General features: G+C 45.6%; 90 protein-coding genes (1 of these 90 only partly in view). 59 read left to right on the top strand and 31 right to left on the bottom strand.

The annotated features are described in order from the left end of the window. A partial coding sequence (locus ABUE20_RS06525) for an EF-Tu C-terminal domain-related protein (protein ID WP_408619056.1) occupies positions 1-498 on the top strand: 498 nt, incomplete at its 5' end. Positions 499-596: 98 nt separating this feature from the next. Here ABUE20_RS06525 and ABUE20_RS06520 read toward each other — a convergent pair. Beyond that, on the bottom strand, positions 597-1511 hold the full coding sequence (locus ABUE20_RS06520; RefSeq protein ID WP_408619055.1) for a VirK/YbjX family protein: 915 nt from the start codon (positions 1509-1511) through the stop codon (positions 597-599). A 248-nt stretch (positions 1512-1759) separates the two neighbouring features. On the opposite strand from ABUE20_RS06520, the gene gloA2 reads away from it, so the two are divergent. Beyond that, positions 1760-2161, top strand: coding sequence for an SMU1112c/YaeR family gloxylase I-like metalloprotein (gene gloA2, locus ABUE20_RS06515; protein WP_408619068.1), 402 nt, complete (start codon positions 1760-1762; stop codon positions 2159-2161). Between the two features lie 126 nt (positions 2162-2287). On the opposite strand, the gene fusA is transcribed toward gloA2, so the two are convergent. From fusA to ABUE20_RS06485, 6 genes are all read right to left on the bottom strand, one after another. Beyond that, positions 2288-4381 carry an elongation factor G gene (gene fusA, locus ABUE20_RS06510; RefSeq protein ID WP_408619054.1) on the bottom strand — a complete coding sequence of 698 codons (2094 nt, stop codon included), beginning with the start codon at positions 4379-4381 and terminating at the stop codon, positions 2288-2290. A 326-nt stretch (positions 4382-4707) separates the two neighbouring features. Continuing rightward, the gene (locus ABUE20_RS06505) at positions 4708-5805 is read right to left on the bottom strand and encodes an ABC transporter permease (RefSeq protein ID WP_408619053.1); all 1098 of its coding nucleotides are present in this window, start codon (positions 5803-5805) and stop codon (positions 4708-4710) included. Then, complete coding sequence (locus ABUE20_RS06500) at positions 5805-6944, bottom strand: ABC transporter permease (protein WP_408619052.1); 1140 nt, start codon at positions 6942-6944, stop codon at positions 5805-5807. Before ABUE20_RS06500 ends, ABUE20_RS06505 begins: the two co-directional genes overlap by 1 nt. Beyond that, a complete protein-coding gene (locus ABUE20_RS06495; RefSeq protein WP_408619051.1) occupies positions 6941-8662 on the bottom strand; it encodes an ATP-binding cassette domain-containing protein in 1722 nt (573 codons plus the stop codon). The genes ABUE20_RS06500 and ABUE20_RS06495 overlap by 4 nt, the downstream gene beginning before the upstream one ends. Further along, positions 8655-9656: a secretion protein HlyD gene (hlyD, locus tag ABUE20_RS06490; protein ID WP_408619050.1), complete on the bottom strand. Its 1002-nt coding sequence runs from the start codon at positions 9654-9656 to the stop codon at positions 8655-8657. Before hlyD ends, ABUE20_RS06495 begins: the two co-directional genes overlap by 8 nt. Before the next feature lie 318 nt (positions 9657-9974). After that, positions 9975-11378 carry a PepSY-associated TM helix domain-containing protein gene (locus tag ABUE20_RS06485; RefSeq protein ID WP_408619049.1) on the bottom strand — a complete coding sequence of 468 codons (1404 nt, stop codon included), beginning with the start codon at positions 11376-11378 and terminating at the stop codon, positions 9975-9977. A 231-nt stretch (positions 11379-11609) separates the two neighbouring features. On the opposite strand from ABUE20_RS06485, the gene ABUE20_RS06480 reads away from it, so the two are divergent. Beyond that, complete coding sequence (locus tag ABUE20_RS06480; RefSeq protein WP_408619048.1) at positions 11610-12257, top strand: TetR/AcrR family transcriptional regulator; 648 nt, start codon at positions 11610-11612, stop codon at positions 12255-12257. 77 nt (positions 12258-12334) lie between these two features. Here ABUE20_RS06480 and ABUE20_RS06475 read toward each other — a convergent pair whose 3' ends face one another. From ABUE20_RS06475 to ABUE20_RS06455, 5 genes are all read right to left on the bottom strand, one after another. Then, the gene (locus ABUE20_RS06475) at positions 12335-13363 is read right to left on the bottom strand and encodes a methionine synthase (protein ID WP_408619067.1); all 1029 of its coding nucleotides are present in this window, start codon (positions 13361-13363) and stop codon (positions 12335-12337) included. A 31-nt stretch (positions 13364-13394) separates the two neighbouring features. Beyond that, on the bottom strand, positions 13395-14369 hold the full coding sequence (locus ABUE20_RS06470; protein WP_408619047.1) for a DUF1852 domain-containing protein: 975 nt from the start codon (positions 14367-14369) through the stop codon (positions 13395-13397). A gap of 335 nt (positions 14370-14704) precedes the next feature. After that, positions 14705-15502 carry a metal ABC transporter permease gene (locus tag ABUE20_RS06465; protein ID WP_408619046.1) on the bottom strand — a complete coding sequence of 266 codons (798 nt, stop codon included), beginning with the start codon at positions 15500-15502 and terminating at the stop codon, positions 14705-14707. Further along, positions 15495-16259: an ATP-binding cassette domain-containing protein gene (locus tag ABUE20_RS06460; RefSeq protein WP_408619045.1), complete on the bottom strand. Its 765-nt coding sequence runs from the start codon at positions 16257-16259 to the stop codon at positions 15495-15497. Before ABUE20_RS06460 ends, ABUE20_RS06465 begins: the two co-directional genes overlap by 8 nt. A gap of 6 nt (positions 16260-16265) precedes the next feature. Continuing rightward, positions 16266-17126 carry a metal ABC transporter solute-binding protein, Zn/Mn family gene (locus tag ABUE20_RS06455; protein ID WP_408619044.1) on the bottom strand — a complete coding sequence of 287 codons (861 nt, stop codon included), beginning with the start codon at positions 17124-17126 and terminating at the stop codon, positions 16266-16268. A 173-nt stretch (positions 17127-17299) separates the two neighbouring features. Here ABUE20_RS06455 and oxyR point away from each other — a divergent pair, with 173 nt between their 5' ends. Continuing rightward, positions 17300-18190 carry a DNA-binding transcriptional regulator OxyR gene (oxyR, locus tag ABUE20_RS06450; RefSeq protein ID WP_408619042.1) on the top strand — a complete coding sequence of 297 codons (891 nt, stop codon included), beginning with the start codon at positions 17300-17302 and terminating at the stop codon, positions 18188-18190. A gap of 92 nt (positions 18191-18282) precedes the next feature. Here the strand turns inward: oxyR and ABUE20_RS06445 are convergent, their stop codons facing one another. After that, on the bottom strand, positions 18283-20787 hold the full coding sequence (locus ABUE20_RS06445) for a penicillin-binding protein 1A (protein ID WP_408619041.1): 2505 nt from the start codon (positions 20785-20787) through the stop codon (positions 18283-18285). Between the two features lie 147 nt (positions 20788-20934). On the opposite strand from ABUE20_RS06445, the gene ABUE20_RS06440 reads away from it, so the two are divergent. From ABUE20_RS06440 to ABUE20_RS06330, 23 genes are all read left to right on the top strand, one after another. Continuing rightward, on the top strand, positions 20935-21792 hold the full coding sequence (locus tag ABUE20_RS06440; protein ID WP_408619040.1) for a hypothetical protein: 858 nt from the start codon (positions 20935-20937) through the stop codon (positions 21790-21792). Between the two features lie 2 nt (positions 21793-21794). Beyond that, a complete protein-coding gene (locus ABUE20_RS06435) occupies positions 21795-22265 on the top strand; it encodes a PilN domain-containing protein (protein ID WP_408619039.1) in 471 nt (156 codons plus the stop codon). Next, a complete protein-coding gene (locus ABUE20_RS06430) occupies positions 22262-22681 on the top strand; it encodes a hypothetical protein (protein WP_408619038.1) in 420 nt (139 codons plus the stop codon). Before ABUE20_RS06435 ends, ABUE20_RS06430 begins: the two co-directional genes overlap by 4 nt. Then, the gene (locus tag ABUE20_RS06425) at positions 22681-24324 is read left to right on the top strand and encodes a type IV pilus secretin PilQ (RefSeq protein ID WP_408619037.1); all 1644 of its coding nucleotides are present in this window, start codon (positions 22681-22683) and stop codon (positions 24322-24324) included. The genes ABUE20_RS06430 and ABUE20_RS06425 overlap by 1 nt, the downstream gene beginning before the upstream one ends. A gap of 157 nt (positions 24325-24481) precedes the next feature. Then, positions 24482-25000 carry a shikimate kinase AroK gene (gene aroK / locus ABUE20_RS06420; protein ID WP_408619036.1) on the top strand — a complete coding sequence of 173 codons (519 nt, stop codon included), beginning with the start codon at positions 24482-24484 and terminating at the stop codon, positions 24998-25000. Positions 25001-25008: 8 nt separating this feature from the next. After that, positions 25009-26085 carry a 3-dehydroquinate synthase gene (gene aroB, locus ABUE20_RS06415; RefSeq protein WP_408619035.1) on the top strand — a complete coding sequence of 359 codons (1077 nt, stop codon included), beginning with the start codon at positions 25009-25011 and terminating at the stop codon, positions 26083-26085. Positions 26086-26090: 5 nt separating this feature from the next. Beyond that, positions 26091-27632, top strand: coding sequence for an AAA family ATPase (locus tag ABUE20_RS06410; protein ID WP_408619034.1), 1542 nt, complete (start codon positions 26091-26093; stop codon positions 27630-27632). 23 nt (positions 27633-27655) lie between these two features. Continuing rightward, positions 27656-28522, top strand: a complete 867-nt coding sequence (locus ABUE20_RS06405; RefSeq protein ID WP_408619033.1) for a Dam family site-specific DNA-(adenine-N6)-methyltransferase — start codon at positions 27656-27658, stop codon at positions 28520-28522. Between the two features lie 40 nt (positions 28523-28562). Further along, positions 28563-29228, top strand: a complete 666-nt coding sequence (gene rpe, locus ABUE20_RS06400) for a ribulose-phosphate 3-epimerase (RefSeq protein ID WP_408619066.1) — start codon at positions 28563-28565, stop codon at positions 29226-29228. Further along, a complete protein-coding gene (locus tag ABUE20_RS06395; protein ID WP_408619032.1) occupies positions 29225-29902 on the top strand; it encodes a phosphoglycolate phosphatase in 678 nt (225 codons plus the stop codon). The genes rpe and ABUE20_RS06395 overlap by 4 nt, the downstream gene beginning before the upstream one ends. 671 nt (positions 29903-30573) lie before the next feature. Then, positions 30574-31524, top strand: a complete 951-nt coding sequence (locus ABUE20_RS06390) for a hypothetical protein (RefSeq protein WP_408619031.1) — start codon at positions 30574-30576, stop codon at positions 31522-31524. A gap of 9 nt (positions 31525-31533) precedes the next feature. Next, positions 31534-32586 (top strand): hypothetical protein, encoded by a 1053-nt coding sequence (locus tag ABUE20_RS06385; RefSeq protein WP_408619030.1) that lies wholly within the window; start codon positions 31534-31536, stop codon positions 32584-32586. A 111-nt stretch (positions 32587-32697) separates the two neighbouring features. Beyond that, positions 32698-33315: an LPP20 family lipoprotein gene (locus ABUE20_RS06380; RefSeq protein ID WP_408619029.1), complete on the top strand. Its 618-nt coding sequence runs from the start codon at positions 32698-32700 to the stop codon at positions 33313-33315. Positions 33316-33343: 28 nt separating this feature from the next. Further along, on the top strand, positions 33344-34453 hold the full coding sequence (locus ABUE20_RS06375) for a transglycosylase SLT domain-containing protein (RefSeq protein ID WP_408619028.1): 1110 nt from the start codon (positions 33344-33346) through the stop codon (positions 34451-34453). A gap of 224 nt (positions 34454-34677) precedes the next feature. After that, positions 34678-35271 (top strand): anthranilate synthase component II, encoded by a 594-nt coding sequence (locus ABUE20_RS06370; protein WP_408619027.1) that lies wholly within the window; start codon positions 34678-34680, stop codon positions 35269-35271. Between the two features lie 277 nt (positions 35272-35548). Then, entirely contained in the window at positions 35549-36766 is a 1218-nt protein-coding gene (locus ABUE20_RS06365) for an aspartate aminotransferase family protein (RefSeq protein ID WP_408619026.1), read from the top strand. A 16-nt stretch (positions 36767-36782) separates the two neighbouring features. Further along, positions 36783-37802, top strand: coding sequence for an arginine N-succinyltransferase (gene astA, locus ABUE20_RS06360; protein ID WP_408619025.1), 1020 nt, complete (start codon positions 36783-36785; stop codon positions 37800-37802). A gap of 30 nt (positions 37803-37832) precedes the next feature. After that, positions 37833-39290: a succinylglutamate-semialdehyde dehydrogenase gene (gene astD, locus ABUE20_RS06355; RefSeq protein WP_408619024.1), complete on the top strand. Its 1458-nt coding sequence runs from the start codon at positions 37833-37835 to the stop codon at positions 39288-39290. 468 nt (positions 39291-39758) lie between these two features. Beyond that, the gene (locus ABUE20_RS06350) at positions 39759-41003 is read left to right on the top strand and encodes a hypothetical protein (RefSeq protein ID WP_408619023.1); all 1245 of its coding nucleotides are present in this window, start codon (positions 39759-39761) and stop codon (positions 41001-41003) included. Between the two features lie 178 nt (positions 41004-41181). Further along, positions 41182-41991 (top strand): DUF1338 domain-containing protein, encoded by an 810-nt coding sequence (locus ABUE20_RS06345; RefSeq protein WP_408619022.1) that lies wholly within the window; start codon positions 41182-41184, stop codon positions 41989-41991. 201 nt (positions 41992-42192) lie between these two features. Next, entirely contained in the window at positions 42193-42750 is a 558-nt protein-coding gene (ahpC, locus tag ABUE20_RS06340) for an alkyl hydroperoxide reductase subunit C (protein ID WP_408619021.1), read from the top strand. A gap of 80 nt (positions 42751-42830) precedes the next feature. Beyond that, positions 42831-44381, top strand: coding sequence for an alkyl hydroperoxide reductase subunit F (gene ahpF, locus ABUE20_RS06335; protein ID WP_408619020.1), 1551 nt, complete (start codon positions 42831-42833; stop codon positions 44379-44381). 168 nt (positions 44382-44549) lie between these two features. Beyond that, positions 44550-45191 (top strand): flavin reductase family protein, encoded by a 642-nt coding sequence (locus ABUE20_RS06330; RefSeq protein WP_408619019.1) that lies wholly within the window; start codon positions 44550-44552, stop codon positions 45189-45191. Between the two features lie 120 nt (positions 45192-45311). Here ABUE20_RS06330 and crp read toward each other — a convergent pair whose 3' ends face one another. Continuing rightward, positions 45312-45953 carry a cAMP-activated global transcriptional regulator CRP gene (gene crp / locus ABUE20_RS06325; RefSeq protein ID WP_408619018.1) on the bottom strand — a complete coding sequence of 214 codons (642 nt, stop codon included), beginning with the start codon at positions 45951-45953 and terminating at the stop codon, positions 45312-45314. Positions 45954-46205: 252 nt separating this feature from the next. On the opposite strand from crp, the gene ABUE20_RS06320 reads away from it, so the two are divergent. Then, positions 46206-46625, top strand: a complete 420-nt coding sequence (locus ABUE20_RS06320; protein WP_408619017.1) for an OsmC family protein — start codon at positions 46206-46208, stop codon at positions 46623-46625. On the opposite strand, the gene ABUE20_RS06315 is transcribed toward ABUE20_RS06320, so the two are convergent. Both ABUE20_RS06315 and ABUE20_RS06310 read right to left on the bottom strand, forming a co-directional pair. After that, entirely contained in the window at positions 46622-47491 is an 870-nt protein-coding gene (locus ABUE20_RS06315) for a phosphoribulokinase (RefSeq protein WP_408619015.1), read from the bottom strand. The two genes, ABUE20_RS06320 and ABUE20_RS06315, sit on opposite strands and share 4 nt — an antisense overlap. A gap of 38 nt (positions 47492-47529) precedes the next feature. Then, positions 47530-47769 carry a YheU family protein gene (locus ABUE20_RS06310; protein ID WP_408619014.1) on the bottom strand — a complete coding sequence of 80 codons (240 nt, stop codon included), beginning with the start codon at positions 47767-47769 and terminating at the stop codon, positions 47530-47532. 522 nt (positions 47770-48291) lie between these two features. Between ABUE20_RS06310 and ABUE20_RS06305 the strand changes: the two genes are divergently transcribed. Beyond that, positions 48292-49533, top strand: a complete 1242-nt coding sequence (locus tag ABUE20_RS06305; RefSeq protein WP_408619013.1) for a carbohydrate porin — start codon at positions 48292-48294, stop codon at positions 49531-49533. A gap of 170 nt (positions 49534-49703) precedes the next feature. Here ABUE20_RS06305 and ABUE20_RS06300 read toward each other — a convergent pair whose 3' ends face one another. Then, positions 49704-50372: a GDSL-type esterase/lipase family protein gene (locus ABUE20_RS06300; protein WP_408619012.1), complete on the bottom strand. Its 669-nt coding sequence runs from the start codon at positions 50370-50372 to the stop codon at positions 49704-49706. Here ABUE20_RS06300 and ABUE20_RS06295 point away from each other — a divergent pair. Continuing rightward, positions 50351-50587 (top strand): DUF3624 family protein, encoded by a 237-nt coding sequence (locus ABUE20_RS06295; RefSeq protein WP_408619011.1) that lies wholly within the window; start codon positions 50351-50353, stop codon positions 50585-50587. The two genes, ABUE20_RS06300 and ABUE20_RS06295, sit on opposite strands and share 22 nt — an antisense overlap. Here the strand turns inward: ABUE20_RS06295 and miaA are convergent. The 3 genes from miaA to pdxR form a co-directional block, all read right to left on the bottom strand. Beyond that, entirely contained in the window at positions 50560-51498 is a 939-nt protein-coding gene (gene miaA, locus ABUE20_RS06290) for a tRNA (adenosine(37)-N6)-dimethylallyltransferase MiaA (RefSeq protein WP_408619010.1), read from the bottom strand. The genes ABUE20_RS06295 and miaA overlap by 28 nt on opposite strands. A 110-nt stretch (positions 51499-51608) precedes the next feature. After that, a complete protein-coding gene (locus ABUE20_RS06285) occupies positions 51609-51812 on the bottom strand; it encodes a DUF1127 domain-containing protein (protein ID WP_408619009.1) in 204 nt (67 codons plus the stop codon). A 645-nt stretch (positions 51813-52457) separates the two neighbouring features. Next, positions 52458-53948: a MocR-like pyridoxine biosynthesis transcription factor PdxR gene (gene pdxR, locus ABUE20_RS06280; protein WP_408619008.1), complete on the bottom strand. Its 1491-nt coding sequence runs from the start codon at positions 53946-53948 to the stop codon at positions 52458-52460. A gap of 237 nt (positions 53949-54185) precedes the next feature. Between pdxR and ABUE20_RS06275 the strand changes: the two genes are divergently transcribed. From ABUE20_RS06275 to ABUE20_RS06260, 4 genes are all read left to right on the top strand, one after another. Beyond that, positions 54186-55025: a transporter substrate-binding domain-containing protein gene (locus tag ABUE20_RS06275; RefSeq protein ID WP_408619065.1), complete on the top strand. Its 840-nt coding sequence runs from the start codon at positions 54186-54188 to the stop codon at positions 55023-55025. A 72-nt stretch (positions 55026-55097) separates the two neighbouring features. Further along, on the top strand, positions 55098-55739 hold the full coding sequence (locus ABUE20_RS06270) for an amino acid ABC transporter permease (RefSeq protein ID WP_408619007.1): 642 nt from the start codon (positions 55098-55100) through the stop codon (positions 55737-55739). An 11-nt stretch (positions 55740-55750) separates the two neighbouring features. Further along, positions 55751-56419: an amino acid ABC transporter permease gene (locus ABUE20_RS06265; protein WP_408619006.1), complete on the top strand. Its 669-nt coding sequence runs from the start codon at positions 55751-55753 to the stop codon at positions 56417-56419. Further along, on the top strand, positions 56409-57176 hold the full coding sequence (locus tag ABUE20_RS06260; RefSeq protein WP_408619005.1) for an amino acid ABC transporter ATP-binding protein: 768 nt from the start codon (positions 56409-56411) through the stop codon (positions 57174-57176). The genes ABUE20_RS06265 and ABUE20_RS06260 overlap by 11 nt, the downstream gene beginning before the upstream one ends. 191 nt (positions 57177-57367) lie before the next feature. On the opposite strand, the gene ABUE20_RS06255 is transcribed toward ABUE20_RS06260, so the two are convergent. Beyond that, positions 57368-57985: a LysE family translocator gene (locus ABUE20_RS06255; RefSeq protein ID WP_408619004.1), complete on the bottom strand. Its 618-nt coding sequence runs from the start codon at positions 57983-57985 to the stop codon at positions 57368-57370. 105 nt (positions 57986-58090) lie between these two features. Between ABUE20_RS06255 and ABUE20_RS06250 the strand changes: the two genes are divergently transcribed. Further along, complete coding sequence (locus ABUE20_RS06250; RefSeq protein ID WP_408619003.1) at positions 58091-58993, top strand: LysR family transcriptional regulator; 903 nt, start codon at positions 58091-58093, stop codon at positions 58991-58993. On the opposite strand, the gene ABUE20_RS06245 is transcribed toward ABUE20_RS06250, so the two are convergent. Further along, positions 58967-59725: an SDR family NAD(P)-dependent oxidoreductase gene (locus ABUE20_RS06245; RefSeq protein ID WP_408619002.1), complete on the bottom strand. Its 759-nt coding sequence runs from the start codon at positions 59723-59725 to the stop codon at positions 58967-58969. The two genes, ABUE20_RS06250 and ABUE20_RS06245, sit on opposite strands and share 27 nt — an antisense overlap. A gap of 351 nt (positions 59726-60076) precedes the next feature. On the opposite strand from ABUE20_RS06245, the gene ABUE20_RS06240 reads away from it, so the two are divergent. From ABUE20_RS06240 to hydA, 10 genes are all read left to right on the top strand, one after another. Continuing rightward, positions 60077-61399, top strand: coding sequence for an aspartate aminotransferase family protein (locus ABUE20_RS06240; RefSeq protein WP_408619064.1), 1323 nt, complete (start codon positions 60077-60079; stop codon positions 61397-61399). A gap of 339 nt (positions 61400-61738) precedes the next feature. Next, a complete protein-coding gene (locus tag ABUE20_RS06235; protein ID WP_408619001.1) occupies positions 61739-62578 on the top strand; it encodes an ABC transporter ATP-binding protein in 840 nt (279 codons plus the stop codon). Beyond that, positions 62568-63446: an ABC transporter permease gene (locus ABUE20_RS06230; RefSeq protein WP_408619000.1), complete on the top strand. Its 879-nt coding sequence runs from the start codon at positions 62568-62570 to the stop codon at positions 63444-63446. Before ABUE20_RS06235 ends, ABUE20_RS06230 begins: the two co-directional genes overlap by 11 nt. After that, positions 63443-64555, top strand: coding sequence for an ABC transporter permease (locus ABUE20_RS06225; protein WP_408618999.1), 1113 nt, complete (start codon positions 63443-63445; stop codon positions 64553-64555). Before ABUE20_RS06230 ends, ABUE20_RS06225 begins: the two co-directional genes overlap by 4 nt. A 141-nt stretch (positions 64556-64696) precedes the next feature. After that, positions 64697-65665 (top strand): ABC transporter substrate-binding protein, encoded by a 969-nt coding sequence (locus ABUE20_RS06220; protein ID WP_408619063.1) that lies wholly within the window; start codon positions 64697-64699, stop codon positions 65663-65665. Between the two features lie 119 nt (positions 65666-65784). Next, complete coding sequence (locus ABUE20_RS06215) at positions 65785-66474, top strand: TetR family transcriptional regulator C-terminal domain-containing protein (RefSeq protein WP_408618998.1); 690 nt, start codon at positions 65785-65787, stop codon at positions 66472-66474. 245 nt (positions 66475-66719) lie between these two features. After that, positions 66720-68120 carry an NAD(P)-dependent oxidoreductase gene (locus ABUE20_RS06210; RefSeq protein WP_408618996.1) on the top strand — a complete coding sequence of 467 codons (1401 nt, stop codon included), beginning with the start codon at positions 66720-66722 and terminating at the stop codon, positions 68118-68120. Beyond that, a complete protein-coding gene (preA, locus tag ABUE20_RS06205) occupies positions 68113-69438 on the top strand; it encodes an NAD-dependent dihydropyrimidine dehydrogenase subunit PreA (protein WP_408618994.1) in 1326 nt (441 codons plus the stop codon). The genes ABUE20_RS06210 and preA overlap by 8 nt, the downstream gene beginning before the upstream one ends. Before the next feature lie 166 nt (positions 69439-69604). Continuing rightward, positions 69605-70867 carry a Zn-dependent hydrolase gene (locus ABUE20_RS06200; protein ID WP_408618993.1) on the top strand — a complete coding sequence of 421 codons (1263 nt, stop codon included), beginning with the start codon at positions 69605-69607 and terminating at the stop codon, positions 70865-70867. Between the two features lie 9 nt (positions 70868-70876). Then, a complete protein-coding gene (hydA, locus tag ABUE20_RS06195; RefSeq protein WP_408618991.1) occupies positions 70877-72250 on the top strand; it encodes a dihydropyrimidinase in 1374 nt (457 codons plus the stop codon). 771 nt (positions 72251-73021) lie between these two features. Here the strand turns inward: hydA and glpK are convergent. Further along, on the bottom strand, positions 73022-74530 hold the full coding sequence (glpK, locus tag ABUE20_RS06190; protein WP_408618990.1) for a glycerol kinase GlpK: 1509 nt from the start codon (positions 74528-74530) through the stop codon (positions 73022-73024). Positions 74531-74784: 254 nt separating this feature from the next. On the opposite strand from glpK, the gene glpD reads away from it, so the two are divergent. Further along, positions 74785-76293 carry a glycerol-3-phosphate dehydrogenase gene (gene glpD / locus ABUE20_RS06185; protein WP_408618988.1) on the top strand — a complete coding sequence of 503 codons (1509 nt, stop codon included), beginning with the start codon at positions 74785-74787 and terminating at the stop codon, positions 76291-76293. A gap of 24 nt (positions 76294-76317) precedes the next feature. Here glpD and uvrA read toward each other — a convergent pair whose 3' ends face one another. Then, positions 76318-79146, bottom strand: a complete 2829-nt coding sequence (gene uvrA, locus ABUE20_RS06180) for an excinuclease ABC subunit UvrA (protein WP_408618987.1) — start codon at positions 79144-79146, stop codon at positions 76318-76320. Positions 79147-79296: 150 nt separating this feature from the next. On the opposite strand from uvrA, the gene ABUE20_RS06175 reads away from it, so the two are divergent. Continuing rightward, positions 79297-80661: an MFS transporter gene (locus tag ABUE20_RS06175; RefSeq protein WP_408618986.1), complete on the top strand. Its 1365-nt coding sequence runs from the start codon at positions 79297-79299 to the stop codon at positions 80659-80661. 257 nt (positions 80662-80918) lie between these two features. Continuing rightward, the gene (locus ABUE20_RS06170; protein ID WP_408618985.1) at positions 80919-81563 is read left to right on the top strand and encodes a single-stranded DNA-binding protein; all 645 of its coding nucleotides are present in this window, start codon (positions 80919-80921) and stop codon (positions 81561-81563) included. Between the two features lie 469 nt (positions 81564-82032). On the opposite strand, the gene ABUE20_RS06165 is transcribed toward ABUE20_RS06170, so the two are convergent. Beyond that, the gene (locus ABUE20_RS06165) at positions 82033-82167 is read right to left on the bottom strand and encodes a hypothetical protein (protein WP_408618984.1); all 135 of its coding nucleotides are present in this window, start codon (positions 82165-82167) and stop codon (positions 82033-82035) included. Between the two features lie 465 nt (positions 82168-82632). On the opposite strand from ABUE20_RS06165, the gene ABUE20_RS06160 reads away from it, so the two are divergent. Then, complete coding sequence (locus ABUE20_RS06160; RefSeq protein WP_408618983.1) at positions 82633-83274, top strand: LysE family translocator; 642 nt, start codon at positions 82633-82635, stop codon at positions 83272-83274. Positions 83275-83530: 256 nt separating this feature from the next. Here the strand turns inward: ABUE20_RS06160 and eno are convergent, their stop codons facing one another. The 3 genes from eno to ABUE20_RS06145 all read right to left on the bottom strand — a co-directional run bounded on the left by eno (position 83531) and on the right by ABUE20_RS06145 (position 87814). Continuing rightward, positions 83531-84811, bottom strand: coding sequence for a phosphopyruvate hydratase (eno, locus tag ABUE20_RS06155; protein ID WP_408618982.1), 1281 nt, complete (start codon positions 84809-84811; stop codon positions 83531-83533). Between the two features lie 13 nt (positions 84812-84824). Further along, the gene (locus tag ABUE20_RS06150) at positions 84825-86504 is read right to left on the bottom strand and encodes a hypothetical protein (RefSeq protein ID WP_408618981.1); all 1680 of its coding nucleotides are present in this window, start codon (positions 86502-86504) and stop codon (positions 84825-84827) included. A gap of 449 nt (positions 86505-86953) precedes the next feature. Then, entirely contained in the window at positions 86954-87814 is an 861-nt protein-coding gene (locus ABUE20_RS06145; protein ID WP_408618980.1) for a LysR family transcriptional regulator, read from the bottom strand. A gap of 95 nt (positions 87815-87909) precedes the next feature. Here ABUE20_RS06145 and ABUE20_RS06140 point away from each other — a divergent pair, with 95 nt between their 5' ends. Beyond that, the gene (locus tag ABUE20_RS06140) at positions 87910-89160 is read left to right on the top strand and encodes an MFS transporter (protein WP_408618979.1); all 1251 of its coding nucleotides are present in this window, start codon (positions 87910-87912) and stop codon (positions 89158-89160) included. 141 nt (positions 89161-89301) lie between these two features. After that, positions 89302-90135, top strand: coding sequence for a helix-turn-helix domain-containing protein (locus ABUE20_RS06135; protein ID WP_408618978.1), 834 nt, complete (start codon positions 89302-89304; stop codon positions 90133-90135). A gap of 167 nt (positions 90136-90302) precedes the next feature. Here ABUE20_RS06135 and ABUE20_RS06130 read toward each other — a convergent pair whose 3' ends face one another. Next, positions 90303-91187, bottom strand: coding sequence for a LysR substrate-binding domain-containing protein (locus ABUE20_RS06130; RefSeq protein ID WP_408618977.1), 885 nt, complete (start codon positions 91185-91187; stop codon positions 90303-90305). 140 nt (positions 91188-91327) lie between these two features. Here ABUE20_RS06130 and ABUE20_RS06125 point away from each other — a divergent pair, with 140 nt between their 5' ends. From ABUE20_RS06125 to ABUE20_RS06115, 3 genes are read left to right on the top strand one after another with little or no spacing between them, the layout of a single operon-like run. After that, positions 91328-91888: a sugar ABC transporter gene (locus tag ABUE20_RS06125; RefSeq protein WP_408618976.1), complete on the top strand. Its 561-nt coding sequence runs from the start codon at positions 91328-91330 to the stop codon at positions 91886-91888. After that, positions 91881-92207, top strand: a complete 327-nt coding sequence (locus ABUE20_RS06120; RefSeq protein ID WP_408618975.1) for a hypothetical protein — start codon at positions 91881-91883, stop codon at positions 92205-92207. Before ABUE20_RS06125 ends, ABUE20_RS06120 begins: the two co-directional genes overlap by 8 nt. A 10-nt stretch (positions 92208-92217) precedes the next feature. Continuing rightward, a complete protein-coding gene (locus tag ABUE20_RS06115) occupies positions 92218-93060 on the top strand; it encodes an MBL fold metallo-hydrolase (protein ID WP_408618974.1) in 843 nt (280 codons plus the stop codon). A 981-nt stretch (positions 93061-94041) separates the two neighbouring features. Here the strand turns inward: ABUE20_RS06115 and ABUE20_RS06110 are convergent. Beyond that, complete coding sequence (locus ABUE20_RS06110; RefSeq protein ID WP_408618973.1) at positions 94042-94809, bottom strand: SDR family NAD(P)-dependent oxidoreductase; 768 nt, start codon at positions 94807-94809, stop codon at positions 94042-94044. 274 nt (positions 94810-95083) lie between these two features. Between ABUE20_RS06110 and ABUE20_RS06105 the strand changes: the two genes are divergently transcribed. Together ABUE20_RS06105 and ABUE20_RS06100 are read left to right on the top strand one after the other, a co-directional pair. Continuing rightward, complete coding sequence (locus tag ABUE20_RS06105; RefSeq protein ID WP_408618972.1) at positions 95084-95854, top strand: SDR family NAD(P)-dependent oxidoreductase; 771 nt, start codon at positions 95084-95086, stop codon at positions 95852-95854. Between the two features lie 392 nt (positions 95855-96246). Next, a complete protein-coding gene (locus tag ABUE20_RS06100) occupies positions 96247-97485 on the top strand; it encodes an MFS transporter (RefSeq protein ID WP_408618971.1) in 1239 nt (412 codons plus the stop codon). A gap of 28 nt (positions 97486-97513) precedes the next feature. Here the strand turns inward: ABUE20_RS06100 and ABUE20_RS06095 are convergent, their stop codons facing one another. Further along, entirely contained in the window at positions 97514-98431 is a 918-nt protein-coding gene (locus ABUE20_RS06095) for a LysR family transcriptional regulator (RefSeq protein WP_408618970.1), read from the bottom strand. 736 nt (positions 98432-99167) lie between these two features. Between ABUE20_RS06095 and ABUE20_RS06090 the strand changes: the two genes are divergently transcribed. From ABUE20_RS06090 to ABUE20_RS06080, 3 genes are all read left to right on the top strand, one after another. After that, positions 99168-100328: an NAD(P)-dependent alcohol dehydrogenase gene (locus ABUE20_RS06090; RefSeq protein ID WP_408618969.1), complete on the top strand. Its 1161-nt coding sequence runs from the start codon at positions 99168-99170 to the stop codon at positions 100326-100328. A 571-nt stretch (positions 100329-100899) separates the two neighbouring features. Further along, entirely contained in the window at positions 100900-102222 is a 1323-nt protein-coding gene (locus tag ABUE20_RS06085; protein ID WP_408618968.1) for an aspartate aminotransferase family protein, read from the top strand. Positions 102223-102257: 35 nt separating this feature from the next. Continuing rightward, positions 102258-102380: the beginning of an alanine/glycine:cation symporter family protein gene (locus tag ABUE20_RS06080; RefSeq protein WP_408618967.1), read on the top strand. 1356 nt of this gene lie beyond the right edge of the window; 123 of the gene's 1479 nt are visible here — the first part of the coding sequence; the start codon lies at positions 102258-102260; its stop codon lies beyond the right edge, outside the window.

Here is a 102380-nt window from a genome sequence, read left to right as displayed (position 1 = left end):
GGTCGTGTAGAACGCGGTATTGTGAAAGTGGGTGAAGAAGTTGAAATCGTGGGTATTCACGACACCATCAAAACCACGTGTACAGGCGTAGAAATGTTCCGCAAACTGCTGGACGAAGGCCGTGCAGGTGAAAACATTGGTGCACTGCTGCGTGGTACAAAACGAGATGAAGTGGAACGTGGTCAAGTACTGGCAAAACCAGGGACAATTACTCCACATACTAAATTCGAAGCTGAAGTTTACGTACTGAGCAAAGAAGAAGGTGGACGTCATACCCCATTCTTCAAAGGTTACCGTCCGCAGTTCTACTTCCGTACAACAGACGTAACAGGTGCGGTACAGCTGCCAGAAGGCGTAGAAATGGTCATGCCAGGTGACAACGTGAAATTTGAAGTTGACCTGATTTGCCCAATCGCGATGGACGAAGGTCTGCGTTTTGCGATTCGTGAAGGCGGACGTACAGTAGGTGCAGGCGTGGTTTCAAAAATTCTTGAATAATCGAGAATAGAGAGACGATTACGCTAAAAAGGCTGCCTTAGGCAGCCTTTTTGTTGTCATCCTTAAACCACCACCCTAGGTTGTGATGGTTGTTTGATCTACGATGGTTGGCGATGATTTAAATCTTGATGGGGTCGTGGCATGACTCGCATCATGTCGAGCTGTACGATGAGCTGGTGATAAAAATCATGTAACCATTCATAGCGTTGTCGATAGGTTTTCCGACGTGAACGCTTGATCTCACTTAGATCTCGTTCCACGGTTATGACGGGTAGTTCATAGAGCCATTGGTCATGGATATGACCATTTAATTCCTCCCAGAGTTGATCGTAATTCAGATTAAATCGGGCTGCTTTTCCATGATAGCGTTTAGCATTGTATATATGAGTGTCATTCTTGACGGCATAAATATGTTCAATTGATAGCGCCTGAGCCAATTGTTGGATGACAGTGACCATAAATGCCTTCGGTCGGATACCAAAAAATGCCTTGGTAAACTCTGAACTAAAGCCATCATCGTGACGACTTCCCTGAATACAGCCGATATATAGGCTTTTATTCTGGTATGTGACGGCTGCTGTATAATATTTTTCACCTAGAGTATTTTTAATACAAAGTGCAAGTTCACCTTCTTTTCTGACTTTTCCTTCGTAACTTAAGCTGAGATAGAACGGTTGTTCATTCAGCGTAAATTCAAACAGTTTCACGTCGCCGGTATAGATTTGATGGCAAATTTCGGGTGAAAAAGTGGTTTCAAGCCAATTATAATGATTTTTGAGAAGATCAATTATTGCTTGTTTACTGAGACCTATGTGTAAATAAGGAACCATGCATTTCATCAGATAACGGGATTGCTTGCGCAGGAGTAAACTGCGTTCACCATATGCAAAATACTGAACCATCTGCTTAAAATATCGATGAAAAATAATAGCTTTGACGATGAATTTGGTAGAACGTTTTAAGCGATGTTTACTGCGGGGAGGACAAGCCTGCAGGGCTAGACTAACAATCATGAACAAATACCCACGGATATCAAAATACTAAAGTAGTGAATACTCTGCCAGCGGAAAATGCTGATTGATGTTGGACTCAGAAATATTCCGGGATGACAGGCCTTAAAATTCAGTGCTATGCTGATCGACTCTCAATGAGCCTGCTAGCTATCCCGGTGAGCAAATCCACATCCGAATTTGTGGACTGAATAGGTGAGAGATTATTATAGTTTTTTCATCTGAAAAATAAAGAAAGTATGGAGAATAGAATGCTACTGGGGATCCATCATGTTGCTTTGATTTGTTCAGACTATCAGCGATCTAAATATTTTTATACCCAGATACTAGGTTTAAAAATTATTGCTGAAAATTATCGTATCGAGCGTGATTCTTATAAATTGGATTTAGCATTACCTGATGGGTCTCAGATCGAGTTATTTTCATTTCCAAACCCGCCCACAAGAGTGAGTGGTCCAGAAGCTTGTGGGTTACGTCATTTAGCTTTTGGTGTCGAGTCATTAGAAGTGGTCATGACTCATCTGGAACGCTATCAGATCGCGGTTGAACCTATTCGTGTCGATGAATTTACCGGGCGACGATTTACATTTTTTAAAGATCCGGATGGATTACCTCTGGAGCTCTATGAATCAAAACGTGATCGTGCGGTATGAGCGCTATTGGTTAGATTTCGTGCTGATCATGAGGTAAAACGTTTTTGAAAAGCGACCAGAAGCGTGATTCGTGGATATAAAAAAACCGCAATAAAGCGGTTTTTTTATTCATTCGTAGAGGAGGACTTATTTAGCAGCCGCTTTACGAGCTTTGGTTTCTTCAATCACTTTTTCCGCAACTTGCGCAGGGCAAGGCAGGTAGTGAGAGAATTCCATAGAGAACTGACCACGACCAGAAGTGATGGTCCGTAAGTGACCGATGTAACCGAACATTTCAGAAAGTGGAACATCTGCTTTAATGCGAACACCGGTTGCACCTGGTTCCTGATCTTTAATCATGCCACGGCGACGGTTCAAGTCACCGATGACATCACCGACGTTGTCTTCTGGAGTGAACACATCCACTTTCATGATAGGTTCAATCAGCTGAGGACCTGCTTTAGGCATCGACTGACGGAACGCACCACGAGCTGCGATTTCGAACGCAACTGCAGATGAGTCCACCGCATGATAACCACCGTCGAACAGTTCAACTTCAACGTCCAGAACCGGGAAACCTGCAAGCGTACCTTGCTGCATCATGCCCGCGAAGCCTTTTTCAATGGCAGGGAAGAACTCTTTAGGAACGTTACCACCGACTACAGTTGACTTAAATTTGAAGCCTGAGCCCACTTCTCCAGGGCGGATACGGTAGTCAATTTTACCGAACTGACCTGAACCACCGGATTGTTTTTTGTGAGTGTAGCTATCTTCAACTTCTTTGGTGATGGTTTCACGGTAAGCTACTTGGGGTTGACCCACGATCAGCTCAACACCATAAGTCCGTTTCAGAATGTCGACTTTAATGTCAAGATGCAGTTCACCCATCCCTTTAAGAATGGTTTCACCGGAATCTTCATCTGTTTCAACCTGGAATGATGGATCTTCAGCCACCATTTTACCGATAGCAATCCCCATTTTTTCAACAGAGCCTTTATCTTTAGGGGCAACAGCAATCGAAATCACTGGTTCTGGGAAAATCATCGGTTCCAGAGTACATGGGTGTTTCGGATCACACAGGGTGTGACCAGTTTGAACGTTTTTCATACCCACAACGGCAATGATGTCACCGGCTTGAGCATCTGTCAGTTCGGTACGGTCATTCGCGTTCATTTCAACCATACGGCCGATACGTTCAGTTTTACCAGTCGCTGCGTTCAGGATGGTATCACCTTTTTTCATCACACCTGAATAGATGCGGATAAAGGTCAATGCGCCGAAACGGTCATCCATGATTTTGAATGCCAACGCACGCAGGGGTTCTTCAGCAGAAACAATTGCTTTTTCCCCTGTTGGTTCACCGGTTTCTTCGTCAGTCAAATCTTGTGGCTCAACTTCAGTTGGTGCAGGTAGATAATCAACAACCCCATCCAATACCAGCTGAACCCCTTTGTTTTTGAATGCACTACCGCAGTAAGTTGGGAAGAACTGCAACGTACGCGTTCCTTCACGGATACAACGTTTGATTTCAGACAATTCTGGTTCGATACCATCTTCCAGATAAGCCATCATCAGATCTTCATCGACTTCCAGAGCGGTTTCGATCAGCTCTTCACGGTAAGCCTGTGCGTCATCGACCATATCTGCTGGAATATCAACGATATCGTAGTTTTCTGGTTGTCCTGATTCGTCCCAGATGTAAGCTTTTTGAGTCAATACATCGACTACACCGACGAAATCTTCTTCACGGCCAATTGGCAGTGTCATCACCAATGGATTTGCTTTCAGAACGTTTTTGATCTGTTTAACAACGCGATAGAAGTCTGCACCCATACGGTCCAGTTTGTTCACGAAGATCACACGAGCAACTTCGGATTCGTTCGCATAACGCCAGTTTGTTTCGGATTGAGGTTCTACACCACCGCTACCGCAGAATACACCGATACCACCATCGAGGACTTTCAGTGAACGATATACTTCAACAGTGAAGTCAACGTGTCCGGGAGTATCAATGATGTTCAGGCGGTGATCTTTCCAGAAACAGGTGGTCGCAGCAGACTGAATAGTAATCCCACGTTCTGCTTCCTGTTCCATAAAGTCTGTAGTTGCCGCACCGTCATGTACTTCACCGGTTTTATGGATTTTCCCAGTCAGTTTCAGGATACGTTCAGTTGTGGTCGTTTTACCCGCATCAACATGGGCAAAAATACCAATGTTTCTGTATTTTGAAAGGTCTTTCATATCAATACTCAGTTGGAGACACAAATTTCGCGGTATTCTACCTGTTTTTTTGCTGTATTTCTCGCCGTTTTTTTCGTAAAAGCAATAAACTTGTAAATTTTTTATCTCTTCACAGGCAAGTCGGTCAATAACTTGCTCTTTTTCCGGCAAAACAGCTTGGTCTGGGTAGTATCCAGCGTGTTTATAAGGCTTGAACTTGTCTTAGCCTCTTTAACTATTATAACAAAATGATGTCATATTCGAGAATAATCCGTGATTTGATCCGGGAATGCGATAAAACCGCAAAAAAAGGATGAATCAAACCGTCTGTGGGTAGGCCGTTTAAATCACGCCACTTTACGCTTAAAGATGGTATAGGCGATCGCAGTGGCGACGATGGTAATCAGGACCAGCGCGATGAGGTGATCACCGATGACCGCTAATCCCCCTCCTTTTAAATAGACCTGTTCGGTAATCTCAGTGAAATGTAAAACAGGATTAATCCACACCAGACGTTGTAGCCAAATCGGCATGTTTTCGACCGGAGCGACATATCCTGAAAGCAGAATGGCGGGCATCATAAAGACAAATACGCCGATAAACGCTTGTTGCTGAGTATAGCAAAACGCTGAGATAAGCAGGCCGATGCCGATTAAGGACATCCCGTACAGGATCATAGCCCCATAAAACACCAGCAACGAGCCGGCAAATGGGATCCGGTAGAGAAATACGGCTGCAGCAAAAACGATGGAAGCCTGAATAAGGGCAACGATAATGGCCGGAATTGCTTTACCTAAAAAGATTTCAGCTGTGCTCAGAGGCGAAACCAGTAATTGTTCGAGCGTGCCTTGTTCCCGTTCCCGGGCGACTGATAGGGATGTGACAATCATGATCCCAATGGTGGTAATCAAGGCGATAAGCGAGGGGACAATAAACCATTTATAATTGAGGTTTGGATTGTACCAGTTGCGTAGTACTAATGAATCTGCGGCACTCGTGCCGGTAATGGACGCGCTGAATTGTTCGATGAGTTGTTGCAGATAGCTTGCCGCAATTTGTGAACTATTGGAGTTACGACCATCCAAAAGTAGCTGTACGGTTGTGGGACGACGCGCGGCAATATTGGCAGAGAACTGATCCGGAATACGAACCGCGACTAACACGTGTTGTTGGTTGAAAAGTTGCTGCAGTTGCTGCTCACTGTAAACCGGAATGACTTGTTTCACAGTATTGGCATGTGCAATTCGTTGGATGAGTAAGTTGGATGCTTGTCCGCTATCTTGGTTGAAAATGGCCACCTGAACATCGGTGACATCCAGTGTCGCGGCAAATGGAAAGACTAACACCTGTAAAATCACCGGTAAAATGAGAATATTGCGGGTTTGGCGTTCGCGTAATAACGACTGTAATTCTTTACGAATGAGCGTGAGTAATCGATAAAACATCAGCGTAGCTCCAGCCGAGTGGAGGTTTTGAAAAAAGTCAGTCCGAGGAAGATGATTGCGGCAGCCAGCAGGTACAGGCTATTCACCCAGATCACAATCTCAATATTACCGGCTAAAAAGAGGGTTTTAAGAATACTGACAAAATAGCGAGCCGGGACAATATAGCTGGCCAGCTGTACTAGATAAGGCATGCTATCAATTTCGAAGACAAATCCGGATAGCATCACCGCCGGTAAGAAAGCGGCATTGAGCGCGATCATTGCGGCATTAAATTGGTTTTTGGTTAAGGTTGAAATTAACAGGCCTATGCCCATGCTGCAGGTTAAAAACAGCAGGGTGGTCAGCAGCAGTACCAGTATCGATCCCCGAAGGGGGACATCCAGTAACCCTTTGGCCACAACCACACAGATCCCCATCCCGAGCAGCCCCATCAAATAGTAGGGGAGTAGTTTCGACAACAGTAATTCGCAACGCGTCAGCCGAGTTGAGAGCAGTGCTTCCATGGTGCCGTTTTCCCATTCTCGGGCAATCACCAATGAGGTCAGAATGGTGCCGATAACCGTCATAATAATGCTAATGGCTCCGGGAATAATAAAATGTCGGCTAATCGCCGCCGGGTTAAACCAGACGCGTTGCTCGGTATCAATGAGTTGTTGGATCGATTGCCCGCGAGCTGTGGCTTGTTGCGTGAGCCAGATTTGCCAGGCGCCTTCGATATACTGCTGAGCAAAGCGGGCCGTATTGGGCTCACTGCCGTCGGTGATAAGTTGAATGGGAGGCGTTTGGCCTTTCTGGACTTGAGCATCGAAATCATTTTGCAGGATGACAATCGCGCGTAAACGTCCTTGCTGCATTTGTTCAATAAACGGTTGGCGATGATCCGACTGCTGAACGTCCAGATAAGGCGTATTTTTCAACGTTTGTAAAAAGTTCTGAGCCGCCGGATCCTGCCGATTTAGCACCACGCCGATATGGATCCGCCCGGAATCCAGATTAATGCCGTAACCAAAGATAAAGAGTAACAACAGCGGGATCACTATGGCAATCAGTGCATTACTCGGATCCCTTAAAATCTGGAGTGTTTCTTTTTTGCACATGGCAAGCAAGCGTCTCGGTGAAACGAGTGCGGCATGACTCATGATGACTCCTGTTGCATTTCGATTAAACGGATAAATGCTTCTTCCATACTTAAGTTCATCGCATCTTGGGATACTTTGGCTTTTAAGGCATCGGGGTGATCCAGCGCGATGAGTTGCCCGCGATAAACCAGTCCGATGCGATCGCAGTATTCTGCTTCATCCATAAAATGGGTGGTGACCATTACCGTCACGCCTTTTTCGACCATCCCATTAATATGCAGCCAGAATTCACGACGCGTCAGGGGATCGACTCCGGAAGTGGGTTCATCTAAAAAGAGAATGTCAGGCTGATGCATCAGCGCACAGGCCAGTGCCAACCGTTGTTTATATCCCAACGGTAGTGCGTCCGGATTTTGCTGCAAAATATCGTGAAACTGAAAAGTGTCGATCATTTCGGCGATACGCTGCTGCTGTAATTTGCCTTTTAATCCATATGCACCCGAGAAAAATTGCAGGTTCTGAGCGACGGTTAGATTTCCGTAGAGCGAGAATTTCTGAGCCATATAGCCGAGTCGGGCTCGAACTTTTCCGGGGCTTTTTTTCAGGCTGAGCCCTAAGACGTTAGCTTGCCCGGAAGAGACGGGGAGTAGACCGCACATCATCCGGAAAGTTGTTGATTTGCCGGCGCCGTTAGGGCCCAGCAGCCCAAATATTTCACCACGTTTGACCGAAAAGTTAACGTGATCGGTCGCAACGAAATCACCAAAACGGCGGGTTAAATCAATCGCTTCAATTGCCGGGGCCTCATCGTTAGGAATTTGCGGCAAAATGTCCGCCAGAGCCGAGTGTCGCTGGTTTTGCCCGCCGAGTTGATCGATAAAGGCATCTTCAAAGCGGGGCTGGGCCAGTTGCAGCTCTGAGTCCGGAAGTTTGAGCTGTTCAAGAAGCTGGGATTGTTGACCGGTTTGCGTGAGAATGATCCGGATCTGGTGGCCTTGCAGAACTGCATCTCGCACACATGAGCATTGGAGCACCTGATGGAGTCTCTGTCGGGGATGAGGACCACCGCTGAGCAGCAGACTTCGGCCTTCAATGGTCTGGGTTAATCCTGACGGCGCCCCCTGATAAATTTTGATCCCTTCATTCATTAGGATCACTTGCTGACATTGTTCGGCCTCATCCAGATAGGAGGTACTCCAGATGATCAGCATACCGTCATTGGCCAGCTCATGAACCATTTTCCAAAGTTCGCGGCGGGAGATTGGATCGACTCCAACGCCGGGTTCATCGAGCAGTAACACTTGAGGTTGACCCACCAAGGTACAGGCCAGTCCCAGTTTTTGCTTCATGCCACCGGAAAGATTTCCGGCCAGTCGCCGAGTAAAACGTTGTAGATCGGTAAATTGCAGTAATTTGTCTCGAATAGCAGGCCACTGGCTAGGTTCAACACCTCGCAGATCCGCGTATAAATCCAGATTTTCTTGAACCGATAGATCGGTATAGAGGCCAAATTTTTGTGGCATATACCCTAAGCGTTCATGAAGCTCATTACGTTGGGCTCGAGGATCATAACCGACCACATTTAACGAACCGGATGAAGGATTGAGTAGTCCGGCTATCATTCGCAGTAATGTGGTTTTACCGGCACCATCCGGTCCGATGAGGCCGGTGACATACCCCGCATTGATGTTTAGACTGAGGGGGGCAATAGCCGGATGATCCATGCCCTCAAAGGAACGACTCAGCTCTTCAAGCGTGATGTGATCCGAGTTACTCATGAGCGTTCTGATGGTCACTTAAATGGACAGTAACGGGCATACCTTGTCGTAAAAGAGCGTCTCCATCATCTACAATAATTCGGATCCGATAGACTAGCGAGGTTCGAAGTTCCTCCGTTTGTACGGTTTTAGGGGTAAATTCTGCCGTTGCCGAAATAAATCCGACATGACCATGATAGGTATGGTTGGGGTGGCTATCGGTTGTAAATGAGATGATTTGACCGGGTTGTACCTGACCTAAATGGGATTCATCTACATAAGCTTTGATCCAAAGTGGATGATCCAGTGCTAAGGTAAAGACGGTTGTTCCACTATTTAGCATCGCCCCGACTTCATGGGCTCGGACCAATATGGTGCCATCCCCCGGCGCTGTCAACTGAGTGTCTTGTAGATTGAGCTGTGCTTGTGCGGTTCCGGCTTGGGCTTCTTGATATTGGGCTTGGGCTTGTTCAATCTGCTGTGGACGATTCCCGCGTTGATATTGGCTGAGTTGTTGCTCTGCGGCAAGCAAATCGGCTTGAGCCTGATCTCTGCGATCTCTAGCTGAGTCCAGCTCATCTTGGGAAATTGCTTGCTGTTTCCGCAGCGTAGTATAACGCTGGAAGGAGCGCTGAGCATATTGGTAGGCTGATTGTAACTGTTTCACCTGCTCTTTCGATTGGGCAATTTCCTCCTGGCGATATCCGGCTTGTAACAGATCCAGATTGGCTAATGCCGCGTGTTCTTGAGCATTCGCCTGATCCAATGCGATCTGATAAGGCTGCGGATCTAACTGAGCTAAAAGCTGACCCGTTTGAATATGATCACCTTCATCAACGTGCAACGATTGTAATCGTCCGCCGACCCGAAAGCTGAGGTCAACAGTCCGAATATCAATATTTCCATATAAGGTGAGCGGTGCTTCAGGACGATGGCTTTGGTAAAAGTCATAGCCTTCCCAGGCCGCGGCTAGAATGATGATAGAAATGATCCCGGTAATAATTCCTCGGCGCATTGGCGTAAGCCTCTCATATAAATATCTTTTAATGATGTGGCGCACGCGATGCGCGGGCCACATGGCATTCTTCAGTACAATTCCTACATGGGCCTTGTTGAATCAGACCCGTTTTATCGGTATATGCTACGACATTCCCAAACGATAGCCCCCGGCCGAAGGGTACCAATGGTTTGGAACGTCGTATTCACGCGATCTCGCTTGCATTCGAGCGTTGTTTCTATCGGGATTATTGAACGACTCAACAGCCGCGATATCTATCAACAAGTATTATCGAAACGCCATGGATTGCCATGTGCACAGCCGCAATGCTCACCTTTAAAGTGATACCACTCGGCTCTGACGCATCTGCTTGGCACGCCACCAGCGAACCGTGTCGATCACAATAAAAAACAGCAAACTGATCCCCATGACCGGCATCCCCATTCCCAAAAGTATAGCGACGATGATGGTTATGCCTCGGTAAAATAGGGGCATGGCCAGCCAGGTTTGTAGCAGCGTCCGGGCCGGAGCTCCAGCCGGAGGTCGGCGCTTCCACCACATTCGATAACCCCAAATAATCATCATGCATAACGTCAGGCCAAACGCTCCCAGTACTAATTGATTGGGCAGACCGAACAACACCCCCATGTGGGCATCAATTCCCCAGCGGATCAATTTGGCGATCAGTGGGAAGTTGGCAAAATCCGCCCGGCTAGTGACCACCATGCGCCGAGCATCAACAGCAACACTGTCGACTTGAGTCGGCCATGAGCGATCTATTTCTCGAACCAGCCATGCCTTATTCGGGGTTTGGGTTGGGACAATTTCCAACTTCGCCGCGTCGATCCCGGCATTTCGCGCCACTTGTAAAACGCCATCAAACTGTGAATCCAACTGTTGCTCAGATGCATACTGCTGTTGTGCCGGAACATGAGCCAGCTTACTGTTATGGATTGCTGCCGGTGATTCAACATTCGGTATATCTCGTGAAACCGAAGGCGTTACCCAGCCAATCGATTGGCGCCATTTAGCGATATTATTCCCGGCCCATTTAGACCAGGTTAAACCTGTCGCGGAGATAAAAAAGAGCCCCAAAATAATCACCAACCCAGCTTGAGTATGACGGCGACGGTTCCGAATATAATCATTTCGGCGGTTGCTTCGCTGATAACGCCGCCGCGAGCTCCACCACAACACGAAGCCCCCCGCAGCCGCGATCCAGAGCCATGACGCAGCTAGTTCACTGTAATAGCGTCCCCAACTTCCCAGTAACAGATTTTGATGTAGATAATCGATCTTGATCCGTAAAGGTAAAATCCCACTGGTTCCATAGCTGGCGAGTTTGCCGCGCACTTCCAGTGTCACAGGATCGACAAATACGGTTTGAGACTCATAGCCATATAGGCTGGGATCTCGAAACATCACCCGAGTGGTATATCCCTCTCCAATGGAAGGGCGGACCGCCTTGAGCTGTAAAGGGTGGGGCAAACTATCTCGTGCCGCCTGAATTTGTTCTGCCAGAGAGTGAAATACACCCCGATTGGGGGTGGTCAGCTCATGCTGATACAGATGTTGTTCTATTTTGGGGGTCAGCGCATACAATGTACCGCTCACCGCGGCCATAAAAATAAATGGGCCAACGAACAACCCCACATAAAAATGAAGCCGGGTTATAAAAGCCAGCAATCCCGTCATCGTGCTGTTTGTCTGTGGAGGTGGCGGAGATTGTATTTTCATCATTATTCTCTTCATCTGCTCTCAGGTTGTATGACCCTGAACGGTAAGTTTAATCATCGTTGCTATGACCATTTTGAGTCATGCGGCATTATCTAAGATATTGCCATTTGGATCATCTATATCTATGAGCGTGATGAGCAAGGATTTAGAATTGTTGATACTATATAAAATTCAAATTTTAATTTAAAGTAGTAATGATTAAAAAATCAGTTGTTAGTTATTAAAGGAGTGATGATGAGCCAGAAAGCTGCTCTGCGTAAACGCCGTGGTGATGGCGATAAAACCCGAGAACGAATCATCGAAGCCGCTGGCGAATTGTTTGCTCAGCATGGTTATCATGGAACGACCAGCAAAGCCATTTGCCATCGGAGTCATGTGAATCAGGCAGCGGTCAATTATCATTTTGGAAGTCGGAAAGGGTTGTATGAAGCTATTTTGAGTGAGGTTCATGAATCATTGATCAAAATGGATGATATGGAATCGCTGCTACATAATACTCAGCTTAATGCTGAACAGAAATTGCAGGCTTTTATTCGGCAGTTGATCCCAGCCATTATGGATGCCAAGAGTTGGCAGCTGCGGATTTGGGCCCGTGAAATCGCAGCACCTTCGGAGTGTTTTCCAGAACTAATGGCCGGGAATATCTTGCCGAAATTTGATTACTTACGGCAGCTCATTAGTCAGGTAACCGGATTGGATGTGGATTCACCTAAATTATTGCCTGCTATTTATGGATTTATTTCTCCCTGCCTGATGTTGTTGATTTCTAATCGCGAACCGCAAATGCCGATGTCCGGTATCTTTAGCTATTCACCTGCGCATTTAAGCCAATATTTGCAGCAGTTTCTATTAGCAGGATTAAAAGGATTAAGTGCAGATTGATCCCGAAAACAGGGGATTTATCGAGCGTGGTATATGACTGCGAGCAGATGAATGCTCCATCTCCTCGCAGGTCATGATTAAGCCGGGAACTCTTTTCGCAAGATCGCGACTCCGGCACTGAGCGCATGGAGTTTGGCTCTGGCGACGTCGCGGGATAACGGTGCCATGCCACAGTTGGTACACGGGTAGAGCTTATCTGCATCTACATATTGAAGCGCTTTACGCAAGGTTTGAGCGACTTCTTCGGGTGTTTCAATGGTCTCGGTGGCGACGTCAATGGCGCCCACCATGACTTTCTTACCCCGAATGAGTTCGAGTAACTCAATCGGCACATGTGAGTTGTGACATTCGAGTGAGATGATATCAATATTGGATTGTTGCAGTTTCGGAAACGCTTCTTCGTATTGACGCCACTCTGAACCTAACGTTTTCTTCCAGTCGGTATTGGCTTTGATACCGTATCCATAACAGATATGAATGGCCGTTTCGCATTCCAGCCCTTCGATGGCTTTTTCCAGTGCGGCGATCCCCCAATCATTGACCTCATCGAAGAATACGTTAAAAGCCGGTTCATCGAACTGAATAATATCAACGCCAGCAGCGGCTAATTCTTTGGCTTCTTGATTGAGAATTTTAGCGAATTCCCAAGCGAGCTTTTCGCGGCTTTGGTAGTAACCATCATAGAGGGTATCTACCATTGTCATCGGGCCGGGCAGAGCCCATTTGATCGGCTGTTTGGTTTGTGAGCGCAAAAATTTTGCATCATCGACAAACACCGGCTTTTGCCGGGAAACCGGGCCGATAACACTCGGAACACTGGCTTCATAACGATCACGAATTTTAACGGTTTGACGGTTTTCAAAGTCGACCCCGTTCAGATGTTCAATAAAGGTGGTCACAAAGTGCTGACGGGTTTGTTCACCATCGCTGACAATATCAATATCTGCATTTTGTTGCTCTTGCAGGGCAACCCGCAGTGCATCGTGTTTACCATCAATCAGCTCTTGGTCAGATAATTTCCAGGGTGACCAAAGCATTTCCGGTTGCGCCAGCCAGGTCGGTTTCGGCAGGCTGCCCGCCGTTGAAGTTGGGAATAATTTGTTCATCATATAATCCGTTGTATTTGCTGGTAAATATTTACGCGTTTTGGGCAGACCACTGCTCAAGAACCGATTGATAAGGTTGAATGAAGTGCGCCTGGGCAAACTTACCTTGCTCAACCGCCAAGCGGCTGCGCTCTTCTCGGTCATACACAATATCGGTGACGGAATGTTCGGCGTTCTGCAAATTCGGTTGATAGCGTTCACCGGCGATGTGGTGGGCGTTATAAATTTCAGGACGATAGATTTTCTGGAACGTTTCCATGGTGCTGATGGTACTGATCAGCTCAAGATTGGTGTAATCGTTGAGTAAATCCCCAAAGAAATAGAATGCAAAGGGAGCCACGCTGTTTTTAGGCATAAAATAGCGCACTTGCAAGCCCATTTTTTTGAAATACTGCTCTGTTAAGGATGATTCATTGGGTTGATATTCAGCACCCAGAATCGGGTGATGATTCGTGGTGCGCTGATAAATTTTGCTATCGGATACACTCAGGCAAATGACGGGAGATTTGGCAAAGTTTTCCTGATATGCCTTTGAATTCACAAAAGACTGAAAGATATGGCCGTGCAGTTGGCCAAAGTTATCCGGAATACTAAATTGAGGTTGGTTTTTATTATGCTCAGGCAGCAGTACGCTGAAATCATAGTCACGCACATAAGAAGAGAAGTTGTTCCCAACCATGCCCTCAAGGCGTTGATTGCGATGATGATCCACAATACTCGTTTTTAACACTTCAATCGATGGGAAGGTTTCACCCGTTTTACCCAAATCGATGTCGACAGAGACAATCTCAAGCTCAACCGAGTAGCGATCCGCATTGGCATTATCCCAAGTTGCTAACTGATTAAACCGATCATTGATCATTTTTAACGCGTTGCATAAGTTCGTCTGACGATGTTCCCCTCGCGCTAAATTGGCGAAGTTGGTGGTGATTCGAGTGTTGTTCGATGGGTGATAGTTTTCATCAAGATGAATACTTTTAATTTTAAATGTAACGTTGTTATTCATGGTGATTGGATATCCATTATGTTGAGATAACAGCTGATAGCCCATGCTATGTCACCCGGTCATGTATCAATGAGTGAGCTGTGTTTGAACTCTAATTGGGTCTATGGTTATTTGATGAGTGTTTTTATAACTAAAATGACACATAAATAACAATATTTTCACGTAATATAATCCTGTTCATGAAAAATATTCATCATGAGGGTGGGCATATAGGTTGGAAAAAAAGGTGAATGGAGTGTCGATGTCAGCCAATGAACCGCTTCTTAAGTCATAAGCCGCTCAATCGATGACATCGACCTATCGGGGAGGGTGATAGCGATGGCAAAAGCGCTCGATTAATGGTGATCTCGATAGTATTGATAACCTCGAGAGAGGGCATAACCGCAGCTGCTCAACGCGGTGATGGTAAAACTAACGGGCCAATCGCTTAGATAAGCCAGTACAATGCCACCTAAACCAAATAGCAGTGCACTGAAGGCACTCAAGAGCAGTCCTAAATAAAGTCGGCTGGTTAGCTGCAAGGCGACGGCTCCCGGAGCGATCATCAGGGTAAAGACCAGTAATGCACCGACAATTTGGCTACAGGCGACGGTCACCAGTGCGCATAACATAAAGAATAAAATGCTGTAAAGCGTGACCCGATAACCCCGACTCTGGGCAATTTCCGGTTGCAAGGTTATGAGCAGTAATGGCCGATAGAGCCCGATAAATGCGGCATAGACTACGATGGCTAATATCGCCAGATGGAGCACGGTTTGGTGGCTGACAGCAAGCACATTGCCAAATAACAGTTGATTGGCCGCCGTGGCAAATTGGGTATAGAAGTGCAGCGCTAATAGTCCCAGTCCAAGAGAAAGAGTCAGGAGCATGCCGATAATCACATCTCTGTTTTCTAGTTTATTCCCGAGCCAGCCAATGCCGATACCACCCAGAACGGTCACCATGAGGGCACCGGTGAATGGGGTCACCCCGAAAAAGAGAGAAGCGCTGGCACCGGTAAAACCAAAATGGGCAAGCGCATGACCGGCGAAGCTTTGGCCCCGAAGGACTAAAAAATAGCCGATAGGGCCCGCTAAAATAGCGATCAATGTGGTTGCCAGCCAAGCATTGCGCATAAATTGATAATCAAACATAAAGGTCGGCGTCCGAATGGGCAATGAATAGTTGATGGTGACGATGGCCGATGATATCTAAGTGGCAGTGATAGAGCTCGCTTAGGATCTGACTGGTTAATAAAGCCTGAATGGAGCCATGAGTGAGTGTTTGCTGGTGGATGAGCAGAAGCGAATCAAAATGATTAATGAACGGGTTTAATTCATGAGTACAACAGATGATGGTCATATTGAGTTTTGTTTTTATCTCATGAATCAACCGCACTAATTTATATTGATGGTTTGGATCAAGGCCCACCAGAGGCTCATCTAAGAGTAATAATTTAGGATAGTTCAGCAGTGCCTGAGCGAGCATTAATCGCTGATATTCGCCCCCAGAGAGTTTATCTAAAGGTCTTCTGGCAAGATCCAAACCTGAGACTTGCGACAGAACCCAGTCGATCCGTTGTTGCCAGTCGTCACGGCTAACACGCCGTGGACGCCAGCTATGCATCAGATCAATGGCTGCAATGCTCAGCCGGGAGCTTTGGGCTTTCAGCTGAGGCAGATAACTGACGAATGGATGGCCGCGATGGCAGGTGGTTCCCAGTACATTTAGCGTTTGATAGTGTGCTTTTTGCAAACCGAGGAGTGTGCGTAGCAGCGTTGTTTTCCCGGCCCCATTGCTTCCCAGCAAACCGACAAATGCACCTTGTTGGATTTGAATTTGCTCACTCTCAAACAATTTTCGACGGCCCAGGTTAACCCTGAGCCGATTTATTTCAACGGCAGTATCCATGGCGGTTTATTTTAATACCTTCGCAATGGCGTTGAGTTCGTTATGGATCCAATGCTGATAATGAATGTTCTCCGGCATGGTTTCGGTGGCACCCACAATTGCAACGTGATGGGTTTGGGCTAACTTTTTGAGCTGTTCAGTCGCAGGCTCTGAAACTTGGTTGTTATAGAGTAAAAATGCCACCTTATGGTCACTTAAGGAGTTTTCGAACTGTTTTTGTTGGCTAATCGATGGATCGGTATCGTTCATGACGGCCGTTTGAAAGGCTTGGTTTAAATCTTTAAAGCCGAGCAAATTAAACATATAGCCAAAGACGGGTTCCGTCGCAGTGACGGGGGTACCGGCATATTGGGCTCTGATAGTATCGATCTGAGTGAACAACGTGTGCATCGACTGACTGAATTGTTGCCAGTTGTGCTCAAATTCCTGCTGATGTTTTGGAGCGAGTTGGCTCAGCTGCTCTTTGAGGGCATAGCCCAAAGTGAGCATCGTATACGGGTTGTACCAGATGTGAGGATTGTCCCCATTTTGGCGGGCCGCAAGGGCGGCAACTTGGATCGTTTTAAGTTGTGTGTAGTTCGACAGTAGTTTCGGCATCCAATCGTCATAGCCAATGCCGCTGTAGATGGCGAGATCCGCTTGGGCCAATGATTTGGCTACTTTGGGGCTCACTTCAAAAAGGTGAGGATTTTGCTCTGGATTTGACAAAATACTGGATACATCGACTTGTTGGCCACCAATTTGTTCAGCTATATCAGCGTAAAAATTTTCGGCAGCGACAATATGAATGGTTTTCGCAACCGACCACGGGCTGAATAGTAAGGTCAGGGTGACGGTGAGGATGATCCATAGGGGACGAATAAACATTAATTTTCCTTATCAGAACGTTATAACATAACATTATCCTATCCGATTTAAGGATGTGATAAAAGCCATAAGATAGATTGTTTTTAATTGTTTATATCTATCAATCTATTGCATAATGAGGCACAAACAGCGATGAAGCCGCGCTTTTTCGGCCTGACCCGTTAGGATAAGCTATGAATCTGCGAGACCTTGAATATTTGATCGCCTTACAGGAAGTGAAGCACTTCCGTAAGGCGGCGGAAAAATGTTTTGTCAGTCAACCTACGTTGAGTGGCCAGATATCTAAATTAGAAGAAGAACTGGGATTGCTCTTAATTGAGCGGACGTCTCGGAAGGTTATTTTTACCCATGCGGGTGAAGATATCGCAGCGAAGGCCCGACAAATTTTGATGGAAGTAAAAGGGCTGAAAGATATCGCTAAAAACTATCAAGCACCGCTTTCTGGTCCATTACATATGGGGCTTATTCCAACGGTGGCGCCTTATGTATTACCTAAAATCGTGCCGCAGATCCGGGAGCAGTTTCCTGATCTGGAGTTGTTTTTATATGAAGAGCAAACCAGCGAGCTGCTTAAAAAATTAGATGAAGGCGAGTTGGATTGCTTAGTGTTAGCTTTGTTACCGGATATGGAGCGTTTTGGGCGCATTGATTTATATCGGGAACCTCTATTACTGGCTTTGCCTAAATCGCATCAATGGCGGGATCGAGAGCGGGTTGCCATTGATGACTTAAAAGGGCATCGAGTTCTGATGTTAGAGGATGGTCACTGCCTAAGAGAACAGGCGATGGGATATTGTTTTGCGGCGGGTGCTAAAGAAGATACCAGTTTTAAAGCCACTAGCCTTGAAACGTTACGGCATATGGTGGCTGCGGATTGCGGGATTACATTGTTGCCTGAATTGGCTGTTCCTCAAGCGCAGAATGATCATCATGAATTGTGTTATAAGCGCTTTGTTGAGCCGCAACCAGGACGGACCATTAGCTTGATGTATCGCATGCACTCGGTGCGTCGCCCTTGTTTTAATGAGCTGGGTAAGTTAATTCAGAATCAAATTCATTTTTAAGGTCGGAGCTTTGTGATCTTAATTCGCTGTTAAAATAGGGTTATGTGAATGGCAATGATACTAGGATTTCCCCAGTATCATTGTCGTAGCCGTTAAAAGATTTGGTCCTGAATATTTCCCCCGGCCGACTGGGTATTTTGCTCGACATACTGAGTGGGTTGGCTTCCGTCGAGAAAGTATTCAAAACGGCTGGTATAGTCGTTAGCATTACTTAGTAGTCCGGTTTTTTCATCAATGCGGGCTGTGACAATCCCGGGAGGCGTAGGAATGAGATGTTCCGGGATCCCATCTAAAGCATTACGCATAAAATCGATCCAAGCCGGCTGCGCGGATTTCGCGCCAAATTCCCCACCATAGGACTGATCTTTTCCTAAGTTGTTGTTATAACTGGTTTGGCCTAAATCACGGCTGAAATCATCAAAACCGATCCAACTGGTGACGACCAGATCGGGACCAAAGCCGGAGAACCAGGCATCTTTGGCATCATTGGTGGTGCCACTTTTACCATACAGATCATCCCGATGTAATGTCAGTGCTCGCCAACCAGTCCCATTCCAGCCGGTATGGTGTGCCCAGCTCCCTCCGCCAGTAATCACGCTGTGCATCGCCTGAGCCACCAAAAAAGCATTCTGGGTGGAGATAATCTGTGGGGCGAGTTGTTGCGCTGTTGCGTATGCTCCATGACATTGCTTCAGTGGATCTGCGGGTTGTGGCTCAGCTGACTCGGGTGCTTCGGATGCGGCGAGGCAATCTGGGCAAGCAACTTTGGGAGTCGCCTGAAATAGAATCTGGCCGCTTGGGTCCGTAATATGATCGATGAAATAGGGTGAAATCAGAAATCCCCCATTGGCGAATGTGGCATATCCGGTGACCACCTGCAGCGGTGTTAAAGAGGCCGAACCCAGAGCGATGGTTTCGTTGCGCGGCAGCTCATCCGCCTGAAAACCGAATTTTTCCAGATGATTAATGACACTGGTTAAGCCGAGTTTTCGGACTAATCGCACTGAAACTACGTTTTTCGATTCGGCTAATGCCACTCGAAGTCGGGTTGGTCCATTGTATATCGGTGGCGAGTTTTTAGGGCGCCATGCGACCCCTAAGGACTGATCCCATTGATTTACCGGCGCATCATTGATGAGCGTCGCTAATGTCATGCCACTGGCAAATGCATCGGAATAGATGAAGGGTTTGATGTTTGAACCAACCTGGCGTTTGGCTTGCGTTACTCGGTTGAATTTACTGCGGTTATAACTGAATCCGCCTGATAGAGCTTGAATGGCGCCATCAAACGGACGCAAGGCAACGATGGCCGCGCTAGCATCTGGGAGTTGAGATAGTTGATCATGTTGGCCATCGCCTTGATCGATCACCCAGACCACATCCCCGGGCGATAGAATATCGTGTGCGGTTTTAGGCTCTTCCCCTTGACGATTATCCGTTAAATAGCGACGGGCCCATTTCATACCATCCCAATCGAGCTGAATGGGTTTGCCCCCTTTTAGAATAGCGCTGGCTGTTTGCTCGTCGACAGCAGTAATTGCCGCGGCTTTTAGATAAGCATAATTAGGTAGTTCGGCCAGTTTATCGATAATTTTTTGCCGTGGCAGAGGCGATTGACCTGCTTTCCATAAAGTTTGGATGGGTCCGCGAAATCCGTGGCGCATATCGTAATCCAACAGGTTTTTACGCAGCGCTTGTTCGGCAGCTAACTGTCGGTTTGAGTGGACGGTGGTGTAAATATTCAAACCTCGGGTATAAGCATCATCACCATATTGATCGATAATCTGTTGACGAACCATTTCAGCTAGATATGGCGCATGAACTTCGATTTCCGCCCCATGATAACTGGCGGTAATCGGCGCTGCATTGGCTTGTTCATAGGTCGCTTTGTCGATATATCCTTGATCGAGCATTCGCCCTAAAACCACACTGCGACGCGCTTTGGCCCGCTGCGGAGAGGTTAAGGGATTGAGTGCTGATGGTGCTTTGGGAAGCCCGGCAATCACAGCGATTTGGGGCAGTGTAAGGTCCTGAACATCTTTACCGTAATAGACCTGAGCCGCCGCGCCAACCCCGTAAGCACGATAACCTAATGGAATTTTATTGAGATACAGATCCAGAATTTCCTCTTTGGTGAGCATATGTTCGATCTGTAGAGCAAGAAATATCTCTTTGATTTTACGAATGTAAGTTTTTTCTCGGGTCAAAAAGAAATTACGAGCCACCTGCTGAGTAATGGTACTGGCACCTTGTGATTTGCGACCAGTTAAAATTAGATTTATGGCCGCGCGAGCAATCCCAATGGGATCAATCCCGGGGTGTTGATAGAAGCGAGAATCCTCGGTGGCAATAAATGCTTTTTTCATCAGCGGTGGAATTTGGTCTATGGCCAATGGGATCCGGCGCTTCTCGCCAAATTGGGAGATTAATTTTCCATCAGCTGTATAAACTCGCATCGGTGTTTGTAATTGTATATCCCTAAGAGCACTGACGTCAGGTAACTCGGGTAACACATATAAATACATGGTTCCGATTCCTGCTGTACCGAGTACGACTCCGAATAACATGACGCCCAGAAGACGCTTTAGCCATTTCATTGATAGTGGATACCTAATTTGCCCGATTAAGCTCAATTATATAAGGAAGTGACTCCATCATTCGACCCTATTTATTGTATTCGACCGGAATTAATTTTATATTGATAATTAAATCAATAGTTATTTTTGCCATTGTGCTGTCTTTTTATGTTTAAGCTTAGCTCTGGAAATTCGAATCGACTGGGCCTGTATTTGGGGGCTTCCCAATTACAGGCCGTATATTTATCACCTCATGGACGTCGGTTTTTACCGGCAATCAATTTGGAAACCTCTCAGTTTTCGGTCGAATCGTTGTGTCATTCGCCGCAGGTTTTAGCGGATGGATTACATCAATTGCAGCAACAGCTCCATCGTTATCATGGGCGTGTTTCATTAAGTTTACCGAAATCTTGGATTGAGACGGGCGTGATTAGTCTGCCGAGGTCTCAATCCATTGAGATGACAAATGGTGCCGCTCTGTGTCGACAGCATGGTGTCGCGGTGAGTGATTATGATTGTTTGGAACTTATCGGGTTGGCACCGGACATTCGACATCCGGGGCAACATCTGTATCGTTATGCTTGGATCTCGGGGCAGCTGCAAGGCATATTGAAAGCTTTATCGCAGTCGTGTCAGTGGTCTTTGACCCGCTTGGATGCGGCTATATATGGACTGGCTCGCGCCTGGTGGGCCGAGCAACCCGCCATGCCCGGACGCTTTGCTGAGTTATATGTTGCTCACATTGAGTCGAAATTGGAAGTTGGGCTATTTTTGCAGCATCGGCTATTGGATTGGCAGGTTTTACCGGATCCATCAGCGTTGTCACTCCAGAATTATTTGGCAAATTTAGCGGCGATTTTAGCTCGGTTTCCGGGGGTGACAATTATTCAGGTGCGTTGTAGTCAGGCGGAATTCTGTGATGATGTATCTCTGCCTTCGTTGCCGATTCAATGGCAGATCATGACCTCTTTATGTTGCCAAAATGATGGCCATTGGATGGCCTATGGTGCGGCGCTGGCACTGTAGAAATGAATGGATTTAATTTTATTCGTTTATCTGAATCAGAGACATCGGTATCGAATCATGCTCTACCGCTGGTCCTGATTTTTATTCTGGCTTTAGGTTTATGGGCTGAAGTAGGGTGGCAGCATCGGCAAACCTCTCGATTACGTCAGAGTTATCTGCAGCATTTGCGAGCTTGGACTCTGCAACAAAAGCAGCATCAGTCAGTCGATTTCCAACAACCTCAATTAGCATGGGCGCAGCTATTAGGGCAATTAGCATCACTGCTCCCCAAAGGCGTGTATTTGGAGCGACTCACTCTTCAATCACAGACATTACACCTACAAGGGCGGGCTGATTCAATGGTTGTGATCACTCAAATCGTACGCGTTCTAAATCAACTTCCTTGGTTAAGTCATGGTCGGATTTTAGAAGCCACGACCCAGAATTCCGCCCCGATCCGTTTTCAATTACAATTTGAGGTCACTTTTAAATGAATTTTCTTTTGAAGTATCAACGAGTACTGCTGTTGTGTTGTGGGTTATGTTGTCTATTCGCGGTGCAACGATGGGGGGAAGAATATCGGGCTCAGCAGCGGTGGAGCGCACAGTTACGGCAAGTGATGTTGCGCACAGCGCGCTTTAAGCCGTCATCGGCCTCTGGTCAGTCCTCATTCCAATGGTCACGGTTTATTCAGCAATTCCCATTTCCTTTGCAGTATTGGCGTCATGCTCCCGACGGTAAAATGGTGGCGCAGTGGCCAGTCCAATATTGGCCAGTTGTTCACTGGTTATTGGCGCATTATCCGAACTTACCTATGAATCAGTTTGAGCAACTCACAATTGAAACCCGGCCGGCAACACCAAATCAGCAATTATTGACATTACGATTACATTTAATTCGGAATAAATAATGAAAATGATAATGGTGGGGATGAGTGCTTTGTTACTGGTTTTTGCTACCCGTAGTGTAGCGGTGGAACGAAATCCTTTTCAGCCTGCTGTTCCATTATCTCCGTCCCGAACGGGAGGAACTCAGCGAGGCGTTATTTCTGGCGATGCATATCCCGATAAATCACTAAAGATAGTAAGTATTCACTATTCTAAAAATAATATTTTGCTGAAGTTTAATGAGAGTCCGATAGATTATCAGCTATCTACCCATGGACATCAATTACAGTTATATCTCCCGCAGTTAGCATTGGATCATTCGCAGTTGAAAGCATTTCAAAATCGAGCGATCCAAATGCAATGGGTTGCCACAGATCAGTTGCAGTGGCAGTTCGCTAGACCTATTCAGGCCTATTTGAAAGTATCACATCGGCAAATTGAGATTCGGTATACCTACCCAACATCCACAACAGATCCGTTTGTATCGTTGCAGGTACATCAGGCACCTTGTGGACGACTATTACAATGGCTGGCTGATTTGGCTCAGCAAAATATGATCCTCCATATTCCCTCGGATAAAACATTGCATTTAACTTTGCATCATGTTCGCTGGGATGAAGCGATGGAGGCAATTGCTGAAGCGGCTGGGTTAACATTGACGAAGAGTAATCAGGTATGGATGATCCGCCCGACCGATGAAGTGTTGGCTCAGCGTCAACAGCAATTAAAAGAACAATTAACCGCTCAGCAATTACAAGGTCTTGATAGTGTAACGGTCCGAGTTCGGTATGCCAAAGCGGCTGAATTGCTGAAGATTATTCAAACTACGTTGCATCATCAGTTAGCGGCTAATGCATCTTTAGCCGCAGATGGGCGTACAAATACCATCATTATCCAGGCGCATTCGGCTATGATTGAAAAAGTTAAACAGTTGATAATGGTGCTGGATCAGCCGGTAAGAGAAGTGGATATTGCTTCCAGAATGATCACGATTCGAACAGATGATAACCGTGAGCTTGGGGTTCAGTGGCAGGTCGGAGGGCATGCCAATGGGGATGTCACCGAAGGAGGATTCAATGTCCAACTTCCGGTCGCGCAGGCAACCAGCAGCGTTGCATTTAAATTTGCAAAACTTGCTTCAGGGACGGCTCTGGACCTTGAACTTTCGGCTTTAGCGCAGGAGAATAGAGGAAAGATCATTGCAAGCCCTCGGGTGGTGACGGCTAATCAGCAGACGGCCTATATTGAACAAGGGCGAGAGATCCCGTATGTTGAATCTGCATCCAGTGGCGCAGCTTCAGTGACATTTAAAAAAGCAGTTCTGAGTTTGAAAGTAACACCACAGATTACGCCGGATAACCGAATTATTTTAGATCTTGTAATTACTCAGGATACAGAAGGTGATGCGGTTCAAACGCCATTAGGGCGTGCGGTTGCGATTAATACCCAAGAAATACAGACTCAGGTATCATTAAATAATGGTGAAACCATCGTGTTAGGTGGTATTTATCAACAACAACGTCAAAAGATGATCAATAAAGTTCCGCTGATAAGTGAGATTCCGGCCATCGGATCACTTTTTCAGTATCGCTCTACTACGCTTGAAAAGAGCGAATTATTGATCTTTGTGACCCCAAAAATAGTTAATTCATCCGTAAATGGCTAAATGGAGGTCTGTATTGATTTTCCGGTTGCCAAAACAGTCCGCAAGCTGAGATAATCGCGCACCTGATCTTTGGGTAAATGAGAAGGTTGGTTACGACGGTACTCCGCAGCTATTTAGCGGGAGAAGAATTGACGCAATAGATTTGTAATGTAGAGACATGGCTGAAAAACGTAATATTTTCTTGATCGGACCAATGGGTGCGGGAAAAAGCACGATTGGTCGTCACTTAGCTTCACAATTGCATATGCAGTTTTATGACACAGACACTGAAATTGAGCGCCGTACCGGTGCTGATATTTCGTGGGTTTTCGATGTCGAAGGTGAAGATGGTTTCCGCGTTCGTGAAGAAGCAGTAATAGATGATATGACCCAGGAACAAGGTCTAGTCCTGGCCACGGGTGGAGGGTGCGTTAAAAGCAAAGAAAACCGTAATCGGTTGTCCGCTCGAGGCATTGTTGTTTATCTTGAAACATCTATTGACAAGCAATTTGCTCGTACTCAGCGTGATAAGCGTCGACCACTTTTGCAAAATTGTGATGATCCGCGGGAAAAACTCGAAAAATTAGCGCAAGAACGTATGCCTTTATATGAAGAAATCGCTGATTACCGGGTCGTCACCGATGATCAGAGTGCTAAATCAGTGGCTAATCAAATTATTGAACTATTAGGGTTCTGAGTTCGCTTATGGAAAGCTTAACCGTTGCATTGGGTGAACGGAGTTATCCTATATCAATCGGGCCCGGCCTGTTAGGTCAGCCCGATTTTTTTACGGGAGAAATCCGTTCTCGGCAAGTCATGATCGTGACTAACGAAACCGTTGGACCGTTGTATCTCGCACCGTTACAGGCCACGTTGGCCGCTTATCAGGTCGATGTTGTGGTTCTACCTGATGGGGAACAGTATAAAAATGCTGAGATCCTTGATCAAGTGTATACCGCGCTACTGGAAAAACTGCATGGCCGGGATACGACGATTATTGCGCTAGGCGGCGGTGTGATTGGTGATATGGCTGGGTTTGCTGCAGCTTGTTATCAACGGGGTGTTCCATTTATTCAGGTCCCGACGACTTTGTTGGCCCAAGTCGATTCTTCGGTTGGCGGTAAAACAGCGGTGAATCATCGGCTGGGTAAAAATATGATCGGGGCTTTTTATCAGCCTCAGGCCGTGGTTATGGATATTAATTGCCTGAATACGCTTCCGGAACGAGAATATCGGGCTGGGATGGCTGAAGTCATCAAATATGGCATTATCTATGATGGAAATTTTTTCAACTGGTTGGAAACGCATTTAGAGGCGATTCATCGTCTTGAACCCGATGTGATCACAACCATGTTGCATCGTTGTTGTGAAATTAAAGCTGAAGTGGTGGCCAAAGATGAAAAAGAGCAAGGGATCCGTGCGTTGCTCAATTTAGGTCACACCTTTGGTCATGCGATTGAAGCGCATCAGGGGTATGGTAATTGGCTGCATGGTGAAGCGGTGGCTGCCGGAACGGTTATGGCCTCGATTGCTGCGGAGCAACAAGGTTTGATTACTGCAGCCGATGTGGCTCGGATCCGAGCGTTGTTTGAGCGTGTCGGGTTACCGGTCTTACCGCCAGAACAGATGGAACTGGATGATTTTATGGAACATATGATGCGCGATAAAAAAGTGCTGAACCAGAAAATTCGGGTGATTTTGCCGACAGCGATTGGTTCGGCTGAGTTAGTCGGTCAGTTCGGTCGAGATCAAATGCAACAGGTTTTACAGGCACTGCGTTAACGGATATGAATGATCGCTCTCGATTGATTCAACTGCCCAGTCAGCGAATGCTTTTGGAGCGGTTAGAAACTCAGGTTCGTTTTGGGTCCAATATATTGCTCGTGCATGGTGAACCGGGGGCCGGAAAGTCAGCGCTTGCGGAAAGTTTGTTAGATAGTGCCGATTTTGCCAATCAGGCGTGGTTATCGGTTGATTCTCAAAGTAATGATGAGCTGTTACGGGAGCAATTATTACAGCAGCTTTTGAGCGATCCGCTGTTTAACCCATCTGATCCTCTTTTCGATAGTTTGTCTCGAAACCTCGAGGCTTCCGAAGTTCCTTTATTATTAGTGATCGATCAGGCAGAACGGTTATCGAAGCAATTTTTTAGCGAATTATTTGAGCTTATCGAAAAATATCCGCAGAATTATCAGCATGCTCTGAATATTGTGTTATTTTCAACACTGAGTACTCGCCAGTTAGCACAGCAAACTTATCCGGGATTTCCTCAGCTTTTGGAGATCGACATCCCCGCGTTAACTTCGGATGAAGCCTCATTATTGGCTCAGAGTTTATTTGAGCGGGCTGATTATCAGGCCAGCGTTGAGAATAAATCTGCTGTGGAGCAACGAATCGAAAGTGCTTTGGGGAACCCCGGAGCAATTTGTCAAATTGTTGAGCAAATTATTTCAGGAGCAGCGATCATGTCAGATGAACAAGCACCAAAGCGCAAGCCATACCTTGTTTGGGGAGGAATTGTGGTATTGGTAGCTGCAGTAGCCGGCCTATTAGTACAGGTTCTTAATAATCATTCTCCTGCTTCATCGCCTTCGGTATCCGCTAGTAGTGGGCAAGCGAATGTTTCGATTCCGGTCGTGTTACCGACCAAGCAAGATCAGGCGGCGACTCAACCTTCAGATAACTCGCAGCCCGTGAGTAATCCCCAGGATCAAGATCAAACGCAGTCTTTGCCTGCACCGGTGACCGAGCAGTCGATTAATACTCAGTCGGCTCCAGAAGTGGGTCAAAAACGGGTTGTTGTTAATGATCAGGTTGTCGAACAGTTAGTCAAAGCTCAGGAGCAGAACGCGTCTGATACGCCAACTCAGCCTAAAGCGGCGCCTCAGCCTAAAGCAAAAGTAACGGATCAGGCTAAATCGCCATCTTCACCTGTCGTTGCGAAGGCTAAAGAAATAACTTCTGCGGCGGCCCCCGTGGCTCAGACACCTCAGCGAGTCCACGCAGAGATCGCACCACAAACCGGTACTGTGACCTCTAATGTTGCAACGGATACCCAAAGTGTATTGAATGCAAAACCAGCGAATCACTACACGTTGCAATTGGGGGCATTTAGTTCGATGCAGGCAGCGCAGGAATTTGTTCAAAAATCATCATTGAATGGGTGGATTTATCCGTTCCAGAGCAGTAGCCGAATTTTGTATAAAGTGATCAGTGGTGATTATGCCGTGCGTTCTGCTGCATTACAGGCACAGCGACAGTTTAAAGCTAAAGGGCAGGCAAGCCTTATTAAATCATTCAGGCAGGTTCAGTTTGAGCTGCAACATTAGTCACTGACCATTCTGAAGACGTAATGATAAAGAACCGAGCATTTTTAAAATGGGCTGGTGGTAAGTATCATTTAATTGATGCGATTCGACGCCACCTGCCTGACGGAGATTTACTAATCGAGCCTTTTATTGGTGCCGGTTCTGTCTTCCTGAATACGGATTATCCCCGTTATTTATTAACCGATATCAATGCTGACTTGATCTATCTCTATCAACTGCTTAAGGATAATCCGGAGCGGTTCATCGATGATGCGAAGCATTTATTCAGTACTGAGACTAATGATGCGGATTGTTATTATCAGCTTCGTCAGGAATTCAATCTAAGTCAGGATCCCTACCATCGTTCCTTGTTATTTTTATACCTGAATCGTCATGGTTATAATGGACTCTGTCGCTATAACAAAAGTGGCGGGTTTAATGTCCCTTTTGGGCGGTATAAAAAGCCTTATTTTCCAGCTTCAGAGCTTGAATATTTTGCTCAGAAGGCTAAGCAAGCTGAATTTGTGTGTTGCAGTTATGAACAGACCTTTGACCGAGTGCAAACAGGGGATGTTGTGTACTGTGATCCCCCTTATGCACCTTTAACGGCCACGGCCAGTTTTACCAGTTATACCAGTGGTGGATTTAATGAAGGCCAGCAGTTGCATTTAGCACAGTTGGCTGAATTGGTGAGCCATCAACGTGGTGCTACCGTGTTGATTAGTAACCATGAAATTGCGTTTACCCGAAAAATTTATAGTGCGGCTCAGCTGAGTTCTCTAAAAGTTCGGCGAACGATTAGCCGTAAAGGACAAAAACGGGTGAAAGTGGATGAGTTGCTGGCTTTATATCCCGCTCAGCCCCGGACTGATTCGGTTGCATATTTGGTTGAGTCGGCTAAGTTGCGCTAATATATTTTCTCTTTTTCCTTCTAGTGGTGACCCCATGAAAATGCCTTACCATATTGCCCCATCTATTTTATCTGCTGATTTCGCCCGACTGGGGGATGAGAGCCAGGCTGTATTAGCAGCAGGAGCCGATCAAATTCACTTTGATGTGATGGATAATCACTATGTACCGAATCTTACTTTTGGCCCCATGATTTGTCAGGCATTACGTAATTATGGGATTGAAGCACCGATTGACGTGCATTTGATGGTTAAACCGGTGGATCGGATTATTCCTGATTTTGCCAAGGCTGGGGCGACAACTATTACTTTTCATGCGGAAGCCTCTGAACATATTGATCGTTCCCTGTCTTTGATTAAAGAACACGGATGCTTGTGTGGACTTGTTTTTAATCCGGCGACTCCCTTGCATTATTTGGACTATGTCATGGATAAAGTCGATCAGATCTTGTTGATGTCTGTGAACCCCGGATTTGGCGGGCAAAAATTTATCCCTTCGACTCTGGATAAAATTGTTGAAGTGCGGCAACGCATCGATGCTTGCGGGCGAGACATCCGTCTTGAAATTGATGGCGGTGTAACGGCTGCCAATATTGCCCAGATCGCTAAAGCCGGAGCAGATACCTTTGTAGCGGGTTCTGCTATTTTCAACCAACCTGATTATCAGCAAGCGATTCAGTCAATGCGCGATGCTTTGGAGCGGGTATGAATACAGAGACATTAAAAGCAGTTGCTTTTGATCTGGATGGAACACTGGTTGATAGTGCCCCCGATTTAGCTTCTTCCATTAACTTAATGTTGAAAGAATTAGATCGTATGATTTATCCAATCGAGTTGATTAAGAGCTGGGTGGGTAATGGGGTAGAAGTTTTGGTCAAACGGGCACTATCCGGCTCGGAGCAGATTGCTTCGAATTTAGATGAGACATTGTATCAGGATGCTCGGGCTCGTTTTGATCGCTTATACGCTGAAAATTTATGTGTTGAGACTCGGCCGTATCCAGGGGTCATCGAAGCGCTCCAATGGCTTTCTGAGCAACGTATCCCAATGGCGGTCATCACCAATAAGCCTTATGCGTTTACCGTTCAGCTTCTTGAACAACTGAATATGAGTCATTTTTTTGAGATCATGTTAGGCGGGGATTCGCTCGATAAACGTAAGCCAGATCCATATCCACTTCAGTATGCTTTGGATAAACTTCATCTTCGGCCTCGACAAATGCTGATGGTGGGGGACTCCCGGAATGATATTCTGGCTGCTAAAGCGGCGGGATGTCCCAGTCTGGGCATGACTTATGGTTATAACTATGGTATCCCTATCACTGAGAGTGAACCGGACTGGAGTGCGGATCGTCTCACGATTATTCAAACTCTTTTTGGATAAACCCGCTGAATCTGTCTGGTATTGTCACTATCATTCATAATCGATCGGATCTTCGGGAAAGTCGTCTCCATTGAAACACCTCCGCTGAGGTGTTTATTTCGGAGTGGGGGCGAGTTAACAACCGCCTGTGAAAGAAATCGCAGAATGGGGAGTATTCAGCGGGGGCTCAAAATGAGTGAAACAGGTCTGTATTTGCCCTGAATTAAGTATGGCTAGGTTTAGAGATGATCATAAATAATGATGCAGTGAATCGTTATTTATAATAAATACGAGTCATCATTTTTAGCCGATTATTAAATTCATTTCTATATCAAACTTTATAATTAGAAATTAGGTTTTTAGTAAAAAAGTATTAATTATATTAATTCAATACTTATCATATTGAGTAACCTATATATTATATTTATAGTAATAAGCATTTTCTTTCTGATATGGATCAATTTCCAAGATGGATTGATAGGCTATAAACATTTCGATGTATCCAGTTGTGCCTGGTATTTGTAAATATGTTGTCTAGTCTATAACTGTCATCGCTAATGTTTCATATCATTCTTAGTTTCTCTGAATAGATATGATTTTGGGTGTCTAATCGCATGTAATCAGGTTAAAGACATCCTTAAAAGATAGTCACTATTAGAGAATACTTAATACGTCTACCAGGAATTATTATAGTGATGAGAAGCGTTATTACATTATGTTTTTGTGTCGTACTTTCTGGATGTTCTTCCCTGTTTTCGGCCAAGATTCCTGATTGGTGGACGCATACGCCCGTTGATTCAGAGCAGTGGATGTATGGTGTAGGGGAAGGCGCTAATGCAGATATTGCCCAGCAGCAGGCATTAACTTATATTGCCGGAAAATTAAAAACCAGAGTCTCTTCACAACTATCGGTGAAAACCACCGAAACGAATACCTACTATGCGCAGTATGCAGAGCGCAATATCCGTTCATCGATTCAAAATACTGATCTCAGTCATTTCCAAATTCAAGAACGAGTCGTTGATTCTTCAGCACATATCACACGGGTCCTGATTCGTTTGGATAGACAAGCATTAGCACAAGCTTGGCGCAACCAGTATCAGGAACTCTCGCAAAAAGTAACGCAGGCTCGTCAGCGAGAAGCAGCACAGTCATTATTCGCTTGGTGGATGAATGCCCGGGCTACGCTACCGGTTGCTCAACAGGCCGATGTATTAGCGTTGCAGCTAGGTGCATTATTGAATCGTAAGTCTACTTCGAATTTGTGGACTGATTTGCAACAACTGATCCGACAAACGCCCATTCAGGTTGGGGTCGATGGTGATAATTCAGCGATTAGTCAACAGGTTACCGATCTCTTAAATCAACAGGAATTGCGAGTTGTTCGTTGTTCATCATGTGATCTTAAGCTCTCCTATCATACCAAAGTTGATTATCAGAAAATATTTGATCAGCAGGTTGCAACGCTTGAATTTTATGGGGAACTAAAAGACGCCCATGGGTTGGTGAGTCAGCAACATTGGATTGTGCAGGGCTCATCGATAACCAACACCTCTTTTGCTTATAAGGCAGCTTCAGCTAAAGCGGCTGAATATATTCAAAAACATGGATTATGGAAAAGTTTCGGTTTAGATCAGGATTAGGATTGTAGGATGAAAAATATAAAATTACTGGCCATTGCCGGGGTGGTGGGTGTATTAGCTGGATGTGCGCAACTACCTATTACAACAGATGGGTATCGAAAGGTTGATCTGCCGGCCGGTTCAGGCACCGCACCTACTCCCGAGCAGTTACAAGCACAAATGAAATCTAAAGGACAAAAAATCGTGGTTACGCCATTTGATGTAGCCGATAGAGCCACCCAACATCGTTATACGACCCAGGCTTATGATGAATTGACCCAACAACTTATGGATTCCGGGAACACCATTCTGGATAGGAAATTAGCCAGTAAGCTGAAACCAGAACTGGTTGCTGCGGAGAAAAAAGGGATTTATGACGGCTCTGGGCCTCATATTGCAGACATCGCCATGATGCCTCGGTTAGTCACACTCAATAGTAATGGGCAGTTTGTTGAACGGCGGGTCTACAAAGACAAAAAAGGGAACGTCATCGTAATTCCGGCCAAGTGCCAGTACAGTGGCGATGCTTCAATGAGTATTCGAGCTTATCGTATTCCATCGATGGAATTAATTAATACCTATACTTTTAATGGACGTGTCTCTCGTTCGACGGAAACTCGTTATTCAAATTGCGCACCGAATACCAGCCTAAAAAGATCATTGGAAAGTGGAGCTGTGAAAGATGCGATTTTACGGGGGGTTAAGGTTACGTTGAACGATATAACACCCCCTGCTTATATTATCGGACGTAGAGACAAAATTGATGGGGATGATTCATTATTCCGGACGACGATGAATAAAATTCAAGGCGCCAGAGCAAAACTGAAAGTTAATATTTATAGAATTGAGAAAAATTATAATGAATATACACAGCAAACCCGAACTGAAAAAGTCTTGATCGGTTCCGGGGTCATGACCTCAATGATCGATGATACTGGTTCTTATGTCGACGTAACGGATAAGAAGCTCATTCAGAAAATTACATTTGGTGATGTGATTCAGTTGGATCATGGTAAATGTCTAAATGGTGAATTTGAAATATTGGGTCATTGTATGTCGCTCTCATCATTATTAGCGCAATAAACTGTAAAAACAGGTAAAAATTGTCGATCAAAAATAGTATTGATGTATTTAAGTTTTAGTTAGCGATATTATGAACTAAGTATATTTAATGACAGCTCTTGGAGTAGACGAATGAAAACGAGGTTATCCGCTCTTCTTATCTCAGCCGGTGTATTAGTTATCACCGGTTGTAGCCAGAAAACAACCCTGGATTATAGTGAATGTGATTATCCTGATGCACCTTCACACTCTGCTCCGGGATGGGTGTGCGAACAGCCTGTGAAAGGACTTGAGTTGCAGGCGGTAGGGTATTCCCGGAAATTATTAAGTGGTCCCGGGATGATGACCGATGTGGCCGCGACTGAAGCGAGAAATCGTTTGGCCGCTCAGTTCTCTCAACTGATCCAGGGGCGTTTGCAACGATTGACGACCGACAATAAATCCGATCAGCAAGTTACCGGTAAAGATGCAGTATCAACATCAGCGTTGAATAGCCGTGACAATGTAGAACGGATCCAAAAATCGTTATCTGCAATGACGTTGGAAAATTCTAAAATCTATCGAACCCAGATAAGTCCGAGTGGTGGAATGTATGTGCTGGTGGGCATGGACAAGCAGCACTACGATGCAAATGTGAATCAGTTAGTCAATAATGCATTAACCAAAAAAGATTCTCCGGAACTTTATCAACAGTTTCTAAAAGCTCAGGCTGATGAATCACTGGATAAAGTGCGTCAACAACTCAACTAGTGAGAGGGCCTGCGGGCCCTTTTTAATTATGCAGAAATGGACCTATATTCTTGTTCCTTTAACGCTGATAGCGTTTTCCTGTTCTCATGAAGCTCTGGCGCAGACGCAAGATGCCTATCAGCATTGGCTTGAGCAACAACAACAGCAGTATCAGACTTATAAATTAACGTATAAGCAGCGGTATCAGCAGTTTAAACAGCAGCTTGAGGCGCGCTGGCATGAATATACGGAGTTGCCTGATAAGCAAAAATATGTTCAGTATGCAAAACAGCTCGGTGTTAAAACGGTTCTCGATTATGGGAAAAATGAAATTCGAGTTGAAGCGCTGGAAGGTGAAAAATTACCCACTGCACAGCAAGTGATTGACTCTCTTTCTCAGAAAACCGTGAAACAGACGATACAAACGGATCCCTTGCTGAAGTCCGATGATGCTGATAAGTCCAAGGTTCCTGAAACTCAATCCGGATCAGAAAGTTTATTAGCCTCTTTGGTTGGGCAGGAACAAGGAAAAGCGTTATCAACTTCAGATGTTCAGCAGCGCACGATCAAAACCCGTTCCAATCAGGTGATTCATCAACTGGTGATCCCTTTGCCGAAGAATTCGACATGGCAGCGGGCTAAACCCTATATGGCTCAGGCACAGCAGATTGCGGATCAATATCAGTTAGATCCAAAGTTGATTGTGAGTATTATGAAAGAAGAGTCGGCATTTAACCCAATGGCACAGTCTCCGATTCCTGCTTTTGGTTTAATGCAAGTGGTTCCAGGGTCGGCTGGGCTCGATGTAAATCAGACGTTATATCATCAGAATCAGAAACCAACAAAAGAGCAGCTGTTTGTCGGCCCGGTGAATATGCGTTACGGTGGCGGGTACCTGCATATTTTGAATAGTCGTTACCTGGCTAAGATTAAAGATCCCCGGAGCCGGATGTACTGTACGATTGCCGCGTATAATACGGGGGCCGGCAATGTTGCCCGTGCTTTTAATCCAAATGGGTCTACAAAATTATCGTCGGCATTTAATCGGATAAACCAAATGACTCCTGAGCAGGTTTATCAGCATTTGGAGCAGAATTTACCGTACAATGAGACCCGAAATTATCTAGCCAAAGTGACTCGAACTTATAATACCCTGTAACAGGGATGATCAGATGCAGGTGTTTGATTGTTCAGAGAATGGTAAGGGTTATCTGAACATGCAATCCATTGACGTTATGATCAAAGGGTTGATCGCTGGCGTGGATGTCAGCGATCAATCGCCGTGCATGACATGACAGTTTTTTACAAACGGGGTAAAGTGGTTCTCTATGATATAGAAGGGGCTCCCCTTCATGGGTATGATCTTGTCAGGCAGGAAATGCAGTGCTGCTAATCATCGATAACTACGATTCGTTTACTTACAATTTATATCAATATTTTAGCCAGCTTGGTGAAATTGTTGAGGTGCATCGACATGATGCGATTTCACTTGAAGAAATCGAGCAGCGAGCACCTAATTATCTGGTGATTTCTCCCGGGCCGAAAGCGCCCAAGCAGGCTGGAATATCCATGGCTGTGATTGATCACTTTGCTGGGCGTATTCCGATCCTTGGTGTTTGTTTAGGGCATCAGTGTATTGCAGAATATTTTGGGGGGCACATTATTCATGCACCTCAGGTCATGCATGGTAAAACTAGCTTGGTGAGCCACCATCAACAAGGTGTGTTTGCACATCTACCCGATCCTCTCGAAGTCACCCGTTATCATTCTCTGATGGTTGATCCTCTTTCTGTCCCTGATTGTCTGGAAGTGACCGCTTGGTGCCATGATGAATTGGAAGCTCAGCCCTTGATCATGGGGCTAAAACATCGGACGCTCCCCATCGAAGGGGTGCAATTTCATCCAGAAAGTATCCTCACTGAGTCGGGTCTGATGCTGCTCGATAACTTCTTAAAGACGAATAAATCGAACGATTAAGCCTTTATACAAGAAATAAATAGTAAGGTTTGGAATGAATAATATGTGAATATTTATTCATTTAGATGTAATTTATAAGGGAATAATCTTTTGTATATATGATGTGATAGGAGATCTATGCAAGTAGAATGACTATTCATCAATTTTTCTTGGTTTGATGGGGATTTTGTCCCAAAGACAAACTAAATTCTTTTTGGAATAATCCAGATTCTGTTTCCGATGGTTTACCTTGAGGATGCATCTGATGGCAGGATCGTCGGTATTAAAGGAGATAATAATGACTGAGTCTATCGAGGTTAATCGGGCTTTATTTGATGAGGTGATGGTTCCAACCTATAACCCTCCCGCTATGATACCTGTTCGGGGGCAGGGCTCCCGAGTATGGGATCAGGATGATCACGAATACGTTGATTTCGCAGGAGGAATTGCCGTTAGTGCGCTTGGTCATTGTCATCCGGCATTAGTGAAAACGCTCACAGAACAGGGCAATAAAGTTTGGCATTTGAGTAACGTTGTGACGAATGAACCGGCCTTGCGATTGGCGAAAAAGTTAGTCGATAGCACGTTTGCCGATAAAGTTTTCTTTGCAAATTCCGGTGGAGAAGCCAACGAAGCCTGTCTGAAACTGGCACGTCGTTATGCATTTGATACATTTGGTGAACAGAAAAATAAAATTATCGCCTTCAATCAGGGATTTCATGGTCGAACTTTCTTCACGGTAACCGTCGGTGGGCAAAGCGCTTATTCGGATGGATTCGGACCTAAACCCGGTGCGATTACGCATATCCCTTATAATGATATTGAAACCTTTAAAGCGACGATCGATGACGATACTTGTGCGGTCATGATTGAACCTCTACAAGGTGAAGGAGGGATTGTTCCACCAACACCTGAATTTATCAAAACGGTTCGGGAACTGTGTACACAACATCATGCACTGCTCATTTTTGATGAAGTTCAGACCGGGATGGGGCGGACGGGTGAACTGTATGCCTATATGGGACTGGGCGTGACTCCAGATATTCTCAGTTCAGCTAAATCATTAGGTGGAGGGATCCCGATTGCTGCGATGCTGACGACTAACGAGATTGCCCAACATTTTAAACCGGGTACTCATGGGAGCACTTATGGGGGCAATCCTCTGGCCTGTGCGATTGCCGGAACTGTCGTTGATTTGATTAATACGACAGAAGTTTTGGATGGCGTTAAAACCAGAGAGCGGTGGTTTCGCGAAGGTTTGGCTAAAATTAATGATAAATACCATGTCTTTGATGAAATCCGGGGTAAAGGATTATTGCTGGGCGCTGCGCTTAATTCAAAATATGAAGGTCGGGCTCGGGAATTTTTAGCGGCTGGCATTGAAACCGGCGTGATGGTGCTGGTGGCTGGCGCGAATGTGATTCGATTTGCACCGTCGCTGATTATCCCCCGGGAGGATGTCGAAGAAGGTTTAGCTCGGTTCGAGCAAGCTGTGGCCATGATAGCTGCAGATTAATATTTAAGGAAATTATATGCTAGTCGTTCGTCCAATCCGGGAAAGTGATTTTCCAGCACTGTTGGCTATGGCGGATGAATCGGGGATCGGATTTACTTCGTTACCGATTGATGAGCCTTTATTGCATGAAAAAATTAGTCATTCGTTGCAATCATTCACTCATGATCGAGTCCATCATCCTGATAATTATTATCTGATGGTGGCTGAGGATAGTGAGACCGGAGAGGTCGTTGGCACGACAGCAATCGAAGCGGCTGTGGGGTTGAGCAGCCCTTTTTACACGTATCATTTAGGGAAAGTTGTCCATGCTTCACGGAGTCTGAATGTGTATAACATTGTTGAGACACTGACGTTGAGCAATGATTATACCGGGGTCACGGAACTGTGTACGCTGTTCTTGAAAGAATCTCACCGGCATGGAAATAACGGGCGGCTGTTATCGAAGTGCCGTTTTTTATTGATGGCTCAGGCTCCACAGTTATTTCACCGACTGGTGATTGCAGAAATGCGAGGTGTTTCGGATCTACAAGGGCGTTCTCCATTTTGGAAGTGGCTTGAAGAACACTTTTTCAGTGTTGATTTCCCAACTGCCGATTATTTAACCGGGGTTGGCCGTAAAGAATTTATTGCCGAACTCATGCCTAAGCACCCAATTTATGTCAATTTGTTATCGGCTGAAGCTCAGGCGGTTATTGGTCAGGTGCATGAAAAAACGGTGCCAGCATTAAAGTTACTTGAACGTGAAGGCTTTAGTAATCGAGGGTATGTCGATATTTTTGATGCGGGTCCGACGATTGAATGTTCATTAGAAAATATTCGGAGTATCCGGGAAAGTCAGCAGTTATCGGTGGTGATTGGTGATGTGATCGGGGGCGAAGAAAAGTTAATTAGTAACTGCCGCATTAATCACTTTAGAGCATGTGTTGCTAAAGTGAATATCAATAAGAATCGCTCAGAAGTAACCCTCAGTAGTGATACCGCGAAGGTATTAAAAGTTTCTGATGGTGATGCGATCCGTCTGGTGGCCTTACGTTAAGTCGGCCGTCATCTCGATTAAGGAGTTATTATGCAGTTTATCGGCGGTCATTGGCTTGAGGGGCAGGGGCATTTGTTCCAATCGATTGATCCGGCAAAAAACCAAGTGATTTGGGAAGGTCATTCGGCGACAGTTGAGCAGGTCGGACAGGCGGTAAAAGCGGCCCGACAAGTCCAGTTTAAATGGTGGCAACGGGGCTTTGATGAACGTTTAGCCATTGTGAAACAATTTGCGGAACTCTTGCTTGAGAATAAAGAATCGCTGGCATTATTAATTGCTCAGGAAACCGGAAAACCGTTGTGGGAGACCCGAACCGAAGTGGCGGCAATGGTTGGGAAAGTCGCCATTTCTGAGCAAGCCTACCGAGAACGAACTGGTGAAAAGACGCAGGATACGGCAGCCGGAACGGCGGTTTTACGTCACAAACCGCATGGCGTGGTGGCCGTTTTTGGTCCTTATAATTTTCCTGGACATTTACCGAACGGACATATTGTGCCGGCGTTGTTAGCTGGCAATGCTGTGGTATTTAAACCTTCAGAACTGACTCCCGCAGTCGCTGAGTCGACTGTTCAGTTATGGCAGCGAGCAGGGCTTCCCGATGGTGTTTTAAATCTGGTACAGGGCGAAATCGATACCGGTAAAGCATTATCGGCGCACGCTGATTTAGATGGTTTATTTTTCACAGGGAGTTCTGCGACCGGAAAACTGTTACATCAACAGTTTGCAGCCCATCCTGGAAAAATTCTAGCCCTGGAAATGGGAGGAAATAATCCGCTGGTAGTGGATCAGGTTGAGAATATTGAAGCGGCGGTGCATACGATCGTGCAATCTGCATTTATTTCTTCCGGACAGCGTTGTACTTGTGCCAGAAGGTTGATTTTACCGTTGTCTGCACAGGGTGAGGCCATTCTGGAGCGATTGCTTGATGTAACGGCACAGATAGCCGTAGGAGAATATGATGCGCCTGAACAGCCATTTATGGGGGCGATGATCTCGGCGACTGCTGCTTCTAAAATGGTTCAAGCTCAGCAGCAACTCGTTGCGAAAGGGGCGCGATCATTACTGACTTTAAAACAACTGGATCCGAATAAAGGATTGGTGACACCTGGCATTATTGATGTCACAGGGGTTCAGGATATTCCCGATGAAGAGTTATTCGGGCCTTTATTGCAAGTGATTCGGTATCAGGTTTGGGATCAGGCTATCGCGATTGCGAATAATACACGATATGGCTTATCGGCGGGATTGCTGAGTGACGATGCCCAACGTTGGGATGATTTTTATCAGCGGAGCCGAGCAGGTATCGTGAACTGGAATAAAGCGATTACCGGAGCCTCAAGTGCCGCGCCTTTCGGCGGGATTGGTGATTCCGGAAACCATCGAGCCAGTGCCTATTATGCGGCTGATTATAGTGCTTATCCTGTGGCTTCGATGCAGTCTACTCAAGTTGAATTACCGGAGCACTTCTCTCCGGGCCTACCGTTCTAGTTGGTCGGGTAAACGCAGCCTTTCAGGCTGCGTTTATTTCTATCGTCATTGTCGTTCTAGTGCTTCGTTTGTTGAAGCCAATCTTCTGATCAGCGCACATTTTTGGAAACCAGTTTCCAAAATTTTCACTTCAATATGTAAAATGTGTTTTTGCGCACATTTAATAACCGATTTATTTCCTAAGCTCTGATGGCGATTTATCAAGATGAAGTGAACTTGTTCAGTCATTAGCAAGCTTTATGGATTGCAATTACTTGTTAGAAGCCAGAATAATGTAACTCTGGAAGGGGTTTTTATAAGTTTTAATGGAAACCGGTTTCCATTTGTTTCGATTATATCGGAGCTGATGTTGGTTTTATAACCGAGAGTTCGTTATCGCTGAGCGGTGCAGAACGGGTATTGTAAAGGCGATCCATCACAGAGGATGCAATGGCGGCAAGTCTTACGTAGTGAAAGGATGAGACTACTATGGCAATAAAACGAAGTGTTAAGGCCGCAGTTATTGCGAGCTTTATAAGTCCATTTATCGTGGGTGGTTCAATGATTCGACTCGCGGTGGCTAGTGAGCCCGCAGCTGAATCGATGGCGTCGACTCAGGTGATCCGAGCTGAGTTGGATAGAATGGCTAAAGTTCAACAGCAATATGAGGAAGAGCTTAGTAAGATGAGGCAACTCCGACAGGAGTATGAAACAAAGTTGGCTCAGTTATCGGCTCAGCAGCCGTCGGTTAAACCCGCGCCGAGTGAGACAATTACCCCCTCCCAGTACCAGTCATTGAAGGATAAATTGGAAAGTATCACCTTATTTGGTTTTTTCCGGGCTAAATATGATCACGATGATCCCGATGGAATTGGTGCCGGAAGCAATAACCGACATTTTTATATGGATTTAGAAGGGAAAATGAAGGTTTCTGAAAACTGGGAAGCCCATTTTCAGAGTGAAACCCGTAAAGGGTATACGATTCACCAGTCCTGGCGCAGTGGTGATGAAGGGAGTGACGATCAGGATGGTACTTTTCAGCGGATTTGGGTTGAAGGGCGTCCTGAAAATATAGGTATTGCATTAGGAACAAAGTGGTGGGGACTCGGTTTTCAGAATGTGCCTTTTGGGCATGCAGCGGATGGGATCCAGGTCGATTATGATCTCCGTCCTCAATGGAACGGGAAGGTCTTTTGGTTGAGACCTCGCCAGGGAGCGTTGGTCACTATGCCGAATGGTTCTAAAACCAATATTCGAGGTGTGAATCTGACCGGGAATATAATGGATAAACTCGCGACTAGTGTGACCTATGCAACCAATGACAACCATCATGATGAACAAAAAATGAGTCATTTAGCTGCGATTGAATTTCAGGCCCATCCTATTAAGGACATCGTGCTCAATGCCACATATGTTCGAACCAACGCCGATCATTATAATACCAGTCAGGAATATCGTATTGATTATAAAGAAGCTAATTTAAATCAGGTTGGCTCCTACGGACTTTATACCCGATATATTGATTTTGAGCGTTATGGCGATTATTCACATGATGATGAATGGGCCTCGATGTTGAGTGATACCCGGGGCTGGATCTGGGGATTAAAATTTGTTCCCTTTAAACATGTTGTTTGGGAAACTTTTTATTCGGTACAAAGACGAAACCGGGCCAGTAATACTGAACATTTAGCGATGCGGCACTTATTCCGCTCTCAGGTAGATTTCCATTTTTAACAGGAGAATATGTTGCCATCAAATGGGGATAGATTCGATGGCAGCTATGATAGAAGGATAAGATCAGGCCGCGAGCTCTCACGTGATAAAGATCACGATTCGTGGCCTTTTTCAGATGCTTTGGATGAGCACTGGATATACTCAACATAAGATCACGGTTGGCCTACAGAGGTGCGTTATGAGAGTGAGTGAACTTGATTCTCTATTTGAACATTTGTGGCAGCAGTATGTTGAGATTACACCCAGTGCTCAGTCGATTCATGCGTTATTGGGTCGAGGTCAACCGATCGTGAATGATCATATTGCCCTTCGAACTTATGCATTACCGGATATAGGTTTAGAAGATCTCGGGGCGCATTTTATTCAGCTCGGTTATGAGTATGCAGGGGATTATGATTTTACGATTAAGAAATTACGAGCCCGTCATCTTCAACACCCTGATCCAGCGGTTCCTAAAGTATTTATTAGTGAATTGAAGGTTTCTGAACTTTCTTCGGCGGCGCAACATATTATTGGCATGCTCTATCAGCAGCTTCCTCCCGGTTTTATGCGGCAGAGTGATGCGCTGTATCGAGGACGGCCCTGGCAGTTAAGTTTTCATGATTATCAAATGTTGCTGGCTGAAAGTGAATATGCGGCTTGGTTGGCTGCTTTTGGGTATCGAGCTAATCATTTCACGGTTAGCGTGAATGCGCTCGCAGGGTTTAATTCTCTGGATGACGTGAATCAAACGCTGCAAGACGCGGGATTTAGTCTGAATCGTAGTGGGGGATTGATCAAAGGGGATGCTTATGCTCTTTTGGAACAATCATCCACATTAGCGGATCATGCTCAGGTTCAGTTTTCGGATCAATTAGCATCGATTCCTTCCTGTTTTTATGAGTTTGCGTTGCGTTATCCGGATGCTCACGGACGGTTGTATCAGGGATTTATTGAAGCCTCAGCAGATAAGATTTTTGACAGTACAAATGTTCATCATGTAGGTTGACGACGCAATTCCATTAGCTTCTCCCATGGCTGAAAAGTAAATGATGGAGGGACAGAATAGGGCAAAAGCCCTATTTTTTATAAGCCTATTAATAGGTTTGCCTTATCATTATTAAAGGTATTAACAATTTCCAACAATTAATGATATCTCCTAAGATAACTCTTGTTCGATAAATATGATGTTTCATTTTAGGAGATAGACATGCTTAACACACCGATTAAACCATTCCAGGCTAGTGCTTTTAAACAAGGTGAATTCGTTGAAATTTCTGATGCCGATTTGAAAGGCAAATGGTCAATCGTATTCTTTTATCCTGCTGATTTTACTTTCGTTTGTCCAACTGAATTAGGTGATTTGGCTGATAATTACGAAGAGTTCCAAAAACGTGGTGTCGAAATTTATTCTGTCTCGACAGATACCCATTTTACCCACAAAGCATGGCACGATTCTTCGGATACTATTGCTAAAATTCAATACACCATGGTCGGCGACCCAACTCACGCCATCGCAAATAATTTTGGTGTATTACGGGAAAATCAAGGCCTAGCTGATCGGGCGACTTTCGTGATTGATCCTGAAGGTATCATTCAGGCGATGGAAATTACCGCTGAAGGTATTGGTCGTGATGCCAAAGATTTGTTGCGTAAAGTGAAAGCAGCTCAGTATGTAGCTTCTCATCCTGGTGAAGTTTGCCCAGCTAAATGGGAAGAAGGTGAAGCGACTTTAGCGCCTTCACTGGATTTAGTCGGCAAAATCTAAATCAGCCGATACGGGCAGAGCTGGTTCTGCCCGAAACCACTGAACTTTATTATCGTCACACAGTAAACGGGTTAAATACGATGTTAGATTCCAATGTAAAACAACAATTAGGCACATATTTTCAAAATATCACCAATCCGATAGAAATTACTGTGTCGACTGATCAGTCAGCAAAAGCTAAAGAGTTAGTCTCGTTAGCACAGGAAGTGAGTGCCTTATCTGACAAAATTACCTGCCAGATTATCGAAGGTGGAAGTCGAACCCCTTTATTACAAATTGCGCCACAGGGCGAAGTCCCCCGGGTCGGCTTTGCCGGGATCCCGATGGGGCATGAATTTACCTCTTTTGTTTTAGCGTTACTTCAGGCGGGAGGACATCCAGCAAAAGAAGATGCACAAGTGCTTGAGCAAGCTCAATCGATCGATCAGAGTTTGCACTTTGAAGTTTATGCATCGTTGACCTGTCAGAACTGTCCTACTGTGGTTCAGGCTCTGAACGTTTTTGCTCATATGAATCCGCAGGTCACCAGTACCATGATTGATGGCGCTTTATTTAAAGCCGAAGTCGAGCAGCGTAATATTATGGCGGTGCCGACCATTTATCTGAATGGGGAAGAGTTTGGTCAAGGGCGTATGACGCTTGCTGAAATTCTGAATAAAGTGGATGCCGGGGCGGGTGAAAAACAGGCTCAGAAATTATCAGAGAAAGCCCCTTTTGATGTGTTAGTGATTGGGGGAGGCCCAGCTGGGGCTGCTGCGGCGATTTATGCTGCTCGAAAAGGGATCCGGACCGGGGTGGTAGCCGATCGTTTCGGCGGTCAGGTTATGGATACGAACGCTATCGAAAACTTTATTTCTGTCCCAGAAACGGATGGCCCTAAATTGGCCGCGAGTCTTGAGCAACATGTGCTGAGTTATGATGTCGATGTGATGAAAACGCAGCGAGTCGCCAAACTTTCTAAAAATGAATTAATCGAGTTAGAACTCGAAAATGGTGGAACATTGCAGAGTAAGTCTGTGATTATTGCAACCGGCGCTCGTTGGCGCGAAATGAATGTCCCGGGAGAACGTGAGTATCGGGGAAAAGGGGTCGCTTATTGCCCTCATTGTGATGGCCCTTTGTTTAAAGGTAAAAAAGTAGCGGTGATCGGTGGAGGAAACTCTGGGATTGAAGCGGCTATCGATTTAGCTGGAATCGTTGAACATGTTACGGTTTTAGAGTTTGCCGAAGAGCTGCGAGCCGATGCCGTACTCCTGAAAAAGGCTCGTTCGATGCCTAATATTGAGATTATTACCCAAGCTGCAACGAGTGAAGTTCTGGGGGATGGTCAGCGGGTTACAGGGCTTCAATATACGGATCGAGTGCATCAGCAGTCTCATCAGTTGGAGGTCGCCGGGATTTTTGTTCAAATCGGCTTGGTTCCGAATAGTGAGTGGTTGCGAGGAACGCTTGAACTCACTGAACGAGGCGAAATTATTACTGATGCGAAGGGGCAGACCTCTTTGCCGGGGGTTTTTGCCGCGGGTGATGTGACGCATAGTCCTTACAAACAGATCATCATCTCGATGGGATCGGGGGCGACAGCCGCATTAGGTGCATTTGATTATTATATTCGCAGTTCTGTTCAATAAGTCCGACATCTGTTCGGCCCCGGGGTGATGCAGCTCCGGGGTTTTCTTTTATGTAAAAGAGTGAAGCGTTAGATAGAACTGGCTATCGTCGTCATTGCCTTTTCATCCCGTTGGGGTCAGTGTTATGCTGAAAGCTCCTCGTTTCTCCACATGTCGGGAGCACATGTTATGTCTTCAGCTATGCAGTTTTATGAGCCCGCTAAGGGACACCCATTTAAACATGATCCTTTCAAATCCATCATTGCACCTCGTCCGATTGGATGGATCTCATCCCGGTCTGCAAACGGAGTCGATAACTTGGCTCCGTATAGCTTTTTTAATGCATTTGCGGGGGAACCCCCTATCATTGGATTTTCTAGTGCCGGATGGAAAGATAGTGTGCAAAATATTCAGGAAACCGGTGAATTCTGCTGGAATATGACGACTAAATCGTTAGCTGAACAGATGAATCTGAGTAGCGCGCCAATTGCTTCGGGGCAGTCTGAATTTGAGCTGGCCGGATTAACTGTGGCCGAATCTAAATTGGTTCGAGCTCCTCGGGTCGCTGAATCTCCAGTTTCTTTTGAATGTCGGTTAACGCAGTTGATCCGCCTTAATAATGCCGAACAAGTTGCGACCGATTATTGGCTGGTGTTAGGTGAAGTCGTCGGTGTTTATATCGCACAGGATTTGCTTGAAGATGGAATGTTCCAGATGCTTAAAGCCGAGCCCATTTTGCGAGCAGGGGGCCCATCAACCTATTTCAGTCTCAGTCAGGAAACACAATTTGAAATGTTTCGGCCAACATTAGAATCTGTTGAACGTTCGTGATGAGTTAGCCAAATCGGCCAGAAGAGAAGTGTAATCTCAACAGCGATATCACAAATAAGAGATATCGCTGTTGATATCAGTCGTTATCGTAGTGCTGATATAACTATGATTGGGAGTGATTTAACGCGTGCCGAAAACAACGATGGTTTTGCCATGAGCTGAAATCAGATTCTGCTCTTCGAGCATTTTTAAAATACGACCGACAGTTTCCCGAGAGCAGCCCACGATTTGGCCGATTTCCTGACGGGTAATTTTAATCTGCATGCCATCAGGATGGGTCATGGCATCAGGCTGTTTGGCCAGATTGAGCAGCGTTTGGGCAATACGACCTGTCACATCTAAAAATGCCAGATTTCCAACTTTTTGACTAGTGATCTGGAGGCGTTTAGCCATCTGAGATGAAAGTCGCATTAAAATATCAGGATTAACCTGAATTAACTGCCGGAATTTTTTATAAGAAATTTCAGCAACTTCACAAGGACTTTTAGCTCGAATCCAGGCGCTACGGACAGACTCCTGCCCTTCTTCCTCGAATAAACCGAGCTCTCCCATAAAATCACCCTGATTCAGATAAGACAGAATCATCTCTTTGCCTTCATCATCTTTGATGAGCACAGCGACTGAGCCCTTCACAATGTAGTACAGGGTTTCTGCTTTTTCGCCTGCATGGATCAGGGTACTTTTTGAGGGATATTTATGAATATGGCAATGTGATAGGAACCATTCCAACACGGGATCTGTTTGAGGTTTTCCGAGTACCATAGATAGTCCTCTATATTTCCAATTTAAGCATATGAATGAATATATTAAACAAACAATATGCTGCGGTAGTTATTCCTTTATCAAGCTCCTAGCATAAGCGGCTTATTATATTGCTGCAAGTGGCTTTTTCTTCAGTCGTGGAGTTTTTGGTATGGCTCTCGAAGTTGGATGAATTATAAGGGATTTGCTGGTGTTTATCATGCCCCTGCATTATGCTGGTCTGTCAAAAATTTCATCATGGAGAAAATCGCTATGCATTCAACCGTTAAATGGGCCGGGGATTTACAGTTTATCGGTGAATCGGAATCGGGACACGCGATGGTCATCGATGGTAATGGTGGCCAACGAGCCGCTAGCCCGATGGAGATGGTGTTAATGGCGGTTGGTGGTTGTAGCTCGGTGGATGTGGTTTCGATTTTAAAAAAAGCGCGGCAGCCACTGACGGATTGTCAGGTTGAACTTACGGCTGAACGGGCGGAATCGGCTCCCCGCGTTTTTACTCATATTCATCTTCATTTTGTCGTGAGTGGCCCGCGGGATTTGAGTGAAAAGCAAGTGGCCAGAGCGGTCGATTTATCCATGGAAAAATATTGTTCCGTTGCGCTGATGCTTGGGAAACATTGTCCTATCGAGCACAGTTATGAATTAAAACTCGATTCTGAGAATGCTTAGTTGACGGTCCCCGTCTCAATGAGGCGTTGCAGTATCGGGGTCAGGATCAGTTCCATTGCAAAGCCCATTTTCCCTCCGGGAACGACGACGGTATTGATTCGGGACATGAATGCGCCGTCGATCATCTGTAATAGATAGGGAAAATCAATGTTGTTAAATCCCCGGAAACGGATCACCAACATGCTTTCATCGGCGCTAGGGATACTTTTAGCGCTAAATGGGTTGGAGGTGTCGACAGTTGGGACTCGTTGAAAGTTAATATGGGTCCGGGAAAACTGGGGGGTAATGTAGTTAATATAATCATCCATCGAACGTACGATCGATTCTTGAACGGCTTCTCGGGAGTGCCCCCGCTCAGTGGTATCTCGGATCAGTTTTTGGATCCATTCCAGATTGACGATCGGAACCATGCCGATCAGTAAATCGACGTGTTGGGCCACATCGATGTCATTCCATACGACCCCCCCATGTAAGCCTTCATAAAAGAGAAGATCTGTATCGGAGGCCAGTTCCTGCCAAGGGGTAAAAGTACCGGGCATTTGGTTATAAGGGACAGCATCATCAAATGTATGTAGATAACGCCGGTAACGGCCTGTTCCATCTTTGCCATATTGTTGAAAAAAATCGTGCAACAACTGAAAGTCATTGGCTTCACTACCAAAATAGCTAATATGACGGCCTTCTTCTCTGGCTTTTCGAATGGATACATCCATTTCGGGACGAGTAAAACGGTGAAAGCTGTCCCCTTCAATAAATGCCGCCTTTTGACGCAGTTGCCGAAACAGATGCGCAAATACGTCGCTGGTTGTCGTTGTTCCGGCCCCGGATGAACCTGTGACAGCGATAATCGGATGTTTTGCAGACATAAATCTTCCCTATGCAAATACGTGGTACGGGCGTTAAACTAATCCTTCGCGGTAGTATGTTGTGCGTTGAAAACTTGAGTCGGCATCAGCGTGACCGATTCATGTAATTCTGAATAAACGACGACTATATCACCCTTTTCGAGTTGTTGGCGAAGTTCTGCTACTTTTTGCTCAAGCGGACATTCGTATTCGCCATAATCAGTACCTTCCCGCAGCGCATATGATTCGAGTAAGTTGGTGAGTGTATCATCGTTGATTTGCTGCCACGGAATGATCATAAGGCATCCTTTTTCTAGTGAGATCTGCGGTTATCGTAGGAGCAAGAGTGGATGAGTGTCCAGTGTTATTCATCGGATAAATGAATGATTTCTGCGTAGATCCTCTGTGGGTTATTTTCCCGTTTGGATCGTAATGATGAGCGCTCGCTTGGGAAAGGAAATCGCTAGTTGGCGCATACGAGTATAGTGGCTATGAATTTGAATTATTTATATTTGATCACAGATTATTTATTTTAAAATGGCTAGGCGTTTTCCCCGTTATTTGTCAAAAAATAGATAGTCTAACTAATTTGTGCAGGTTGATAACAATTTAGTGCAATTAATTGAATAATTTAATGAAAAAATTAGAACAAAATAATTTTAAAAATATAATACACATCACAGATATGAAATTAACTAATATTTTCAGGATAAAAAGTTACAGCTCATTGGTCTAAAGGAACTTTTTTGGAGTTATTCTGAAGCCGCATTATCACAGCGTGTGTTGTTCGATATTTTGTTAATAAAATAAGAGGGTTGTATATGAAATTAACAAAAGTACTTATTGCTGCGTCTTTATTCTCTTCTCTCAGTAGTGCTCCTTTATGGGCTGCCGACTTTTCCGCCGATAATTATTTGACGGGTGATTTGTTGGGGTGGCGAAGTCAGCTACACGATTCAGGGTTCGATTTTAATCTCGGGTATACATTTGAAACCGGCGGTAACTTAAGCGGGGGAGATGATCACGCTTATAGTTATGTTGACCAGACGGCTCTGGGTATGGTGTTCGATTTGGATAAATTGATCGGATTACCTCATGCCAGCTTCCATTTTTCTCTGGTGAATCGTGGTGGACAGGCTCAAGATATTAACGATAAAGCGGGTCTTGGCGATCAGATGCAATCTCTGGAAGTTTATGGTCGGGGACGTGTGACTCGGATCAGCCAATTTTACTATCAAGAAGACTTCTTGCAGAATATGTTGGAGATGAAACTGGGCCGTATGTCATTTGGTGATGAGTTTGGTTCATTCCAGTGTGAATTCGCTTATTTGGGCTTGTGTGGTTCGCAATCCGGTAACTTCAACTCATTGTATAACTGGCCGATCAGTCAATGGGCGGGCACTTTAAAATATGAATTCGTCAAAGACTGGTATGCTAAAGTCGGTCTTTATCAACATAACCCAGGCTGGTTGGAAAATGGTCAAGGGTGGAACTTTGGGAATCCATCCGGTACCGATGGGATCACGTTGCCAGTTGAATTTGGCTGGACGCCAACAATCGGTGGAATGCCCGGAACCTATAAAATCGGTTACTGGTGGGATACTGCCGGTGGTGAGGATATTTATCATAGTGGCAAGAATCATTCACGTAAATCAGGATTCTACTTTTTAGCCGATCAACAGGTGATGACCTTTGGTGGCGATAGTAGTCGTGGTCTGAATGTATATCTTTATGAAACTGTCAACGATAAAGATATTAACAATGTTGATCGGTCACTCGCTGCGGGGGTAACTTTCAAAGGCCCATTGGCATGCCGTCCTAAAGATAAATGGGGCATTGGGGCCGTTTATCTACACTTTAGTGATCGTTTAGCTGATTTAGATCGGATGACTGCCAATACACCTATTCAAACGGATCAGTTTGTCTTCGCTAGTTATTATAAAGTCCAAGTGACCAATTACATTGCTATCCGTCCTGAAATTCAATATTTGAATCACCCCGGCGGAACCGGCCATAACGCCAATGCTTGGGTTGCCACTCTTAAAGGCGATATTCAGTTCTAATCGACATCTAAAATTATTTTTAGATGTATTCAACGATATGTGTCAAATGGGCCTCAATTTAGCGTTGGGCCCTGCATCGTGGAAGACCATATGTCATGTTTGGCATATGGTTTTTTTGTATCTAATAGTCCGGTGTGCTGTGAACTGCGAGAGAGCTTTTTGAGCCCGAATCATGAGGATAGCCGGAGATTTGGACAGGGAGGTGTTGATTCCGGCAACAGGTATTCAGCCAGTTCTTGCGCTAGCAATCGGTGACCCGCCGCACAGAGATGAATGCCATCCTGACCCGGTGTTGCAATGTCTCCGACATTAAAAAAACCGCATCCGATCTGTTTGGCGAGTTGTTGATAGTGATTGGCTAGTATAAATGAGTCTTCTTCTCGTCCGGCAAAATAGGGATACCATAATGGCGAGAGCGTTGTCATGGGCGCCGGTGCCATAATGACTAATTGTGGCGTAGGCCAACCGGATACCAATTGTGCCAGCTGTTCTGTAATTTGTACCGGGCTCAAAGCAAAGTCACAGCACAGATCATTGGTGCCCAACATCATTAATAGCAGGGTATGGGCTGTGGTATGTTCAGTAAAAGCGGCTTGGCCACACGTTAATCCTTTGGCTGGGAGTGAAGCATAAATGGTTCTTCCGCACTGGCTATCATTTTTCAGTTGATATTGTTCTAAGATCTGCTGCAATAAAACAGGCCAAGGATGCTCCAATTGACGCGCATTATTGGGGTTGTATCCCCAGCTATTGGAGTCCCCAAAACAGAGGATTGTGTTAACATGATCCGGTATGACAAATTCGGGTTGAAACAAATATGAGTTGTCGAGCTTGTTCATCAGACTGGTTCCTCGCCAAATTGGGACGCTGTCGCCAATGTATTTTATTGAATACACTGCTGTTGGTTATTGGCCTGATAGCGCTGTGGCTTGCCGATAACCAAACGCCTGTTTATCGCTGGATGGCCTTGTTTGTTACGGTCGCGGCCGCTCTGTTGCTCAGTGCTCACCTGATTATGGCTTTATATTATCGGTTGAACGGTGATTTAAAATGATACTGATCCAGATAGGTTTGAGCCTGTGAGAGCAGATCCTCATGGGCATCCAACCAGTGGATGTGATCGCCGCGCCGCTGCATTTTCCGAAACCAAGTATCCTGCCGTTTGGCAAACTGGTGGATCTGCGAGTTGAGCTTTTGAAACATATCGTTATAGTTTAGCTTGCCCTGTAAATAGTGTGCAATGAAACGATATTCTAAGCCGAAAAACTCTAGTCGATCATAGCCAATCCCTTGCTGGTGGAGCGTTTCTACTTCTTCAATCATGCCTAATTCAAAGCGCTGTTTTAGCCGTGCGGTAATTCGCTGACGAAGTTCACTCCGAGGCCATTGGATCCCCAAAATAAGCGGCACAATCGTGGGATAGGTCGGAGTGGGCTCTGAAGGATGTTGATCGGCCAGCGCGATTTCAATCGCTCGCACAATCCGAGGGCGAACGAGTAGATCGGTTTGATTATGCTGTTCGGGTTTAAGTTGGAGCAACTGTTCTTGCAGCTGTTCAAGAGTTAGCGTTGCCAGTTGTTCTCGTAACGAATGATTGATCGGCACTTCTTTTAATGCATAGTTTTGGATCACGGCATCAATATATAAGCCCGTTCCCCCGACCATGATCGGCAGTTTTCCCCGCTGACAAAGATGTGTATAGGCACAGAAAAAATCGCGTTGATAATGAAAGACGCTGTAATCGGCTCCGGGGTCTACGAGATCAATTAAATGATAAGGGACATCCGCATATTCATCGAGATCTTTCCCTGAACCTAAATTCATGCCTTTGAATACTTGTCGAGAATCGGCAGATAGAATTTCCCCTTGATATTGCCGGGCTAGTTCAATCCCCAGTCCGGTTTTACCCGATGCGGTTGGGCCGAGAATCACTAATAAATTATAGGGTGATGGAAAATCAGTCATGATGGTGTGAGATAGCGATGAATGGTGGGAATACTAGCAGGGATTAACAAAAACGGCACCTGAAGAGTGCCGTTTTCATAAGTAGGATGAATCCGAATTAAGCGTACGGATTATTGCCAGAAAGGTTTATTTAATTCTTGTTGGCGATCCTGCTCGGTTAATCCGATGTCACGTAACAGATAGTCAGGCATACTGGCGAGTTGTTGACGAGTACGATGCCGTTCATGCCAGCTATTGAGTAATTCAACTGCTTTCAAAGTGAAGCTTTTCAGTGTTTGATTACGCTGTTCAACGCGAGCGATTTGAGTTGTCATAGTGGATTCCCCCTCTCTAAGAAATTAGCTTCATAGTAGTGATCGATAAGGTCTGCTTCAAACGATCAAATTTCATTGCTTCGCATTAGATTTTTTTATCTATAGGGGTGTTCCGATATATTGGATTGTCAGATGTTCGGTTTATCTGTATCAAGAATGTATCTATGTTAAATCACAGTCATTTAAAGGGGTTATCTATGCCAAAGAATGATTTTTAGCACGATTAATTTGCTACTTGTGACATTTTTAACAGAGTTTTTAACTGATAAATTTTTTTGAGCCAAACTAAATGATGATTCTAGTGATTTAAACTGCATAAAATAACGGGCATCGGTTTTATATATGAATAATTATGTAGATAGAATTCACTACCCGGTATTCAAATCGGTTACCTAAAAAAAAGACCGTGTTGGAGCATAAAAATTTTGCAGAATTTGCTATCTGGATCACTTTCCCTATGACTGATGTCAAAATGGGAATGATCGCGTGAATGGTTGTTCGATGGCTGTTCGCTTGATCTGAAAGCGTTGTCGCTTCCCTCAATCAAAATCAGCAAGCGATAGGAAGTGGGTTAAAATTGATGCACACAAATATGAGCCTTCTATATATAGAAACATAGAAGGCGGCGTTACATGACCTGTAAGACTACTGGTTTCGGTGATTGGCTATTTCCTGCTCCAGCGCTTGGGCCAGCGTGATGATCCCCGACTCAATTTTATCGGGAGCGATAGCATGGAATCCCAACCGGAAGAAATTATTCGGAGCCGAAGGCTCCAGAAAATGATTAATCCCCGGTTCAATAAGGACACCCTGATGGGCTGCTCGCCATGCTAAATGCTGGGTATTGACTTCTTGAGGCGCTTCAACCCAAAAAGCGGTGGCTTTGGTATTAATATAGCGACACTGAGGGAGATGTTTATCAAGAGCGTGTTTTAAGAGTCCCCAGCGATAGGCCGAATTTTCCCGGTAATGATTCAGGAAGGTTTCGTAATAGCCCTGAGATAGAAAATAAGCCATTTGATATTGAATGTACGAAGGCGGATGACGATAGGTTAACCGGCGTAAAGAGCGGAGCTCATCGATGAGCTCCGTGGGCGCCACGATATAGCCCAACCGGAGTCCTGGGGCGAGCGCTTTAGAGAGGCTACTCACATAAATTACTCGTCCACTTCGGTCATGGGCCTTTAAGGCTGGTTTAGAGCGTTGCTCGATGTTCGTATCTGAATCGAAATCATCTTCGATAATAATTTGGTCGTGTTCGATGGCTTGTTCGAACAACTGTTTGCGCCGAGCATTACTCATGCTCACCCCAGTTGGGGCCTGATGGCTGGGCGTGACATAAAAGTAGCGACACTGGCGGGATTGAGAACCTAACACCAGACCTTCCTGATCCACTTGATGTGGGATAATCGGTGCGTTTTGGAGCCTGAATGCATTGACGGCTTCGAGGTAGACGGGAGATTCCACACCAATCGGTGTTTGTCGATGAAATAATAACTGGGAGATCAAGCTCAGAGCATTTTGGGTCCCCAGAGTAATTAGGATCTCACTATCATCGGCAATAATACCGCGTTTCGGAAGCACATGGTTTCGTAATTGAGTCAGTAATATCGGTGCGTCTTGGTCAATTAAATCATGAAGCCAATGATGATTCCGCATGCTTCCGGTGATTTTCCGAGCCGCTTCACGCCATTGTTCCATTGGGAACAGGGTGGTATCGGGTTGACCATAGATAAACGGATATTTATATTTCATCCAATTCGATGGCTTATTGATTGTGGGCAGATGACTAGGACTTTTTTTGAACAGTTTGTCCCAATTTGGTGCATGGTCCTGACTTTCTGGAGGTAGCTCGACCGGTTTTTCCGCTTTCATCTGTTCTGGATCGTATTGCGGCGCAATGTAATAACCACTGCGAGGTTTACTGATCAAGTAGCCGTCGGCACACAATCCTTCGTAGACCAGCGCCACTGTATTTCTTGAGATGCGGAGTTGTTCTGACAAGCTGCGACAGGAAGGCAGTGCTTCATCCTGAATGAATCGTCCAGCGAGAATGGCGGTGACCAACGCTTCACGAAGCTGCTCTTGTAATCCACGGTCTTTCACAAAATTAATTTGCAAGCAACATTCAATCATCGCAATCCCCGATTTTATTCTTACTTTGCTAACTATAAATGCAACTATTGTACCCAGTTTACTCAAGGCCCATCTGGCTCATATTTCCAGATAAATTGGCACTATCTAATTCTTCATATTCCGATTAATAGTGAAAATAACCAGAACTGAGACGCCGATGATTGGGACCCAATCATTTACGGATTAATACTCACATTGAGGTGAAATATGAAACTAAGTTTAACCAAACCCTGCGGCATGCTTGCAGTTTGTGCTTTGTTGCTTAGCATGGCTGGCAGTGTGGTGCAGGCTGCGGATTTAGATCAGATTAAACAAACCGGTGTGCTCAAAGTGGTCACTGAAGATGACTATGCACCGTTTAACTTTATGAACGATGGGAAACCTGATGGTTTTCATAAAGATATTCTGGATGAGCTAAAAAAATATACGCATGATTTCAAAATTGAGCAGAGCATCTTGCCTTGGACCGGTCTGCTCGCTGCGGTGTCATCTGGTCAGTATGACGTCGCGATTACCGGGGCCTTGTTGACGGATGATCGGCTGAAAGTATTTAACTTTGCCGCTCCAGTGGCTTCAGCACAGGATTTTTATGTGAAACGAGCCGGCGATAAAAGCATTAACAGCGTCGCCGATTTGAATGGAAAAACGTTGGGGATCCAAGCCGGTAGTGCCTTATTAGCTCGGCTTCCTGAGCTGGAAGTTATGCTGAAAAAAACCGGCGGTAAACTTGGTAAAGTGGTTCAGTATCAGTCTTATCCTGAAGCCTATGCGGACTTGGCGAATGGTCGTTTGGATTATGTCATTAACGCGGTGATTTCAGTCAACGATTTGGTGAAAAAACATCCCAATGTATTTGCTAAAGGACAGGCGGTTTCCGGCAAAGGCTTTGTGGCGTGGCCTGTTCCGAAAAGCAGCCCTAAATTACTCGCCTTTCTCAATGGTTTTGTCAAACATCTGAAGGAAACCGGGCGGTTACGAGAACTGCAAATTAAATGGTTTGGACAGGCATTTGATAATCTTCCAGATGGTGCCATTACCAGTGTGGCCCAGTTCCACAAATTGGCTGGGCTCGATTAATCCTCTTAAGTTCTAGGTGCCGGCAGACTCGGAAGAGCTGCCGGTTTGATGAATAATGGGGAGATGAAGCTGATGGATCTGAATGCTTGGATATTATTACTGAAAGGAGCCTGGACCACGTTATGGATCTCGGGAGTCTCGATTATGATCGGTGTTCCTACGGGATTGCTCATTGCATTGGTTCGGCAAAAAAAGATCCCTTTCGTGGATCAGATTCTGGGATTGTATATCAGCATTACCCGATCAACGCCGTTGGTTACGTTGGTACTATTTTTATTCTTATCCCTGCCGTCGCTAGGGATTAATCTGGAAAAACATGTTGCTGCAATTTTGTCGTTGGCTCTGAATACCGCGGCCTTTAACGCTGAAATCTGGCGCTCGGCGATCCGTAATTTTTCCCGCGATCAACATGAGGCCGCTCTGGCCTGTGGGATGACTCCATGGGTTTATTTTCGTTACATCATGCTGCCGCAGATTATCGCTGTCAGTTTACCGCCCTTGGTCAATGAAATGTCATTTCTGATCAAAGGCAGTCCGGCGATTGCCATTATCGGATTAGTGGATTTAACGCGAGTGACCAATCGGATTGCATCGGTCACCTATGAACCACTTTATCCGATTTTAGGGGCCGGGCTTATCTATATAGTTATTGTGGGCGTTTTGGTTAAATTACAGTCGGTTGCTGAGAAAAAAGCGCATCGGCTGGCTGTGTAAGGAGCATCCATATGAATGAATGGGCTGTTATCTGGGGGGCTCGAGAAACTTATATCGATGGTTTCATCAATACTGTCACGCTGTTTATAAGTTCATCGATTTTGGCGTTTATTCTGGGGTGTTTTTTATTGTACCTGTTGGAAGGACAACATCGGTGGCTAACTCGAAGCATCATCAGTTTTGTCAGTTTGATGAGAACATTGCCATTTTTGATTTTTGCGTATCTGCTTTACTACGGTTTACCTCAGATGGGGATCCGCTTGGAAGCAGAGACCGCTGGTTTGATCGCATTATGGCTATATCACGGTGCTTACTTTTTCGAAATCTTGCGCGGGCAGCGAATTACGATGCCAAAAGGTCTGATCGAAGCGGCGGTGGCACACGGATTCCGTCATCATCAGGTGTTTCGGCATATTATTTTGCCGAATGTGACCATGAATGCGCTGCCACTTATGGGAAATCAGTTGATTATCTGTCTGAAAGATACCGCGTTTTTGTGCATCATCACCGTTCAGGAAACAACGGCCGCAGCCAATAGTGTGCAGGCGACCTATTTTATTCCGATGAAAGCTTTCGTTGTGGCCATTTTCCTGTACTGGATCATGGGATTACTCGTTGAATTCGGGGTGCGCAAACTCAGTGTGTTTGGACAAAAAAGAGGATTTATGCATGTCCGATAATGCAGCAATTACCGTCAGTCACTTATCCAAACAGTTTGATGGGATCGAAGTCCTTCGGGATATCGATTTGGTCATTAATCAGGGCGAAGTGGTCAGTATTTTGGGATCGTCCGGTTCCGGTAAATCGACTTTGTTACGGTGTATGAATTGGCTGGAACAACCTGAACGCGGAAAAATTTATATTGGTCAGCAGCGCATTGGTATTCGAGAAGATAATCAGCCGATGACGAATAAGCAGCTCTCCAAGATTCGGGAAAGTGTTGGGATGGTGTTTCAGAGTTTTAACTTATGGCCTCATCTGAACGTATTGCAGAATGTTTTGGTGTCATTGCTGCATGTGAAAAAAATGCACAAAGCACAGGCTACCGAAATCGCGATTCAGCAACTGGAAAAAGTAGGGATGTTGGATAAGAAGGATAGTTATCCGATTACATTGTCTGGAGGGCAAAAGCAGCGTGTAGCGATTGCCCGTTCGTTGGCGATGAGCCCGGATGTCCTGTTGTTTGATGAACCGACTTCCGCACTGGATCCAGAACGGGTGGGAGAAGTGTTAGCCGTGATGAAGCAGCTGTCGCAAGAAGGTTATACGATGGTGGTGGTGACTCATGAAATGGATTTTGCCCGGGCGGTATCCGACCAAGTGGTCTTTCTGGAGAAAGGGAAGCTGATCGAGCAATCGCCTCCTGAACAATTTTTTACTCAGCCCAAATCGGATCGAGTTCGGCAATTTTTGACGACGTTGGATGGCAGTATTTAGAACTGAGCGATTTTTAAACGGCGGGGCTATTGGAATATTCCAATAGCCTCATGTAAGCCAAGTGGTGGGGGCAATCGTTATCGGTTCCCGTTATTTTGAATGGCGATGTTTCAGTGACCACAGAGATGCATCGATGTGTGTCGAAGTTTTGTATGACCAGACCCGCCTATGTGCTTTTCTGTTGATGCTCGTTACAGCGTTCCTGGGAGTGACAATATAATGCCAAAGCTCATTAGTCCCAGCCCACAGAGCTGATTTAACTGGCGATTAAAGCGCTCAATCCAGGCCACCAGCTTGGCTGCAGTGAGTCCCAGCGCCAACAGTGCAAACCATAATCCGTGTAGCAGTGCAATATAGATCCCATAGAGAGCTACTAAAGGGAGTTGCTCCGGATGGGCGGCCATCAGCTGCGCGAAGACACTAATAAAAAAGATGATCGTTTTCGGATTTAACAGGTTACATAAAAAGCCTTGTCTGAGCATTTGTAAGGCATGATAGCGCTGTTGTGTTTCTTTTAAATCCGGGAGTGTGAGTTTTGCGCCGATAAAACTACGGATCCCCAGATAAATTAAATAGGCGGCACCGACATAACGGATCAGTGTAAATAACTGAGGGGTTTGAGAAATCAACTGACTCATGCCGGTGATGGAATAGCTGACGTGGATAGTGACACTTAATGCGATTCCCAGTGCAGTGAACAGGCCCGCGCGTCGCCCATAGCGAACACTATTGCGAAAGACCAGTAAAAAATCAGCTCCGGGGCTTATCACAATAAGTAAACCAAATAATGCAAAGCTGGCAAAAGCCATAGCGATTCCTTGAATTAATAGTAATGGATGAGGATTTTATTGTATTGATCTTTTCAGATTTTATAATCGATATCTATTCCGTTAACTTGTGAGAAAAATTCACAGATGCGCCATCTCAAAGCTTTGTATGTGTTTCATGTAGCCGCTCACTATTCCAGTTATAGCCAAGCGGCGATGCAATTGCATATCACGCATGGTGCCGTGAGTAAGCAAATCAAACAGTTGGAGGCCTATTTGGGGGGCGTCTTATTTGAGCGGCAAGGTCGGGGAATCGTTTTAAGCCCATTTGGACAACGGCTTCGTCAATATACCGAAGCGGCGTTTGAGATGCTTGAGTCCGGTGTGCATCAGCTGCGGCAACATCCCCGAACTCATCTGGCGGTTTCTTGTGAACCGACGCTGACCATGCGCTGGCTGATGCCAAGACTGGGGGACTTCATGCAGCAGAGCGGTATTGATGTTCATCTGTCGACGGCCGGAGGGGCCGTTACATTGGATCATGAGCCGATTGATATGGCTATTCGCCGTGATGATTTTGAGATCCCGGCACATTATCAGCAAGACATATTGGTGCCTGAATGGGTTGGGCCGGTGTTCGCTCCCGAGTATTGGCAACGAGTGATGAACGATGTGACGGTTGTCCGCTTATTACACAGCCGTACCCGGGAAAGTGCTTGGCGAGATTGGCTGGCGCATAGCCCTAGTGAGTTAAAAGCAGCTCAGCATCACCAGTATTTTGATCATTTTTATTTTTGTCTGCAGGCGGCCATGGATGGATTAGGGGCCGCTATCGGTTCATATCCACTGGTTGCGGACGATCTAAAACAGGGGCGGCTCGTCGCCCCATTTGGTTTTATTTTATCGGGAAATCACTATCTGCTGCTTTCATCAGCAGCAAGCGATGATGGAGCATCACTTGCTTTGGGCCGCTGGCTGAAACAACAGTTGCTCGATAGCGGGATCCCTGAGTCGGAATACCGATCAATCTCGATCAACGGCAAATGCTGACCAGGCTTGGCGAGTAGGCATGACTTCGACGCGATTAATGCAAATATGATCCGGCAAAGTGGCAATATAAAACATCTGCTCGGCGATATCTTCAGCTGTGAGGGGGGTGGTTCCTTGATAGAGTTTATCTGAAGCCGCTTGATCCCCTTTGGTTCTGACTAATGTAAATTCAGTTTCGGCCATTCCCGGGGCCAGATCGGTCACTCGCACTCCGGTTCCCAATAGGTCACAACGTAAGTTATAACTGAATTGTTTCACAAACGCTTTTGAGGCACCGTAGACATGGCTGCCTGGATAGGGCCAAAGCCCTGCAATGGAGCCGATATTAATAATCGATGCACCCGCTCCGGTTTCAATTAAAGTGGGTAGCAGGCTATGAGTGACATTGACCAGGCCGGTGACGTTGGTATCAATCATGGTATGCCAGTCCGATAATTCAACTTTCTGTGCAGGATTGGGGGATAAGGCCAAACCGGCATTGTTGATCAGTGCTTTGACGGCACGAAAGGGTTCTGGCAGTGCGCTCACTGTGGCGGCAACGGCATCGGCGTCGCGGACATCCAGCACGGCATAATGAACTGGGACTTGCGGGGCTAATTGTTCGGCCAACGCTTGTAATCGGTCTTCTCGCCGACCGGTAATGACGATCGACCAACCGGCTTTGGCAAAACGCAAGGCAGCTGCCTGTCCAAAACCCGAGGTTGCGCCGGTAATGAAAACAACATCATTCATGGTGATTCTCCTATAGAAATCGCAAATGTGGCCTGCTTTTGGGGATGATTCAGTCACTTTAGTGAAGCGTCCCACAACGCCATAGAGCCAATATACCCTAAATATCGAGACACCTTTATCTGACACATCTATTTTTATCGGTTGGCTCTATTGATTCTTTCGATTTGTTTCTAGTCTGAACAACATCGAGTTGTTGATTCGACTAGAGACGAATCATGTTCCGGTCGTGTTCAACATGCGTTTGATTTGAACCGATTTCAACGATGACCGCTCAACAGCTCAGAGTAACTAAATAATGTGACCGAACGTCATCGTACCCATAATGATTGGGGGATACGGGATGGGTTACGCATCGATTTATTGAAGGGGGCCAAGGTGACCAACGAGCATGTTTATCAATTAGATCGTGAGTATGTTTTTCATTCATGGTCGACTCAGGGGCAATTGAACCCAATGGTTATTGCCGGAGCAAAAGGCTGTAAACTTTGGGATTATCAAGGTAAAGAATATTTAGATTTTTCAAGTCAGCTGGTGAATGTGAACATTGGCTATCAGCATCCTAAAATTGTGGAAGCGATTCGTGAGCAGGCTCTGGAATTAACTACGATTGCGCCCGCTGTCGCTAACCTGAAACGTGGGGAAGCTGCGAAACGAATCATTGAACATGCACCAGCAGGGTTTAAAAAAGTCTTTTTTGCCAATGCTGGAGCTGATGCGAACGAAAATGCGATTCGGATGGCGCGTATTTATACCGGTCGTTCTAAAATTCTTTCTGGATATCGTTCCTATCATGGCAATACCGGGAGTGCGATTGTTGCCACTGGTGATCCTCGCCGTATTCCGAATGAATACGCTGCCGGGCATGTACATTTCTTCCAGCCTTATCTGTATCGCAGTGAATTCCATTCATCGGATGAACAACAGGAATGTGAACGAGCATTAGCGCATTTGCGTCGGGTTATCGAACTGGAAGGTCCACAGGCCATTGCCGGTATTTTGCTAGAAACGATTCCGGGAACTGCAGGGATCCTGACACCTCCCGCCGGCTATCTGCAAGGGGTTCGCAAACTGTGTGATGAATTTGGGATCGTGATGATCTTAGATGAAGTGATGGCGGGTTTTGGTCGTACCGGAGAATGGTTTGCACTGGATGGATTTAATGTGATCCCCGATCTGATCTCATTTGCGAAAGGGGTCAACTCGGGTTACATCCCTGCGGGTGGGGTGATTATTTCGGAAAAAATCAGTGAATTTTTCAATGATCATTATTTCCCGGGCGGATTAACCTATTCTGGCCATCCGATGGCGATGGCGGCGATTGTGGCGACTATCGATGCCATGGTGGAAGAAAAAGTAGTTGAAAATGCCGCGATGATTGGTCAGGAAATTTTGGCTCCTCAGCTGCAGCAGTTGCAAAGTCAGCATGCCATGATCGGAGATGTTCGGGGTAAAGGGGTCTTCTGGGCTATCGAGTTGGTCAGTGATCCGCAGAAAAGAACACCATTAGCCGATGCGCAAATGGCATTAATTAAAGCCGATTTACTGGCGCAGGGGTTATTACCATTTGTTGCAGGAAATCGGATTCATATTGTTCCTCCTTGTGTGATTACTTCTGATGAAGTGACACAGGGGATCGAAATGATTGATAAATCACTTAAAAAATATTCAATTTAGTGATTTAATTTCTAACGAATAAAAATATAGTTTATTAAAGCCTGCTTATTATTAAATGAATAAGCAGGCTTTTTTATATTCAAGTCAATAATATAAAGTTATTTAAGGTAAATATAACGTTATCCCCCTAAATAAGAATTGAACATTTTTTGCTCTACGTTGGAGCGAGTTGATCAATATGGGGCACCATTACTGATTTATTATTTGGATTGCACTTTTTTAATTCTGAAATATGACAGTTATTCCTGAAAATAGACTTGTTTTTTACATGGCATATATTGTGCTTGTTGAAAGTTAACCAAATGGTCAGGAATTAAATAAAACTATAAGGAGCGCACCATGAATCAACCATTTCGGGTTCTGACCTCTGAATCCACTTCAGAGCCAGAACCGAATCAGCTTTCCCGGCCTGTTGTGCATGCTAAGCAGCTGAATGTGATTTATCCGGCAGCCGATCAGCCGGTGCATGCGCTATCTGATATCGATTTACTCATCCGTCAGGGAGAATTTGTCTCGCTGATTGGTCCTTCTGGCTGTGGTAAAACGACCTTGCTGCGAGTGATTGCCGATCTGGAGCCGATTACCTCCGGAGATGTGCTGGTGAATGATATGACGCCTAGTGAAGCTCGTCAGGCTCGGGCTTATGGCTATGTTTTTCAGGCTGCGACTCTGCTGATGTGGCGAACTGTTTTAGAGAATGTCATGTTGCCGTTGACTATTCAGCGAAAACCCACTCAGGAAGCCCATCGTATTGCGAAAGAACAATTGGCAAAAGTTGGCTTGTCCGGCTTTGAGGATAAATATCCGTGGCAGCTTTCTGGGGGGATGCAGCAACGGGTTTCTATCGCTCGGGCTCTGGGGATTGAACCAAAAATTCTGATGATGGATGAACCGTTTGGGGCACTGGATGAGATCACTCGTAACAATTTAAACCAGCAGTTGCAGGATTTGTGGCGGGAGCAACAGCGCACGGTAGTCTTTGTGACCCATTCCATCTCTGAAGCCGTGTATCTTTCGACCAAGATTGTGGTGATGTCTCCTCGTCCCGGACGCATCGTGAAGATTATTGATTCCCCTTTGCCTCGCGAACGAACCGCCGATTTACGAGACAGTGAAGCGTTTATCCAATTGGCACAACAGGTGCGAGATGCATTATCGGAGGGGCACCATGAACATTAGTTTGAGGATGGCTGGTCGCCACAGTATCCCGATAGGGGTTGTGTTGATGATTGGCCTGTTAGTCTGGTATGTACTGGCCATTGCGATGAATGCTCAGGGGGTGATATCTAGGGTGTTACCTCCAGATTGGTCATTTGGCCAGTTGGTCACGGCGACCTGGAATATGTCTCGACCCGTGCTGCCAACCCCGCATCAGATCATCATCGATGTTTATAACAGTATGACTCAATGGCCGGTGACCTCGCCGCGAAATTTACTGTATCACGCTTGGGTCACGGCTGAAGCGGCGCTGACCGGGTTTGTGATGGGCGGAGTGCTTGGGATCTTATTAGCCATTATCATCATCCATTCTAAAATGTTAGACCGAGCGTTATTGCCCTGGATTGTGGCATCACAGACGATTCCGGTACTGGCGATAGCCCCGATTGTGCTGGTGATTCTGGGAAGCTTAGGGATCACCGGGTTACTGCCGAAAGCGGTGATCGCCATGTATCTGTGTTTTTTCCCAATCACCATTGCCATGGTTCAGGGGCTGCGTTCACCGGCGAAGTTACAGATGGAGCTGTTCCATACATATGCGGTGACGCCTATTGATACCTTGACATTGCTCCGGTTCCCTTCGGCACTTCCTTATTTGTTTCCGGCCTGTCGGGTGGCGATTGCTGCGGGTCTAGTTGGTACGATGGTTGCTGAGTTACCGACCGGAGCCCAAGCTGGGTTAGGGGCGCGGCTTTTAGTGGGGTCTTATTACGGGAATACCCTGATGATTTGGTCGGCGCTGGTGGTGGCTTCATTACTGGGTTTATTTTTGACTGGAGTGGTGAGCTTTGTCGAATATTGGGTGATGCGAAATAGGAGAGTGGCATGAGACAGCATAAATCTGGGGCTTTGTTAATTGTTTTTGCTTTTATTTTTACATTACTTGGTCTGACTCAATCACTGAGCTTAGATATTAGTACAATGACACCCCATATTCATTCGTTATCGCTGATCGCTGGTTTATGTTTATTAATTACAGTGATTTATAGTTGTTTCGTTGCTATTCAATTTAAACATGTATTAGTTATTCAGCTATTTACGTTTGTCAGTGCCTTCTTTGTATTAAAAGCGGCTTACCAGGTAACCGATAATACCATCATGCTATGGTTTAATGTTATTGCTTTAGTATTACTGGCTAATTTATCGCTGAAATATTTAGTGGAACAACAGCAACAAACTATTCCGCAATTATTAATTGCGACTCTTTTTGGGTTTTGGTGTCTTTATGCCTGGCAGTTTATTGTCACGGTATTACAGGTCCCTCAGGTTTTATTACCGACTCCGACCGCGATTTTACAAGCACTGACGGGCAGCGGGGCGATGCTCTGGGCTGATTTTGTGCAGACGGTGATTAAATCTGTGGTGATTGGTTATCTGTTAGGTAACGGATTGGGTATTTTAAGTGCCATTTTGATTGAACGCTCAAGCTTTTTGCAGCGTGGTTTCCTTCCGCTGGCCAACTTAACCAGTACCATCCCCTTGGTTGGGGTCGCACCAATTGCTGTGATGTGGTTTGGTTTTGACTGGCCTTCGAAAGCGGCGGTTATCGTCTTGGTGACCTATTTCCCAGCGCTGGTTTCAACATTAGCCGGATTGCAATCGACCAACAAATTAGAGCAGGAATTGATGTATTCCTATGCGGCTAGTTATTGGCTGACTCTAAAAATGTTGCGGTTGCCAGCCGCGATGCCATTTATCTTTAACGCATTGAAAGTGAACTCTGCGCTGGCGTTGATTACCGCGATTGTTGCGGAATACTTCGGTTCGCCAACCGTGGGGCTGGGATTTCGCATTTCGGTTGAAGCCGCTCGGATGCATATGCCGGTCGTCTGGTCTGCGATTGTCGTGGCTTCTATTTCGGGTTCCGTGATCTATGCGTTGCTTGTGTATCTGGAGCGTCGGGTTACTTTCTGGCATCCGGCGATTCGCAAAGCCTGACAGGGTCGGGGAGGATCCCCGGTAGTCGGTTTTATTGGGTGTTTAAAAACGCATCTTGAGTGCAGTGCTAAAAATATAAGGGAAGATTGGATGATGAAAAAAACGAAATTAAAAAGGCTGTTGCGTAGCGCGTGTGCAGCGATGGTTGTTGCATCGGTCACCACCACCGCCTATGCCCTCGATAAGGTTACATTGCAATTAAAGTGGGTTCCACAGGCCCAGTTTGCTGGCTATTACGTGGCGCAGGAGAAAGGTTTTTATAAAGAGCACGGTGTTGATGTCACGATTAAACCTGGCGGTACGGATATCTCTCCGGTTCAGGTGATTGCCGGACATTCGGCAGATGTCATTGTGGACTGGATGCCGGATGCGTTGGCCGCCCGTGAATCGGGGGTTCCACTGGTGAACATTGCCCAGATTTATAATCGTTCCGGAATGATGCTGACCTGTAAAAAATCTTCAGGGATCAAAACACCCGCCGATCTTAAAGGAAAAACACTTGGCGTTTGGTATGGCGGTAATGAATACCCATTTTTCAACTGGATGGCGAAACTGCACTTAACTCCCGGTAAAGATATTCATATTTTAAAACAAGGCTTTAACGTTGATCCGTTGTTGCGTGGTCAGGCCGATTGCATTTCAACCATGAATTATAATGAATACTGGCAGTTGATCGATGCCGGAATGAAAACGGACCAGCTGATTACCTTCCCTTATGAAGATGAAGGCGTATCGACACTGGAAGACGGTTTGTATGCTTTAGGGCCACAGCTGAAAGATCCAGCGTATGTTGCGAAAATGGCAAAATTCTTAGCCGCGACTTTTGAAGGCTGGGATTATGCCGTGAAACATCCTGAAGAGGCCGCTAAAATTGTTGTGGCTCAGGATATGTCGGGTGCGGCCATGCTAGACGTTCAGACTCGTCAGATGGAAAACGTAGCCAAGCTCATCACTTATGCCAATACCGATAAAATGGGGTATTTGGAACCGACGGCTTATCACCGAACTATCCAAATGTTATTAAACAGTGGTCAGGGCGCTGTGATCAAAAAAGATCCAGGTGATAGTGCAATGACTCATATCGTCTGGCAACAGGCCATGAAAAAATAATTTAATTGTTTGCCAATCCGGTGCAAGCCGGATTGGTCCTTTGTCAAATATCCTGCCGATCATTATACTTGTTGCACAACAAACCTGTCCCCATTCATCCATACAGGTCAATCTAAATCATGAGTGATATTTTTGAACCCCATGCTGTCACCGATCTTTTGCATTTAGCGAATGAAGAGGACTATCTTGCCTCCACAAATAAAGGCCGGATCCGTAAAAGTAATGAAAATTTAATCTTATTTGCCGCTGAGCGTGCCTTCTCTCAATATGGGTTTAAGGGAACGACAATGGCTCAGATCGCTGAAGAAGCCGGGCTTCCTAAAGCCAATCTACATTATTATTTTTCCAGCAAAAAAAATCTGTATTTGCATTTGCTGGATCGCATCATGACGGAATGGTTGCATCCGATGTCGGAAATCTATCCTGATGCCGATCCTAAAGTGGCTCTCGAAGCCTATGTTCGACAGAAAATGCATTTGGTCTTTGAACGGCCGCATGCTTCAAAACTTTTTGCCAATGAATTATTGCAGGGGGCCAAAGTGGTCAATGGGCTGCTGCATACCACATTAAAAGAGTTAGTAGCAGAAAAATCAGCGGTGATTGACGAGTGGGTCCGAGAAGGAAAAATTAAGCCAGTTGATAGTGTGCAGCTATTTTTCTCATTGTGGGCGATGACTCAAACGTATGCCGATTTTGATGTTCAGATTAATGCTGTACTCGGGACGTCTATTGATGCGCCTGAGCAGCAAGAACGAGCTGTTGAACATGTGTTAACCATGCTCTTTCGTACTTGTGGTCTCGCGGAGTAACGACCAAATCCGCCTCAAAAATGGGGTCTTTGCACATTATATAAGCAAAAAAAGCACAATATTTGTGCATGACCTCATTTCCCTCTCCATCCTTTGTTCCTGATTTGTCACTACTTTCCCCGCTATAGCTGTTTTTTTAAACATTTCTGACCATTTGGTCAGGTTGGCATGGATATCGCTTTAATAAGACTAATCCTAACTAGTTGGTCAGGATTTTGTGCCATAAGATGACCAAGGGGCAATATATGAATCATCGTACCTCACCTCAGAGCAAGGTGACGAAGCAGGGCGCAACGGGATGCCCGAGCACCAGCTATCAACTGAAATTTTGTGATTATCCATCACCATTGACGGCCGCAGCAGCAATGGCTGAAACGGATCGTTGTTACTACTGCTATGACGCACCTTGTATGAAAGCGTGTCCGGCAGACATTAATGTGCCGCAGTTTATTCATCGGATTGCTGAACACAATATCCGAGGGGCCGCTGAAACCATTCTTTCGGCTAATGAACTCGGTGGCATGTGTGCCCGAGTTTGTCCAACGGAAGTTTTGTGTGAACAAGCCTGTGTGCGTCAGGCTCAGGAACAGAAACCGGTAGAAATTGGTCGGTTACAACGTTTTGCAACGGATCAGTACTTTGCGAATCCCGGTAAACCATTGTTCCAGCGAACACCAGCAACTGGAAAACGGGTTGCTGTCGTCGGGGCAGGTCCGGCTGGATTAACCGTGGCTCACCGACTCGCTCGTCAGGGGCATGACATTGTGCTATTCGATGCCCATCCGAAACTCGGGGGACTGAATGAATATGGTTTGGCCCGTTATAAAACATCCAGTGAGTTTGCTCAGCAAGAGATCCAATGGTTGCTATCCATTGGTGGGATCGACGTGCGCTGTTCACAGCAACTGGGCCGAGATATTTTTCTAGAGCAACTGCAAGATGAATTTGATGCTGTCTTTTTAGGATTGGGTCTAAATGCGGTGAATGCCTTAGGGATCGATGAACCCGATCTTCCTTCTGTTCGGGAGGCAATTGATTTCATTGCGGATATCCGGCAAGCGGATGACCTCTCTTTAGTGGAAGTGGGCCAGCATGTGGTGGTTATCGGCGGTGGGATGACCGCAGTCGATGCTGCGGTGCAGGCTAAAAAACTGGGAGCTGAGAGTGTCACGATGGTGTATCGCCGTGGAGAAAGCTCGTTTAAAGCTTCAGAACATGAAATTAACTGGGCCAGAGAGAATGGGGTCGTGATCCAGTGTTGGGCTCGTCCAGAGGCCATTGTGGTGGATGGACTGCTTCAGGGTATGTCATTTATTAAAACAGAACAAGTCGCTGGCAAGCTGGTTGATACGGCCGAACGCATTACCTTCAAAGCCGATATGGTGCTTAAAGCGATTGGGCAATCTTATCAGCCTTGGTCGGGTCCACTGCATCCGGTACTGGAGCAGGGACGCATTGCGGTTGATGAGCAGTGCCGAACTTCCATTACTGGTGTTTGGGCAGGAGGGGATTGTGTGACGGGGGGACTGGATTTAACCGTCGATGCGGTACGCCTTGGCAAGATTGCTGCACAGTCAATTGATTACGAGCTCCAACAACATGAACAGAAGCGACCTATTTTAGAAGCAGAGGTGTCCAATGGCTGATTTAACATCGAACTTTTTGGGCATCCACAGCCCCAATCCTTTCTGGTTGGCTTCTGCGCCACCGACTGACAAAGAGTATAACGTGGTACGCGCTTTTGAAGCGGGCTGGGGAGGCGTGGTCTGGAAGACTCTTGGTCTGGATCCGCATGTCGTCAACGTTAAAGGGCCTCGTTATAGCACACTGCGTTCACCAGATCGCAAAATTATGGGGCTCAATAATATTGAGTTGATTACCGATCGGACGCTGGATATCAACTTAGAAGAGATTGCCCGAGTGAAACGCAATTGGCCGGATCGCGCGGTTGTGGTTTCGATTATGGTGCCTTGTGACGAAGAATCCTGGAAGTTTATTTTACCGCTGGTGGAACAAACCGGAGCCGATGGTATTGAGCTGAACTTCGGTTGTCCGCATGGCATGAGTGAACGAGGAATGGGGGCGGCTGTTGGGCAGGTTCCCGAATATATTGAAATGGTGACTCGCTGGTGTAAGCAGTATTGCTCGATCCCGGTGATCGTCAAACTCACGCCGAATATTACGGATATTCGCTATCCGGCACAGGCGGCTAAACGCGGCGGGGCGGATGCGGTATCCCTCATCAATACTATTAATTCCGTGATGGGCGTCGATCTTGAGCAGATGCGAATGAATCCGCATACCGATGATAAAGGATCACATGGTGGTTATTGTGGCCCGGCAGTGAAACCCATTGCTTTAAATATGGTGTCTGAAATTGGCCGTTCCCCTGAAACCAGCGATCTGTTGATCTCCGGGATCGGTGGGATCTCGACCTGGAAAGATGCGGCTGAATTTATCGCATTAGGCTGTTCGAATGTGCAGGTTTGTACGGCGGTCATGGTCCATGGTTTCCGTATTGTTGAAGACATGGTAAGTGGCCTGTCCAACTTTATGGATGAAGCCGGTTATCGCACTATTGAAGATTTTCGAGGTAAGGCATTGCCCTCGGTAACTGACTGGCGTTACCTGAACTTAAATCACGTTAGCAAAGCGGTGATCGATCAGGATCTCTGTATTCAATGTGGCAAATGTCATATCGCTTGTGAGGATACCTCCCATCAAGCGATTACTCGGACTCTGAACGGTGAACGACATTATGAAGTGAAAGAACAAGACTGCGTCGGTTGCAACCTCTGTGTATCGATCTGCCCTATTGAAAATTGCATTACGATGCGCACCTTAGCCCCCGGTGAAGTAGATCGTCGTACGGGTGAAGTGGTTCGTCGCGAATATGCGAACTGGACCGAGCACCCGAATAACCCAATGGCTCAAGCGAAAGCTGAAGCAGTTAGCCCCTCGTAACGTCAGGATCGGGATAACGACACGAAAATTCAAGGCAACGCTGTGGTTCATGCCGACCGCCCATGATCAGGCAAACGATATTTTAGGCAGATCAGCCCGCAGATTGTAAGTCATGGTGAGTTTGCTGCGGCTAATGGAATTTTATAGACAGAATTAGAGGTGCAAAATGTATCAATGTAGCTTAGAACGAATGACCGACAAGATAACCACGTTTAGTCAGTTTGGGGATGCCGGGCATGGCGGGATTACCCGCTATACCTTGTCTGCTGAAGATGTGCTGGCTAGAAATGAATTCATCAAAAGAATGGAAGCGATCGGGGCCACGATTGAAGTCGATGATGTGGCTAACGTGTATGCGACGTTGCCTGGTAGCGATGCGGATGCGAAACGCATCGTGATGGGGTCCCATTCTGATTCGGTCAAAAATGGCGGTAATTATGATGGCATTTTAGGGGTGATGTCGGCAATGGAGGTGTTAGAAACTGTCGTCGAACAGAATATTCCGCATCAACATCCGTTGACGGCGATGATTTGGACCAATGAAGAAGGCTCGTTGTATCCACCGGCGATGATGGTATCAGGCATTGTGTGTTACGACTATTTACCCGAAGATGTGAAAGGAAAATTCAAATACGAAGATATGCTGCAATCCAAAAGTGTACTGGATAAACAGACCACTTTTGGACAAGCCCTGGATGCTTCTGATTTTAAAGGGGATGCCGCAAATCGTCTGTCACCTGAACACTACAAGTGTATGTTTGAAATCCATATTGAACAGGGTCCGATATTGGAAGATGCCGGCAATGACATCGGAGTCGTTGATTGTGTCTTGGGCATGTTTAACTACCGGTTACGTTTCTATGGTCAAACCGTGCATGCCGGGACTTTCCCGATGCCGAAACGCCGCGATGCTTTATATGCTGCGTCTCAGGCTTTGTGTTATCTGCATGATGAAATCGATAAACTGGGCTATGGTGATTTGGTGTACACCACCGGTGAAATTGAATGCCATCCGAACGTGCATACCTGTGTGCCGGATGAAGTCGATTTTTGTATCGATGCTCGTCATGAAAGTGCAGAAGTGTTGGATAAAGTCTTAGCCGTCGTTAAATCTTGCGGCGATAAACAGTGGGCTGGATGTCGCTGTCAAGTCGACAGAATGTGGAACCGGGATACAGTGTATTGGAATGACACCTTAGTGAGTTTTGTGAAAGCCGCCGCAGAAGAAAGTGGCGTTTCTCATCAGATGGTTCACTCGGGAGCTGGACACGATGCGCAGTTTGTCGCCTATATGCTACCGACGACGATGATCTTTGTGCAATCTAAAGATGGTTTATCACATTGTGAATTGGAATACTCGTCACCGGAGCAGTGTACTGCCGGTGCCACCGTACTCTTAAATGCCGTGTTAAAAGCAGATGCAGAATAAGGAGGCCTCATGGATTTAATCATTAAAAATGGCACCGTGGTAACCGCCAGCGATACCGTTCAAGCGGATGTCGCAATTCACGATGGCAAAATTGTAGCCATCGGCGCTGATTTGTCAGCAGATGGCGCTCAGGTTGTTGATGCGGCCGGTAAATTAGTCTTGCCAGGGGCCATTGATGTGCATACGCATTTAGCGATGCCGTTTGGTGGAACCACTTCTGCGGATAGCTATTTAGCCGGCACGCGGGCTGCGGCCTGTGGGGGCGTAACCACCGTTTTTGATTATCCTATGCAGCGCAGAGGGATGACCATTAAACAGGTGATTGATTCTAAAAAAGCCATTTGTGAGCAAGAGGCCTGTGTCGATTATGCGTATCACTGCATCATTACTGATTTGAATGATGGCGCGATTTTAGATGAAATGGCGTCGGCGGTAGAGTCCGGGATCACCAGTTTTAAATGTTTCTTTGTTTATAAAAAAGAAGGCATGATGGTTGATGACGGCGTTTTTGCCCGGTTACTGCTGAAAGCCAAAGAAGTAGGGGCCATGCTCAATTTGCATGCGGAGAACCCGGATCTGATTGATTACAATATCGAGAAATTTCTGGCCGAAGGCAAAACGTCAGCTTGGTATCACTATTTGAGTCGCCCGGAATATGTTGAAGCGGAAGCTGATAAACGTGCTGTTCATTGGGCCACACACCTTGAAGCCCCTCTCTATCTAGTGCATATGGCGGATAAAGAAGGGTTGGAAGCGGCCATTGCAGCTAAAAAAGAAAACAGTGATATCTATATTGAAACTTGTCCGCAATATCTTGAGTTTACCTGTGATGTCTATAAACGCGATGATGGTCGAAACTTCGTGTGTTCGCCTCCCATCAAAGGTCAAGAAAGTCAGGATGCGTTGTGGAAAGCGATCAAAAACGGTGATATTGACGTTGTTGCAACCGATCACTGCCCATTCCAGTCGTTTGAAAAAGATTGGGGCATTGATGATTTCACCAAGATTCCCAATGGTTGTGCCGGGATTGAAAACCTCTATCCCTATATGTTATCGGCTGCTAATGAAGGGAAAATTTCATATAATCAAGTGGTTGAACTGTGCTCAAGTAATCCGGCAAAAATTTTTGGCTGTGCCGATAAAGGCAGTATTGCGGTTGGTAAAGATGCGGATATCGTCATTTATGACCCACAAATTGATTTTACGATTTCTGTCGATAATATGCATTCCGACTACGACCACACCATATGGGAAGGTATTCAGTTAAAAGGGTACCCGGTTCAAACCTATTCGCGAGGTCGTCTGGTTTATGATAAAGGCGAATTTGTCGGTGAACCAGGGTGGGGAAAATTTGTGAAGCGAGAAAAACGCCCTACAAAATAATGAGATAACACCATCTTCAGAGCCCTATCATGCTAAGCACGATAGGGCTTTTTATGTTTTTGAACCCAAAAACCCCACCCAGCCTCCCCTTAGCAAGGGGAGGAGCATTTTCTGGCTATCGGGGTTAACCTTTCTCCCCTTATCTGCAAGAGGTTGAGCATTTCATCGATACCTTGTAGCCCGGATGTAACATCGTGAAATCCGGGGCTCACCGATGCCGTGCAACCGTTCGGGAGTTAGAGAAAATTTAAAGTGTAGATGTATGAAAACCCCACCCAGCCTCCCCTTAAAAAGGGGAGGAGCATTTTCTGGATGCCGGGGAGTCAACCGTTCTCCCTTATCTTCAAAAGGTTGAGCATTTCATCGATACCTTGTAGCCCGGATGTAACATCGTGAAATCCGGGGCTCACCGATGCCGGGCAACCGTTCGGGAGTTCGAGGGGGTTTAATATGTAGGTGTATGAAAACCTCACCCAGCCTCCCCTTAGCAAGGGGCGGCGCATTTTCTGGATGCCGGGGAGTCAACCGTTCTCCCCTTATCTGCAAGAGGTGGAGCATTTCATCGATATCTTGTAGCCCGGATGTAACGTCGTGAAATCCGGGGCTCACCGATGCCGGGCAACCGTTCGGGAGTTAGAGGGGATTTAAGATGTAGGTGTATGAAAACCCCACCCAGCCTCCCCTTGGTAAGGGGAGGAGCATTTTTTGGATGTCGGGCAACCATTCTCCCCCTTATCTTCAAGGGGGAGTTAGAGGGGGTTTGGTTTGAGGTTAACCTTTGGACAATGCCCGTTTTACGGCATTGGCCCAGCCACCATAGAGTTGCTGGCGCTGTTTCCGACTCATCTCCGGTGTGAATTTTTTATCAACGGTACATAACGCTTGGATCTGCGCGGTGGACTCCCAAAAATCGACAGAAAGTCCGGCCAGCATCGCTGCACCTAAGGCGGTTGTTTCAATGAGCTGAGGCCGGTCAACACGCACTCCCATAATGTCAGATTGAAATTGCATCAGAAAATCATTGGCCGCCGCGCCTCCATCGACTTTAAGACTTGAGATCTGTAACCCGGAATCTTGCTGAATTGCTTCGAGCACATCCCGACTTTGATAGGCTATGGCTTCTAGTGTCGCTCGGATAATGTGATTGCGATTAGTTCCTCGGGTCAGGCCGACTATCATGCCCCGGGCATCCGGATCCCAGTAAGGTGCCCCCATGCCGACAAATGCCGGAACCAGATAGACGCCGCCGCTATCAGGGATCTTGCTGGCAAAATAATCCGTATCACTGGCATCATGAACGATCCCCAGTTCGTCGCGTAGCCACTGAATCGTCGCGCCGCCCATAAACACCGAACCTTCCAGGGCATAACAAGGTTGCCCTTCGGCATTAATCGCGAGTGTCGAGATCAGCCCATGTGCTGAATGATAAAGATGTTGGCCGGTATTCATCAGTAAAAAGCAGCCGGTGCCGTAGGTATTTTTTGCCATTCCTTTTTCAAAACAAAACTGACCAAATAAAGCGGCTTGTTGATCACCGGCAATCCCGGCCAGAGGAATCCGTGCATTGCTGCGTCCGGCCATTCGGGTTTGTCCATAGACTTTACTGGAGCTACAGACTTGAGGCAGCATGCGTCGGGGGATCGATAGCGCTTCCAGTAGCTTATCATCCCAGTCCAGTGCCTTGAGATTAAACAGCATGGTCCGCGATGCGTTGGTATAGTCGGTTACATGAGCGTGACCCTGAGTAAAATTCCAGATCAGCCAACTATCGACCGTTCCAAACAGCAGTTGGCCTTGTTCCGCTTTTTCTCGGGCGCCGTCGACATGATCTAGGATCCATTTGATTTTAGTGGCTGAGAAATAGGCATCGATCACCAGACCGGTGTTTTCTTGAATATAATCGCTTAGCCCCTGAGCCTTTAGTTCCTCACAGATAGGAGCGGTGCGTCGGCATTGCCAGACAATGGCATTATAGATCGGGCGTCCGGTGTGACTGTCCCAGACGATGGTGGTTTCCCGTTGGTTGGTGATCCCGATGGAAGCAATTTGATCCGGATCGATCCCGGTTTTAGCCAGTACCTCGACCAGTACCGAACTCTGGCTAGACCAGATCTCCATTGGATCTTGTTCGACCCAGCCCGTCTGGGGGTAATGCTGGGTTAATTCTCGTTGAGCGACACCGACGATTTGGGCTTGTCGGTTAAAAATGATAGCCCGAGATGAGGTTGTGCCTTGATCGAGAGCCACAATATATTCTTTAGCAGCATTGGGATGACTCATGAATGATTAAACCTTCCTGAGAAAATGAAACGTTAATAGCCTAACTATCTGAATCGATGAATAATATTAGCAGATTTATATCATCGCTGAATGAGAGATAGCTGTGATCGCCAGCACTTCATCGGTCGTATGCATGATAGTGTCATATTTCCGCTGTAATTTGATTAGAAACAGGGAAGCGCTGAAGATTTAGATTCTTTGGAATAGGTTCTAGACTAAAGAATAGTGATCTCAAACGTCAGGGGAGAGATGCAATGCACGATCACGAATACGACCTCATTGTTATCGGTGGAGGCATTAATGGAGCGGGTATTGCGTCCGATGCGGCACTACGTGGGCTGCGGGTGGCTCTCTTAGAAGCTAAAGACTTTGGTGGTGCTACGTCATCGGCCAGCTCCAAATTGATCCACGGAGGTTTGCGGTATTTAGAGCAGTATGAATTCCGACTGGTGCGCGAAGCATTGGCCGAGCGTGAAATTCTCATGGCCAAAGCTCCCCATTTGATTACTCCGATGCGATTTCGACTGCCTCATCGGCCTCAATTACGTCCAGCATGGATGATCCGAATTGGATTGTTTTTATATGATCATCTGGCCAAACGTCAGCAGTTGAGTCGATCACGTGCGATCCGATTTGATCGTCACGACGGACCGCTGCTCCATGAGATCCGCCGTGGTTTTGAATATGCCGATGGTTGGGTCGATGATGCTCGTTTAGTACTGGCAAATGTGCAATCGGTCGCTGAACGAGGTGGTTCGGTCTGGAACTATTGCCGTTGTCAGAGCGCGTTCCGACAGGGAACGTATTGGCAAGTTGAGGCGTTTGATGAACGTCGTGAGCTAGGATTTGAGCTGCGAGCAAAGGCGCTGGTGAATGCGGCGGGTCCGTGGGTTAATCAGGTCTTTGATGAACAATTAAAGCAGCGTTCCCCCCGAGCGATTCGCTTGATCCAAGGCAGTCATATTGTTGTCCCCCGGATCCATCGTGAGCCTTATGCTTATATTTTGCAAAATGATGATCAACGGATCGTGTTTGTGATCCCGTATCAGCAAAAATACAGTTTAGTTGGAACGACCGATGTAGAATTTCAGGGTGATCCTCGTCATGTGCATGTTTCCGATCAGGAAGTGAACTACCTTATCGGGGTTGTGAATGCACATTTTAAACATAATTTGCGTCTGGATGATGTGCTCTGGAGTTACTCCGGAGTCCGACCGCTGTGTGCCGATGAGTCGGGTGTCCCACAGGCTATTACCCGTGATTATACGATCGAGCTGGATGAGGATCCGAAATTGCCGCTGCTATCTGTTTTTGGTGGCAAACTGACGACGTACCGAAAATTAGCTGAAACGGCGGTGGATCGGTTAGCCCCTTATTTTGAGTCTTGTCCGGCCAGTCGTAGTCGAACGGACGTGTTACCCGGTGGCGATTGTGATCCAGATACCTTGAGTCCGTTGCTGCATCAGGACTATCCGTTTTTAACATCAGCGCAAGCCTCGCGTATCGCGCATGCTTATGGTAGCCGAGCACGGTTATGGCTTCGGCAGGCGAAACAACGTAGTGACCTCGGACAATGGTTCGGAGATGATTTGTCACAGGCCGAAATTGATTATTTAGTGACGAATGAATGGGCCTATCAGAGCGAGGATATTTTATGGCGGCGAACCAAATTAGGCTTGGTGATGAGTGAGAGTCAGCAACTGGCCTTGAATGCTTATTTAAGTCAGTCACAGTTAAATGCTTATCAAAATAAAACCGCCTGATATTGCAGGCGGTTTGTCTAAGAGTTAATACCCCCGCTCTAAAATCGGTCGTAGAAAACGAGCCGTATGTGAGCTGGGATGTTTCGCAACGTCTTCAGGGGAACCCGCGACCAGAATTTCTCCACCGCCTTTGCCCCCTTCAGGGCCTAGGTCGATAATCCAGTCGGCAGTTTTGATCACATCCAGATTATGCTCGATAATCACCACGGTATTACCTTGATCGCGCAAGCGGTGAATGACTTTCAGCAGCATTTGAATATCGGCAAAATGCAGCCCGGTGGTCGGTTCATCGAGAATATACAGCGTTGAACCGGTTCCCCGTTTGGAGAGCTCCCGGGAGAGTTTCACTCGCTGTGCTTCACCCCCACTTAAGGTGGTCGCCGCCTGACCTAAACGAATGTAGGAGAGGCCGACGTCCATCAACGTTTGTAGTTTACGCGCCATTGCTGGAACTGCATCAAAGAACTCACGGGCTTCTTCAACCGTCATATCCAGACACTCATGGATATTTTTGCCTTTGTATTTAACTTCCAGTGTTTCACGGTTATAGCGTTTACCGTGGCAGCTGTCACAAGGCACATAGATATCCGGCAAGAAGTGCATTTCGACTTTGATGACACCATCGCCTTGGCAGGCTTCACAGCGACCGCCTTTGACGTTGAAACTAAACCGTCCCGGTTTGTATCCCCGAGCTCGAGATTCCGGCGTGCCGGCAAACAGCTCGCGCATCGGGGTAAAAATCCCGGTATAGGTCGCGGGATTCGAGCGCGGAGTGCGGCCAATCGGGCTCTGGTTGATATCGACGACTTTATCTAATAGATCAAGCCCTTCAATCGACTGATAGGGGGCAATATCATTACCGTCCGCTTTATTTAGATCGCGATGTGCAATTTTAAATAGCGTATCGTTCACCAGTGTGGATTTACCGGAACCGGATACCCCGGTGACGACGGTTAAAAGTCCGACCGGGAATTTAGCTGTCACGGCTTTGAGGTTATTGCCACAAGCGCCTTGCAGTGTCACCCAACCTTGCTTAGGCGCATGCCGTTTGGCCGGAATTTCAATTTTACGCTGGCCACTTAAGAACTGGCCAGTGAGTGACGCCGGAGTAGCAATGATCTCATCAACGTTACCTTGAGCGATAATATTCCCGCCATGCACACCGGCTCCCGGGCCGATATCGACGATGAAATCGGCTGCCCGGATCGCATCTTCATCATGCTCGACCACAATCACGGTATTACCGAGATCGCGCAGATGGGTTAGGGTTGAGAGTAGCCGTTCATTATCCCGTTGGTGCAGGCCAATCGAAGGCTCGTCGAGCACATACATCACCCCGACCAGACCCGCTCCAATCTGGCTGGCGAGCCGGATCCGCTGCGCTTCTCCACCAGAGAGTGTTTCGGCGCTGCGAGCCAGTGATAGATAATCCAGTCCGACGTTAACCAAAAAGCTTAGCCGTTCATTGATCTCTTTGAGGACTTTGCTGGCGATCTGTGCTTTTTGCCCGGTGAGTTGCAATGTGGCAAAAAACTCCATCGTTTCATGGATCGACATCTGGGTAATTTCGGGAAGCGTGGTTTGCTGAACGAACACATGACGAGCTTCTTCACGCAGACGACTGCCGTGACAATGGGGGCAAGGTTGACTGCTGATATATTTGGAGAGCTCTTCACGCACCGCGTTGGACTCGGTCTCTTTATAGCGGCGTTGCATGTTGGGGATCACCCCTTCAAATGGATGTTCCCGCAGCGTGATATCGCCGCGGTCATTCACATATTTAAAGGCAATCGCTGTTTTTCCGGAGCCGTACAGCAGTACTTTTTGAATTTTTTCCGGTAGCTCACAATAAGGAACATCGAGTGGAAAATCATAGTGTTCGGCCAGTGAGCGCAGCATCTGATAATAGTAAAAATTACGTTTATCCCAGCCGCGAATGGCACCGCCGGAGAGGCTAATTTCATCGTTGATGATGACTTTCTCCGGATCAAAATATTGTTCAACACCTAGACCATCACAATGCGGGCAGGCCCCGGCCGGATTGTTGAATGAGAACAAGCGAGGTTCCAGCTCATGCATGCTATAGCCGCATTCCGGACAGGCAAAATTAGCCGAAAAAATAATCTCATCCATGTTGCCATCCATCGCGGCAATGATGGCGGTGCCTCCGGAAAGCTCTAAGGCGGTTTCGAAAGATTCCGCCAGTCGCTGTTGCAAGTCACTGCGGACTTTAAAGCGGTCAACGACTACTTCAATGGTGTGCTTTTTGCGTAGTTCCAATGTGGGTGGATCGGATAAGTCACAGACTTCACCATCGATTCGGGCCCGGATAAAACCTTGAGCATTGAGGTTTTCTAGCGTTTTAACATGTTCCCCTTTTCGCTCTTTGACCACGGGGGCCAACAGCATCAAGCGACTTCCTTCTGCCATTGCTAACACTTGATCCACCATTTGGGTGATGGTTTGTGCGGTTAGGGGGCGGTCATGGTTCGGACAGCGCGGTTCACCGACTCGGGCATATAACAACCGTAGATAATCATAGATTTCGGTGATCGTGCCCACGGTGGAACGTGGGTTATGCGAGGTGGATTTTTGTTCAATCGAAATCGCCGGAGAGAGCCCTTCGATGTGATCGACATCGGGCTTTTCCATCAGTGACAAAAATTGTCGGGCATAAGCCGAAAGTGATTCCACATAACGGCGTTGCCCTTCGGCATAGAGCGTATCAAACGCCAGTGATGACTTCCCTGATCCAGATAGTCCGGTGATGACAATCAGTTTATCGCGGGGCAGGGTGAGATTTAAGTTTTTTAAGTTGTGGGTGCGAGCACCGCGGATCTCAATGTTATCCATATCACCTTGATGCAGTAGCTATAAAGAGGATGTATCAGTATCGCACAAACGCGCCGATGAGGCATCTTTAAAGATGTATCCTGTTGGGGTTTTAAGCTTCGTGCTATGATGCCATTTTTTAACGTTACGATAAGAATAGGAAGAGACGATATGGCTGACGGAGCAATTTCCGCCACTGAAAAGCGAGGAGCCATGTCGCTGGCACTGGTATTTGCGCTAAGGATGGCCGGTCTATTTATGATAATGCCGGTGCTAGCGATTGCGGCCCGCCATCTTGATGGCTTTTCTCCTTTAACCGTCGGGGTGGCTATTGGAGCCTATGGACTGACGCAGGCGATATTACAAATTCCGATGGGATGGCTCTCGGATCGCATTGGTCGTAAGCCGGTGATTGTCGGGGGACTCGTGGTGTTTGCCATTGGGAGTGTGGTGGCGGCGTTAAGTGATTCGATGACCGGTATCATTGTCGGTCGAGCGATTCAAGGCATGGGCGCGATAGCTAGCGCGATCCTCGCCTTAGCCGCCGATTTAAGCCGAGAAGAACATCGCTCCAAAGTCATGGCAACAATTGGTATGAGTATTGGCGTGGCATTTGCGGCATCTTTGATTTTTGGGCCGGCACTAGTGCAGTGGCTGGGGTTAAGCGGGATGTTTTGGCTGGCGGCGGGGTTCGCTCTTTTAGGGATCTTAGCCGTACTGCTCACCGTCCCGAAAGTATCGACCCATGCGCCGCGAGGGGATGTGTCGGCCTCATTCGGGCAATTTGTCCGGGCGATTAAAAATCCACAACTGTTGCGGCTCGATTTCAGTATTTTTTCACTGCATTTGCTACTGACCGCTGAGTTTGTACAGTTCCCCAGTCGATTGGTTCGTGCCGGGCTTTCAGCTGGGCATCATTGGTTTTTATATCTGCCAGTGATGATAGGTTCCTTTGTCTTGATGGTGCCAATGCTGATTTTAGCCTCGAAGAAAAATCAGCAGCGGGGCTACTTTATGCTGGCGATCGGACTGTTTTTGATGGCTAGTTTGTTGCTGTTGGTTTCAGATAGCTTAGTGGCGCTTATCGGTTCGGCGGTGCTGTTTTTTACGGCCTTTAACTATATGGAAGCGGCCCTTCCGGCAATGCTCTCATCATTGGCACCCGCAGGACAAAAAGGGGGCTCAATGGGGGTTTATTCGACCTGCCAGTTTATCGGAGCCTTTATCGGAGGCAGTGTATCTGGATTGATCTTGGGTCATCTGGGCACGAGCGCCGTGGTGGTATTTTCAATCGTGATGATTGTGTTATGGAGTCTGGCCGCATTGGGGTTGAAAGTTCAAAGTGGCCTTAAAAACTATACGATTCGTTATCGGCGTGATTGTGATAGTGATCGGTTAGTTCGCCAGTTAGGGAGCTTGGACGGGGTGCTAGAAGCGGTGATTTTTCCTGAAGAGAAAACGGCTTATTTAAAAGTGAACGATAAACAGTTTTCGCTGGATAATGCTCAGCAGCTGGTTCAAGGGGGTTCGCTTTAAGTTTGACCCCAAGCGCTAAATATTTTTCGCACTTTAAAAGTACCTGACGGCGCTGGATTTTCATCGATTGTGTGTCGATTAAAGCCGGTGATGTGACGGGTTTTACGTTGTGGAGAGTGGATCGCACCGGCAACCTCCCTTATAATTCATTGTTTATGATTTTGGCAACGACCCCGGATCAAATCGTTGCCGCTCTGGGGAAGAGCACCCGGTAACAGGCCGGGAATATCGTGATAATCTGATTTTAAGAGGCATGTATGAGTAGTCGAGGAATTAACAAAGTTATCCTGGTTGGCAATTTAGGTCAGGACCCAGAAGTCCGCTACATGCCGAACGGTGGCGCCGTTGCCAACATCACTGTGGCGACATCCGATTCATGGCGTGACAAAGCGACCGGTGAACAACGTGAACGAACTGAGTGGCACCGAGTCACGCTATACGGTAAGTTGGCGGAAGTGGCTGGTGAATATCTGCGTAAAGGTTCTCAGGTTTATATTGAGGGTCAGTTGCAAACTCGTAAATGGCAAGATCAAAGTGGTCAGGATCGTTATACCACCGAGATTGTGGTGCAAGGCTACACCGGCGTGATGCAAATGCTGGGAGCGCGTGGTGGGCAAGGTATGAACACCAATGCACCGCAGCAGCAAGGCAATTGGAATAATCAAAATCAAGGCGGTTTTAATCAGCAAAATGCTGCGCCTCAGGGTGGTTTTAATCCAAATCAGAATCAGGGTGGATTTAATAATCAATCCCAATCGGCGCCATCACAGCAAGGTGGGTTTAATAACCAGAATCAGGGGCAGGGTCAACAGAGTCGCTCACAGCAAGCCCCGGCTCAGCAACCACAGCAGCCGACTTACAACGAACCACCGATGGATTTTGACGACGATATCCCGTTCTGACGGTTACCTAAGACCTATTTTTGTTTAGTTTAAAAAAGACGAAACCCAGCCAGCTATGCTGGGTTTTTTGTTGCGATAGGGTCCCTTTTCAAGGGAAAACCCCCTCTAACTTCCCCTTGAAAGAAGGGGGAGAATAGTGCTTCCTGCATCGGTAAGCTTGCAGATTTCACGGTGTGACATCCGGGGGATAAGATCAGCCATCGAGTTCTCCTCCCCCTTGAGAGAAGGGGGAGAATGATACTTCCTGCATCGGTAAGCTTGCAGATTTCACGGAGTGACATCCGAGCGATAAGATCAGCCATCAAATTCTCCTCCCCCTTGAGATAAAGGGGAGAATGGTGCTCCCAGCATCGGTGCGTTTGTGGATTTCACGGTGTGACATCCGGGCGATAAGATCAGCCATCGAGTTCTCCTTCCCCTTGAGCGAAGGGGGAGAATGGTGCTTCCTGCATCGGTAAGCTTGCAGATTTCACGGTGTGACATCCGGGCGATAAGAGCAGCCATCAAATTCTCCTCCCCCTTGAGAGAAGGGGAGAATAGTGTTCCCTGCATCGGTAAGCTTGCAGATTTCACGGTGTGACATCCGAGCGATAAGGTCAGCCATCAAATTCTCCTCCCCCTTGAGCGAAAAGGGAGAATGGTGTCCCCAGCCTCGGTGCGTTTGCGGATTCCACGGTGTGACATCCGAGCGATAAGATCAGCCATCAAGTTCTCCTCCCCCTTGAGCGAAGGGGGAGAATGGTGCTTCCTGCATCGGTAAGCTTGCAGATTTCACGGTGTGACATCCGAGCGATAAGGTCAGCCATCAAATTCTCCTCCCCCTTGAGCGAAAAGGGAGAATGGTGTCCCCAGCCTCGGTGCGTTTGCGGATTCCACGGTGTGACATCCGAGCGATAAGATCAGCCATCAAGTTCTCCTCCCCTTTTTAAGGGGAGGCTGGGTGGGGTTTTTAAATCCTCTGGAATATTGTTATATTGGGCTAAAAATGACCTATAGCACGATGCGTTGATCACGTGCTATTGTGATCCTCTTTTGTTTTATTTTTAGTCGTTAGATCGGTGGGCTGTATATGGCAATTAGTGTCTGGCTTATTTATGTCAGTGTGATTACGTTATTAATTATTACTCCAGGACCTTCAGCGCTGCTTTGTATCTCCGATGGCCTGAAATTTGGCAAAAAACGCTCGGTCGCAACTGTGCTAGGCGGCGCGATTGCGGCCTTAGTCCTCATGACTATTTCTGCTGCAGGTTTAGGTGCTCTGTTAGTCACTTCTGAAAAATTATTCTTCTTGCTGAAAATTTTAGGCGCCATGTATTTAATTTATTTAGGTTGGCAGTCTTGGAAAGATCGGGGATCTTTGGAACATATCAGTGAGCCAACTATTTCGATTTCAGAAAATATGAGCGTTTATAAATTATTTAAAAAAGGCTTTATGGTTGGGATTAGTAACCCCAAAGATATCTTATTTTTTACGGCATTATTCCCTGGCTTTATTGATACGAGTGCTCCTCATCTCGAACAATACTTTATCTTAGCTGGAACTTGGTTTGTTATTGATTGCACATCAATGTTTACTTACACTTCGTTAGGTAATCGTTTGGGATCATGGTTAAAAAATTCCCGTAATATTAGACGATTCAATCGTATTGTCGGCGGTGTTTTTGTCTCTCTGGGGAGTTCTTTAGCATTAAGTGCTGTCGCATCGAAATAAATGTATCATTGAGTCAAAAAATATATCAGAGTATTTTCGAAACTCTTTAAATATGTATTTAAATGAGTCTAAAGCGAATAGGAGTAAAGCTCACATGCCAATAAAAAGCATATGAGCTTTATTGTCTGCTATCTTTCTACTTTTATTTGACTTGTTTATTGATGCATTGTGATGAACGAGTCGAAATTATTTTACTTCGTGGGCTGGCATTTAAATTATAACAATATTTTTAATGTAGCGGTAAAATCCGAATGCATTATGAAAAAGATATTTCTTGTCTATTTTTAATTTTCCGATTATCAATGATCTCTTTCAAACGAATTAAGCGATTATATTTAGCTAAGGATTCAGTTCTGGCAAATGATCCAAATTTAACTTTGGGACAGTGAAATGCCACTGCTAAATCTGCAATAAAGGTATCTTCAGTTTCTCCTGAGCGCCGTGAGACTACAACACCGTAACCGGATTTCATCGCATGTTTAATAATCTGGGTCGTTTCAGATAATGTACCAATCTGATTGGGCTTAACCAGAATTGAGTTTGCGATATGTTGAGAAAAACCTTGATTAAATCGTTCTATATTCGTTGTAAATAAGTCATCACCTACCAGTTCAATCTTGTTTCCGATACGTTGTGTCAGTTTTTGCCAGCCCGCATGATCATCTTCTCCTAATGGATCTTCCATTAAGACGATTGGATATTTATCACATAATGCAACTAAATAATTAATGAATTCATCGGTTGTTAAAGATAGTTTATCCGCGAATAAATTATATCGGCCTTTTTCATAAAACATTTCAGCAGCTAAATCCATACTTAACCCAACATCGATCCCAGGGGCATAGCCAGCGGCTTTAATGGCCTGAATCAGTAGTGTGAGTCCTTGTTCATTGCGGGTCAGTGTTGGCATTAAGCCACCCGTACCGGAAACACCAATGGCGACTGAGTTATTCATGAGGATCGATTTGAGAGCTTGATAAATTTCTTTACCGATCCGCATCGAATCCATCAAATTCTGCGTTTTGAGTATAATAATTTGAAAGTCCTGAAAATCACAATTTCCTATTCCATGTCGACCTCCAGAGAGCATTGAGAAAATAGGGGTCGGAATGGACAAGGGTTGTTGATCCTCATTAAGGTAATCACATAGCTCTTCGTGACGTTCTTCGGCCGCCGCTTTAGCAACGGCGAGTGAAATCCCTAATATAGCATTGGCACCTAAACGACGTTTATTTGAAGTTCCATCAAGTGCAATTAACATGTGATCGATTTTTAGTTGCTCAAATACAGACATGCCTAATAATTGGGGACGGATAACTTCACGAATATTATGAATAGCATTTAACACGCCTTTACCTGCAAATCTTGCCATGTCGTTATCTCGTACTTCAACGGCCTCATATTTACCCATAGAAGTTCCGGATGGAATGATGGCTTTAGCGGTTACACCGCTTTCTAAATGAATCTCGACTTCTAGCGTAATATCAGCACGTGAGTCGAATACTTCTCTTGCTAAAACATCAACAATTTTACTCATATTGATTACTCCATTAACATTTAAAGTCATGAATACTTTTTGCCGTAATGCCATTAGGTAACAATAAAGGGGATATTACGGCATCACTATAAAGCCCCCAGCTGGCGATAATGGCGGAGTGTCCACCTCGTCCACCGGCAACCACGAGGTCTATATCTGATGGGCTACGAGTTGCTGGAATATTTTCCATATCGTTAAACCCCTCAGGGCGCACCGGAACGAGGCCTTTCCCGGCCACGGTATTGCGCGGGTTCGATATTTGATTGTGTAAAAAGTGACGTAAATCGTTTTTACTCCAGCCATCACGTTTAAGCATCTGTGCATGATCTGGCGTTAAAACGATTAAAATACGTCCGGGAATATAGGCATTCATTCTCCCGAGATGGGTAGCGCTTGAAATAATAACTTCGAGCAGGCTCTGTGAATTTTGGCTTAAAAAATCAACTACATCAGTAGGGGGCTCGGCTTTCATTAAATAGACGGTGGTCGTTTCTGCGTTATATCGCTCTTCATTCAGTGTGGGCCAGAGGCTATTTTCTAAGCTTTCTGCAAAGCAATAAGTAAATTCAGCGGGAGAACCGAGGCAGCCTAAATCAGCCTTGCCGGGATACGCTCTACAGATATTCAAAATGGTTAAGTTAACGGCCCGTCCAATCGTCGCATTGGCCCGAAAACCTGTTCCTAAACAACCTTGACCAGAACTTATATGAAGTTCTTTTGCAATCGGCCCACTGATCAACACTAAATTACCGCCATTGTAGGAAGTGGTAATTGATTGTTGAAAATTAAAAGTAGGGGCCGTCATGGCCTTAAATACTTGAATGACAATGGGAAGGTATTCCGGTTTACAACCCGCTAAAATACTATTGAGGATAATATCTCGAATCGTGATGTTATTGCCGGATGGTCCTGCCTCTGGAATGATGACCGAATCTAAAGACTCTGCGCAGTATTCCTGCATTTTTTCAAAGCGTGCTGGGGTGGGGGGAACGACTGGTAGGCCATCTCCAATTGATTTTTCGTCATAAATATCGAGGAGCTCATCTAATGTGGTGTATTGAATAGAATCGCTAGCATTTTCTAAGAGATCCCGATCCATTTGGGGGGATAACGTCGCGAGTTTGGCTAATGACTCAGGTTGAGAGCATAAAGCCTCTAAAATATATTGCGCATGAGCTAATGTTTGCTCTTTGATTTGCAGATCTGTACTCGCCTGAAAAATATCCAAGTGGCAGATACATAAATTTCCTGCGCGATAGTAGGCAACGTGTTCTGCAAGTTTATCTCCGGGAGGGGCTGAGATGAGAACTGAAGGTACGCCTAGTTTTTCTAACTCAATGGCTAAAATAGTTGTCATGACCGATGTTCCCATGTCGGCCAGAGCTAGAATGGCTCCACAGTAATTTTTTTGAGACAATTCACGGGCCAGATCCCGCATTTGCTCTGTCATTGTTCCACGGACAGATTTTCTAACGTAATCTAGATTAACAATACTGTGCTGATATAAATAATACTTCAGCGTTGTATAGATGGTTCTATAATGACAAAAGCCTAGTTTGGTGTTGTCGAAAAATAGCAGTTTGCCATCGCGTATTGAATTTAAACTCGGACGGCTTGAGAGAACGAGTCGCTGTTTATTCGATAACTTACGGATTTCATAAGATAAATGCTGCGTAACTTGGTTACTTTCCATAACTAAATCCTTAATACTTTGTGCTTAATCAGCATACTGCTTGAGATGAGTTGACTATATAAAGAGTTGGCCAACGAATAGCGATTGTCGGCCATTATTTTGATAAATTAGTTATTAAGGATTGGATGAGTAACCATCATCATCGTGTCTGAAGCTGCCTTTTCTGCGGCTTCAAAGCCTTAGATTTTGCCTTCAATGCATCTGGAACAGTTGCTCGATACGCGGTGGTTTGTGAGTGAGTCATGACTAAAATTTTGCTGGGTTAGTGAGGTATCCACACAGGCCATACGCGTTTAAGCAAGGGGGGCCGTTGCTGTCAAACAGCCATAAACGATATTGAGGAGCGAGAGGAAGCACTCCCCATCATTGAATTGATGGAAGGTGCCTTCACCGGATGTTATCAGGAGCGCCCCGTGGCATGCGCCACGCCGAACGGTGGCTATGATCCCCTAGAGTTGTTCTGAAACAATATCCGAAATAAAATTCATAACCGTCATGATGGTCGGTACGGAACGAATATCTTTATGGCAGGAAATCCATAGTTCCCGTTCGAGAGGGCCTTCTGATTGAGGCAGGGCGATAAGATCGGGATTCTTATTCGCAAGATAGTCTGGTAGAAGGGCGATTCCCATGCCTGATTTGACGGCCGCAAGTTGTATCAATAAATCATTACTGCGTAGAATGATTGGAGCGTCTCCCCGGCGTTGGTTCAACCATTGTTGTTGGACACTGTTTTCCATTGATGCATCATAGGCAATATAGCCTAATTGTTTATTTTTTGTGGTGGCCGCTGTTTGAGCTCTATAAAAGGAAAATGTCACAACGCCCAGTTTTTTAATAACGAGTTCATCATGACTAGGGCGACTATGCCGCACAATAATATCTGCTTCTCTTTTTAATAATGATACATTGCGTGTATTACTAATTAAATGTAAAACTAAATCAGGATATTTATCATGTAGTTTAAATACATGTGGTGCAATTAAGTTAATTGCAGCAATAGGGGGAACATTTATTTTTACTTCACCACTGACTTCATTACATTGAACCTTTGCAAATCGTTCAATATCATAAAATGTGTCTTTAATTTTTAGCACAAATTCTGCCACACGTTGGCCTTCAGGCGTCAAATCGTATGAGCGAGGAGAACGTCTATCCAATAACTTAATTTGTAAGGATTTTTCTAATGAGGAAATCCGTCTGGACACGGTAACGTGATCAACATGAAGTATTCGGGCCGCTTCGACTAAAGATTTTGCTTCAACATAGACATAAAATACCTTTAAATCTTCCCAATTATACATCTGCATATTTTCTCATATTATGTGAAATATTAGTTATATTCTTACAAAAAGGACTATGACACAATAATCTGTATTCAGGTTACCGTAAGTAAGGAGAGAATATGAACCAATTGAAGTCTACTACGGTTGTCAGTGCATCGACGAAATTGAAAGTACTGCTTACGTCATGGGGGGTTGTCCTCGCTTTTATTTTGTCTAATTCGGCAACACCGCTTTATGTTCGGTGGCAGGAAAATATGAATTTTTCTTCGGGAATGTTAACGGATGTATTTGCCGCTTATATCTTGGGCTTGTTGTTTACTTTACTATTCGTTGGACAGCTTTCAGATCGTTATGGAAGGAAAGCTGTATTAATTCCAGGTGCAATTGCAGCCATTATATCCTGCCTATTGTTTATTTATTCTCGAAATGTCTACGAACTTATTTTAGCGAGATTGCTTACAGGCGTCTATGTAGGAACAATATCCGCAGCTGGGATGGCGGCAGTAGTTGACATGGGAGGAGCCCACTATAAAAAACAAGCTTCTCTTATCGCATCTATAGCGATGGTCTTTGGGGCGGCTATTGGTCCTACATTAGCGGGTTCGATATCATCTTACTGTAGCAGCCCTATAACTAAAGTATATGAAATTCAACTTATTTTATTTATATCACTGGTTATTGTTCTCATTAAATTACCGCTGCCAAGAATTCAAAATAAAAACATGAATAAAGCCATGCGACAAAAAGTTAAATATTTTCGTCTTCCTGGTTTAAGTCCTGAATACAGAAAATTTGTAGGGGTCGGTATTGCTATATTTGGACCTGGGTTAACATCAACTTGTTTTATATTATCCTTAGGACCATCGTTATTAGCCAAACTGCTCAATATTGAAAGCCCTCTTGTGTCGGGGTTAGTGGCTGGGGTCATGTTTATTTCTGCCATTGTGGTGCAGCTGGTACTAAAAAAACTACCCACAAGACGAATTTTGCTATTAGGGGCATTATGCTCAACATTATCAATGTTCTGTCTAACTATTTCAATCTATCAACTTTCAATGGTTCCATTAGTTCTGGCTGCTTTATTAGCAGGACCTGGGCAAGGTTTGGGTCAGTTAGGGGGATTAACTACTATTGCTATGAATATTCCAGCTGATCATCGAGCTGAATCTAATGCATTAATGAATATGTGGAGTTATATTCCTGCTGGGGTACTGCCGGTTGCTGCGGGATATCTTACTGATATGACCAATCTTGCAACAGGAGCATCTACATTGACAATATTACTACTGATCATAGCGATTTATGGTGGCGTTTATGTTAATAAAGTATTCCCAGCACCTCATAAAAAATTAAGCACTAAAACTAGCTAGCAGCTTAGATTAAAATAGTTGTGGTTTAACTTATCGATTGGAACTATGGTTGTGACTTATTAAATAATACGTTTGATGAAGTCATATATAAAAGGATTATGCATATTAAATATTAACAATAATTGTAGGAGTTAATATATAATGCCTTTGCACTATTCTAATAATTTAAATAATGAATCGGACTCAAAATATATATTCGAAAATAATAAAATCAATGATATTGGGTTAGATAATACGACGATAGAAATTAATAGCACAAACTCAGAACGAGAAAATATATATTTTCAGTCATCACCAGATTATGATTATAAACTGGTGATCGTTACTCAAGGGAGAATTTCAGTAGATATCAATGGTTCTTGTATCTCTATAGATGGAAATCAGATGTATATCATGACTGATGATATATCTAAAAAAGTTATTTTAAATGCATTCACGAATATAATTGTTATTAATTTTTGTTCTAGGTCGTTATACAGCTTTTTTAATGAGCCTTTGAAGTTAAGGAAGTTTTCTCAGGAAGTTGTTCAAGAAATTGTAACAATGATAACCGGAGATAGAGTAGACGAATCGAAATGTTATTTACTGATTGAACTTTTATTATCTGAGTTCCATTTTAGAAAGAAGAATGTTAATTATCCCATTTTGCCGAGAGATAGAAGGCTACGGAAGTCTCTAACTGAGAATATCCAAAAAAATTTGGAAATCCCCTCATTGGATAGTTTGGTCAGAGTTTCTGGTGCGTCTCAAAGAACCATTTATCGATGTTTTGTAAGAGATACTGGGATGAGTTATCAAAAATGGAAACAACAATTTCGCTTTGCGAAAGCGGTGGACTTACTCAAAGGGGATGAATCCGTGACGGACATATCGCTTGATCTAGGATTCGCTACCCCGAGTTCATTTATTTGCTTTTTTAAAGAGCGCTGTAAAGCAACCCCGGGTAGCTTCAGAAAGCTGGCTCATGTGGAATAATGGAAGTCCCCCAGATAAAGAGATATCGCTTTACATGCAACGAACAGAGGCAACAAATACAGATTGTTGCAAGGAGGCCTAAATCACGATGGCATGAAACACACTGAGCTTAAATAGCCACATATTACACTCAGAAACTTTACTGTCGGGATTGAATCCGATTATTTTTAGACTGATTTTGATGCGTTTATGATCCACTGAATCAGGTCCTGGAGTGGCTTCTGGCAATTCTCTAAAGGTTCGGGAAGTACCGCGCAAAAAGTTTTAGCCACTGCTCGGCTTTCTCCCCACGGGCTTACTAGTAAACCGTGCTGAAGTTCTCTCTCAACATAAATTTTGGGGACTAAAGCGACCCCCAGATCCGATAATGCGGCTGCAATCGTCATGGAATGAAGATCGTAATAAGATCCCTGGGATGGATTATCGATAGTCATCCCCATCTCGCGGGCATATAACTGCCAGGCATTGGAATTTTGTCGTCGATGAAGCAGTGCCATTTCATTGAGATCGTGTGAGGGATAAGATTGCAGCAATGTCGGGCTACAGACAGGAATTAAAACCTCCTGAAACAGCGGGTAGGTCTGCATTCCCGACCAACCGGGATGTTCATAATGAAAAGCCGCATCAAAGCCACTTTGGTTTAACACAAAAGGCTCGAGCTTTTCAGAGAGATGAACGCAGATATGCGGATGTAATGCTTTAAATTGATTCAACCGGGGAATGAGCCAGCGAACGGCAAATGTAGGGAGTGTCGCGATATTCAGGCTCACGCCATCATTCCCTTGGCCCATCATGAAATGACTATCGCCTTCTAAACGATCCAAAATAGCGGCAACTTGCGCAGCATATCGTTGACCATTTGGTCGCAGTCGAACTCGATTCCCAACTCTTTCAAACAGCGAGATCCCTAAGAACGACTCCAGTCTGGCAATTTGCCGACTAATCGCCCCCTCGGTCAAAGCTAGTTCCTCTGCTGCGCGGGAAAAACTACCATGCCGAGCCGCAGCGTCAAAAGCAAGCAAAGAGGCATTTGAAGGGAGCTTGCGTCGCATGGTCGACTCCTCAATAGTGATATCGACTCAGTATTACATTAAGTCATTAACATGTGAATAAATATCGATTTATAAGTTGATTCGGTCATCTATCATGACTTTTAGTAATGATGAGTGATAACCCGATAAGGACCGACAAGATGATTTATACCGTGGAATGCCGCTGCAATAACCGCGAAGCCGAGCCAGAATGGAATGATTTTTATAGTCTTAAAAAATTACCGGCACTGATCTCCGTGACCGGCTTTCTAACCTCACAACGATTTATCGCTGACCAAGGCAGCGAGGCGCTGTATCTAGCCCTGCATTCGATTAAAACTCCCGCAGTCTTGGAGAGTGAAGAATACCGGCTAAAAGGCGGAGGGCACTTTGCCAAGTGGCAATCCTATATTACGCATTGGCATCGAAATATTTACGGTGGCATCAACGTTGCTCCCGCCGTTAGCGGCAATGAATACTTGCTTATGGGAACCGAAGATCAACCGCTCGTCATTGAGCTGGGGCTGAACGTCACTTATCTCAATGCCGAAGGGTTAGATCGAGCACCGCAAAGAAGATGGATGACGACGATCACGGAGTCGCAGTTTCCGAAGTTACCCCACCCATTGCCAGCGCATATTTGCGTTTATCGGCCGATGACAGAACAACTAACGCCTCCACAAATGACTCAACTTGCATCCGCAGGAGAGCGTGATGCCTAATATCTCTATTTTTATTTCTGAATCAGCCATGCCGGCTAAAGAACAACTCGATGTTTTGACTCGTGAATGTATTGAGCTCTGTCTTCAAATCTTGCAGGCGAAACGGGAAAAGATACACATCATCTTTATCGCCGTGACTCCCGGCCATGGTCTGCCTGTGAGCATCGAGATAAAATATCGCCAACAGCCGTATCGAACCGCGCAGGTGATGGATCAGTTTCTAGCCGAGCTCCATCAGTCGGTGGAGCAACATATCGCGTTGCCGGCTCGAATCCGTTGTTTCGGTTACGATGCAGGACATATCCATGCACTCAACTAATGGTTACTCTATGACACGTTCAACATTACCCCAGCTCAGAATAGGTGAGTTTATGGTCACCGGTTTGAGCGATGGAAAGCTAACGGCTGATCTTGCGGTTTTATCCAATATTGAAAAGGATGAAGCGCAACGACGGCTCGTTGCCGCAGGAGCTCAAGATCCATCGTCCATCAATATCAACTGTTTCTTAATTGAGGGGAAAGGAAAAACCATCTTAATCGACAGTGGTGCGGGTGGGCTTAATCATTGGGGCGGGCTTCTTAACGAGCAATTAGCTTGCTGCAATATCAAACCTGATGACATCGATATGATCCTGCTGACACATGCCCACCCCGACCATATCGGCGGATTGTTGACGAATGCTGAAGCACCGACCTTTCCAAACGCAACCCTGATCATGCATCAAAATGAATATGCTTTTTGGAGTGATGACGCCACGTTTGTTCAGGCCAATGAACGAGCTCAGCGAAACTTTATATTCGCCCGAAAGGTCTTCGCTCATTATAAAGATCAAATCAAAATCATTGAGGGCGGCGAAATTTTCCCTGACCTTCACGCGGTTCCTCTCCCCGGACATACGCCGGGGCATACGGGATATATGATTTGTTCCGGAGGGCAGCAATTACTGATTTGGGGCGACATTGTTCACTTCCCGGATATTCAAATTGCAGATCCTGACGTTGCAATTGCTTTTGATAACGACAAAGTGGCTGCAATACAAACCCGAAAAAATATCTTAAAAAGCGTCAGCGCCGACAAGATCTTGGTTGCCGGGATGCATTTTGGACAGCTTGCTTTTGCGTACATTGCAGAACATCAGGGACAGTTTTTGATCCAGTATCATCATCGGTGATTCCCGGATTCCATTTTGTTGCATTGGGGGAGCCGGTGGGTTCCCGGATTCCTCTTCGTTACATCCGGGCTACAGGTGAAGGGGCGGGCTAAACGCTTCCTCTTTTGAAGGGGAGGTCGGGAGGGGGTTTTTATTCAGCCGACAATCCGGACACCTTGGCGCAAAAGTCTAACAAACGCTGCTGATTGCTTGGATCCGATACCGCACGATCTGGCTCGCGCTGTTGCATATGATGAAAATATCGGCCGGTGGGTTCCCGGATTCCTCTTCGTTACATCCGGGCTACAGGTGAAGGGGCGGGCTAAACGCTTCCTCTTTTGAAGGGGAGGTCGGGAGGGGGTTTTTATTCAGCCGACAATCCGGACACCTTGGCGCAAAAGTCTAACAAACGTTGCTGATGGCTTGGATCCGATACCGCACGATCTGGATCGCGCTGTTGCATATGATGAAAATATCGGCCGGTGGGTTCCCGGATTCCTCTTCGTTACATCCGGGCTACAGGTGAAGGGGCGGGCTAAACGCCTCCTCTTTTGAAGGGGAGGTCGGGAGGGGTTTTTTATTCAGCCGACAATCCGGACACCTTGGCGCAAAAGTCTAACAAACGTTGCTGATGGCTTGGATCCGATACCGCACGATCTGGATCGCGCTGTTGCATATGATGAAAATATCGGCCGGTGGGTTCCCGGATTCCTCTTCGTTACATCCGGGCTACAGGTGAAGGGGCGGGCTAAACGCCTCCTCTTTTGAAGGGGAGGTCGGGAGGGGTTTTTTATTCAGCCGGCAAGCCGGACACCTTGGCGTAAAAGTCTAACAAACGCTGCTGATTGCTTGGATCCGATACCGCACGATCTGGCTCGCGCTGTTGCATATGATGAAAATATCGGCCGGTGGGTTCCCGGATTCCTCTTCGTTTTATCCGGGCTACGGGTGAGGGGCGGGCTAAACACCTCCTCTTTTGAAGGGGAAAGCGGGAAGGGTTTTTTATTCAGCCGACAATCCGGACACCTTGGCGCAAAAGTCTAACAAACGTTGCTGATTGTTTGGATCCAATACCGCACGATCGGGATCGCGCGGCTGCATATGATGAAAATATTGGCCACTTACATGTGCGGCAGCCTCATCAGCGACGGCTAGCCAAGCCTGCGTTTCACAGCCCAACTGGAGATCATCTGGAGCCGATGGGCCGCCCATCCGAGTCGGAACCCAGCCGGGATCGACACTATTACTATAAACTTGCGGCCAAAGCCTCGCTATCGCACAGGCCAACATGGTGTCGTAAAGTTTTGACTCTGAATAAGCGGCCGTATTATTCCAGGCTCGCTTTTCCCAATTAATATCTTGCACATCATGTCGGGCTCCATAATGCATACTGGAACTTAAAAAGATCAGGCGCTGTGGACGATTTAATAAAACCGATAGTATATAAGGAGCTAAAACATTGACCGCAAATATCGAATTGAGTCCATCCTCGGTTGTTTGCTGCTGGGGCGTACCATAAATTCCGGCGTTATAGATCACAGCATCCATCGTTCCCAACCGATTCACCTGCTCGGCAAGCCCGCGTGTTTGAGCCATATTAGACAAATCACCGGTGACCATCGCCCAAGCCCCTTGGATTCGTGCTTGAGTCTCTTCGGCTCGCTGTGAATTCCGTGCATGGAGAACGACTTGATGACCTTGTTTAATGAGATGCTGAGCGGTTAATAGTCCTAAACCATCGGACGAACCAGTAATCAATATTCGAGACATTGATGGGCCCCTATTTAATCTTCATATCCTGATTTATCGTGCCATATTGGCGGCGCTCGGTGCAATGTTTGTTTTGATGACGGTGGCTGGGTTTACTTGCCCAATTTATGAATCTATTTCATGTCGATATGCTGTTTTAAAGGGGTATCTGCTGATATCACAATAGCCTATTCTGTAAGGTTCTACAGTAGACTGCAGCGGTATCGATGTATGGTTGCCGGTCTGATGGGGTATGTCAACAGACTCTAGATACCTTAATCAAGGGGAAAACAATATGAAAAAATTATTAGAGGGTAAAACAGCCATTGTCACAGGAGCAAGCAAAGGCATTGGTTTGGCGATTGCAGAACTATTTGCTGAAGAAGGGGCTAATGTTGTTTTAACAGCTCGAGGACAAGCCTTGTTGGAGGAAGTTACCGATCGAATCAATGCGACGGGTGGCGGTAAGGCTATCGCCGTTGTGGCTGACTCCACCGATCCGAAAGCTCCTAAAGCTGTTTTTGAACGAGCTATCGCAGAATTCGGACATGTGGATATTATGGTGAACAATGCCGGTTCTGGAGATATGGTCGCCGTTGAAGAAGCCAGTGATGAACACTTCGCGAGTATTATTGAGCTGAACCTAAGTGGTGTGTTTCGCTTTTGCCGGGAAGCCGTTCAGCACTTCATTCCGCGTAATGAAGGGCGCATCATCAATGTTTCATCGGTGAATGCGACCTTGCCGATCTGTGGTGTTGCTTACACGTCAACCAAAGGGGCGGTAAACACCATGACTAAGAACATTGCGATTCGTTTGTCCGGTACCAACATTCGTTGTAACGCTATTGCCCCGGGTGTGACGGATACCGAAGCCGCAGCGGCTTGGGCGGCGGGTGAGCAGGAAGGTGGCGCCGTGATGCTGGAATTTTCGGATAAATACGTTAATACCACAGTACCCATGACAGAACCTCGTGATCAGGCTTATGCTGCGTTATATCTTGCTAGCGAGATGGGTAAAGCGGTCACCGGCCAGGTGATCCAAGTGGATAATGGTGCATTTTTGTAATAGTTTAGAGCGATGGTCTCCCCTCGAGAGTCAAGTGATGGGCCCACCCGTTGCGTGGGCGGTGACGAGATCAATGATATGAGCCATATTTATTATCGTTTTAAAAAATAGGGCTAAATTTCGCTTTTATAGAATAGGAGCTATGGGTTCATCACGGCTCCTTTTTTGTCCCGTGCATAAACGATTGGACTGCGTTATTTAGGTAAGCGATTTTATTCATCATAGGATCGTCGAATATGATTTATTGGAATTGCTTTTATGATTCAATATTGAATTGTATCGAAGCATGAGTGATTCACTCTGATATACCTATCCTGAATATCTCTAAAATTAAACAACGAATAACTTTATATAAGGAAATTTAAATGAGTTTTATCAAAAGGAATTCTATATTGTTATTGATCGTTTTTTTTGGCATATCCGTTTCTTTATTATCCACCAGTATTAAAACGTCTTATCAGGTATTTTTTGTTTCGATGTCAGATAGCTTCCAGTTGAGTCGGGGAGAGTTTGCACTGTCTGGAACATTATTTATGGCTGTATTTGGGATTAGTTCACCGATCGTGGGATATATTGCCGATCGGCTGGGGGCTAAAAAGACGATCATCGGTGGAATTTTTATCAGTGGCTTATTTTTCCTCCTCATGGCGGTGGCTCAACATTTTATCAGCTTTCTATTTATTTATGGGATCGGCGCCGCTTTTGCCTATACGGCGATCTCTTTTGTCTCGTTAGCCGTATTAGTTGATGAAATTAATGCCCCGAAAATTAAGGGATTTTTATATGCATTAGTGACCAATGGTGCGGCTTTAGGGTTTGTCTTTCTGGCGCCGTTATGGCTTTATCTGAATCAATTTACCAGTTGGCGGACGATCTATATCGGGATTGGTTTAATTTTTATGATCCCGCTGACGTTATTGGCTATTTTTGTGATGCGAGCGGTAGATCTGAGTGGAGCCGAATCAGCCGATACGACTCAGTCAACGGAGCCGATGCCCTCTCATTTTGGTGAACGATTAAAGCAAGTCTTCACCAATCGCTATTTTTATTATCTAGCTATCGCATTTTCGGGATGCGGCATTACGATGGCTTATATTGATATTCATTTTGTGGCACAACTTAAAGATTTAGGTCTGAGTTCCGGGTTTATCGGCATGAGTCTGGCAATATTAGGGGTGACGGAATTTGTGGGGGGACTTATAGCCGGAGTATTATGCGATCGTTATTCAAAACGACTGGTGCTTTCTGGCTTTTATTTATTACGGGCAATTGGGGTCTTTATTTTATTGATACAGTCGAATCAGCTCGGGGTTTTATTGTTTGTTTCTATCTTCGGTATTTCCTATATGGGGACGGTGATTGGAACATCGGCGGTTTCACTGCATATTTTCAGAAAAGATATTCGCGGATTTGCATTTGGCTTTATCTGGTTATTCCATCAAATCGGTGCTGCCGTTGCGACGCAGTTAGGTGCGGATCTCTATGACCTGGAAGGGAATTATCAATTGATGCTGCTGATCACCGGCATTTTTGCATTGGTCTCAGCGCTCTTAGCCAGTCGTATTAAATTACGCGATCATCCACAGGTTGAACACGCAGCCGCTACATGTACATCCGTGCCTTCTGAATAACACGGCCTTATGCTCCTTTGGGAGCATTTCATTCGTGACACAAATCCACAATGCTCTGGCAACGATGACAAAGCGTGTCCATCACGATCTTCATTGCGCGGGTCGTCGTGGTATTTTTCCGGGCGACCAGATAAATATCGCGGGTGGGTTCTGGCTGTAAATCGATCATATGGATCCCCTGAATGGATTCAATAATCGCGAGTGTCGGAAGAATTCCAATAGCAAGATCCTGAGCGATCATCGAGTGCATCGATAGGTAACTTTGGACAACATTGATGACATTGGGTTCATATCCGGCGCTTCGGCATAGGTTTTTAGTGTATTCACACAAATAGGTCCCATCCGGCTCTAATACCCAATTTTGTGCTTTTAGGCTTTCGATTCCAATGTGGGACTGTTTAGCGATGGGATTTTTATCACTGACCAGGACCCGAAGTCGATCATGACCTAGTTTGATGACTTTGCGATGGCTTTGTTCCAGTAAATGCGGTTTTTCAGAGTAAGCGACGATAGCTAGATCAAATTGATAGGCATCCAGCGCAGGAAGACTGATATCGGGTTCCATTTCGGTGAGGCGGATCTGAAGTTTGGGATAAAGCTGGGATAACTGGGATACAGCGGGAATCACCACTTTTTCTAGCGCACTGGTGAAAACGGCAATCCGAACGGTTCCCTGAACTTCTTCAGAGGTGTCCGTCAACGAGTTCTCAATCGATTCCAGCTGATTGAGCACCGGCCTGATTTTATTGACTAAGCTCTGCCCCTCGGGTGTGAGTTGCATTCGGCGACCTACTTTCTCAAATAATATGAGATTGGTTTCTTTCTCTAACAGGTTGAGCTGCTGAGAGACGGCCGCAATACTGGTATGCATCATTTCGCTCACGCGTTGCATGGTTCCCAAGGTCTGAAATTGCACCAATAATTTGAGTCGCCAGATATTAAGCATTGAATACATCCTATTAGATTTCAAAGCGCTATATGTTTTGATTTAAGAAAGAATATGGATCTCAATTTAAGAATATAAAAAGTAACAATGTCTAAGAGCGTCATTAAGATAATATTATCATTTGGTATTCAGCCATATTAAATAATAAAATTAATAGTAATTGGATCATTCCATAGCAGAGTGGGAGCTCCAATGTGTTCACTTTGCGTTCACTTTTTTGTTAGCATAAATTATACCGTATAAAAAAGAGGCTTATTAACGCGTCAATATTCGTGTGGACATCGGTAAACGATTGCACTCAAAGGGGAGAAATGGGCGCTTTAAATAGAGTTTGGGGATAAGGTTGCACCGGAGTTTTCATCTTGGATGTCTATGTTCATCACCCTCAGGAGCTGGCTATTTGTTTAATTAATGTGATGTCAATCGATAACCAGCAGGATCAGGCAAGAATGCAGCATGAATAGGCTGTCTGTTGACTACTGGTTTAGGCTAAATTATTGGGTTCAGAGAAGTAGTTTTGGCCTTGATGTCCACATGAATGAGTCGATTTATGCTCTTTTCTGAGTGGATATGAGGCTATGATTGCCGAATTTTCCACTATGATTGATGGGAGTCGAGCGATTTCCAGCGGTTATAGTGATAATACGAGATCACAATGGTACTGATGTAGTTATGTTATCTGAAGTGAGTGCCTGTTGATGGGATCATTGAGTAATTTAATGAAGGAGTCACCAAAATGAGTGAAGATATCGATCAGACCAGAAGAAAAGCAATGAAAGTAGCCGCCGGTGCCATTGGTGCAGGGGTGATGCTATCAGGTTCAATGAATGTCTTTGCCAGTCAAACCGATGCCAAAGGCAACATTCAAGCGCGTGGTTATGCCGCTTTTGATACCTCGGGTAAATTGGCTCCATGGAAATTTGAACGTCGTCCGGTCGGGGACAATGACATCCTGATTGATATTAAATATGCCAGTATTTGCCATTCTGATATCCATCAGGAAAAAGGCCACTGGGGAGCACAACAGTATCCACAGGTCCCGGGTCACGAGATCGTCGGTATCGTGGCTGCGGTTGGTAAAAACGTGACTAAATTTAAAGTCGGTGATCGGGCTGGTGTCGGTTGTATGGTGGGGAACCATCATCACCATCATGCTGAAGAAGAGCAATATAGCCCGGATACTATTTTTACCTACGGTTATCCGGATGATCGTTCACCCACCGGTATCTCACAGGGTGGATATTCGAATAACATCGTCGTTGAAGATCATTTTGCGGTACACATTCCTGAAAATGTCACGTTCCAGGAAGCCGTGCCTTTATTGTGTGCCGGCATCACCACCTATTCACCATTGATGCGTGCGCATCTGAAACCCGGTACTAAAGTCGGTGTCGCTGGGATCGGTGGCTTAGGCCATATGGCGGTTAAAATTGCTGTATCCAAAGGGGCTGAAGTGTATGCATTCACAACATCTCCGTCGAAAGTCAAAGATATTCTGTCATTCGGGGCTAAAGAAGTGATCGTGGTGGATAATCTATCCAAACTGAATCAGTACCGAGGTCAGATGGATTATATGATTTCTACTATTCCATATGCCTTTGATGTGGCAGCGTATGCCTCGGTAGTTAAACCTTACGGGACCTTTACCCAAGTGGGGATGCCTGAGAAATTTGAAGTGACCGTAAACGCGCTGAATTTGGCAGCCTCACGGGTGAACTTCAATTCCTCATTGATCGGTGGTATCAAAGAAACACAAGAAATGGTCGATTATTGTGTCGATCACAAAGTGTTGCCAAAGATCGAAATTATTAAAGCGGAACAAATTAACGAAGCTTGGGAAAATGTCGTCAACAAAAAAGCGCGTTACCGTTACGTGATTGATTCAGCTACTATTTAACAGAGCGGATGAAGTCAATTTATAGGAAAAGGCGATGATAGCATCGCCTTTTTTATGGTCATCCTTAAAGCTGCGCCTTTGTGCATATTGCATTGTTTTCAATGCGATAAATATGATTTATTTTATAAAAACTGATTCATCTGAAAGGCATTAATAAATAGTCATGTTAGTTTTTCTAATTTCCCTCAGATTTTAGCTTCTATTTTATTTTCATTTTTATCAATAAATCCGTTGAAATAATAATAAAAGAACCATAATGGAACATATTCTCCCCAAAAGTGTGCGGCTGTTGTAGAACATATGGATACAGTCATTGAGGTTTATGGCTGGTATTGTAAAAGTAATGTCTGGAATTATTTATTTAAAAGATTTTTTATCTTAAAAGTTAGAGAGGTATTCGTGCTTAATTAGTTTTTTTGATGGCTAATTTGAAATATATAATGATAAAAAACTAATATTTAAGAATGTCTGAACATATGCTTTAAAAATATTTGATTGTTTAATATTTAATTTAAATTTAGCTTCTATAGATATTAAAAAAGCCAAATTTATTTGAGGAATAGGCAATTAAATGATTAATCCATATGAGAAAAGAGAGAATCCCTGGGATGATGTTACTCGCCATGTGGGCCGATATGGCGCGCCTTATTTTATCCCTGAGATTATTGACCATGCCGAAGGCAGTTATGTTTATACCGAGCAGGGTCGCAAAATTCTAGATTTTACCTCCGGACAAATGTCTTCCACTCTGGGGCATTCACACCCTGATGTGGTTGCAACCTTACGCGAAGCCAGTGGTCGGCTTGATCATTTATTTAGTGGCATGCTCTCCAGACCGAGCATTAATTTATGTACCCATATCGCTCAGACCGCCACCGATCCGTTAACCAAAGTTATCCCGTTATCAACCGGCTCGGAAGTCAATGAAGCCGCACTGCGCATGGCTAAATTGGTGACCGGCAAATTTGAGGTCGTCTCGTTCAACCGCTCATGGCATGGGCTCACCGAAGCCAGCGGAGGCGCCACGTACGCCTCGGCTCGCAAAAACGGCTACCCCACCGGAGTCGGGCAATTTGCCATTCCCACGCCTTATGAATACCGGCCTGACTTTGTTGATAAAAATGGCAATCTCGACTGGCGGCGACAGTTAGATTACGGCTTTGAAATGGTGGATGCCCAATCGGTAGGTAGTTTAGCCGCTTGTATCGTCGAGCCGATTGTTTCGGGGGGCGGCATTCTGGTTCCACCTCCCGGATATTTAGCGGCGCTCAAACAAAAATGTCATGAACGAGGCATGTTGTTGATTTTTGATGAGGCGCAGACCAGTTTTGGTCGCACTGGGCATTGGTACGGGTTTCAACATGATGGCGTCACGCCCGATATTTTAACGCTATCCAAAACGCTGGGAGCGGGGCTTCCGCTGGCCGCGTTAGTGACAAGTGAAGCCATTGAACAAAAGGCAAACGAACGGGGATTTGTGTTTTTCACCTCGCATGTGAACGATCCGCTGGTCGCCGCCGTGGGATGTACAGTGATGAATGTGATTGAGCGAGATAACCTGATCCCGCAAGTCCGGGAAAAAGGTGCTTATTTAGGCAATGCACTGCAGCGTTTAGTTCAAAAACACGAGATTGTCGGAGATGCCCGGGGACGAGGATTATTACAAGGCATCGAAATTGTTAAAGATAAAACGAATAAAGAACGTTCAGAACAACTCGGAGATTTAATTACCCAGCAGTGCCTTAAATTAGGTCTGCATATGAATATTGTGTGTTTACCGGGGATGGGCGGTGTTTTTCGAATCGCTCCCCCCATTACTGTGAGCTATCAGGAATTAGATGAAGGGATATCCATCCTGGATGAAGCGATTACTCAGGTTGAAAACAATCTATAGAAAGAATATCAATTCAAACAACTTAGGGAAAGAATATGGATACTATCATTAGCTCATTGAATGGAATATTGTGGGCACCACCGATCGTTTATTTAATATTAGCCTTTGGTTTATTGTTTTCTATTTTAACTAAATTTTGCCAGATCCGATTATTTAAG

Origin of the sequence: Celerinatantimonas marina, assembly GCF_046054165.1 — a bacterium.
Classification (GTDB): domain Bacteria; phylum Pseudomonadota; class Gammaproteobacteria; order Enterobacterales; family Celerinatantimonadaceae; genus Celerinatantimonas.
This window is presented reverse-complemented; position numbering and strand designations above follow the sequence as displayed.

What these genes read in the sequence shown, in the direction of transcription:
- ahpF (WP_408619020.1), top strand. Translation starts at nt 42,831, where the DNA reads ATGTTAGATTCCAATGTAAAACAACAATTAGGCACATATTTTCAAAAT.
- ABUE20_RS06085 (WP_408618968.1), top strand. Translation starts at nt 100,900, where the DNA reads ATGATTAATCCATATGAGAAAAGAGAGAATCCCTGGGATGATGTTACT.
- ABUE20_RS06495 (WP_408619051.1), bottom strand. Translation starts at nt 8,662, where the DNA reads ATGAGTAACTCGGATCACATCACGCTTGAAGAGCTGAGTCGTTCCTTT.
- oxyR (WP_408619042.1), top strand. Translation starts at nt 17,300, where the DNA reads ATGAATCTGCGAGACCTTGAATATTTGATCGCCTTACAGGAAGTGAAG.
- ABUE20_RS06145 (WP_408618980.1), bottom strand. Translation starts at nt 87,814, where the DNA reads ATGCAGATGTATAATTGGGAAGATTTAAAGGTATTTTATGTCTATGTT.
- ABUE20_RS06295 (WP_408619011.1), top strand. Translation starts at nt 50,351, where the DNA reads ATGAGTTGTCGAGCTTGTTCATCAGACTGGTTCCTCGCCAAATTGGGA.
- ABUE20_RS06200 (WP_408618993.1), top strand. Translation starts at nt 69,605, where the DNA reads ATGTATCAATGTAGCTTAGAACGAATGACCGACAAGATAACCACGTTT.
- ABUE20_RS06150 (WP_408618981.1), bottom strand. Translation starts at nt 86,504, where the DNA reads ATGGAAAGTAACCAAGTTACGCAGCATTTATCTTATGAAATCCGTAAG.
- ABUE20_RS06105 (WP_408618972.1), top strand. Translation starts at nt 95,084, where the DNA reads ATGAAAAAATTATTAGAGGGTAAAACAGCCATTGTCACAGGAGCAAGC.
- ABUE20_RS06110 (WP_408618973.1), bottom strand. Translation starts at nt 94,809, where the DNA reads ATGTCTCGAATATTGATTACTGGTTCGTCCGATGGTTTAGGACTATTA.
- ABUE20_RS06135 (WP_408618978.1), top strand. Translation starts at nt 89,302, where the DNA reads ATGCCTTTGCACTATTCTAATAATTTAAATAATGAATCGGACTCAAAA.
- ABUE20_RS06230 (WP_408619000.1), top strand. Translation starts at nt 62,568, where the DNA reads ATGAACATTAGTTTGAGGATGGCTGGTCGCCACAGTATCCCGATAGGG.
- ABUE20_RS06250 (WP_408619003.1), top strand. Translation starts at nt 58,091, where the DNA reads ATGCGCCATCTCAAAGCTTTGTATGTGTTTCATGTAGCCGCTCACTAT.
- ABUE20_RS06115 (WP_408618974.1), top strand. Translation starts at nt 92,218, where the DNA reads ATGACACGTTCAACATTACCCCAGCTCAGAATAGGTGAGTTTATGGTC.
- ABUE20_RS06090 (WP_408618969.1), top strand. Translation starts at nt 99,168, where the DNA reads ATGAGTGAAGATATCGATCAGACCAGAAGAAAAGCAATGAAAGTAGCC.
- ABUE20_RS06125 (WP_408618976.1), top strand. Translation starts at nt 91,328, where the DNA reads ATGATTTATACCGTGGAATGCCGCTGCAATAACCGCGAAGCCGAGCCA.
- ABUE20_RS06395 (WP_408619032.1), top strand. Translation starts at nt 29,225, where the DNA reads ATGAATACAGAGACATTAAAAGCAGTTGCTTTTGATCTGGATGGAACA.
- uvrA (WP_408618987.1), bottom strand. Translation starts at nt 79,146, where the DNA reads ATGGATAACATTGAGATCCGCGGTGCTCGCACCCACAACTTAAAAAAC.
- ABUE20_RS06215 (WP_408618998.1), top strand. Translation starts at nt 65,785, where the DNA reads ATGAGTGATATTTTTGAACCCCATGCTGTCACCGATCTTTTGCATTTA.
- rpe (WP_408619066.1), top strand. Translation starts at nt 28,563, where the DNA reads ATGCCTTACCATATTGCCCCATCTATTTTATCTGCTGATTTCGCCCGA.
- ABUE20_RS06440 (WP_408619040.1), top strand. Translation starts at nt 20,935, where the DNA reads ATGTTTAAGCTTAGCTCTGGAAATTCGAATCGACTGGGCCTGTATTTG.
- ABUE20_RS06305 (WP_408619013.1), top strand. Translation starts at nt 48,292, where the DNA reads ATGAAATTAACAAAAGTACTTATTGCTGCGTCTTTATTCTCTTCTCTC.
- ABUE20_RS06220 (WP_408619063.1), top strand. Translation starts at nt 64,697, where the DNA reads ATGGTTGTTGCATCGGTCACCACCACCGCCTATGCCCTCGATAAGGTT.
- hydA (WP_408618991.1), top strand. Translation starts at nt 70,877, where the DNA reads ATGGATTTAATCATTAAAAATGGCACCGTGGTAACCGCCAGCGATACC.
- ABUE20_RS06120 (WP_408618975.1), top strand. Translation starts at nt 91,881, where the DNA reads ATGCCTAATATCTCTATTTTTATTTCTGAATCAGCCATGCCGGCTAAA.
- ABUE20_RS06445 (WP_408619041.1), bottom strand. Translation starts at nt 20,787, where the DNA reads ATGAAATGGCTAAAGCGTCTTCTGGGCGTCATGTTATTCGGAGTCGTA.
- ABUE20_RS06465 (WP_408619046.1), bottom strand. Translation starts at nt 15,502, where the DNA reads ATGTTTGATTATCAATTTATGCGCAATGCTTGGCTGGCAACCACATTG.
- crp (WP_408619018.1), bottom strand. Translation starts at nt 45,953, where the DNA reads ATGGTACTCGGAAAACCTCAAACAGATCCCGTGTTGGAATGGTTCCTA.
- pdxR (WP_408619008.1), bottom strand. Translation starts at nt 53,948, where the DNA reads ATGATTGAATGTTGCTTGCAAATTAATTTTGTGAAAGACCGTGGATTA.
- ABUE20_RS06275 (WP_408619065.1), top strand. Translation starts at nt 54,186, where the DNA reads ATGCTTGCAGTTTGTGCTTTGTTGCTTAGCATGGCTGGCAGTGTGGTG.
- gloA2 (WP_408619068.1), top strand. Translation starts at nt 1,760, where the DNA reads ATGCTACTGGGGATCCATCATGTTGCTTTGATTTGTTCAGACTATCAG.
- ABUE20_RS06315 (WP_408619015.1), bottom strand. Translation starts at nt 47,491, where the DNA reads ATGTCTGCAAAACATCCGATTATCGCTGTCACAGGTTCATCCGGGGCC.
- ABUE20_RS06385 (WP_408619030.1), top strand. Translation starts at nt 31,534, where the DNA reads ATGAAAAATATAAAATTACTGGCCATTGCCGGGGTGGTGGGTGTATTA.
- ABUE20_RS06255 (WP_408619004.1), bottom strand. Translation starts at nt 57,985, where the DNA reads ATGGCTTTTGCCAGCTTTGCATTATTTGGTTTACTTATTGTGATAAGC.
- ABUE20_RS06380 (WP_408619029.1), top strand. Translation starts at nt 32,698, where the DNA reads ATGAAAACGAGGTTATCCGCTCTTCTTATCTCAGCCGGTGTATTAGTT.
- ABUE20_RS06405 (WP_408619033.1), top strand. Translation starts at nt 27,656, where the DNA reads ATGATAAAGAACCGAGCATTTTTAAAATGGGCTGGTGGTAAGTATCAT.
- aroB (WP_408619035.1), top strand. Translation starts at nt 25,009, where the DNA reads ATGGAAAGCTTAACCGTTGCATTGGGTGAACGGAGTTATCCTATATCA.
- ABUE20_RS06480 (WP_408619048.1), top strand. Translation starts at nt 11,610, where the DNA reads ATGAGCCAGAAAGCTGCTCTGCGTAAACGCCGTGGTGATGGCGATAAA.
- ABUE20_RS06160 (WP_408618983.1), top strand. Translation starts at nt 82,633, where the DNA reads ATGGCAATTAGTGTCTGGCTTATTTATGTCAGTGTGATTACGTTATTA.
- ahpC (WP_408619021.1), top strand. Translation starts at nt 42,193, where the DNA reads ATGCTTAACACACCGATTAAACCATTCCAGGCTAGTGCTTTTAAACAA.
- ABUE20_RS06500 (WP_408619052.1), bottom strand. Translation starts at nt 6,944, where the DNA reads ATGAGTCATGCCGCACTCGTTTCACCGAGACGCTTGCTTGCCATGTGC.
- ABUE20_RS06310 (WP_408619014.1), bottom strand. Translation starts at nt 47,769, where the DNA reads ATGATCATTCCGTGGCAGCAAATCAACGATGATACACTCACCAACTTA.
- ABUE20_RS06350 (WP_408619023.1), top strand. Translation starts at nt 39,759, where the DNA reads ATGGCAATAAAACGAAGTGTTAAGGCCGCAGTTATTGCGAGCTTTATA.
- astD (WP_408619024.1), top strand. Translation starts at nt 37,833, where the DNA reads ATGCAGTTTATCGGCGGTCATTGGCTTGAGGGGCAGGGGCATTTGTTC.
- ABUE20_RS06235 (WP_408619001.1), top strand. Translation starts at nt 61,739, where the DNA reads ATGAATCAACCATTTCGGGTTCTGACCTCTGAATCCACTTCAGAGCCA.
- ABUE20_RS06285 (WP_408619009.1), bottom strand. Translation starts at nt 51,812, where the DNA reads ATGACAACTCAAATCGCTCGCGTTGAACAGCGTAATCAAACACTGAAA.
- ABUE20_RS06210 (WP_408618996.1), top strand. Translation starts at nt 66,720, where the DNA reads ATGAATCATCGTACCTCACCTCAGAGCAAGGTGACGAAGCAGGGCGCA.
- ABUE20_RS06330 (WP_408619019.1), top strand. Translation starts at nt 44,550, where the DNA reads ATGTCTTCAGCTATGCAGTTTTATGAGCCCGCTAAGGGACACCCATTT.
- ABUE20_RS06365 (WP_408619026.1), top strand. Translation starts at nt 35,549, where the DNA reads ATGACTGAGTCTATCGAGGTTAATCGGGCTTTATTTGATGAGGTGATG.
- ABUE20_RS06270 (WP_408619007.1), top strand. Translation starts at nt 55,098, where the DNA reads ATGGATCTGAATGCTTGGATATTATTACTGAAAGGAGCCTGGACCACG.
- ABUE20_RS06170 (WP_408618985.1), top strand. Translation starts at nt 80,919, where the DNA reads ATGAGTAGTCGAGGAATTAACAAAGTTATCCTGGTTGGCAATTTAGGT.
- ABUE20_RS06455 (WP_408619044.1), bottom strand. Translation starts at nt 17,126, where the DNA reads ATGTTTATTCGTCCCCTATGGATCATCCTCACCGTCACCCTGACCTTA.
- ABUE20_RS06460 (WP_408619045.1), bottom strand. Translation starts at nt 16,259, where the DNA reads ATGGATACTGCCGTTGAAATAAATCGGCTCAGGGTTAACCTGGGCCGT.
- ABUE20_RS06130 (WP_408618977.1), bottom strand. Translation starts at nt 91,187, where the DNA reads ATGCGACGCAAGCTCCCTTCAAATGCCTCTTTGCTTGCTTTTGACGCT.
- astA (WP_408619025.1), top strand. Translation starts at nt 36,783, where the DNA reads ATGCTAGTCGTTCGTCCAATCCGGGAAAGTGATTTTCCAGCACTGTTG.
- ABUE20_RS06300 (WP_408619012.1), bottom strand. Translation starts at nt 50,372, where the DNA reads ATGAACAAGCTCGACAACTCATATTTGTTTCAACCCGAATTTGTCATA.
- ABUE20_RS06425 (WP_408619037.1), top strand. Translation starts at nt 22,681, where the DNA reads ATGAAAATGATAATGGTGGGGATGAGTGCTTTGTTACTGGTTTTTGCT.
- ABUE20_RS06435 (WP_408619039.1), top strand. Translation starts at nt 21,795, where the DNA reads ATGAATGGATTTAATTTTATTCGTTTATCTGAATCAGAGACATCGGTA.
- ABUE20_RS06165 (WP_408618984.1), bottom strand. Translation starts at nt 82,167, where the DNA reads ATGGCTGACCTTATCGCTCGGATGTCACACCGTGAAATCTGCAAGCTT.
- ABUE20_RS06470 (WP_408619047.1), bottom strand. Translation starts at nt 14,369, where the DNA reads ATGAATAACAACGTTACATTTAAAATTAAAAGTATTCATCTTGATGAA.
- ABUE20_RS06095 (WP_408618970.1), bottom strand. Translation starts at nt 98,431, where the DNA reads ATGCTTAATATCTGGCGACTCAAATTATTGGTGCAATTTCAGACCTTG.
- ABUE20_RS06430 (WP_408619038.1), top strand. Translation starts at nt 22,262, where the DNA reads ATGAATTTTCTTTTGAAGTATCAACGAGTACTGCTGTTGTGTTGTGGG.
- ABUE20_RS06260 (WP_408619005.1), top strand. Translation starts at nt 56,409, where the DNA reads ATGTCCGATAATGCAGCAATTACCGTCAGTCACTTATCCAAACAGTTT.
- preA (WP_408618994.1), top strand. Translation starts at nt 68,113, where the DNA reads ATGGCTGATTTAACATCGAACTTTTTGGGCATCCACAGCCCCAATCCT.
- ABUE20_RS06265 (WP_408619006.1), top strand. Translation starts at nt 55,751, where the DNA reads ATGAATGAATGGGCTGTTATCTGGGGGGCTCGAGAAACTTATATCGAT.
- eno (WP_408618982.1), bottom strand. Translation starts at nt 84,811, where the DNA reads ATGAGTAAAATTGTTGATGTTTTAGCAAGAGAAGTATTCGACTCACGT.
- ABUE20_RS06475 (WP_408619067.1), bottom strand. Translation starts at nt 13,363, where the DNA reads ATGAACAAATTATTCCCAACTTCAACGGCGGGCAGCCTGCCGAAACCG.
- ABUE20_RS06485 (WP_408619049.1), bottom strand. Translation starts at nt 11,378, where the DNA reads ATGATGAAAATACAATCTCCGCCACCTCCACAGACAAACAGCACGATG.
- ABUE20_RS06410 (WP_408619034.1), top strand. Translation starts at nt 26,091, where the DNA reads ATGAATGATCGCTCTCGATTGATTCAACTGCCCAGTCAGCGAATGCTT.
- ABUE20_RS06140 (WP_408618979.1), top strand. Translation starts at nt 87,910, where the DNA reads ATGAACCAATTGAAGTCTACTACGGTTGTCAGTGCATCGACGAAATTG.
- aroK (WP_408619036.1), top strand. Translation starts at nt 24,482, where the DNA reads ATGGCTGAAAAACGTAATATTTTCTTGATCGGACCAATGGGTGCGGGA.
- fusA (WP_408619054.1), bottom strand. Translation starts at nt 4,381, where the DNA reads ATGAAAGACCTTTCAAAATACAGAAACATTGGTATTTTTGCCCATGTT.
- glpD (WP_408618988.1), top strand. Translation starts at nt 74,785, where the DNA reads ATGCACGATCACGAATACGACCTCATTGTTATCGGTGGAGGCATTAAT.
- miaA (WP_408619010.1), bottom strand. Translation starts at nt 51,498, where the DNA reads ATGACTGATTTTCCATCACCCTATAATTTATTAGTGATTCTCGGCCCA.
- ABUE20_RS06320 (WP_408619017.1), top strand. Translation starts at nt 46,206, where the DNA reads ATGCATTCAACCGTTAAATGGGCCGGGGATTTACAGTTTATCGGTGAA.
- ABUE20_RS06520 (WP_408619055.1), bottom strand. Translation starts at nt 1,511, where the DNA reads ATGATTGTTAGTCTAGCCCTGCAGGCTTGTCCTCCCCGCAGTAAACAT.
- ABUE20_RS06225 (WP_408618999.1), top strand. Translation starts at nt 63,443, where the DNA reads ATGAGACAGCATAAATCTGGGGCTTTGTTAATTGTTTTTGCTTTTATT.
- ABUE20_RS06245 (WP_408619002.1), bottom strand. Translation starts at nt 59,725, where the DNA reads ATGAATGATGTTGTTTTCATTACCGGCGCAACCTCGGGTTTTGGACAG.
- glpK (WP_408618990.1), bottom strand. Translation starts at nt 74,530, where the DNA reads ATGAGTCATCCCAATGCTGCTAAAGAATATATTGTGGCTCTCGATCAA.
- ABUE20_RS06345 (WP_408619022.1), top strand. Translation starts at nt 41,182, where the DNA reads ATGAGAGTGAGTGAACTTGATTCTCTATTTGAACATTTGTGGCAGCAG.
- ABUE20_RS06505 (WP_408619053.1), bottom strand. Translation starts at nt 5,805, where the DNA reads ATGTTTTATCGATTACTCACGCTCATTCGTAAAGAATTACAGTCGTTA.
- hlyD (WP_408619050.1), bottom strand. Translation starts at nt 9,656, where the DNA reads ATGCGCCGAGGAATTATTACCGGGATCATTTCTATCATCATTCTAGCC.
- ABUE20_RS06175 (WP_408618986.1), top strand. Translation starts at nt 79,297, where the DNA reads ATGGCTGACGGAGCAATTTCCGCCACTGAAAAGCGAGGAGCCATGTCG.
- ABUE20_RS06375 (WP_408619028.1), top strand. Translation starts at nt 33,344, where the DNA reads ATGCAGAAATGGACCTATATTCTTGTTCCTTTAACGCTGATAGCGTTT.